A 113,493-nucleotide genomic window follows, 5' to 3' on the forward strand; every position below is an offset into this window, starting at 1 on the left:
CTCGCAGCTCTACGAGCACTGGCAGGAGCGGCCCGAGGTGCTGCAGCAGTTCGCCCGCCACTACCAGACCGGCGAGCCGCTGCCGGACGATCTGCTCCAGCGCTTCCTCGCCGCGCGAAAATTCAACCAGGGCTTTGCCACGGTCGAGTTCGTCTCCTCGGCGCTGGTCGATCTCGAATTCCACACCCAGCCGGCCTCGGCCGCGCAGGACGTGCGCGCCTTCGAGAGACGTGAGCTGGAGAAGATCGGCATGCCGGAGGAGATCTCGCTGCGCCACCGCCCCACCCAGTTCGGCCACATCTTCTCTGGCGACCATTACGCCTCCGGCTATTACAGCTACATGTGGTCGGAGGTGATGGACGCCGACGCCTTCGGCGCGTTCGAGGAGGCCGGCAACATCTTCGACCCGGCGGTGGCGAAACGCCTGCACGACGACATCTACTCCTCAGGCGGATCGGTCGATCCGGAAGCCGCCTACGAGGCCTTCCGCGGCCGCCCGCCGGAGCCCGACGCGCTGCTCCGCCGCCGCGGCCTGCTCGACGACGCCAAGGCGGCCTGATGCGCATGCGCGTCCTGTTTGGAATGCTGCTCGCTGCTGGCATGATGCTGGCGGCGGGGGCGGCGAGCGCGCATCCGCATGTCTGGATTACCGCGACCAGCGAACTGCTCTACGCCGCCGACGGCAGCATCACCGGCGTCCGCCACGCCTGGACGTTTGACGACATGTTCTCGGCCTATGCGGTGCAGGGGCTCGAGAGCAAGACCAAGGGCGCCTATACGCGCGAGGAGCTCGGGCCGCTGGCGCAGACCAATGTCGAGTCGCTGAAGGAATACGCCTATTTCACCTTTGCGAAAGCCGACGGTAAGAAAGAGCGCTTCCAGGAGCCGGTCGACTATTTCCTCGACTACAAGGACACGGTGCTGACGCTGCACTTCACGCTGCCGCTGAAGAACCCGGTCAAGCCCAGGCAGCTGGTGCTCGAAGTGTTCGACCGCTCCTTCTTCATCGACTTCCAGATGGCCAAGGACAATCCGGTCAAGCTGGTCGGCGCGCCCGCGGGCTGCCAGATGAAGCTCGACCGTCCCAGCGACGGCTCGGCCACTGCCCAGAAGCTCAATGAGCAGACCTTCCTGAACGGTGAGAACAGCAATTTCGGCATGATGTTCGCCAACAAGATCACGGTGGATTGCCCTTGAAGCCGCAACTCTCCCCGCTCGCCCGCGGTCTGCTCGCCTGCGCTGCGATTGTCGTCGTGCTGGGCGTGGCCGATGCCGCGCTCCACGACCTCCTCGCGCAAAATCCCTTTGGCGGGCCACGGCCGGCGCCGGCGGCCGAGCCCGAGGCCAGCGGCCTGATCGGCTGGCTGCTGGCAAAGCAGTCGGAATTCTATCGCCAGATGTCGTCCACCATTCGCGCCGCCAAAACCGATGGCTCGGCGGTCTGGACCTTGCTCTTCATCTCGTTCGCCTACGGCATCTTCCACGCCGCCGGCCCCGGCCATGGCAAGGCGGTGATCGCCTCCTACCTCGTCGCCAACCGCGAGACCGCCCGGCGCGGCATCGCGCTGTCGTTCGCCTCGGCGCTGATGCAGTCGCTGGTGGCGATCCTGATCGTCGGCATCTCGGCCTGGATCCTGAACGCCACCGCCAAGACCATGTGCAAGGCGGAGGGCGCGATCGAGATCGCGAGCTACGCCCTGATCGCGCTGTTCGGCCTGCGCCTCGTCTGGGTCAAGGGCCGCACCTTCATCCGCGCGCTCCAGGCGGCCCAGCCCGTGCCGGCAATCGCCGGCGTGCCGCATGAGCATGATCACGGCCATCACCATCATCATGATGCGCACGACCATGATCATGGCCATCATCATCACGATCATGCTCACGCCCACGACCATCACGGGCACGAGCACGTCCATGACGAGCATTGTGGCCATTCCCACGGTCCGACGCCGAGCGAGCTTGCCGGCCCCGGCGGCTGGCGGCGCGGCTTTGCGGCGATCCTGACTGTCGGCATCCGTCCCTGCTCGGGGGCGATCCTGGTGCTGGTGTTCGCGCTGGCGCAGGGCCTGTTCTGGGCCGGTATCGCCGCGACCTTGCTGATGGGACTCGGCACCGCGATCACGGTCGCGGCCATCGCCGTCGTCGCCGTCTCCGCCAAGGACATCGCGCAGCGCCTCAGCGCCGGCCGTGACGGCGGCGGCGCGCTGTTCATGCGCGGCATCGAATTCGCCGCGGCTGCCGTCGTGCTGCTGTTCGGTGCGGGGCTGTTGTTCGGCTACATCGCGGCCGAGCGGACGACGTGTTTCTGAAGCGAAGGTCTCGTAGCCTGGATGGAGCGCAGCGCAATCCAGTGCCACTGCGGAAAGACCCCGGATTACGCGGAGCCTGTCATCGGGCGCGCATTCGCGCGACCCGTTGGCTCCATCCGGGCTACGGTGGCAAAGCTCACACCGGCAAAAACTTCATCAACGCCGGCATGAAGAAGATCCCGAGATTGATCGCGAAGCCGATGCTCCACAGGATCGAGCGCAGCGTCGGGCGGTTGCCGAGATAGGTCAGCACATAGGCGATCCGCACGATCAGGAACAGCACTGCGAGCTCGTCGATCAGGCGCTGCGGCGAATCCCGGAATTCGGCGAGCAGGACGGCGAAGGCGAAGAACGGGAAGGTCTCGATGCCGTTCTGATGGGCGCCGAGCGCACGCTGCGCGAGGGCGTCCTCATAGAAGGCGGGATCGCGCGGCCGTGAATTGTCGAAGCCGCGAAACCTGATCCATTTGATCGAGACGATCGTCGACAGATACAGCAGCAGCGCCCCGAATACGCACCATTCCGCGAGCGTCATCTTTCCTCCCCCGCTTGGATGCGACCCTAGCGAAACCCGCCTCATCTTGACAAGTTCGGGGCAACGCGCGACGCAAACGGCCATGACGAACGTTGTCCCCATCGAGACCGCGAAGGTGGCCGTGCAGTCCGGCCGCCCGCGGGTCGGCGTGCTCCTGGTCAATCTCGGCACACCCGATACGGCCGATGCGCCCGGCGTGCGGGTCTACCTCAAGGAGTTCCTCTCGGACGCCCGCGTCATCGAGGACCAGGGTCTGATCTGGAAGCTGGTGCTGAACGGCATCATCCTGCGCCGCCGCCCGCGCACCAAGGCGCTCGACTACCGGAAGATCTGGAACAATGAGCGCAACGAGTCGCCGCTGAAGACCATCACGCGCTCGCAAGCCGACAAGCTCGCGGCCGCGCTGTCGGACCGCGCCCATGTCGTCGTGGACTGGGCGATGCGCTATGGCAATCCGTCGATCCAGGCGGGCATCGATGCGCTGATCGCCAAGGGCTGCGAGCGCATCCTCGCCGTACCGCTCTATCCGCAATATTCCGCCTCGACCTCGGCGACCGTCTGCGATGAGGTGTTCCGCGTGCTCGCGCAGCTTCGCAACCAGCCGACGCTGCGGGTGACGCCGCCGTATTATGAGGATGCGGCCTATATCGAGGCGCTCGCGACCTCGATCGAGACGCATCTGGCGACGCTGTCCTTCAAGCCCGAGCTGATCGTCGCCTCCTTCCACGGCATGCCGAAATCCTATGTCGACAAGGGCGATCCTTATCAGAGCCACTGCATCGCCACGACCGAGGCGCTGCGCCGCAGGCTCGGCATGGACGAAACAAAGCTGCTGCTGACCTTCCAGTCGCGCTTCGGCAATGACGAGTGGCTGCAGCCCTACACCGACAAGACCATGGAGCGGCTGGCGAAAGAAGGCGTGCGCCGCATCGCGGTGGTGACGCCGGGCTTTTCCGCCGACTGCCTCGAGACGCTGGAGGAGATCGCGCAGGAGAACGCCGAGATCTTCAGGCACAATGGCGGTGAAGAGTTTTCCGCGATCCCCTGCCTCAACGACAGCGAGCCCGGGATGGACGTGATCCGCACCCTGGTGCTGCGCGAGCTTCAGGGCTGGATCTGATGTTTCGTCCCCTGAATCGCCGCGACTGCCTGGCGCTTCTCGGGATGACCGCCGCGCTGCCGACCGCGGTGATGGCGCAGCAGCCGAACGCAACGCGCCGGCTCGGTGTGCTTTCGGTCATTGCGGGCGATGAGGTGATCGGCCAGGCACGACTGGCCGAGGCGCTCGCCATCCATGGCTGGAAGGAGCAGGACAATCTGAAGGTCGACTGGCGCAGCGGCGCCGGCGATCGCGCGCGCATCGCCCGGCTTGCCGATGAGCTGATCGCGCTCAAGCCCGACGTCCTGCTCGCGCTCGGTACGCCCTCGGTGGAGGAGCTGCGCCAGCGCACCACGACAATCCCGATCGTGTTCGCCGTCGTCACCGATCCCGTCAGCCAGGGCTTTGTCAAAAATCTCGCTCATCCCGGCGGCAACATCACCGGCTTCACCGATTACGACGGCCCGCTGGCCGGCAAATGGCTGGAGATGTTGTCTCAGGTCACGCCTAGGGTGTCCCGCGTCTTCGTCGTCTACAATCCCGCCACCGCGCCGTTCGCACCCCTGATGCTGCGCACGATCGAGGAGGCGGCACGGACCCTCCACGTGACAGTCGAGCCCGCGCCGGTCCATGACGTCGCCGCGATCGCGGCGCTGGCCGCGCGGCAAGACGGCGGCCTGCTGATCCTGCCGGACTTCTTCACCATGGCCAACCGCGCGCATCTGTTGGCGGCGATCGGGCAAGCGCACCTGCCGGCGGTGTTCTGGAGCCGCACCTTCGTCGACGAAGGCGGGCTGATGTCCTACAGCACTGATAGCGCCGAGCAGTTGCGACGCGCCGCGTCCTACATCGACCGCATCCTCAAGGGCGCGCAGGCGGCCGACCTCCCGGTTCAGAACCCCACCAAGTTCGAGCTCGCGATCAACCTTAGGACCGCGAAGGCGATCGGCGTCACGCTTGCCCCGGGCCTCATCGCACTCGCGAACGACGTCATCGAATAAGGTGATCGAATGGAGGCGTCGAACGGACGCCTTGCCGGATTCGTTAATTTTCGTCGCTAGGTCTCCGCTCGCGCGCTTTCAAGATCCCGTTGCAAATACATATCGTGACCATTCCCTCCCTCTCCGTCTTGTGCAGAATCGGGCCGATACCGACGTGAATCGCGACCGCTGAACCGGTAGGGTCGCGCTCCCGACCAATGACGGCGCGGGAAAGGGCTTTCCTGCCTTGTTTTTCCCGCCTTGGAGGAAATATGAGCGGCTTCGACATTTTCGCGATTGTTCTGGTGTTGCTCGTCATCGCCACGCTGCTGGCCGGCGTGAAGACGGTGCCGCAGGGCTATGACTGGACCATCGAGCGGTTCGGCAAATACACGCAGACGCTGAGCCCCGGGCTCAACCTGATCGTGCCCTATTTCGATCGCGTCGGGCGCAAGATCAACATGATGGAGCAGGTGATCGACATTCCCGAGCAGGAGGTCATCACCAAGGACAACGCCACCGTGACGGTGGACGGCGTCGCCTTCTTCCAGGTGTTCGATGCCGCGAAGGCGAGCTACGAGGTCGCCAACCTCAACCAGGCGATCACGGTTCTGACCATGACCAACATCCGCTCGGTGATGGGCTCGATGGATCTCGACCAGGTGCTCTCGCATCGCGACGAGATCAACGAGCGCCTGTTGCGCGTGGTCGATGCCGCGGTCTCGCCCTGGGGCGTCAAGGTCAACCGGATCGAGATCAAGGACATCGCGCCGCCCGCCGACCTCGTCGAAGCGATGGGTCGGCAGATGAAGGCCGAGCGCGTCAAGCGCGCCGACATCCTCGCCGCCGAAGGCCAGCGCCAGTCCGAGATTTTGCGCGCCGAGGGTGCCAAGCAGGGCCAGATTCTTCAGGCCGAAGGCCGCAAGGAAGCCGCGTTCCGCGACGCCGAGGCGCGTGAGCGGTCCGCGGAGGCCGAGGCCAAGGCGACGCAAATGGTTAGCGAGGCCATCGCCAAGGGTGACGTCGCGGCGCTGAACTACTTTATCGCCGACAAATATATCAAGGCGTTCGGCCAGTTCGCGGATGCGCCGAACCAGAAGATTATCATGCTGCCGATGGAAGCGACCAGCATGCTCGGTTCGCTGGCCGGCATCGGCGAGATCGCCAAGGCGACGTTCGGGGAGAGTGCCGCATCGGCTACGGCCGCGGCCCGTCGCGGCGGCTCGGTGCCGTCGTCGGGCCCGACACCACCGGCCGTGCCGCCGCAGTAACGGGATTTGCGCGCATGCCCAGGAAAAGTGGGTACCGGTTTTCCGATGAGGGCATGCGCCAATATGACGAGGTCGTGTCATGACCGACATGTTCGCATCGCTCGGCACCTGGAATTGGCTGATCTTCGGCTTCATCCTGATGGCGCTGGAGACGATCGCGCCGGGCGTATTCCTGTTCTGGCTCGGGCTTGCGGCCTTGCTGGTGGGCCTGGTCTCGTTCGCGGTCACGATGTCCTGGCAGATCCAGCTGGTGATGTTCGCGATCTTCGCGGCAGCGGCCGTGCCGGTGTGGCGGCGCCTCGCCCGCCCAAAGCTGGACGCCAGCGCCAGCCCCTTCCTCAACAGGCGCACCGAGGCGCTGCTCGGCCGTGAGTTCACGCTGGAGAAGCCGATCATCGACGGCTCCGGCACGGTCCGCATCGGCGACACCGTGTGGCGCGTCGAAGGCCCCGACACGCCGGCGGGAACGCGGGTGAAGGTGGTGCAGGTGGACGGCGCCAACCTGACGGTCGCGGCGGCGTAGCTTTCTTACCCTCCGCCTCCAGGCAGGGCTATTGCATATGGCTTGCACGATGCGGCGGCATCGGCACTGGGCTCCCTCTCCCGCTTGCGGGAGAGGGTTGGGGAGAGGGTGTCTCCGCAACGGGACAATCCCCAAGAGGAAAGAGCCCTCACCCGCCGCGCTCTGCGAGCGCGTCCGCCTCTCCCGCAAGCGGGAGAGGCGGAGCAAGCCCGCAGACAATCCTCGTGAAATTCACATGCTTTTGCCCTGCCCCTCCAGGGGAGGGTAAGAGAAGCCTTACCTCTTCCACCGCTCCGCAAACCGGTGCAGCGGCATGAAGGTCTCGCACAGTTCTCGCCCGAGCGGTGTCAGCCCGTAGCCGCCGCCTTCGCCCAGCTCCACGAACCCCGCCTCGCGCAGTTCCGTCAGGCGCGCCTGCAGCACCGTGGGCGACGCCTCGTCGCAGGCCGTGCGCAAGCTGCGTGAGGTGAGCGCGACATCGCGCAATTCCCAGAGGATGCGCAGGCTCCAGCGCCGCCCGAGCAGATCGAGCAAGGCCATGATCGGCCGCCCGGTGCGCGAGCCGCGGACGCTACGAGGCTTGGAGCCGGCCTGTCTTGCCATCGAATCCCTCTTGCACGATGCTACAGAAAGTGTAGCGTTCTGCTACGGTAAATGTAGCAGACGGAGACGGCCGATGTCCGAGGCCACACCGCGCATTGCGCCGCTGGAGGCGCCTTATCCCCCGGAGATCCAGGCGCAGTTCGACCGCATCATGCGCGGGGCGCCGCCGCTGCTGCTGTTCCGGGTGATGGCGGGCCACGCCCGCGCCTGGGACAAGTTCCGCGCCGGCAGCCTTCTTGATCCGGGACCGCTGTCCTTGCGCCAGCGCGAGATCGTGATCGATCGCACCTGCGCGCTGACCCGATGCGAATATGAATGGGGCGTGCATGTCGCGATCTTTGCCGGCCCGGCGCGGCTCACCGAGGACGAGATTCGCGCCACCGTGCAAGGCGATGCGAGCTCGCTGTGTTGGTCGCCGGCGGAGCAGGCGCTGATCGCGGCGGTCGATGCGCTGCATCACCGTGCAGCCTTGAGTGACGAAGAATTCGCCGCGCTCTCGGCCGATTACGACGCGGAGCAGATCCTCGAGATCATGCTGCTGTGCGGCTTCTACCGCACGGTGTCCTATCTGGCGAACGGGCTGAAGCTGCCGCTGGAGGAGAAGGCGGCGCGGTTTCCGCAATAGGCTTCCTCTCCCGCAAAGCCGGGGAGGCGAGTTGGCTCACCCGAACAGCGGCGTGCCCGGCACGAAGGCGTCGAAGGCGGCCCAGAACTGCGAGCGGTAGCGGTCCTGCTCCTGCAGGATCTCGTGCTTGGCCCCGGCGATCACGAGATGCGAGCCGGCGCGTAAGTGATAGGCGAACTCCTCGATCGCCGCGGTCGAGACCACGGTGTCGTTCGAAGCGGCCAGCATCAGGATCGGCTGGCGGATCTCGGAGGGATAGTTCATGCCCTTGAAGGTCTGCATCGCGCCGAACGCGGTGTCGGCCCAGGCCACCGTCGGCGAGGCCAGCCCCAGCGTCGGGTCCTCCTCCAGGATCGCGGCATTGCGCGCATAGCGCACGGGATCGCTGGTCACGGGATTGTTGATGAAGGGATCGAGCCCGGTGAGGCGGTCGCTGCCGCCGGGGACGTAACGGCCGCCCTGCCCGAGCAGGCGCATCGTCTTGAGCAGCGCGCGCACCGGAAACGAGGTGGTGCGGCCGGGCAGGTCGATCATCGGCGCCGACAGCACCATGCGGTCGAACCAGCGCTTGCCCGCATGCGCCACCCGCAGCAGCACGGTGCCGCCCATGGAGTGGGCGAGCGCGAAGAACGGCGGCGGACAGTCCGGCAGCACCACCTGCTGCACGAAGGCCTCGACGTCGATTTCGAAATCGGCGAAATCGCGCACATAGCCCTTGCGCGGATCGCGCAGGCGGCGCGCGGAATGGCCCTGACCGCGCCAGTCGATCATCGCCACCGCAAAGCCGCGGTCGCGCAGGTCGCGCACGGTCTCGAAATATTTCTCGATCTGCTCGCTGCGCCCGGTGAAGACGCAGACCGTGCCCTTGCGGTTCGCCGGCGGCGCCCAGCGCGCAAAGCGCAGCTCGACGCCGTCGGACGTCTTGATGGTGCCGCTGACGACGTCTTCGGGAACGGGGTTGGACGGAATCGAGACCAGCGTCATGATGGGGCGTGCGTGGGCACCAGGTGCTGCAAATCAAGGGGCGGGAGCGCCGAAAAGGGGCCAATGCCGCCCTCTTGAACGCCGTCTGGACTCACCCATATCACCTTCGTGCAGGCCGCTACCAGTGTTTCGGAACCGGAACATCAGGCTGCACACAGACTAAAGCCCGGCCCGATTGGCGGGCGGGTTACCTGAACAGTCGCTCAATGGAGGACTTGAACCATGCGTACCTACGACCTCACCCCGTTTTATCGTTCCACCGTCGGCTTCGACCGCCTCTTCAACCTGCTCGACCAGGCCGGTTCGGACGGCAGCCCCGGTTATCCCCCCTACAACATCGAGCGTACCGGCGAGAACGCCTACCGCATCACCGTCGCGGTCTCGGGCTTCTCCAAGGATGAGCTCTCCATCGTCGCGAAGGAAAACACGCTGACGATCAAGGGCGAGAAAGTCGCCAACGAGAACAGCAAGTCCGAGGTGCTCTATCGCGGCATCGCGGCGCGGGCCTTCGAGCGCGCCTTCCAGCTTGCCGACTTCGTGCAGGTGAAGGACGCCTCGCTCGAGAACGGGCTGCTTCACGTCGATCTCGTGCGCGAGATTCCCGAAGCCAAGAAGCCGCGCCAGATCGCGATCAACGCCGCAACGCCGAAGGCGCAGGTGATCGAGAACTCGGCCGCCGCCTAAGACAAGCGACCTCCAGGTTGCGAAAACGCCCCGGTGCCCCGGGGCGTTTTTTCATTTTGCCTCGCGTCACAGAACGGTGAGGACCGTAACGCCACGGCCTCACGCTCCGTCCTTTGGGCATCGCACCCTAACGAGACGGAAGATGATCATGTCACTTTGGCGCAGCCTTTTCGTCGCCGCGAGCCTGTTGGCGGCCCCGCTCAGCCTCGCTCACGCGCAGACGCCGCAAACCGTGAAGGCCAAGAACGTCGTGCTGGTGCACGGCGCCTGGGCCGACGGCTCGAGCTGGTCGGAAGTGATCCCGATCCTCCAGGCCGCCGGCCTGCATGTCACCGCCGTGCAGAACCCGCTGTCGTCGCTTGCGGACTCCGTCGAGGCGACCAAGCGCGAGCTCGCCGAGCAGGACGGACCGACCGTGCTGGTTGCGCATTCCTGGGGCGGCACCGTGATCAGCCAGGTCGGCACCGACCCGAAGGTCACCGGCCTCGTCTATGTCGCCGCCCGCGCGCCTGATGCGAACGAGGATTTCGTCGCGCTCTCGAAGCAATTCCCGACCGGCCCCGTGCGCGCGGGGATCGTCGAGCGCGACGGCTACACCAAGCTGTCGGAAGAGTCCTTCCTGAAGTATTTCGCCAATGGCGTGAAGCCGGAGCAGGCGAGGGAGCTCTACGCCGTGCAATGGCCGACGGCCGCCTCGATCTTCGCCGGGCGCACCACGGAAGCCGCGTGGCGCTCCAAGCCGAGCTGGTACGCGGTGTCGAAGAACGACTACACCATCAATCCCGATCTCGAGCGCTTCCTCGCCAAGCGCATGAACGCCACCACGATCGAGCTCGACGCCGGCCACCTCTCGCTGGTGTCGCATCCGAAGGACGTGGCGAATTTGATTCTGGAAGCTGCAGGGTATCCGCGGAGCTGAGGTGATTGCGTGAATGCAAAAGGCGCCTGCAATCTCAGGCGCCTTTTGTTTTGCTCCACTATCTCCCCGCCGTCGTCCCTGCGAACGCAGGGACCCATAACCCCAGGGAGCAGTTTGGCGATGATTCGGAGTTCGGGACTCGCTCTTCATCCGCACCGATCAATCACGCGGTATGGGTCCCTGCGTTCGCAGGGACGACACCGTTTGTGTGGTCATCCCATCGCATCAAACGCGCAGCGCTAATCCAGTCCCTGCGCGGCCGGCATCTCCTGCGTCGGCAGGATGGTCGGAGCTGGCTTGGCCTGACCGACGGTGGGTGTGGCCGCTTCGGCGGGCTTGGCCTGCACGGCCACCGTCTGCTGCGCGGGCTGGGCCTGCTGTGGTGTCTGCTCAGCTGGCTTGGCGGCTGCCGCCGGCGCCTCGGCGCGCTGCGGGGCGGCCTTGGGGAGCGGCACGGTGCGGCTGGCGACATGCGGGATCGGGGCAGGCGGGCGCGGCGGGCCACCGCGGACCATGGTCGGCGGCGGCAGCGCACTTTGCGGACGGTAAGGTGCAACCGCGGGCTCATCATACGAAGGCGCCATGCCGTAGGCATCGGCGGCCGGCATGAAGCGGATGATCCTGCCGTCGCGGGCGTCGATCACGAGCCGGCCGTCATCGCCGCGGCGGTCGATCACCGCGATGGTGTAGACGCTGCCGCGCAGGCGCGGGATGCCGAGCGGCGAGAAGCCGTTCTCCCGCAGCACGGCGTAAACCTCGGTGGGCGGCAGCAGGGCCGGGGCCGGACCGCGCTCCTCATAGCCGTAGCCATAGCCGTAACGCGGCGGCATTGGCGGTGCGGCGTCCGGCGGGGCATAGGGCCCGTCGAAATCCGACACGGCGATCATGGTTCCGCCGCCGCTTCCGTTCGCCGGAACCTGCGCTTGCGCCCCGGTCGCAGCCATCGCCAGCGCGGCGGCGGCCACACATCCTGTGAAAAACTTCATGGTCGACACGCTCCTGTCAGGGCCCCGGATGCTCGCGCTCTTTCGCTTCTTGCGGCGTGGCGTGCCTTCCGAAGGGCCGATCCGAAGCTTCATTTGCGATTTCGGCGCCGCTTGGGCCGGATCAGGGCGCGTTTGCTTCAAAACCGGGGCTGCGCAACTTTCGGAAAGCGATTGATTGACTTATCGGGAATCGGGACTTCCACGCGCTTGTGTGCTAGACAAAAATTTGGCAAGGTGATGGTTAGGACAGGAAGACTGTCTCAATTTTGCTTGCGGTTCCGGCACAGGGATTGCAACGAAAGTCGGTGCTTCCGAGCACCATAAGGCAACAGGAAAAGCCGTTCTCGGGGACGAAGAACGCCTTGGCCTGAATTTAAGAAAATGCGGCTCGCAGCGGACGAGCGGTGACCCAGAGGCGGGTGCCGCGGAACGCCCAAGGTGCGCCGAAGATGGCGGTGAGACAGCTTGCCGCACGGAGAGGACAGGAACAATGAACGGGTCGCAATTCGAGCGCGCAAACATCGTGGCAGAACAGCTGTCGGCGACGGTCGCCTCGAAACCGGCCGATCCGATTCAGGAGCACAACTCCCGTCCGGCCGCTGAAGGCCTCTACGATCCGAGCCTGGAGAAGGACAGCTGCGGCGTCGGCTTCATCGCCAACATCAAGGGCAAGAAGTCGCACGAGATCGTCTCGGACGCGCTCAGCATCCTCTGCAATCTCGAGCATCGCGGCGCGGTCGGCGCCGACCCGCGCGCCGGCGACGGTGCCGGCATTCTGGTGCAGATCCCGCACGCCTTCTTCAGCCGCAAGGCGAAGGAGCTCGGCTTCGCGCTGCCCAATCCCGGCGAATACGCCATCGGCGCGCTGTTCATGCCGCGCGACACCGCCTGGCGCAACGTCATCAAGAGCATCATCGCCGACCAGATCAAGGAAGAGGGCCTGACCCTGCTCGGCTGGCGCGACGTGCCGACCGACAATTCCTCGCTCGGCGTCACCGTGAAGCCGACCGAGCCCGCTTGCATGCAGGTGTTCATCGGCCGCAACGGGGTTGCCAAGACCGAGGACGAGTTCGAGCGCCGGCTCTACATCCTGCGCAAGTCGATCTCGCAGGCGATCTACCAGCGCCGCGACCGCGGCCTTGCGGGCTACTATCCCTGCTCGATGTCCTGCCGCACCGTGATCTACAAGGGCATGTTCCTCGCCGACCAGCTCGGCAAGTACTATCCCGATCTGCACGAGAAGGATTTTGAGAGCGCGCTCGCGCTGGTGCATCAGCGCTTCTCGACCAACACCTTCCCGGCGTGGTCGCTGGCGCATCCCTACCGCATGATCGCGCATAACGGCGAGATCAACACGCTGCGCGGCAACACCAACTGGATGGCGGCGCGCCAGGCTTCGGTGAGCTCCGAGCTCTACGGCAAGGACATCAACCGGCTCTGGCCGATCTCCTACGAAGGCCAGTCGGACACTGCCTGCTTCGACAACGCGCTCGAATTCCTGGTGCAGGGCGGCTACTCGCTGCCGCACGCCGTGATGATGATGATTCCGGAGGCGTGGGCCGGCAATCCCTTGATGGATGAGAAGCGCCGCGCCTTCTACGAATATCATGCCGCGCTGATGGAGCCGTGGGACGGCCCCGCCGCGATCGCCTTCACCGACGGCCGCCAGATCGGCGCCACGCTCGACCGCAACGGCCTGCGGCCGGCGCGCTATCTCGTCACCAAGGACGACCGCATCGTCATGGCGTCGGAGATGGGCGTGCTGACGATCCCCGAGGACCAGATCATCACCAAGTGGCGCCTGCAGCCCGGCAAGATGCTGCTGGTCGACCTCGAGCAGGGCCGCCTGATCCCGGACGACGAGATCAAGGCCGAGCTCTCCAGGAGCCATCCCTACAAGGAGTGGCTGGAGCGGACCCAGATCGTGCTGGAAGAGCTGCCGAAGGTGCCGACCACCGGCGTGCGCTCCAACCTGTCGCTTTTGGATCGCCAGCAGGCGTTCGGCTACAGCCAGGAAGACATCAGCATCCTGATGACGCCGATGGCGGCCACGGGCGAGGAGGCAGCCGGCTCGATGGGCAACGACACGCCGATCTCGGCGCTGTCGGACAAGGCCAAGCCGCTGTTCACCTACTTCAAGCAGAACTTCGCGCAGGTCACCAACCCGCCGATCGACCCGATCCGCGAGGAGCTGGTGATGAGCCTCGTCTCGATCATCGGGCCGCGGCCGAACCTGTTCGACCTCCAGGGCATGGCCACGACCAAGCGCCTCGAAGTGCGCCAGCCGATCCTGACCGATGCAGATCTGGAAAAGATCCGCTCGATCTCCGACGTCGCCGAATCCCACTTCAAGTCGCGCACGCTGGACACCACCTTCCACGCCGGTCTCGGCGCGGCCGGCATGGACCAGGTGCTGGACGAGCTCTGCGCGCGCGCGGAGAGCGCGGTGCGTGAGGGCGTCAACATCATCATCCTGTCCGACCGCATGGTCGGCACCGACCGCGTGCCGATTCCGGCGCTGCTGGCCTGCGCCGCCGTGCATCATCATCTGATCCGCGTCGGACTGCGCACCTCGGTCGGCCTCGTCGTCGAATCGGGCGAGCCGCGCGAAGTCCATCACTTCGCCTGCCTCGCGGGTTACGGCGCCGAAGCGATCAATCCCTACCTCGCGTTCGAGACCATCATCGCGATGAAGGATCGCCTGCCCGGCTCGCTCGACGACTACGAGATCGTCAAGCGCTACATCAAGTCGATCGGCAAGGGCCTGCTCAAGGTCATGTCCAAGATGGGCATCTCGACCTACCAGTCCTATTGCGGCGCGCAGATCTTCGACGCGGTCGGCCTCAAGGCGGACTTCGTGTCGAAGTTCTTTGCGGGCACGCATACCCGCGTCGAGGGCGTCGGCCTTGCCGAGATCGCCGAAGAGGCCGTGCGCCGCCATGCCGACGCGTTCGGCGAGGCGCAGGTCTACAAGACCTCACTCGATGTCGGCGGCGAATATGCCTATCGCAGCCGCGGCGAGGACCACGCCTGGACCGCCGAATCGGTGTCGCTGCTCCAGCACGCCGCGCGCGGCAACTCGCAGGAGCGCTACCGCGCCTTCGCAAAAATCCTCAACGAGCAGTCGGAGCGCCTGCTGACGCTGCGCGGCCTGTTCCGGATCAAGAACGCGGACGAAGAGAAGCGCAAGCCTGTAGCGCTCGACCAGGTCGAGCCCGCCAAGGACATCGTCAAGCGCTTCGCCACGGGTGCGATGAGCTTCGGCTCGATCTCGCGCGAGGCGCATACGACACTGGCGATCGCCATGAACCGGATCGGCGGCAAGTCGAACACCGGTGAAGGCGGCGAGGAAGCCGACCGCTTCAAGCCGATGCCAAACGGCGATTCCATGCGCTCGGCGATCAAGCAGGTCGCCTCGGGCCGCTTCGGCGTCACCACGGAGTATCTCGTCAACTCCGACATGATGCAGATCAAGATGGCGCAGGGTGCCAAGCCCGGCGAGGGCGGCCAGCTGCCCGGCCACAAGGTCGACGCGACCATCGCCAAGGTCCGGCACTCGACGCCGGGCGTCGGCCTGATCTCGCCGCCGCCGCACCACGACATCTACTCGATCGAGGATCTGGCGCAGCTCATCTACGACCTCAAGAACGTCAACCCGACGGGAGACGTCTCGGTCAAGCTCGTCTCCGAAATCGGCGTCGGCACGGTGGCCGCGGGCGTTGCCAAGGCGCGCGCCGACCATGTCACCATCGCCGGTTTCGAGGGCGGCACGGGCGCTTCGCCGCTGACCTCGATCAAGCATGCCGGCTCGCCCTGGGAGATCGGCCTTGCCGAAACCCACCAGACCCTGGTGCGCGAGCGGCTGCGCAGCCGCATCGTGGTCCAGGTCGACGGCGGCTTCCGCACGGGGCGTGACGTCGTGATCGGCGCGCTGCTCGGTGCCGACGAGTTCGGCTTCGCCACCGCGCCGCTGATCGCGGCCGGCTGCATCATGATGCGCAAGTGCCATCTCAACACCTGCCCGGTCGGCGTCGCCACCCAGGACCCCGTCCTGCGCAAGCGCTTCACCGGCCAGCCCGAGCACGTGATCAACTACTTCTTCTTCGTCGCGGAGGAAGTCCGCGAGATCATGGCTTCGCTCGGCTTCCGCACCTTCAACGAGATGGTCGGCCAGGTTCAGCTGCTCGACCAGACCAGGCTGGTCGCGCACTGGAAGGCCAAGGGCCTCGATTTCTCAAAACTGTTCGTCAAGCAGAAGGAAGAGAAGGGCCAGAAGATCTATCACTCCGAGCGCCAGAACCATCATCTGGAGGCGGTGCTCGACCGCACGCTGATCGAGAACGCGCAGCCCGCGCTCGACCGCGGCGCGCCGGTGAAGATCGAGGCCACGATCAACAGCACCAACCGTTCCGCCGGCGCCATGCTGTCGGGTGCGGTCGCCAAGATCTACGGCCATGCGGGCCTGCCGCACGACACCATCCATGTCGGCCTCAAGGGCACTGCCGGCCAGGCCTTCGGCGCCTGGCTCGCGCACGGCGTCACCTTCGAGCTCGAGGGCGAAGCCAACGACTATGTCGGCAAGGGCCTGTCGGGCGGCAAGATCATCGTCAAGCCGCCGCGCAACGGCGGCATCGTGCCGGAAGAGAGCATCATCGTTGGCAACACCGTGATGTACGGCGCGATCGCGGGCGAGTGCTACTTCCGCGGCATCGCCGGCGAGCGCTTCGCCGTGCGCAACTCGGGCGCTGTCGCGGTGGTCGAGGGCGCGGGCGATCATTGCTGCGAATACATGACCGGCGGCATCGTGGTCGTGCTCGGCAAGACCGGGCGCAATTTCGCGGCCGGCATGTCGGGCGGCATCGCCTATGTGCTGGACGAGGCCGGCGATTTCGACAAGCTGTGCAACCTCAGCATGGTCGAGCTCGAGCCGGTTTTGTCGGAAGAGCTGATCAACGCCGGCACCTACAACCACTCCGGTGACCTCGAGGCGCATGGCCGGGTCGACGTGTTCAAGAACCTGCTCGATTCCGACGTCGAGCGCCTGCACGTCCTGATCACGCGCCATGCGAAGGCGACCGGCTCCAGGCGCGCCGCCGAGATCCTTGCCAATTGGAAGGACTGGCTGCCCAAATTCCGCAAGGTGATGCCGGTCGAATACCGGCGCGCACTGCGCGAGATGGCCGCCAACGCGGACGCCGAGCCGAAAATCGCGATCGGGGCGTAATTCTCACCTCGCGTCATTCCGGGGCGCGCAATGCGCGAACCCGGAATCTCGCAAAGATAACCTCCAGGTTCCGGGTCTGCGCGCCGCGCGCGCATCCCGGAACGACGGAAAGAAAACTAAGCGGCAGGGACTTCGGGTTTAATGGGCAAGATCACGGGTTTTCTGGAAATCGAACGGCATGACCGCAAGTACACTCCGGTCACCGAGCGCGTGAAGCATTACAACGAGTTCGTCGTTCCCTTGAGCGAGAAGGAAGTGCGCGACCAGGCCGCGCGCTGCATGAATTGCGGCATTCCCTATTGCCACGGCACCGGCTCGGTCGCGCCCGGCACGCCGGGCTGCCCGGTCAACAACCAGATCCCCGACTGGAACGACCTCGTCTATCAGGGCAATTGGGAAGAAGCCTCGCGCAACCTGCACTCGACCAACAATTTCCCCGAGTTCACCGGCCGCATCTGCCCGGCGCCGTGCGAAGCGTCCTGCACGCTCAACATCGACGACAACCCGGTCACCATCAAGACCATCGAATGCGCGATCGTCGACCGCGCCTGGGACAATGGCTGGCTGAAGCCCGAGGTCGCCGCCGAGAAGACCGGCAAGAAGGTCGCCGTGATCGGCTCGGGTCCGGCCGGCATGGCCTGCGCGCAGCAGCTCGCGCGCGCCGGCCACGACGTGCACCTGTTCGAGAAGTACGCCAAGGCCGGCGGCCTGCTGCGTTACGGCATCCCCGACTTCAAGATGGAGAAGGGCGTCATCGACCGCCGCGTCAAGCAGATGGAAGGCGAAGGCGTCACCTTCCATTACAACAGCCATGTCGGCGCTGACGGCAACGTCGATCCGCGCGAGATGCTCAACGAGTATGACGCGATCGCGCTGACCGGCGGTGCGGAAGCCCCGCGCGATCTGCCGATCCCCGGCCGCGAGCTCGACGGCATCCACTACGCCATGGACTTCCTGCCGCAGCAGAACCGCCGCGTCTCAAATGAGCCGCTGGGCGGCACCGCCGACATCCTCGCCAGCGGCAAGCATGTCGTCGTCATCGGCGGCGGCGACACCGGATCTGACTGCATCGGCACCTCGATGCGTCAGGGCGCGCTGTCGGTGACCCAGCTCGAGATCATGCCCGCCCCGCCCGAGCGCGAGAACAAGGGCCTGACCTGGCCGAACTGGCCGCTGAAGATGCGCACCTCCTCCAGCCAGGCCGAAGGCGCCATCCGCGAATTCGCCGTACTGACCCAGAAGTTTTCCGGCGAGAACGGCAAGGTCAAGAAGCTGCACTGCGTCCGCGTCGACGACAAGTTCAAGCCGATCGCCGGCACCGAGTTCGAGCTCGACGCCGAGCTCGTGCTGCTCGCGATGGGCTTCGTGCACCCCGTGCACGAAGGCCTCTTGAAGCAGCTCGCGGTCGACCTCGACCCGCGCGGCAACGTCAAGGCCAACACGCTGGACTACCAGACCTCGCGTCCGAACGTGTTCTCCGCCGGCGACATGCGCCGCGGCCAGTCGCTGGTGGTGTGGGCGATCCGTGAAGGCCGGCTGTGCGCGCGGTCGATCGACACGTTCCTGATGGGGAAGACGGATCTGCCGCGCTAGGTGCAGTCATTCCGGGGCGCGCGAAGCGCGAGCCCGGAATCCATTCATCCACAAACCCTGAGGCCCGATGGATTCCGGGTTCGCGCCAAGTGGCGCGCCCCGGAATGACCAGCGGAGAGAGCCGCGCCCACGCGCCTCGCCTGAGTAGACGCGCAGGCAAGCAGCGCTAATTCTGCAGCCTCACCCCCACCATCATCACAGTCCCCTGCGAGCTCGATCCCGCCTGGTTCGAATCCAGGATGTCGTGCCGCAGCGTGCCCTTGACCCAGATGTTGCGGTTGAGCTTGTAGATCAGGTTGCCTTCGAGCGAGTAGGTTTTGTCGTTGCGGCCCTGGTTCTGGTAGTCGTAGGTGCCGTAGGTGAATTTGCCGACCGCGGTGAGCCAGCGGCGGAAGTCGTGGTCGACTTCGGCGGCGTAGGTGTGCACCAGCACGCCGGAGGAGCCGGGGACGGTGGTCTCGGCGATCTGCGTGTCGGTGGCGAATTTCACCGTGGTTAGGCCGCTCGCATTCCAGATCAGCGAGCCCGCGGTGAGGAAGCCCGCGAGCTGGCTGAGGCGCGGGTCGACATAGTTGCGCGCGGAATAACCGACCGAGATCTCGCCGATGAGGATGCGCGAGAACTCGAAGGAGGAGCCGACCTTGGCGTAGCCACCGTTTGAATCGCGGAAGTAGCCGTTGCGGTCGGCGGCCTGGTCGTGCACGCGGGTGTCGCCCTCGATCTCGACGAACGGCTTCAGGCCCGGCTTGAGATCGTAGGAGAAGCGCCCGACGCCGCCATACTGGTTGAAGTCGCGATCGTTGTTGCTGAAGGTCGAGCCGTCGGTGAGCTTCGAATCCGTGTAGGCGGTGCGGTCGACGGTGGCGCCGGCGGCGACCTGGAAACGGTTGAAGGTCTGGTCGAAGCCGAGCGTCGTGCCGTAGGCGGCGTAGACAGGATATTTTTGCAGGCCGGCCTGCACGTTCGGGCTGCCTGGATTGTCGGTGGCGAGCCGCAGGCGCAGCTGCGAGGTCAGCTTGAAATCGCGGTCGACGTCGAGGCGGCCGTCGACATGGCCGGTGAAATCGGGCCGGTCGACCTCGACCGGCGAGGGCGAGGCAAAGCCGTCGATCGTCGCCGGCATGTTGTTGGTGTAGCCCGAGAACGAGCCGCGCAGATCCGCGACCAGCGCGTGGCGCTCCCAGTCGGACTGGACAAGAAGGTCGGGTGCGACGACGTAGACCGGCGAGCCCACCGGCTTGTTCAGGCGTGCCGGATTGGTGTCGTAGCCGGCGGAGAGCTCGAGCCCGCCCCTGATCAGGAAGCTGCCGGCATAATCGCCGACCGCACTGAAGGCGTCGTCATCGGCCTTGAGGCGGCGGCGCAGCGGCTGGCCCGGCACGTTGCCGGCCATCGCCGGGGCGACCGGCGTCTTGTGCGCGGTCTCGGACGGCGGCGGCGCAATGCGCGGCGGGCCGAGCGTCGTCACCGGCGTTGCGGGTGGGGGCGGCGAGCCGGGGCCGAGCGGGCGCTTCGGCTTGGCCTGGCCGGGATAGAGTTTTGGCTGCTGCCGCTTGCGATTGAGCGAGTCATAGCCCGAGCCGCTCGCGCCGTTCGCGGCCGGCAGGCCGTAGGTCGGGACCTGACCGGCTGTGTTTTGGCCGAGGCGCGAAGGCGCTGGCGTCTGCTGGCGCTTGCGCGGATCGGCACCCGGATCGGGCAGCGTCGGCAGCGCGTCTGAGGGGGCCTGCGGCACGCCCGCCGTGCGGCGGGTCGGCAGCGTGTCGGGCGCGACGAAGCCGCCGCGGTTGGGATTGAACAGGTCGGGCGTGAGGCTCTGGGCGGCCGCGGGCGCGCTTTCCAGCGCGGTCAGCAGCAGGCATGGCAAAGCGGCGCGGAAAGCGTATGCGCAGCTGCCCCGGCCTCTACCTGGAGGCGACCCCACGATGGAATAACTCCAACGAAATCAAGCACTTTCACGATTGCCCCCGCCGGACGGCGGGAACCATCGTTAATGGACTTAAAACAATTATGGTTAATGACCGGTTGAGGGCATTTGCGGCCGCGTCGCGTCACCCGCCCGGGCGTGCTAAGCAGGCGGCAACGGGCGAACGCCCACCCCTTCCTTGGACCTGATCATGCCGAGTTCGAAACCGCTGATGACCCAATCATCCGGCTCCGCCCCCGCCAGCGTCGAATCCGCGCTCCGCACCCTGGAGACAGGCAGCGCAGGCATCAACGCACTCTCGGCGGCGCTGCGCGGCCCGTTAAGCACGACCTTCGCGGCGGCCGTCGATCTGATCCGCCAGGCCGAGGGCCGCGTCGTCGTCACCGGGCTCGGCAAGTCCGGCCATATCGGGCGCAAGATTGCAGCGACGCTCGCCTCCACCGGCACGCCGGCTTTCTTCGTCCACGCCGCCGAAGCCGGCCATGGCGATCTCGGCATGATCACGCCCGACGACGTCATCATGGCGCTGTCCTGGTCCGGCGAGCAGCCGGAGTTGAAGAACCTCGTCAACTATTCGGCGCGGTTTGCCATCCCGATGATCGCGGTGACGTCGAACGCCGCGTCCTCGCTCGGGCAGGCCGCCGACATCGTGATCGAGCTGCCGAAAGCACGGGAGGCCTGCCCGCACAATCTGGCGCCGACCACCTCGACGCTGATGCAGGCCGCGATCGGCGACGCCATCGCGATCGCGCTGCTCGAAGGCCGCGGCTTCACCGCGCTGGAATTCGCGCATTTCCACCCGGGTGGCAAGCTGGGGGCGATGCTGAAATTCGTCCGCGACTACATGCGCACCGGCGCGGAGATCCCGGTCAAGCCGCTCGGCACCGAGATGTCGGAGGCCGTGGTCGAGATGTCGGCCAAGGGTCTTGGCTGCGTCTGTATCGTCGATGAGGCCGGCGCCATCGCGGGCATCATCACCGACGGCGACCTGCGCCGTCACATGCGCCCCGATCTGCTGACGGTTTCGGTCGACGACATCATGACGAAGCAGCCCAAGACCGTGCCGCCCTCGATGCTCGCGACCGAAATGATCGAGGTGCTGAACACAAGCAAGATCACGACGCTGGTCGTGACCGAGGCCGACAAGGTGGTCGGCATCGTGCATCTGCACGACCTGCTGCGCGCGGGCGTGGCGTAGTCCTATCGCCGTCGTGCCCGGGACAATGCCCGGGCACATCAGCTCACAGCGTCTTCAGATACTCGATCAGCTGATAGCGTTCGTCGTCGTCCTTGAACATGCGGCCGATCACGCCGTCGCGTCGCGGCTCGCCGTCCCTGAGCTCGAACGAATGGCCGAGCGCGCTGTTGCCCTGGATCGGCTTGCCGTCCGATCCGGTCATCGAGAACTGCGTCTCACCCGTCTTGCAGCGCTCGTCGGCGGTGACGGCGAAGCCGACGGTCACGGGATCATAGTCGCGGCGGCCCATGCAGAATTTGGTCGGGCGTTCGTTCTGCGGCTTCAGCAGCCAGTACAGCGAAGGCACCGAACCGTTGTGCAAATAGGGCGCCGTCGCCCAGATGCCGTTCAGCGGGCGCGCGCGATAGCGTGCTCCCCCCGCCGGGTTGAGGCAGTTCTTGCGGGCGAGATTCCACAGCTTCGCCCGCTCGGCGTCCGACAGCTTCTCGTCGTCCATCCATTTGCGGGCGACGAGATCGACCACCGTCATCAGGCCGAGCGCATAGACCATCTCGTTGGGCGAGGCGCTCGCGGTCGGGACATCGCATTGCCACCATGTCTGCAGGTCGGCCGTATTGACCTTCAGGAAGCCGGGCACGTCGATGATCCTGTTGCTGAGCACGAGCGTCTGCTCGGGGTCGGTGTTGATCTCCTTGAGGGGAATCGTGACCGCGTTCAGCACCTTGCTGTCGCCGCTCGGCTCCCAGCGTCCTGACGACCAGAACGCCGGGGTGTCGATCGCCGGCAGATGGCATCCCGAACACATCTCGGCGTAGATCTTGCGGCCCTTCTCGGCCTTGTCCCTGTCGATCCGCCAGGCATCGCCGAGGATTTGCGACGGCCATTTCGGCGACAGCAGGCCGCCGAATTTCGGACCGGTGGCGGCATCGGCCGACTTGAAGGGATCGGGACCCCTCAGCATGTCCTCGATCCAGCCGAGCGTGTTGACGTGAACCGAGGACCGCCAAATCCTGTCGCCGGGATAGGCGTCGGACAGGTTGAGCAGGGCCGTCACGCCGAGCGCTTCGCCGGCGTTGCGGATCAGCGGCTGCTCGATCGAGGCGTCGTATTGCGCGAACTTGAACCACGGCACGGTCCAGATCGGGGGATAGCTCACCGGGGCGTCCTGGGCGTGCAGGTTCTTCTCGAATCCCTTGAGCCCGCTCAGCGCGAGATCCTGCGAGAAGACCTGGTTGCCGATGCGATTGAGGGCGTCGAGGCGGCCGAACCCTTCCTCGGTGTCCTTCTGCTGCCTGCCGTCCCAGGTCTTCTTGCCTTCGATCGTCTCGTTGTACTTCTCCTGCCAGCCAATCAGGAACTTGCCGATCGCGCTGAGCTTCTGCTTGAGCGCGTCGCGATCCGCCTTGCCGGCGTCGGCGCCGAGCACGCGATCGGCGAAGCGGTCGAAGCGGAACGGGACGTAGAGCGTGTAGGCGATCGACAGGCCGGTCGAGAGCTCGAGCTTCTTCAAGTCGGTCATGGCCGGGCCGCCGTCGAAGCGGACGTCGATGCCCTGGTAATGGATCTGGCCGGTGTGACACGCCGCGCAGGTCAGCCCGATCTTGTCCTCCTCGCGTCGGCCGCTCGCGGGATCGACGACGCCGGTCATCCGTGCAAAGCCGACCGGCAGGCCGTCGACGTTCTCGGCCGGCGTCCATCGCGTCGACCAGTCCGGCGCCTGCGTCGTGTCATAGACATTGGCGTAGCCGAAGCGGCGCAGCGTCGTCGCGTCGGTCTGGACCGACTGCGGGCTCGGGATGAAGCCGAAACTTTCGAGATAGGCGCTGTCCTTCATCATGCCCGGCTTCGAGAACAGACGCAGGCGCGGCTGCTCCAGCGCCACGAACCACTCATAGGGTATCGGGAAGGTCGCAGTGCCCTGGCTCGCATGGTGAAACCAGTGCCGGTCCTTCAGCGACCAGTTTTGCTCGAGCCAGAACGCGGCCTTCGTGTCCGGCACTGCGGGGAGGGGCGGCGGCAGGAGCTGCGCGAGGATTCCCTTCTGCGGCAGCATGGCGCGGACCTGGTTGGGGAATTCGGCCACCGCAACGAGCGCGACGAGAGCGGCGGCGAGGACGATGCCCGCGATCCCAAGAGCCCAGCGAAACCTGAGGGCGCAGGATGACAGCAGCGGCTGTGACACGATCCGCTGGGTGATCCGCTCGGGGAATTTGCGCTCGTTGAACAGCGTGCGCACCTCGGCCACGCTGAGATAGAGCTCCGTCTTCTTGCCGTCGACCTTGCCCTTGCCCATGATCTTCAGCAGGACGGGCCATTCGAACTGCATCAGCACCGGGTAGTACCAGCGCGCAGCGCTGCCGGCGCGCTCGAGATTGTCGTGCATGAAAGTCTTGATTTCCGCGGCGTTGAGGCCGGGCTCGCTGACGCCGGTGTTCGGATCGGTGTAGATCCGGCCGAAGCTCTGGAGGCGCGCGATCTCGTCCTCGTTGACCTTGCCGTCGACACCGAGGATGCGCGAGCCGGCGCCCAGCTTGTCCAGCGGGCCACCGCGCAGCGCGTCGAGCTGCGGGCCGGACCAGATGCTTTTCAGGATGTGACTGAAACCGTTGGCGATCGTCGCGACGCCGCGGACCTGGATGCGGGCCCAGATCTTCTTCAGCCCGGTCTCGCCGCTCGCATTCGCGATGGTCTGCGACAGCATGTTGAGCGGGACGGTCCCGCCCTCGACAAAACCTTCGCCGACGAGGCCGCGCAGAAACGGGCAGGGATTGTCCGGCGAGACTGGGATCGAGGGGTCGAAGGGCGGCTTCGAAGCGGGGTCGTGCATGGCCCAAATCCTGAAAACAGCGAATCGTGAAATGACGCGCGCCGATAGAGCGCGAAAAGTCCTAACAAACCGGCAGCACACTATACTACTTCAGCGTGTGGCGAAGTGTGTCCGAATTCACTGTCGTGTCAACACGGCCCAGGCGCGTGGTCGGGGAAAACCCTGAGGGGATCGCAAGCGGCCGCCGCCTGCCTTTTCAGGACTCGGCGGCGCGTTTGACGTCGCTCTGGACCAGGGTCAGCTTGCCCAGCGGCACGCCCGCATTCAGGAGCCCCTCGCGGTAATGGGCGAGGTCCTCGGGCCGCTTCCAGTGGAAGTTGCGCAGGTGACGGTCGACATTCAGGGTCGGGTAATTGGTCATCAGCACGGCGGTGGCCTCCGCGGCCTCATCGTCCCGGCGCAACTGTGCCAGCGCCGCGGCGCGGATCGCCAGCGCCTGCATGTGGTTCGGGTTGATGTAGAGCTGCTCGCGGGCCCATGACAGCGTCGCGTCGTATTGTCTCAACAGATAATGGCTGAAGGCGTTCAGCGCGGCCCATTGATAGCGCGGGTCGCTGTTGTCGCGTTGGGCGGCCATCGAGAACAGCTCGATCGCCTCGCGGTGCTCGCCGATGACGAAATGGCAGATGCCGAGCACGCCGCGCGCGCCCATGTCGTAGGGATTGAGTGCGACCGCGCGCTTGGCGGCGTCCATCGCGGCCTCGTAATGGCCTTCCATCGCATGCGCCCAGGACAGGATCGAGAACGCAAAGGAGGAACGCGGGTCGAGCCGGACGCTGGTCTCGGCGAGGTTCATCGCCTCGGCCCACATCTCGCGCGTGCCTTTGACCCAGCCGAACTGGATGCTCTGGATCTGGATCGTGGCGAGATAGGCGTGCGCGATCGACAGTTTGGGATCGAGCCTGATGGCCTCCCGGAACAGGTCGACGGCGGTGGCGAGGTCCTCCTTGGTCTGCCGATAGTAATGCGACAGCCCCTTGAGGAAGCGGTCCCAGGCGGTCACGTCGGTGGAGGGCCGCGCCGGCGCCGAGGCTTCCGCGCGGACGATCTCGGTGGCGATGGCGGCGGACAGGTTGGTGGTGATCTCGTCTTGCATCGCGAAGAGGTCGCCGATGTCGCGGTCGTAGCGGCCGGTCCAGAGCTGCTCGCCGGTCTCCGGCGCGATCAGCTCGGCGGTGACGCGGATTTTTGCGCCGGCGCGCCGTACCGAGCCCTGGATCAGATAGGTGGCGTCGATCTCGCGCGCGATCAGGCGGGTCGAGACATTCTTGCCCTTGAAGGCGAAGGTCGAATTGCGGCTCAGCACGCGATAGAACGATTGCAGCGCCAGCGCGTGGATCAGGTCCTCGGTCAGGCCGTCGGAGAAATATTCGTCCTGGGCGTCGCTGAGATTGGCGAAGGGCAGCACGCCGACGATCGCGGTGCGGTACTGCTGCGACAGGACGGACGCCTCCCGCACCTCGGGGACGAGCGCCGGTGCGTTCTCGGGCGTCCAGGTGAAGACCCCGACCGAGTCCTTGATGTTCTTGAAGCGATGGTTGCCGGCATCGGTCAGCGGCACCTGGAGATGCTTGCTCGCCTCTCTGTAGGCCTTGGCCGAGATCGCGAAGCCGCCGGGGCTCGCCACCGCTTCGAGGCGAACGGCGATGTTGACGTCGTCGCCGAAGACCTCGTCCTCGTCGGCGATGACATCGCCCATGTGGATGCCGAGGCGGAATTGCATGGCGCGGTCGGCCGGCAGATGGTGGTTGCGCTCCGCCATCAGCGTCTGCATCGCGATCGCGGCCTCAGTGGCGCCGACGATCGAGGCGAATTCCAGCAGGAAGCCGTCGCCGGTGTTTTTGACGACGCGGCCGCCGTGATTGAGGATAATGGGATGAATCGCGCTGCGATGGGCCTTGAAGGCGGCATGGGTGCCGGCCTCGTCGCTGCCCATCATGCGCGAATAGCCGGCGACATCGGCGCAGACGATGGCGGCCAGACGTCTTTCCATATCCCCGGAGCTCCAAGGGGTCGAGGACCGGCCACGGCGTGGCAGTCGCCTCGAATCCCGCATTTCAAGAACCCTGCCTTTATAGAACAGATGCGGCCGAGCGAAAGTATGATCCGCATTGCAAATTCGAGGTAAATTTGACGCATGCCGGCGGTGGACGCCGGCTGGCGAACCGATTATGCCCATCCTTTGTCGCAGGCGGTCGGGCGGGCACCTCACATGCTGGGCATTCACGAGATCTGGCTCTTCATCTTGTCGGGCATATTGCTCAACATCACGCCGGGGCCGGATACCGTCTATGTGATCGGCCGCAGCATGCAGATGGGCTGGCGGGGTGGCGCCGCGGCCGCGCTCGGCATCAGCTGCGGCTGCTTTTTCCACGTCGCGGGCGCCGCGATCGGCCTTTCGGCCTTGCTGATGGCCTCATCCACCGCGTTTTCGATCCTGAAGCTGGTCGGCGCGGCCTATCTCATCGTCACCGGGCTTCAGATGCTGTGGTCGCGTCCGGCGCTGGCGCCGGCCATCGACGAGCCGGCGCGGAGCTCGCTGCGACTTGTGTTCCTCCAGGGCGTCTTCACCAATGCGCTCAATCCCAAGGTCGCGCTGTTCTTCCTGGCCTTCCTGCCGCAATTCGTCGCAGCCGATTCAGCCCACAAGCCGCTCGCCTTCCTGACGCTCGGCCTGATCTTCATCTCCACGGGAACGCTGTGGTGCCTGGTGCTGGCGGCGTTCGCGGCCAAGGCCGCGCACCGCTTGCGCAGCTCCGAAGGCGCGATCGCCTGGGTCAACCGCGCGCTCGGCGGCCTCTTCATCTATCTCGGCATCCGCGTCGCCATGCTGGAGACGCGGTAGCTCGTTCGAACGAATGATATGAGCTGCGTAGGGTGGGCGAAGGCGCAAAGCGCCGTGCCCACCATCCTTCCGATTTCGATAAAGGTGGTGGGCACGCTTCGCTTTGCCCACCCTACGTTCTTCCCTTAGACGAACTCTTTCACCAGCGCGCTGCCGGCGAGATACAGCCCCAGCAAAATCATCGCGATCAAAAACCAGCGGCGGAACGCTTCGGCCGGCATCCGCGCCCGCACCGACTGGCCGATGAACATGCCGGCAAAGGCCATCGCCATCGCGACGGTGCCCGGCGCGGCATTGGCCGGCGTCAGCAATCCGCCAGCGGTGAGATTGAAGGCGAGCGCCAATGTCGCCGTCGTGAAGAACACGCCGAGCGCCTGCACCAGCTCGTCCTTCTCCATGCCGATCGCCTGCATGAACGGCATCGAGGGGATCACCTGCACGCCCGTCGAGGCCGAGATCACGCCGGTGATCACGCCGACCACGCCGCCGACCCATTTCTCGTTCTGCGGGGCGACGCGGAACTGGAATTTGCTGAGACCGATGATCGCGTAGATCACCAGGAGAACGCCAAGCACCACGGTGCCGTAGCGCGCATGGGGGCCGGTGAGCGCGCCGGCATTGAGCCAGCAGCCGATCACGGTGCCGATCATCAGCGGCCATAGCCGCTTCAGGATGTCGCGCAAATGGGGGCCGACAAAGGTCTGCCAGACGTTGGTGACGATGGCGGGCACGATCACGATGGCGATCGCGCGGCTGGGTGCCATGCTCACCGCGAGCAGGCCCATGGACACGGTCGGCAGGCCGAGCCCGACCACGCCCTTGACGAATCCGGCGATCAGGAACACGGCGGCGATGACGATGAGAAGCGGGTCGATCATGTCGGACACATTGACCGAAGCTGCATCCCGGCACAATCTGGAGGATACGGAGATAGCCTTCGTCGGTTACGAAGTCTGGAGCGCGATCCGGAAAAATGTGGAGCGGTTTTCCGAAAGATCGTGCTCAATCAACAAGGTTGGAGACCTGCCATGCGTTTTGATCTCGTCGATCTCCAGCTCTTCATCGCGGTCGCCGACCAGCGCAGCATCACCCGCGGGGCCGAGCGGTCACATCTCGCCTTGGCTTCCGCCAGCGCGCGCATCAAGGGGCTCGAGGACGCGCTCGGGGTGGCACTGCTCAAGCGCGGGCGTCGCGGCGTCGAATTGACCGCAGCCGGCGAAAGCCTGCTCGATCATGCGCGGCTCGTCATCCATCAGATCGATGCCATGCGCGGCGATCTCGCCGGCTTTGCCAGCGGCGTGCGCGCCAGCGTGCATTTCCTGGTCAATACCTCGGGGCTGTCGGAGCATCTTCCGAAGGCGCTGGCCGGATTCCTGCACGAGCATTGCGATGTCGCCGTCGACATCGAGGAGCGCGAAAGCACCGACATCGCGGCCGCGATCACCGCGGGCGCCGCCGATCTCGGCTTCGCCGCCGAGCACGCGCTGCCCGATCATATCGAGCGCTTCGTCTTCAGCGAGGATCATTTGACGCTGGTGACGTCGCGGCGCGGCCCGTTCGCGGGCCGCCGCCAGATCGATTTCCAGGAGGCGGGCGCTTGCGATTTCGTCGGGCTCACCAGCGCCACCGCGCTCCAGATGCACATTTCGAAGCACGCCGCCCGGCTTGGCATGCGCCCGCATTATCGCGCGCGCATGCGCGATTTCGACGCGATCTGCCAGATGGTCGCCGCCGACGTCGGCGTTGCCCTGGTGCCGATCTCCGCCGCCCGCCGCTGCGCCAAGCTGATGCCGCTCGCCATGGTCCGCCTGCGCGATGCCTGGGCCAACCGCAAGCTCGTGATCTGCGCGCGCAGCTTCAAGACGCTGCCGCGCCCGGCCAAGATGCTGGTGGAGCATTTGCGGGCAGAGGCCGTGTGAGGGGGCTGTTGCCGCGAACTGGCGTGAGCCCGCGTCATAGCCGCTAACTCAACTGCGCTCCCTCCCCCCTTGCGGGGGAGGGCGGGGGAGAGGGGTGGCCCAGCAAAAGGTGTGACTGTCGTGAAGAAGTTTCTTTGCGCGATCGATGGAGTCCCCGTGTGAACCCCTCTCCCTAGCCCTCCCCCGCAAGGGGGGAGGGAACGCACCTGTTGTGTTGTGAGGTCGTTCGCCTATCGCTTCGCTACTTCGCCGTCTCCACCCCGGCGTCCTTGATCACCTGCGCCCACTTCCTGGTCTCATCCGCGATGAACTGCCGGAAATGCTCGGGCTCATCGCCAACAAGCGTCGCGCCTTGGGCCGCGAGCTTCTCTCTCACCGCGGGATCCGCCATCGCCTTGGTCGCGAGGCCATGCAGCGCGGTGACGATCTCCTTCGGCGTGCCCTTGGGCTCCATCATGCCGTACCAGTTCTCGATGCGCAGATCGGGAAAGCCCGCTTCCTTCGTGGTCGGCACGTCGGGCGCGGTTGGGGCGCGCTCGACTGATCCGACGGCAATCGGCTTCAACGCGCCGGCCTTGACCTGCGGCAGCAAGACGGGGAGATCGAGGAACGTCATCTGCACCTGCTGGCCCAGGAGATCGTTCACCGCAGGAGCTGCGCCGCGATAGGGCACGTGCACGATGTCGATCTTCGCCGTCAGCTTGAACAATTCACCGGCGAGATGCGGCAGGCTGCCGGGGCCGGAGGAGGCGAAGTTGAGCTTTCCCGGCTGCGCCTTGGCGAGCGCGATCAGCTCGCCGATGTCCTTTGCGGGCACGTTGGTGGCGACCACCAGCATCTCCGGCACGGTCGCAACCAGCGTGACCGGCGTGAGGTCGACCTGCGTGTCGTAGGCGACGCGCTCCATGCTCGGGCTGATCGCGAGCGCGCCGGCCGAGGAGATCGCGATGGTGTAGCCGTCGGGCGCGGCCTTGGACACCGCATCGGTGCCGAGCACGCCGCCCTGGCCGCCGCGATTGTCGATCAGCACCGGCTGGCCCGACAGTTCCGACATGCGCTGGCCGATCACGCGGGCGATGATGTCGTTGGGGCCGCCGGCCGGGAACGGCACGATCAGCTTGATCGGTTTTGCGGGAAAATTCTGCGCCGATGCCAAGGACGGCAGCAGCAGGAACAGTCCCAAGACCAATTCAACGAGCAGCCTGCGTGAGATGGTCATGCAAGCCTCCCGCTCGCGTTTGTTATTGGTTGAGCAGCTTGAGGGCTTCTTCGTGAACTCTTGGATCGCCGGCGGCAACGATGCGGCCACCGCCCTGCGCCGGCTTGCCTTCCCAGGTGGTGACGACGCCGCCGGCGCCAGTCACGATCGGGATCAGGGCTGCGATGTCGTAAGGTTTCAGCTCGGTCTCGACCACGAGGTCGACATGGCCGGCCGCCAGCATGCAATAGGAATAGCAATCGCCGCCATAGCGCGACAGCCGCGCGCCCTGCTCGATCCGGCCGAAAATGGCGCGATCGCGCTCGTTCATCAGCAGCGGGGAGGTGGTGTAGGTGGTCGCCTCCGACAGCGAGGCACAGCGGCGGACCTGGAGCCGGCGCTCGCCGGAGGGACCCTTGTAATTGGCCGAGCCGTTGTCGCCGGAGAAGCGTTCGCCGATGAAGGGCTGGTGCATCATGCCGTAGACCGGCGTGCCCTTGTGCAGCAGCGCGATCAGCGTGCCCCAGATCGGAAAGCCGCCGATGAAGGATTTCGTGCCGTCGATGGGATCGAGCACCCAGACATAGTCGGCGTCCTCGCGCTCATTGCCGAATTCCTCGCCGACGATGCCGTGCTGGGGGAAGCTGGCCTTGATCAGCCGCCGCATCACCGCCTCGGCGGCGCGGTCGGCCTCGGTGACGGGATCGAAATCCTTGGTCTTGCTCTTGTCGTCGATCGACAGCGAGGTGCGGAAGAACGGCAGGATGGTTTCGCCGGAGGCGGTGGCGAGCCGTCCGATGAAGGCGGAGAAGTCGATCACCGTCACGGCGTGTCCTCAAAACGAAAGTGGGGTGAAGCTTGCATCTGCCTAGCTCAAATCGCCTCTCGCGTGCAGCGCTGTCTTGATTTGCACCCTGGTATTTTGAATGCAGAGGGCCGTCGCCTCATTCGAGTCATCCGCTGGCCAAATATCGATCACAGAGTTGAAAACTTAGTTCCGAGTATGCCTTGTTCGTATGCAAATGACTATCAACCCATTGAAATTCCTTATCAAAGAAACTGAATCTGGGTTTCTCTTAGAGCAATTGAGCCATGTGCATATTGCATGGGAAACGGCTCAAAAGCCCTTGCACTTTGTGCGTCGCGGCCGCATATTGTTGCGGTGCGGTAGCGCTTCGCGTTACCGCTGCCCTCCTTGGGCGTTTCCTCCCTAGACTTGGGCCGCTTCTTCATTAGAAGCGGCCCTTTTTTCTTGCCGCTCTATTTTCATTTTGGCGCGCGCAAGCGGCGAAGCGAAAACGCGTTCGCGCCCATCGCGCGCGGCGAGATCGTTCGAAGAAAAAGCTGTCGTCTATTCCGCTGCGGCCTGGAACGGGCCGAGATCGCCGAACGGGATCGTCGTCGCCAGCACGTCGGCGAGCACGCCGAAGTCGGACGCCACTTGCGCAAAGCGCGGGCCGCGCTCGCGCCGCCGCTCGTCCATGTAGATCGCGCGATTGAGCTCGAGCTGCACGGCATGCAGGCCGCTTGCGGGGTTGCCGTAATGCTCGGTGATGAAGCCGCCAGCATAGGGCTTGTTGCGGCCGATCGAATAGCCGAGCCCGCCCAGGGTCTCCTCGACCCTGTCAGGCAACAGCGGCGTGCAACTGGTGCCGTAGCGATCGCCGATCACGACGTCGGGCCGGCGCGGCTCGTCTCTGCTGACGCCGACCGACGGCATCGAGTGACAGTCGACCAGCACCACGGTGCCGAACATCTGGTGCACCTTGTTGATCAGCCGGCGCAGCGCGCGGTGATAGGGCTTGTAGAGCGTCTCGATCCGCGCCAGCGCATCGTCGACCAGGATGCGTTCGCGATAGATCTCCTGGCCGTCGCCGACCACGCGCGGAATGGTCCCTAGGCCGCCCGCGACCCGCATCGAGCGGGTGTTGGCGAAGCTCGGCAGGCGGCCGGAGAACATGCGGGGATCGAGCTCATAGGGCTCGCGATTGACATCGACATAGGAGCGGGGAAAGTTGACCCGCACGGTCGGAAAGCCGCGCGCGCTCAAATGTCCGATCAGCTCGTCCATGAAGGAATCTTCGGACCGCCGCAGCGTCGTCAGGTCGATCCGCGATGCGCTGAGGAATTCGTCCGGATAGGTCGAGCCGGAATGGGGCGAGTTGAAGATGACTGGCGCGCGCCATTCGGCGGGCTCCACGATCTCGAAGGCTGGCGACACCTCGCCGTCAAACCGCGTCATCTTCTCAGGCTTCGTCCCTTCGCCGCACGATCCGGGCCCCCGGATCGAATGATTCGGCCGGTCGAGCGGCTCTTATGTGTCGTCATTGTCCGGAATCGCAACCATTCTGCCAAGCGAAAAGATGTGACGGGCACTGGAACTTGTCTTAACCGTGCGGGCATCGAGGTGGGGATCGGCGCGACCGGCTCGATTGATTCGCAGCCCGTTCGGGTTCACAAAGGCCCGGCAGTGCGAGCCGACGCGGGTTAAGATTTTCACCACAAATTTACCCTCTGTCGGGCTTAGTGATTGCTGCTGATATCCTCTGGGGATTCGACGTTTCCTGCCATGCCAAAGATCCTGCTCGCCGAAGACGACAACGACATGCGCCGTTTCCTGGTCAAGGCGCTGGAAAACGCCGGTTTTCAGGTCTCGTCCCATGACAACGGTATGGCCGCCTATCAGCGGCTCCGGGAAGAGCCGTTCGAGATGCTGCTGACCGACATCGTGATGCCGGAAATGGACGGGATCGAGCTCGCCCGCCGGGCCTCGGAACTCGACCCCGACATCAAGATCATGTTCATCACGGGTTTTGCCGCGGTCGCCCTGAACTCGGATTCGGACGCCCCCAAGAACGCCAAGGTGCTGTCCAAGCCCGTGCATCTGCGCGAATTGGTCAGCGAAGTGAACAAGATGCTGGCGGCCTAAATCAGGCCCGTTCCGTCCTTGCGCACGCTCCCTTGAGCCGTTATAGGGACCCCACCCGACGTAAGTGGACTTTTAGGGCACGTAGCTCAGCGGGAGAGCACTACCTTGACATGGTAGGGGTCACAGGTTCGATCCCTGTCGTGCCCACCACGCTTCGCCAAAAGGCTTCGCGTGGCGCAGCCACGCCCCAATAAGGGCAGAAGCGTGTCCGGCGTAGCTCGGAGAGCGTAGACGGACTGGGGCGTCTTGCTCGGTATCCTGGAACGCCCGAACGCCATCCGGCATTGTTCCGCCATGCCGAAAGCCTCCACAAAAACCTTCAAGCGCGGCGACCACGTCAGCTGGAATTCCGAGGCCGGCCGGGTGCGCGGCCATATCCTGCGCGTCCACACGGAGGACGTCGACTACAAGGGCTACACGCACCACGCGAGCCCGGACGATCCGCAATACGAGATCAAGAGCGACAAGACCGACCACGTCGCCCTGCACAAGGGCCGGGCGTTGCGACGGCTGCGCAGCTGAGCGGCACAAGCACGTAGCCGGATTACGCTGCGCGCCACCCGGGCTACGACGCCGCTTGCGGGATCCCCGCCTATTTCAGTTCCGTATTCGCGACCGGCATGATCGAGGCGACGTGCCAGCCGGTGGCGTCCTGAACATAGGTCTGGCTGATCAGAAACGTATTCTGCTGGGGCGGCTTGCCCGGAAGCGCGCGCGTGAAAACGATGGGGACGAGGATCTGCATGACCTCGTCCGAGAGCACGGCGACGTGGAATTTCGACATGTCGGGCTCGAGGTGCCAGGTACCCTCGTAATAGGTCTTGAACCGGGCCGCGACGTCATCGCGGCCGCGCGTCTCGATGCCTCTGGCAAACAGCAGCGTGCCGGGCGAATTCAGGAGCATGGCCTTCACCGCGTCCGCATCATGCGCGTTCTGCGCCGTGATGAATCTTTCGAAGATGGCTCGTGCCTCGGCGTCATTCGCGGCAGCGCGCGCGCTTCCGGCTGACCAGAACGTTGCGGCGAGAAACAGCGCTGCGGTCACCGCGACATGACGGCGTCGTGGAAAGCGTTGTGGCCGGATTGTGCTTGGAGACGTTTCGGGCCGGGTCATGTTCACCTCTGGTCATTGGCAGGCGTCATTTGAATGGTGATCGTCATACCATTGATGGTCACATCGACGTTTTCAGGAATGCACGATCGGCCGTAACCCCGACATCACGGAAGGGTTAGTCGAGGCCTCCGGGTGTGGTGGCGCGCACCGCGCAAGCTCTCGCCGCCAACACCGAGTTGAGTTATCGTCCGGTGGTCCATCGGGGCTACGATCACCCCCTTCAGGCGCGAGGCCGCCCATGAGCGTGTCCGTCATCGAGCAAGCAAAGATCCAGGCGCAGGTGCTGGTGCCGCTGGTCAAGGCACTCCAGGCCGAGCTCGGCGAGGCGCGCGCCAACGCGCTGGTGCGCAGGGCGCTCGGCGATCTCTACCGCGGTTTCGGCGAGGAGTTCTGGAAGGCCAAGAATGAGAGCGATCTCGGCAAGGCCGTGTCCTCGGCGTTCAGGACTTATGCCCGCGACGACGCGCTCGCCTATGACGTCATCGAGCAGACGGCGGACGCCTTTGCGTTCGACGTGACGCGCTGCGCCTATGCCGAGTTCTACAAGGCGCTCGGCGAACCGGAGCTCGGCTTCCTCCTGGTCTGCACCGCGGATTTTGCGACCGCGGAAGGGTTCGGCCCCGACGTCAAGCTCACGCGCACCCAGACGATCATGCAGGGCGCCTCTCATTGCAATTTCCGCTACCGGCGCGATGGAGGCAGGTCACAGTGAAGGGATTGCAAATGACGCGGGCCGGCTGTCTTGCCCTGGCGACGCTGGCGCTGATGGCGCCGCGCGCCGAGGCTACGATCATCGACTGGCAGGCCGAGCTCCAGCGCTGCCGTGAGCTGCGCCAGAACGTGGCGCCGCTGCTGCAGGCCGGCGAGGGCATATCCGCCGTCGGCCGCTCCAACAGGTCCGTCCGTCGCTGCATCTGGATCCAGCGCATGGCGGTACGGAAGAAAATACCGGGGGCGGAGGTGTGGTAGGCAGCCTCGTTGCCCGCGCGAAGATCATGGCCCCGCCGTGACAAAGGCCGAGATGATCGTGCCATCGCTGCCAAGCGCAATGTGCCAGTGCGATGCGGCACCGCCCTGGTGCCAGACCGAATAGACGTCCTGGCCTTGCGCGCCGACACCGAGAAATTCGATCGACGTAATCGGACCCATGTCGGCGAGGCCGGGTTGCAGACGCGGCAATTGCTTGCGGGTGAGTTCAGCCAGAGCTGCGCTCATTTCGCCATAGTTGGGCTGGCCCGCTGCGAGGCTCTCGACGAGACGACGAAGCGCAGCGGCGCTGCCGGGATTGGCGGACCGGCTGCTCATGCGCGTCTCGATCGCGCGCTGGAGCTCTTGTGCTGCGCCCGCGTCGATGCGTTGCATGGTGTGGTCGTTGCCATGCTGGTGCAGGATCACGGCCGTCGGAATCCCGTCCGGTCCGAGGGTAAAACGAAACGCGACCTCGATATCCCTCGCGACGAATTCCGTTTCGCTCACCGCGTAATAGGCAACCGAGCCTTGGCCGGTCAGCCGTGCCGAGAGATGGTCATTGTCACGCGTGACGGTGAAGACGGCGCCATGGAATTGATAGGTTCCGGCGTAGCGATCCAGAGTCGCTTGCGGCAACTGAATCTCCTTGGCTTTGGAGCCGGGTTGATCCGAGCCATCGGCTGCTCTGCCCGCCTCGTTATTGCGGTCCGGGCCGGTTTGCTCCGCCGAGCGGATTCGGGCGGCCAGGACATTCCAATCGGCCAAGCCCAACATCTTCGCGACGAGCTCGAGGCTCTCGCTGACGGTGAGGGAGACTGATCGGGTACTGCTGAGGGCTTCGCGAAGCGTTTGCGCCATGACTTTGGCGTCGCGGAAATCGCGCATCTTCTGTTCCTTTGCGATACGAACGGAGAATGTCAGGGCTTGCGTTACTGACCCGTTCGCTCGAGCAAAGGAAGCGTGCGGCGGTCTGATACACTTCACCATACCCCGAAGGGCGCAAGCGGCAGGCGGTATCTACCTGGCAAAAATTGTGCTTGAGAGCCTCGTGATTGTGAACCGGCCATCGATGCTGCGTCACTCATGGCTCCGCAATTGATGCAGGCAGGCGCAGAAGCATTCTTGATGTTGGTCAGCTCTTGACCGTCCGAAGCAGCACCGCCTTCAATCCGGACGGATAAAGACTCGGACCGCCTCCGACGTCGAGATCCGCGAGGTTGAACCAGCGCGCGACGATTTGCTCTCCATTATCCTCGCGAAAGTCGATGCGGTCCTCGCCGCCGAACGCGCCATCCGGGAACGAGACGTCCGCGATGAACATCACCTCGTGGCCGGTCGATCCCTCGTGCACGAAGATGTTCTCCAGCACCAGCGGCTCGCTCGTGATGGTGACCTCGATGCCGAGCTCTTCCTTGAATTCCCGCACCAGCGCGGCGCGCCAGCTCTCGCCGAACTCGATCTCGCCGCCGAGCGGGCGCACGCCCTTGATGCGCCCCGCATCGTCGCGCACCTCGGCCGCCAGCAGCCGCCCGTCGCGCCAGTGCAGGCCGATCGCGACGACGCGGATGTGAGGATGGGGACGCCATGTGGTCATGGGAAATCGTTATCGCGCGCACCGCCGCCGTGCAATGCGCGCAGGCGAGGACTTGTCGGGCTGGATCTGCGCCGCCTTCGCAGCCTTGATCCATGACTCGCCGCCTGCCATTGTCCGGTCACCCACCATGGCAACGACCTTGGTGCGATCGAATTATGGCGTTCGGCGAAATGCGTCGCTCCGCCGGATGTGAAAAGAAGGCAGGCTGGCAAGATGAGCAGTGTGAACAAGCCCGGCGGCAACTACCTGCCGGCGATCATCCATGGTGGAATTGCGTATGTGAGTGGTCAGCTGCCGCGTCGCGGCGAAGACCTGCTGTATGCGGGCAAGGTCGGCGCAGGCGTCGATATCGCGGCCGCGCAAGAGGCTGCGTCCCTCTGCGCCGATCTATGTATTGCGGCCATCAACCACGCAACAGGCGGAGAGGACAAGATCGTCCAGATCTTGCAGGTCGTGGGATATGTCGCCTCAGTGCCTGGATTTACCCAACAGTCGCAAGTCATGAACGGTGCTTCCGACCGGCTGATCGAACGCCTCGGCGATCGCGGCCGTCACACGCGTACGTCCGTCGGCGTCGCCGAGTTGCCGCGAGGGGCGCCGGTCGAGCTGAGTATGACTGCCGCTGTTCGGCCGTAGGCCCGTCGATCGGTGATCGACGCGGCGACAGGCGGCCTTATGTAACGAGATATTTTGCGACCGCCGCCTCGTCCCACGCGATCCCGTTCCCCGGCTCCTCGCTCGGCAGCGCAAAGCCGTCCTTGATCCTCAGCCGGCTCGCCAGCACCGCGTCGGCCCAGTCGACATATTCCAGCCAGTGCGCTGATGGCGTCACGCAGAGCAGGTGCGCACTGACCTCCGAAAACAGATGCGTCGACATTTCGATGCCGGCGGCATGCGCGAGCGCGGCGGCGCGCAGCCAGCCGGTGACGCCGCCGATGCGCTGCACGTCGGGCATCACGTAATCGGACGCCTCGGCGGCCAGCGCCGCCTGCATCGAGAAGGCGCTGTCAAAATTCTCGCCGATCTGGACGGGGGTGCGCAGCGCGTCCGCGATGCGGGCATTGCCCTCATAGTCGTCGTGACGGGTCGGTTCCTCGATCCAGGTCAGGCCCTCGTCGTCGAGCATCTCGCCGCGGCGGATCGCCTCGGTGACAGCCAGCGCCTGGTTGTAGTCGCACATCAGCGTCACGTCGTCGCCGACGGCCTTGCGCACCGCACGCACCACGGCGAGATCCTCGCGCGCATCGGGCCGGCCGACGCGGATCTTTGCGGCGTGAAAGCCTTCGGCCAGCAGCTTGTGCGCCTCGTCCACCGCGGCGCCCGCCGGCATGATACCGAGCCCCTTCGAATTGTAGGCGCGCACCGGCTTCGGCGCGCCGCCGAGCAGGCGCGCCAGCGGCAGGCCCTTGCTGCGGGCCAGCGCATCCCATGCTGCCATGTCGATGCCGGACTGCGCGAGGCGCTGCAGGCCGGCAAGGCCAAGCAGCGTGAAGCGCTGGGTTAGCTTGCGCTCGATCTCGAACGGCTGCAGCGGATCGCCGGCGATGAGCTCTGACATTTCCGTGACCATCGCGGTCAGCGGCTTCAACGCCGAGGGGGTGATCGAGAACAGATAGGCGTGCCCGACGGCACCCTGGTCGGTCTCGCAGTCGATCAGCACCAGCGGCGCCTTGGCGACCGCGCCGGTCGAGGTCTGGAGCGGCAGGTTCATCGGCACGATCACGGGGCGCGCATGGAAGCGCTTGATACGGATATCGGTCATTCGGAGGGTCTCCCGGCGGCGTGAATGCAGGTTCAGGCCGATCTTAAACCTTCATCATGAAACGAAAAGCCGCCTGATGCGACCACCATAAAATGGGGTTGCGCGAGCCTGTGTTTATTGGCTCTGTGCAGCCGAAGGCTGCGCCGCAAATCCCGAGAGATTTGCGACAAAATCGCACACAACGGAGCCACAGAGTGAAACAAGAGATCTCCGAAGAGCAGCCCAAGAGCGGCTTCTTGACGGGCGCCGCGATCGCTTTCCTCCTGCTCGCGCTGCCGCTTGCGGTCTGGCTGGACCTGACCGAGCTGAGCAAGACGGCGCTTCGCCGGCAGGCCGCCGATCTCAATTCGGTGATCACGAGCGTGCGCAGCTATTACGCCTCCAACGTGGTCGGGCGGATCCTGGCCAATCCCAACGGCACTACCAGGGTGGTGCACAATTACGAATCCGTTCCGGGCGCGATCCCGATCCCCGCGACATTGTCGCTCGAGCTCGGGCGGGTGATCGGCGCGCAGCAGGAGAACATCACCTATCGTTTCGTCTCCGACTTCCCGTTCCAGAACCGCGCCCCGCACCAGCTCGACAAATTCGAGAAGGACGCGCTCGATGCGCTCAGGAAGGACCCCGAGCAGAAGATCGTCGACACCGAGACCTCGCTGTTCTCCGACAAGGTCCGTCTGGTCGCGCCCGTCACGATGGGCCCGGCCTGCGTCAGCTGCCACAACAGCCATCCCGAGAGCCCGAAGAAGGACTGGAAGGTCGGGGATATCAGAGGCATCCAGGAAGTCATCATCGCCCAGCCGATCGCGGCCAACATCTTCTCGTTCAAGTTCCTGCTGGCCTATTTCTTGATCGCCGCCGGCAGCGGGCTCTCGTTCCTCTCACTGCAGCGCCGGCAGGCGAGCCGCATCAAGACCATGAACAAGGAGCTCGAATCCGCCAACGACTTCCTCGCCTCGCTGTCGATGAAGATCTCGCGCTACATCCCGCCTCAGGTCTACAAGAGCATCTTCTCCGGCCAGAAGGACGTCACCATCCACACCGAGCGCAAGAAGCTCACCATCTTCTTCTCCGACATCCAGAACTTCACCGCGACCACCGAGCGGCTTCAGCCTGAATTGCTGACCCAGCTGCTCAACGAATATTTCACGGAGATGTCGGCGATCGCGCATGAGCACGGCGGCACCGTCGACAAGTTCATCGGCGATGCCATGCTGATCTTCTTCGGCGATCCCGAGACCAAGGGCGACCGCGCCGACGCGCAGGCCTGCCTCCAGATGGCCTGGCGCATGCAGCAGCGCCTCGCCGAGCTCAACGCGAAATGGCGGGCGTCCGGCATCGAGCAGCCGTTCCGCTCGCGCATGGGCATCAATTCCGGCTATTGCAATGTCGGCAATTTCGGCAGCAGCGACCGCATGGACTACACCATCATCGGCGCCGAAGCGAACCTCGCCGCGCGCTTGCAATCGATCGCCGAGCCCGGCGGCATCGTGCTGAGCTATGAGACTTTCGCGCTCGTCAGCGACATTGTCCGCGCCCACGCGCTGCCGGCGATCACGATGAAGGGCATCAGCCGCGAGGTGATTCCCTATTCGGTCGACGCGCTCAATGATGCCGCAGCCGAAAGCAGCGGCATCATCACCGAACGCGCGCCCGGCCTCGAGCTCTATCTCGATCCCGCCGTGGTGAAGTCAGGCGATGCCGCCCGCGTGCGAACGCTGCTGGAGAACGCGCTCGCCTCGCTGAAGCCGGCGTGAGGGGACGATTGACGCGCTGCTGATCGAGAGAGTCCCCGTGTGAACCCCTCTCCCTAGCCCTCCCCCGCAAGGGGGGAGGGAACGCACCTTTGTTGTGACGAATAACTCGACTCAAAACGCGCAAGCGATGAGCCCAGCTCTTGCCGCGTAGCACGCTGAGCTCCCTCCCCCCTTGCGGGGGAGGGCGGGGGAGAGGGGTAGCCCAGCAAAAGGTGCCTGTTGAACGCCGTGCCGTACCAACGCCACCTCCACGCGGGTTCACCTCGCCGCGCCCTCCGTGAACGCCGTCTCGATCACGTCGCCAAACGGCTGCCAGGAGCGGCCGTCGAACTGCACCAGCCGCATCTGCCGGATCGGCAGATAGCTCTCCGGCGAGGTGTTCATCCTGATGTCGGGCAGGGCGACGGAGGGTTGATAGGCCTTCAGCGATGCGGCCTGCCGCATGATGTTCTCGCGCGAGAAATCGTCGCCGCATTGCTTCAGCACCTTCGTCAGCGCTTCGGCCGCGGCGTAGCCGTAGACTGCCGCGCTGTTGTTGGTGCTTTCGATCTGATGGTATTTGTCCATGAAGGCGAACCAGTCCTTCATGCCGGCATCCTCCTTCCAGGCGGGATCGCTCGGATCCTTCAGGAACGCCGCCGAGATCACGCCGGATGAATTTTCGAGGCCCGCGGGCGCCATCGCATTGGCGATCGAGGCGGAGGCATCGTTCACGATGAAGACCGGGCGCCATTTCATTGACGCCGCCAGCTTGATCACCTTGGACGCCGTCGACGGCACGCCGAGAAAGACGAAGATGTCGGCGCCCGCGCGCTTGAGGATCGAGACGTGGCCGTCGAGATGCTCGTCATTGATGTCGAAGGCGATGTCGACGAGGACCTGACGGTTCAGATCGCCGAGCCCCTCCTGGATGCCCTTGTAGAGCATGCGCCCGAACTGATCGTTCTGCCAGAGCACCACGATCTTCTTCCGGGGGTAGTAGGCCTGGATGTAGTTGGCGTAGATGCGCCCCTCGGAGCGGAACGACGGCTGCCAGCCCATGGTCCAGGGAAATGCCTTGGCCTGGCTCAGCTCCTCGTCGCCGGAGGCGACGAACAGCTGCGGGATTTTCTTCTCGTTCAGATACCAGCGCGTGGCGATATTGCCGGGCGTACCGAACGAGCCGAACATCAGCTGCACGCCGTCCTTCTCGACCAGGTTGCGGGTCAGGTCCAGCGCGGTCGCCGGATCGGAATTGTCATCGCGCGTGATGAAGCGGATCTTGCGGCCGTTGATCCCGCCGCGCGCATTGACCATGTCGAAATAGGCGGCCTCCGCGGTGCCGATCGCGCCGAACTCCGAGAGCGGCCCCGAATACGGCATGACATTGCCGATGCGGATTTCCTTGTCGGTCGCGGGTTGTTCGGTGTGTTGCTGCGACATCGCCCCGAGCGAGGCGAAAGCAATCATCGAAACGAACAGCAGTCTGCCGGTGACGCGCATGTTCGACACCTTGTCGTTGGCCCCCAACGAGGTCGGCCCGATCCGCTCCAGGGCCGCTTGATCTAGGTCAAGCGTTTGGCATTCCTATGGCCGGGCAACCCGCTTCAATGCGACGCATGGTCCTGAAGCGAAACGGCAGGCGTGTTGACGCGCCGCTCTGGCGACGTGTCGATTCCGCAATCGAGAGAGTCCCCGTGGCGCCCCTCTCCCTAACCCTCCCCCGCAAGGGGGGAGGGAACGCACCTGTGCTTGTGGTTGGGGGGCGGAGGCCGCAAGCCGCATTGAGTTTTCGCTTCGAGTTTTAAAACCGGCTGTCGCCGTGCGGCACACTGCGATCCCTCCCCCCTTGCGGGGGAGGGCGGGGGAGAGGGGTGGCCCAGCAAAAGGTGCGAGTGGATGGTCCGAGCGCAACCCTACGGCAGCCCGCGCGCCTCGAGCTGATGCACCAGCAGCAGTGTCGGCTCGGCGAGACTGTCGCCCGAACCATCGAGCCCGAACGCGGCGGCGATGCCGGCGCGGCTGCGCAGCAGCGCGCTGCGCGGACAGTGGCCGGCGCCGCAGAGCGTCTTTTTCAGCGTCTCGCCTTGTGCGACCAGATTGGCCGCATCGTCCGCGGCCCAGGCCAGCACGATCGGCACATCGACATTGAGGATCCCGGGGTAGGCCGACCGCTTGTCGTACTGGGCGGCGTCGGAACCGAGATAGGCCTTCACGCTGTCGCTGGCATCCTTGCCGGCGCGGTAGATCCCGGACACCAGCACCACGGCGGCGACCTCGGCGCGATCGGTCTGGAGCTCGGGATGTGCCAGCAGCGTCGCGACATGGAAGGCGCCGGCGCCGTAGCCCACCGCGACGATCTCGCGGGCATCGCCATTGAACAGATCGATATTGCCGTGGACCCAGGACAGCGCCGCCGCCACGTCCGTGGCGCCGACCGGCCAGGCCGCCGACGGCGCCAGCCGATAATTGACCCGCACCCCGATCATGTCGTTGCGCGCGGCAAAGCACATGGCCTGGTCCTGGATCTCGCGCGACAGGTCCGGCGCCGCGCGGTCGCCGGTGAAGGTGTCGCCGGTCACGAACACCAGCACCGGCCGCGGCGTCGTCGCCTTGGTCGTGCTGGCGGCGACGTCGAGCACGTTGGCTTCGCTCTCGCCATAGCGCAGGCCGCGCGAGAAGGTGACATCCTCGCACAGCCGCGCGGTGCCGCCGGCGGTCGTGTCGGAATCGGTGAGGCCTGTCAGGACGAGATCGGACGGGGGAAGCAGCCGCGCAGGCATCGGGCCATGCGCGGAAGCGGTCGTGACGGTCAGAAGCAGGAATAATGCGAGATAATTCTTCATATTGGTGCCGGCCTTGCGCGCCTCATCATGGGTCGCCGGTTTGGCCTGTCTTTTCAATTCGCCTTATTAGTTAGCTGGGCTTGAGGCGATTTCGCGGCGGCGTGGCTGGTTCTCGGGCGCGCTCAATTCCCCGGCTGGAACGTGCAGTCCGCCCCGCTGCCGTCCTTCCGCCTGATCGCGTTGGGGTCGATCGTGCAGCTCAGCTTGCTCAGGCTCTCGAAATTCGATCCGGCCGCACCGTCAGGCGGAATGCCCGCCAGCGCTTCCGTGGCGAATATCTCGTTGGCGGTGGAGCCGTTCACGGTCTTGGTCTTCTTGCCGAAGCTCACCTCGCAGTTGCGTACGGTGATATCGACATTGCCGGTGCGGCAGACGATCTTGTCCGCCGTCACCACGATCGGCTTCTTGTAGGGAATGTCGGCATTGGCGGCGAACAGCATCGCCACCGCCTTCTTCTCGGGCCCCGTCAGGTCCGGCGACAGCGGCGCGATCACGCCCGCGAGCGCCAGCGCCGTCGCGCCCGAGACTTTTGCAGGCGCGGCGCCTGAGGCGCCGGTGGCACCTTGCGCGCAGGCGGCGATGAGGCCGCAGGCGAGGATCGATCGAACGGATTTCATCTTTGCTCCACCGACCTGCCGTTTCAGGCGGCTTTCTTGCGCGTAGCAGCCTTCTTGGCGGCCTTCTTCGTGGTCTTCTTGGCCTTTTTCTTCTTCGCCGCCTTCTGCGCCGTGAGATAGGCCTCGACCTTTTTGGAGGAATGGCCGGCTGCGCCTACCACGAGCCTCAGCTTGGCCGGGGTGATCTTGAACTTCTTCGACCAGTAGCGGACCTCGTAGGGCTCGCTGAGCGCGATCCGGCTCTTGTCGGCGGCGCGGTGCTTCTGGAGCTTGATGTACTCCTCGACCTTCCTGGCGGAATGGCCGACCTTCTTGACGGCGTATTTCAGCTTGGCCGGCGTCACCTTGAACTTCTTCGACCAGTAGGCGACTTCGTATTTCTCGGTGAGCGCGATCAGCGCCCGATCGGCTCCGCCGCGCTTCGCCTTGTTGTCGGCCATGCTTCCCTCCTGCCCTGGATGGCATCCAGTCTAGCATGCAACCGGATTTGGAAGGCAAGATGCCAATCCCGCATCGAATGCGCGGCCCGGCCGTTTAGCACCGATGTGTCAGATATTTGTCGCGCGTGACCCCCGCCTCGAGCCGGCTGAGGCTTGCTACTGTGCATGGGGTTGTTTTCGCAGTTTTTGTTTGGGCCGACCTGTCACGCCCGCTTCATGGTCCGGAAGGTGATGGAATAGCGGCGTGCCTCGACCGGCGGGATGCTGTGCTCCCATTGCGAGCGCGCCTCGCCGTCCATCATGTAGAGCGAGCGCGGCAGGGCCTCGAGCGTATGGCGCTGCCATTTGTCGCCGATGCGGCGGCGGAAGCGGAATTTGCAAGGCGAGCCCAGCGACAGGCCGAGCACCTTGTCGAAATGCGGCTTGTCGCGATGCCAGCCGATACCCACGCCGGCCTTGTATTCGGTGCACAGCACCTGCCGCACGCTGCCGTCAGTGAGGCCGGCCCATGCCTCGACCCGGCGCGCGATGGGCAGCACCCACACGGGGATCGGCTCGGACTCGGTCAGCCGTTGCAGCGTGTAGTCGTAGCGGTAGCCGAACGAGGCCACCCGGCGGTTGCCTTCGAAGGCGCCGAACTGGAAGCGCTGGAGCGGTAATGCTGCGATGCGGCCGATCAGCTCCTGCTCGGCGGCGTCATCGATAAAATTGTCCACATAGCGAAGCCCGGCGGGACCGCTGTCCGGATCGGCGAACAAACCAAGCTGCGTCATTTCCTCGCATTTCCGTGATGGAACCTAATGGCGGCTGACGCGACTTATCTAATGACGCGGGAAGTAACGTGCGAGGCTGTCATGGCAGAGAAGCATACCGCCGATCCAGCAGAGATCATGCGGGCCACCGGTCATCCCGAGCTGGAATACGCCGCCGGCTGGACCATCGCCGGTCTCGTCACCATCGGCACCATCGTCGCGGCCTGGGTGTTCGCGATCTAGGCGATTGGAAACTGAAGCTCGAAGGCCGCCCCTTGGTCCGTCGGCTTGAGCCTGATCGAGCCACCATGGCTCGCCATCACCGCGCGCGCAATCGCAAGGCCCATCCCGGTACCGCCCTGGTCCCGCCGGGTGGTGAAGAACGCATCAAAAATCCTGTCGCGGTTCGGCGCCGAGATCGGCTCGCCGTCATTGCTGACCGTCACAAGCAGGGTCGTCCGTGCGTCGACCGCCTCCAGCCTGATTGTCCCCGCCTTGTGCCGCACCGCGTTATCGGTGAGATGCGACAATACGATCAGCGCCTTCTCTGACGACATCCTGATCGCCCGGTCGAGGCTGCCGCTGGCTTCGATGCAGCTTGCCGGAAACCGGCTTTTGAGGTCGGCGATCACGGGCGCCAGATCCGTCCGCTCGTTCTGCGGCAGGCTCTCGGCCCGCGCCAGCTCGCGCAGCCGCTGCGCCATTGCTTCGAGCCGCTGGGTGTCGGACAGGATGTTGGCGATGAACGTCTTCTGCTCGGCCGGCGTCAGGCTGCCCGCCTTGCCTTGAACCGAATCCTGCAACAGCTCGGCCGCGCCCTTGATCGAGGTCAGCGGCGATTTCAGCTCATGGGTGAGATGGGCCGAGAACGTCGCGATGTAGTCGGAGCGCCTGGCGAGCTGCTCTGCCATGCCGAGGAAGCTGTGCGAGAGCTGGGCGAACTCGCGGGTGCCGTAGTGCCGGAGCGGCCGAAATGCCTCGCGGTCGCCGCGGCCAATTCTGGCGGCGCGATCGATCAATTCGCGCATCGGCAGCGTGATGGTGCGGGAGAACACGAGGCCGATCGCGATCGTGCCGAGGATCACCGCGAGCCCGGCCAGCACGAACTTTGCCCGCTCCTGGTAGAGGTGATCGAAGATGTTGCTCGGCGTACGCGTGGTGTAGATCACTCCGGCGACGCGGTTGTTGACGATCACGGGCATTGCCGAGAACACGTGAACGCCGAGGCCGCGGCTGAAGGAATAGATCGGTGGCGGCGGCTTGTCCGGCACGCGGTTGCGCAGGGTGGCGCGGTACTGCCCGTGCAGCGCGTCCGCGACCTCCTCGATATGGGCGAGCGACTGCCCGACCTCGTAGCGCCCGGCGATCACGATGCCCTGCGGATCGAGGATGCGAAAGCCCGCCAGCGTCACCTTCTGCGTCTCGCGGATGATCGGCGTCATCCTCGCGCCGATCTCGACGTAAGCGGGCTGAGCCGGCTGGGATGCAGGCAGCGCATCCGGCCGCCGCCTGAGCAGATCGTTGGCGGTGAGGTCGAGCGCGGGGCGGATCGGGGTGACCGGGTCGCCGGGGTCAGGCAGCATGTTCGGCGGCACCTCGGCGCCGAGCACTAGGCCGCTGCCAAGCCTCGCCGTAACCTCCTGCGCATAGATCGTTGCCAGCACGCGGCTCTGTGCGATCAGCTCGGCCTGGGTCTGGCGGATCAGCTGGTTGTCGTAGAGGCGGAAGAAGAACAGGCCGACCAGCGGCAGCACGCCGACCGTCGCCAGCACCGTGAAGATCACGAGGGTGAGCGATGGCCGCCATTTGTCGGGCGCCGCGCTCATGCCTCTTTCTCGCAGCGGCCAAGCTTGAAGCCGACGCCGTGGATGGTCTCGATCACGTTCTCGCAATTCTGCGCCGCGAGCTTGGCGCGGATGTTGCGGATGTGGCTGTCGATGGTGCGGTCGGAGACCTGGATGTTGAGCTGGTAGGCCGCGCGCATCAGCTGCTCGCGGTTGAACACCGAGGTCGGCCGGGTCAGGAACGCGCGCAGGATGCCGAACTCGATCGCGGTCAGCTTCAGCGGTGAGCCGGCGAAGGTCGCGACATGCTGCTCGGGATCGATCAAGAGGCCGCCTTGCACCAGCGCGGCAGGCCCGGCCTTGGCCTCGCCGTTGCGCGGGCTGAGGCGCCGCAGGATGACATTGACCCGCGCCACCAGCTCGCGCGGGCTGAACGGCTTTGTCACGTAGTCGTCGCCGCCGATCTCGAGGCCGAGAATGCGGTCGATCTCCTCGTCGCGCGCCGACAGGAACAGGATCGGCACGTCGGACGTCTTGCGAATCTCGCGGCAGACGTCGAGGCCGTCGAACTCGGGCATGCCGATGTCGAGCACGATGAGGTCGGGCCTGTCGGCGGCAAAGCGGGCGAGCGCCTCCTTGCCGTCGCGCGCCTCGATCACGTCCATGCCGGCCTTCTTCAGGGCGACGCGGATGACCTCGCGGATGTGGCCCTCGTCGTCGACGATGAGAATGCGATGCGCCAAGAATCTCTCCGCTCACCCGGCCGGCTGGCTGCTGGATTTGCTCCTTGCGCCGGCATCGAGCTTGCGCTGCAGACGCCAGCTCCGAAACCCCCAGGCACGCCAGGTCATGTCCAGGCGCTGAGTCTCCAGAAGCCGGTCACGTCCGACAAGATCATATTCTGGGCGAGACGGCATCACTTTCTCAATTGCGGGCAAAGCCTGTGGTCCAAGTTGCATAAGGTAGGCGATATCGACCGGCTCGCCGAACCCCATAATCTGCCGACTGTGCGCAACATTATAGTCGGCAATGAACGCGTCGAAGTTCACCAGCGAGCAACTATACAACACGATCGTTAACGCGATCAGATTGGCACCGACGAGCCACCGGTTGGACCGCTTGAGCGCGATGCGGGCAACGATCAGGATCAGCCCCAACGCCACCAGTCCCATCCAGATGAAGGCCGCGATCCGCCAATAGGTCAGCATGTAGATGTCGACGTATAGATCGAGGCGGAGAATGGACGAGGCGACAAGCAGCACGTTCTGCCCGACCCAGAGATAGACCAGCGGCCGGATCACCCTGGATTTCTCGGCCGGCCCACCGGGGCGCATCGCGACCAGAACGAAAGCGGCAGCGAGCAGGGCGGTCGCGATCAGCGGATAGGCGCCGCGATGGGCATAGGCCGCATAGGTCATGTTGGCCGGCAGCGCCACATGACCCCAGAGATAGATGCCGTCGAGGACCGACTGGGCCGCGAACAGTAGATTGAACAGGATCAGCGAGCGCAGGATCGTCGAGGCGCCCAGGAACTCCGCCGAGACCATGGGTGGCAGCGCCGGCGGCACGGGGACAGCGGCGACATCGGTGGTGACAACGGTCCTGCGCCGCCAGCGCACATGGATGAACGGCCAGACCAGCGCCAGCATCATAGTCCAGAACAGCACGCGCGGAACGCTGACATGATCGAAGATGAGCCTCGGATTGAGCAGCGACACCCATTGCTCGATCACCGGATTGGCGGCCGCGAACAGCGCGACGAACACGGTGCCGAGCGCGGCCGGCAACAGCCAAAGCGCGATGCCGCGGGTGAAGGCCGACGTGTTGAAGACCTGGAGCGCCTCGGGGAAGAATCTGAAGGGGCCGAACAGGACAAAGTTGCGCAGCGCGCGGGCGCGGTCGGCGAGCCCGGTTGTCTCCGGATTGGTCGCGAGCAGCAGGGCAATCGTCAGCGAGGTGACGAGGATCAGGAAGGACAGCGTGTTGAGCTCCTCGACCGCTGGCATGAGGCCGGCAACAAGAACGGCTGCGCCGATCCCCGCCCGCCGCAGGTCGAGTGAAGCTTGATTGAACAGCACCGACACGCACACAACCGCGAGCGCAAACAGCGTCAGCGACAGCCCGATGCGCTGGGTGTAGAACAGCCAGTCCGCGAGGGCGGCCAGCGCCAGTGTGAGGCCGACCTTGGCCGGGATCGAGGAATGCCTGATCGGCTGGATGTCCGCTGCGATCGTCGAAGCCAGGCTCGTCATGTCCAGAACACCTTTCGTGATGGGTGGCATCACGAAGTCTGCACGGCGCTTGCGCAGAAGCCGGGGCCTTCGTCTGCACGGTTTCAGGAGTCTTTTGCAGTTTTCGTGCAGGTGCGCTTTTGCCTCTCGCGCAGCGCAGATCGCCTTGATAGGTGCGAAGCATTCACCACTCCTAGCGCGTGACGCATCATGCAATTCCTCAATCGCCTCGGCCTCATCCTGCTCTGGCTTGCCGCGCCACTCGTCGCATTCGCGGCTGCGAACAAGAACGATCCCTATCTGCTCGTGCTGCGCGACACCGGAAACATCGCGCTTGTCGTCGCAAGCATCCTGATCGTCATCGTCCTGCTGCGGAGAGGACGCTGGCGCAGCATCGCGGGCAAGCTGCTCGTCATGCTCTGGTGCCTGCCGCCGCTGCTGATGTCGGCGGCGCATCTGAAATTCGAGCTGCGCAAGCGCGACGTCCTCACCGCCAGCGCTGCCGAGACGCGTCAGCTCGGGCCTCACTTCATGGTCGGCTATTCCTCCTTTCCCGAGATCGCGCGCCTTGCCGAGCAGGGATTGATCGGCGGCGTCTACGTCACCAGGCCCAATATCCGCGGGCGGACCATCGAGGCACTGCGCGCCGAGATCGCGGCACTCCAGGACAAGCGGCGCGCCGCCGGTCTGCCGCCGTTGGTCGTAGCCGCGGATCAGGAGGGCGGCATTGTCGGGCATCTGGCGCCGCCGCTGACCAAGGTGCCGGCGCTGGCGACGCTCACGGGACTCGCCCCTGACGACCAGCAGGCCAAAGCCGAAGAGTTCGGCCGTATCCACGGGCGCGAGCTCGCAGATCTCGGCGTCAACCTCAATCTCGCGCCGGTGCTCGACCTGAAGCCGCCGCAGCGGCGCAACCGCCTCGACTTTCACACGCTGATCGGCCGGCGCGCGATCGCGAGCGATCCCGTCGTCGTCAGCACGATCGCGAGCGCCTATGTCCGCGGGCTGGAAGAGTCCGGCGTCGGCGCCACGCTCAAGCACTTTCCCGGCATCGGTCGCGTGCGCGCCGACACGCATCATTTCAGCGCCAATCTCGACACGCCGGTCAAGGAGCTGGAGGCAACCGACTGGCTGCCGTTCCGTGAGGTGCTGTCGCATTCGCGCAGCGCGCTGATGGTTGGGCACGTCACGCTCACGGCCGTCGATCCCGATCGCGCTGCTTCGCATTCGAAGCGCGTCGTCCAGGGCATCATCCGCGACAAGTGGAACTACCAGGGCGTCGTCATGACCGACGACCTCGTGATGGGCGCGATCTACCAGAACGACGTCTGCAAGGCCGTGGTCGAGGCGATCAATGCCGGCGTCGATTTGCTGCTGGTCGCCTATGATGGCGCGCAGTTCTACCGGGTCTTTGCCTGCGCCCTGGAGGGATCACGGCTGGGCAGGCTCGATGCGGCGATGTTGCATGCGAGCGCGGCGCGGCTGCAACGTCTCGTCATGCCCGGGCTTGTCCCGGGCATCCACGTTCTCGGTGCAAAGAGGCAAGGCGTGGATGGCCGGGACAAGCCCGGCCATGACGACGAGAACACGTCGAACTTTCGGCGCGCCAAGCTATGATTTCGCAAACTGACGGTAATCCGGCTCGCGGTGAAACCAGAATTCGTAGCCGGTGATGGCCTTCTGCATGGCGACGTCGTGGATCGGCTGATTGAGCGGGACGACCGGAACATCGCGCATGCAGAGTGCGATGAAATCCTTCACCGTCTTATCGTACTCCGCTGCATCCGTGGTGAAGCGCGCCTTATCGATCAGCGCGTCCATCTCCTTGTTCTGATAGGAGGAGATGTTGAAGATCGAATTGTTGCCGTGAAAATTCCAATAGAAGTAATATTCGGGATAATCCAGCCAGCCGCTGAAGCGGTTGAGCGCGAGCGGCAGCTCCTTCTTGTTGAGCGTCGTGCGCCAGTTTGCGCCGGGGATTTTTTCGATTGACGCCTTGATGCCGATCTTGGCGAGGCTCTCCTGAATCAGGATGGCGGTCGGTTCGCCGACGGTCGCAGTGCCCGCGTCGAGCGACAAGGTCGTCTCCAGGCCGGACTCGAAGCCTGCTTCCTTCATCAGCGCCTTGGCTTTGTCGAGATCGGTGACATAGGGAAACGGCTGCGGCCAGACCGGTTTTGAGACTTCGGCAGCTCCGCCGTACATGGGAACGGCGCGCCCGAAGAACGCGCTGCTCTGGATCTGTTCATAAGGCATCCCCCAGGCGATGGCCTGTCGCAATTTCACATTGTCGAATGGCGGTTTTGCCGTGTTCAGCGCGACGTACCAGAGCGCATTCGGGATCGGCACGCCCGAGACCTTGACCTTGCCCTCCCGGATGATCTGCTCGAAGTCGCGCGGCGCAAAACCGCTGGAAATATCGGCATCGCCGCGCTCCAGCATGGCGCGGCGCGTGCCGGCGGAGGGCACGTCGCGCGCGATGACGCGCTTGACCTTCGGCAGCGGCCCGCTCTTCCAGTCGTCGAAGCGTGCCAGCACGGTCTCGCTGCCGGGCTTCCAGCTCTCGATCCTGTAGGCACCGCCGCCGGCCTCGTTGTTCTTCAGCCAGGTCAGCGCCCAGGGGTCCTCGGCGGTCGCGTTCTTCTTCGCAAGCTCCGAGTTGATGATGAAGGGCACGACGACGGCGACGTTGAACAGCAGCATCTTGTCCTTGCGCACATAGTCGATGCGGAAGGTATGGTCATCGACCACCACGAACTGCTCGGGCTTCTCCAGCGATCCCGCGGACATCTGGAAGGTCGGAAAGCCGCCGACTTTCACCGCGCGATCGAACGACCATTTGACGTCCTTGGCGGTCACAGGCGTGCCGTCGTGGAATTTCGCGTCCTTGCGAAGCTTGAAGGTGCAGGACATGCCGTCGGCCGCGACCTGACAGCTTTCCGCGAGCTCAGGGGCGAGCTTCTCGCGGTCGTACGAGACCGTCCCATCCGGCAGCGTCTTCGAGGCATAGGTGAGCAGGCGGTCGTAGCAATTCCAGGACAGGCCGTTCACGGTCTGGTTGGAGCCGACGCCCTGCATGTCGAGCGAGTTCGGCCCGAGCTCCTGCACCACCAGAAGCGTCTCGCTGCGTCCCTGCGCAGAGGCCAAGCGGGGAGCGAGTGTTGTCATTCCGGCGATGCCGAGGCCGCCGAGCATCAAATTGCGGCGAGTGATGTCAAAAGGTGATGCGCTCATCGGTGCCTCTTTTGCGGGAAATCTACGCCCTAAAGAGGCAAGGCGCATGCCATCGGTCGCGCTTCACGGCGTCGCATCCGCTCCAGGCCTATCTCAACTCCTCCGCCAGGAAATCGACCAGGGCACGCACCTTGGTCGAGGGACGCGGACCCGCGGGGAACACGGCGTAGACGTCGACAGGTGCGAGCTTGTAGCTCTTCAGCACAGGCACCAGCGCACCCGCCTTGATCTCGGGACCGGCCATCACCGGCGAGGTCATCGCGATGCCGAGACCGGCCAGCACGCTCGCGAACACGCCGGGGCCGGAATCGGTGGTGATGCGGCCGCGGACATCGACGGAAGTCTGGGCACCGTTGCGGGTGAACGACCACGTGGTGTGGCCGAACAGGCCGGGACCGAAGATGCAATCATGCGAGGCGAGATCGGCCGGCGTCTTCGGCGTGCCGCGTTTGGCCAGATAGGACGGCGCCGCGACGAGAAAGCGCGGCAGGGTCGCAAGCTTGCGTGCACCGAAGCCGGAGTCGCTCAGCGGGCCGAGCCTGATCGCGACGTCGGTGCCTTCCACGACGAGATTATGCCGCTCGTCGGCAACCGACAGCTCGACGCGCAGCATGGGATGCGAATCAAGGAATTTCGGCAGGCGCGGAATAATGTGCCTCGTGCCGTAGACGATCGGCATCGTGATACGCAGCGTGCCGCGAAGCGAGTCGACGCCGCGCGCGGCGTCCTCGGCATCCTCGATGTCGGCAAGCACTTCGCGGGCCCGGGTCAGGAACAGCGCGCCGGCATCGGTGACGGTGATGCGGCGCGTGGTGCGCAACAGCAGCTTGACGGCGAGTCGGGTCTCCAGTTCGCCAATGATGCGCGACACCGAGGGCTGCGACAGGCCGAGCTCGCGCGCAGCCTTCGAAAAACTGCCGCTTTCCGCCGCCCGGACGAAAACGGCCAATTCCTGAAGCCGGTCACTCATTTGGAGCTCGAATAAATCTTGTCCGCCATCGCCGTATACCCCTTCATTTGCAAATGATCCAGATAGAGCGGGCCAACAGCCAAAGATGGAGCTTCTCATGGCCCTGCAAGACAAACTCGACGCCTTCAAAGCCGATTTCGAAGGTGGCCGCTTTCCGATCAAACCGACGAAGGAGGCGCTGGACACCATGCATCGTGCCACCGCTGAATTGATCGCCAGCGGCCAGGCCCAGCGCGCGAAGAAGGCCGGCGACAGCGCGCCGGAATTCACCCTGATGGACCCCGACGGCAAGCCGGTCGCCTCGCGCGACCTGCTCGCGAAAGGACCGCTGATCGTGTCGTTCTATCGTGGCGTCTGGTGCCCCTATTGCAACCTCGAGCTCCAGGCCCTCCAGGAGGCGCTGCCGGAGATCGCCACGCGCGGCGCCAGCCTGGTTGCGATCTCGCCGCAGACCGCGCCGAACAGCCGCAAGTCGCAGCGCGACAACAAGCTGTCATTCCCGATCCTGAGCGACGTCAGGAGCGAGATCGCCGATGCCTTCGGGATCCGCTTTGCGCTGCCGCCGCACCTCGTCTCGCTCTACAGGTCCTTCAAGAACGACCTGCCGACGTTCAACGACAATCCGTCATGGGTGTTGCCGATGCCCGCGCGCTACGTCATCGGCCGCGACGGCGTCATCGCCTATGCCGAGGTGAACCCGGACTACACCCAGCGCCCCGATCCGTCCGAGCTGCTGCCGGTGCTCGACCGGCTGCGGGCGGGCAAGGCGGCCTGAGGGACTACCGATCGAGGTGAATACCTGCAAGTGATCGTCATGCCCGGGCTTGTCCCGGGCATCTACGTTCTTTGTGCCGCGTGACAGGCGTGGATGGCCGGGACAAGCCCGGCCATGACGGGAGTGCTACGGCGTGACCGCGCCGCGTGCGACCGCGCGCGGGGCGGTCAGCTCCTTCCAGGTCGAGTTCGCCACGTGCACCGGCGAAAATGCCGGGCGCTCCACATACCGGCCATCGCCCGCCTCGGCGCGCAGATCGCCATCCTTCCAGACGATGCGGCCGCGCGACAAAGTTGCGGCCGGCCCGCCGGTGCAGGCAAAGCCTTCGAACACGTTGTAGTCAATCCGGCTCATCTGCCGCTTGGCGCTGATGGTCTTGCTCGCCTTGGGATCCCACACCACGACATCGGCATCCGAGCCGACCGCGACCGCGCCCTTGCGCGGATAGATGTTGAGAATGCGCGCGATGTTCGCCGAGGTGACCGCGACGAATTCCTCCTTGGTCAGCCGTCCCGTGGCAACGCCCGCGGTCCAGAGCAGCGCAAGGCGGTCTTCGAGGCCGCCGGTGCCGTTCGGGATCTTCCTGAAATCGCCGAGCCCGAACCGCTTCTGCTCGGTGGTGAAGGCGCAGTGGTCGGTCGCGACCACCTGGAGCGAGCCGGACTGAAGGCCGGCCCACAGACTGTCCTGGTGCGACTTGTCGCGGAACGGCGGCGACATCACGCGCTGAGCGGAATGATCCCAGTCCTTGTTCTGGTATTCATCGGCGTCCAGCAGCAGATGCTGGATCAGCGGCTCGCCGTAGACGCGCTTGCCCGCCGCGCGCGCCCGCGCGATCGCCTCGTGTGCCTCGCGGCAGCTCGTGTGCACGATATAGACCGGCGTGCCGGTCATATCAGCGATCATGATGGCGCGGTTGGTGGCTTCGCCCTCGACCTCCGGCGGCCGAGAGTAGGCGTGGCCTTCAGGGCCGGTGACGCCGCGCGCAATCAGCGCCTCCTGCATCAACGCGACGACATCGCCGTTCTCCGCATGGACCACGGGCATGGCGCCGAGGTGGGCGCAGCGCGCGAACGAGTTGTAGAGCTCGTCGTCGTTCACCATCAGCGCGCCCTTGTAGGCCATGAAATGCTTGAAGGTGTTGATCCCGTAGGTTTTGACCACGGTCTCCATCTCGTCATGGATCTGCTTCGACCATGACGTCACCGCCATGTGGAAGCCGTAGTCGGTTGCCGCCTTCTCGGATTTGTGCCGCCACTCCTGATAGGCCGCGAGCATCGACTGGCCGGGATCGGGCAGGCAGAAATCCACCACCATCGTGGTGCCACCGGCCAACGCCGCCTTCGTGCCCGATTCGAAATCGTCGGCGGTCACCGTACCCATGAACGGCATTTCGAGATGGGTGTGCGGATCGATTCCGCCCGGCATGACGTAGGCGCCGCCGGCGTCGACGATTTCGGCGCCAGTGGGCGCCTCGAGCGACGTGCCCATCGCCACGATCGTCTCGCCGTCGATCAGCACATCCGCGCGGCGCGAATGGTCGTGATTGACGACGGTGCCGCCGCGGATGAGGAGGGGCATGGGGAACTCCGGAGAAGAGGAGGGGACGTTTCGCACGAAGGCTAAGCGCGGTGTGCGCGATGCGACAGGCGAAATTTTAGTCAGCCGGTCGTTTTGCCGCGCACTCTCTACGCCGCATGGGCGATCAGTCCGTCGATCATCGCGCGCACGAGGCCTGCAATCTCCTTGCGCAGCGCCGGCAAGGGAACTGCGACCAGCTTCTGCTCCAGCCCCAGCGCCACCATGCCATGCACGGCCGAGAACAGGCTGCGCGCGGTGATGCCGAGCTCCTCAGGGCTGCGCTTTGGAAACAGGACGGCCAGCGGTTGGTAGATATGGCGGAACAGCTGCATTTGGTCGTCGATCGACCAGTCGGGCACGGCCTTGTCGGCCTCCATGCGGTGCTCGAACAGCGCGCGCCAGAGTTCGAGATTCTCCGCGGCGAAATCGCAATAGGCAATCGCGATCCGAACCAAAGTCTCCTGCGGCGATGGTTCGCCCGCGCTCTCCGCCGCGCTGAGTACTTCGTCGAGCCGAAGCAGCGTGCGTGAGCCGACGCGGAGGATCAGCTCGTCCACATCGGCCACGAGATTGTAGACCGCGCCATTGGCGCAGCCGATCTCGCGCGCGAGATCGCGGGTTTTCAGACCGGCCAATCCGCGGCTTGCGATCATCCGTTCCGCCGCCAGGATCAGGTCGGCCCGAAGTTTCTCTCGACGTTCCAAGGCTTTAGACATTTGTTAACCAAAACCGTGAGCGCTGCTCAAATTTATCTTGAGCAACGCTCAAGATGTGTTACAAAGCACCTGTGAGCAACGCTCATAACAGGGAGCAGCCAATGTTCAAGACCGTAGTGACACTTTTCCGCGGCAGCGTGGCCGCTGCGGGCGAGGAGCTGGAGGACCGGACGGCCCTTCTGATCCTCGATCAACAGATGCGCGATGCGGCCGCGGCCGTCGAGCGCAGCAAGCGGACGCTGGCGCTGGCAATCGCCCAGGACCAGCAGGAAGGCCGCAAGCTCGAAGCGACGATCGCCCGTATTGCCGATCTCGAGACGCGCGCGGTTGCGGCGCTCGATGGCGGCCGCGAGGATCTCGCCAAGGAAGCGGCCGAAGCCATCGCAGGGCTCGAGGCCGACCGCGATGCGGCGCTGACGGCACGCGCGCTGTTCGCGTCCGAGATCGCCAGGCTGAAGCGGCACGTCGCGAATGCGCAGGCCCGCATCACGGAGCTCGATCGCGGCCGTCGCGTCGCCCGCGCTTCGGAAGCAGTGCGCTCGCTCCGCCGCAGCGGCATCGAGGCAGCCCGCCCTTACGAATCCACGCTGCCGGAAGCGGAGAGCACCTTGCGGCGCCTGCGCGAGCGCCAGATCGAAGCCCAGGCGGCCGACGATGCGCTGGTCGAGCTCGACGCGGCCACCGGTCCGCTCGCCACCGCCGAGAAACTCGCCGAGCAGGGCTTTGGCCCCCGGCTCAAGACGACCGCGGACGACGTGCTGGCGCGTTTGAAGTCCAAGCGCATGCCGACGGCCTGATCTCAAGCCCGATCTCTCAAACCCCATCATCATTCGAACCGATAGGAGACCATCATGAACCAGAACGGCCAACCCCACAGCGGCGCCTGGGTGACCTTCACTTACGCGTCCTTCGCAGCCTCCGCCTTCCTCGTCGCGCTCGGCGTCTTCTTCCTGCCGATCGACCTCTGGATGAAGGGCTATCTCACCATGGGCATCGTGATGCTGATCCAGACCTGCGTCACTCTCACCAAGACCGTGCGCGACAATCACGAGAGCAGCCGGCTGGTGAACCGCATCGAGGATGCCAAGGCCGAGCGTCTGCTGATGGAGGTCTCCAAGGCGGCTTGAGGAGCGCGCGCCGAAGCGCGAGGCCATCTGCAGCACGGAGCGGTGGGTGCCGAAGCATCCACCGTTCGCGTCGTGGAGCCATCCCCTGATTGAAGCGCCGCCTCGCGCGATGTGATCGTTAGGTTTATATCGCGCCTGCGAAATGCAACCGAGCCATGACGGATCGCGCGGGCGCGCGCCCTTGCGCGCCGAAGCGGGCAGGGGCACTCTGCGCATGCGGCGCGCACACAAAACGCCGCCAATAAGATTGCGCGAGGAAGCTCCATGGCGGCGACGCGGATCGACTGCGACATCCACCCTGCGGTTGGTGGCACGCGCACTACGCTGCTTCCCTATCTCAGCGATCACTGGAAGGAGCAGGTGGTGAGCCGCGCCATCGACGGGCTCGATCTCACCTCCTATCCGCCGAGCATGCCGTTTTCGGGTCGCGCCGACTGGCGCCCGGCCAATGGCGCAAAGCCCGGCTCTGATCTCGCGATGGTGCAGAAGGGCGCGTTCGAGCAGCTCGGTGCCAGCCACGCCATTCTCAACGTGCTCTACGGTGCGCAGGCCGTGTTCGACGCCTACATGGCGGCCGACTTCTGCAAGGCCATCAACGACTGGATCGCCGCCGAATGGCTGGCACGCGATCCGCGCCTGCGCGCCTCCATCGTGGTGCCGATGCAGGCGCCTGATCTCGCCATCGAGGAGATCGAGCGCCGCGCCGGCGACAACCGCTTCGTCTCCATCCTGGTGCTGGCGCAGGGCGAGACGCTGCTGGGACGGCGGCATTTCTGGCCGGTCTACCAGCTCGCCGAGAAGTACCAGCTGCCGCTCGCGATCCACGCCGGCACGCAATATCGGCAGGCGCCGAGCTCGGCCGGCTGGCCGTCGCACCGCTACGAATATTACTTCGTCGAGGCGCAGGCGTTTCAGGCGCAGATCTTGAGCCTGATCTACGAGGGCGTTTTCGGCAAGTTCCCTGATCTCAAGGTCGTGCTGATGGAATCGGGCGTGAGCTGGCTCCCAGCCTTCATGTGGCGTGCCAACAAGACCTGGCGCGGCGTGCGCGTCGAGGTGCCCTGGGTCGAGCGCGAGCCGGCTGCGATCATTCGCGAGAATTTTCGCGTCACCATGCAGCCGTTCGATGCGCCTGGCGATGCCAGAAGCGTCGAGGAGATCATCGACCAGATCGGCTCCGAAAAGATGTTCCTGTTCGCGTCCGACTATCCGCACTGGCAGTTCGACGGCGACGATCCGATCCCGCCGAACCTGCCAAAGAGCATCATCGCGAAAATGTGCGTCGACAATCCGCTGGAGACGTTTCCGCGGCTGTCGCTCGCCAACTAGTTCCGGAGGTTTCGCATGAGTGACGTCATCGACCGTCCGCTGCGCGACGACGAGAAGCCCGTCGGAACACGTTTGCGCATCGTGGATTGCGACGTGCATCCGAGCCTGCATTCACCCGACGATCTCAACGAATTCCTGCCCAAACGCTGGCAACAGCATCTGAGGGAATATGGCAGCCATCTGCGCACGCCGTATCTGTTCACCACACCCTATCCGCGCTCCTCGCCGCTGATCGCGCGGCGCGACGCCTGGCCGCCGACCGGCGGGCCGCCCGGCTCCGATCTCACCTTCATGCAGAAACAGCATCTCGATCCGCTCGACGTCGAGTTCGGGATTCTGCAGGTCCTCGACCTCTTCATCTTCTCGCAGCAGAACCTGGAATTCGGCGCCGCGATCCAGCGCGCGATCAACGACTGGCAGTTGGCCTTCTGGTCGCACCGGGATCCGCGCCTGAAGGCCTCGATCCTGGTCGGGCAGGATGGGGTAGACCTCGCCATCGCCGAGATCGAGCGCTGCGCGAAGATCGGCGAATACATCCAGATCAACGTCTCGCCGCGCGCCAACGAGCCGCTTGGCCGCCGCCGGTACTGGCCGATCTACGAGCGTGCCGAGGCGCTCGACCTGCCGCTCGGTATTCACGTGGGCGGTTACGGCGGACATCCGCCGACCGGCGGCGGCTGGCCGTCTTATTATGTCGAGGAGCACCAGTCCAACGCGCACACCATCGCAGCGCAGCTTGCGAGCCTCGTCATCGAGGGCGTGCCGGAGCGGTTTCCGAAGCTGAAGATCGTCTTCATCGAGGGCGGCTTTGGCTGGATCCCGTCGGCGGTGTGGCGCATGGACCAGCACTTCGAGCGCTTCCGCAGCGAAGTGCCACATCTCAAGCGCAAGCCGTCGGAATATGTCCGCGAGCATTTCTGGTTCACGACGCAGCCGATCGACGAGCCCGACGAGGCGCGGCATCTGCGCGCGCTGATCGAATGGGTCGGCATCGACCGTCTGTTGTTCTCGTCGGACTATCCGCACTGGGATTTCGACGATCCGCGCTTTGCCTTCAAGACGCCGCTGACCGAGGCCGAGCGGAAGAAGATCTTCAGCAGCAATGCCCGCGCGGTCTACAAGTTCTGAAGGTTTCGAGAGGACATGGCCCGTCACATTGTCGCACGCACCACGGAGATCCCGCCCGGCGGCAACAAGGTCGTCGATATCGCCGGGCGCGATATCGTCGTGTTCCATGTCAATGGCGAGTTCTTCGCCCTTCTGAACCGATGCCCACACGAAGGCGCGCCGCTGGACAAGGCGGCCTGCGTGGCGCGGCTGACCTCGCCGGAGCCGGGCGTCTACGAGCGCTCGCGCGTCGGCGAGATGCTGCGCTGTCCCTGGCATGGCTGGGAGTTCGACATGCGCAACGGCCAGTCCTGGTTCGATCCGAAACGCGTCAAGATCCGGTCATATCCGGTCGCGGTGGAACGCGGCGAGGAGTTGCAGAAGGGCCCGTATGTGGCCGAGACGTTTGCGGTGCATGTCGAAGACAGTTATGTGATCGTCGAGGTCTGACGCGCTCGTCATTCCGGGGCGATGCGAAGCGCCAACCCGGAATCTCGAGATTCCGGGTTCGATGCTGCGCATCGCCCCGGAATGACTCTCTTGATTGCGCAGTGATCTCGCCATTGCCGATTGAGATTCCAACGCAGGTGCGATATGGCTCTCGCGCTTTCCAGAGGCGGAGATGAGCTTTGTCGAAACAATCCCTGCGTGAGGAGGCCGAGCGCCTGATCCGCGAATCGATGGAAAAGAAAACCATCGTCGTCAAGCAGGGCACGACCCGCATCGAGGCCGTCTGCGGCAAGTGCGGCGCGCCGAACCGGGTCCAGGCGGAAAAGGGCCAGACCCGCGTCAAATTCGCCTGCAAGAATTGCGGGCACAAGCAGGAGACGCTGTGACAGCTCGGGCGAGTGGCGCCACTAGCGCCGGATCGCCCTGAGGATAGCCGAACCTGCCTTCAGGCCCGACTGGAGCGCACCCTCCATGTAGCCGTAATAGGCAAAGCAGGTGTGCTCGCCCGCAAAATACATCCGCTTGTGAAACGCGCTGTTGAGCAGCGGTCCGGCTCGCGTGACTTCGCCGGGCGCGGGACAGGAATAGCCGGCGCCGGTCCAGGGATCGGCGGGCCACGGAATGAAGTCGGGGGGCTGGGAGAGATTGTCCTCATAGCCGCGATAGACCTGGCCGATCCGCGAGGCGTAGAATGCATCGACAGCGGACTTGCCGCCGCGCTCCCATTGTCGAATGGCCTGCTGTGCCGGTCTGCTGCCGGCGAACAGGCTGAGCTCGACCTCGCGACCGCGCGGCGCGATCTGGTTGTCGGTGCCTTCCCATGTGACGCCGAACCGGCTCGAGGTCGCGGCCGGCGCCAGCCCGTGATCGATCCAGAAGCGGCGCTTGACCGGACTGAGGTATTTCACGGCGGTGCCCATCGAGATGTAGTGGTCGGGCGTGAGTTGCGGCGTGATGTTGATCCTGGCGAAGCGACCGCCCGGCCACAGGCTCGGCGGAATCGCGAGCACGACGTAATCGGCGACATGCGGAGCTGCACCCTCCGGCGTGACGGTCACCCCCTCCTTGTCGATGTCGATCGCGATGACCGGCGAGGACAAATGGACCACGCCTCCGACCTTCCTGATCTCCTCGGCAAGGTGCTCGGCCAGCGATTGATTGCCCTCCGAGCAGCGCAGCGTTTCGGTCTGGGTGAAAAAGGCGCTCGGATGCCCCTTGAGTGCGCCGCCGTGGACGACCGCGAAATTGGCGAGCAGGCTTTGTCGTTCGACGGGCTGACCGGCGTCGTTGCTGAACTGCTCCTTCATCGCGAGCTTGGCGAGGGGCGAGCAGTGTTCGTCCTTTATCCAATCGGCCATGGATTGCTGGTCCAGAGCGTCGGCGCCGTGAGTTCGCCAGGGGGCATGCTTGTGGACATGCCGCGCACGCTTGGCCATCCGTCCGAACGATTCCTCCATCTGCTCGAACAGCGTCTTGAGCGCGAGCGGGTTCGAGATCTTTCGACCGTCGAGATAGATCGGCATGTCGAGATCGAGTGCGTCGAAATTCGAGTCCAGCGTGAACAGCGAGAGGCCCAGCCGGAACTGGCGCGCCAGGGCCAGCCACAGCGGATGATTGTAGCCGATCAGCTCACCGCCCGCTTCGACCACGCCGCTCGCCTTGTTCTTGCTCCAGACGCGGCCGCCGACGCGTTCGCGCGCCTCGAAAATCGTCACGTCGCAGCAATGGGCGAGCGTGTAGCCGGCCATCAGGCCGCCGAGTCCCGCTCCGACGATCGTGACACGCGGCCGTCGCGCCACCCGCGCCGGGCGTGGCATGTCGCGGGGAGGTGTGGCCGCCGTGACGACCATGGCGTTCGCGAGCGTCGCACTGACGAGCTTCTGACGGTCGAAGCCGATGAACTTCTTGCCGTAGCGGCGATTGAGCCGTGCGTAAATCGAGCGCATGGGCAAATCCTCGGATCACAATCAGATCGAATAAAAATGCCCGGGTTGCTCGACGCGGCTGGCTGGGCCAGCCCGCGGGGCTCCCGGTAAATTGACGCATTATGCGATCAACGATAGCCTGCAACCTTCGGTCGTGTCTAGGGCGGGGGCTTAGGTATGGCATCAGTCGCAAAAGCAAGGACTCGTGCCGGCAAGCGTGCGGCCGGCAAGACTGCAAAGCGTGGAGCCAAAGCCGCGGTCGGCGCCACTAAGCCCGTCGTCGTTCCCGGCAGCACTCGTCCGCCGACTGCGGGCGCCAAACGTCTGCGCGCCGAGAAGCCGGGTAAACGCGTCGAGATCACCCTGACGCTGCGCGGACCGAAGCTGCCGGATGCCAGACGGCTCGGAGGCCGGGCGCTGTCGCGAGCCCAGTTCAAGGCGAGGTACGGTGCATCGAAGAGCGACGCAGATAAGGTGTCGCGCGTGTTGAAGACGTTCGGCCTGAAAATCGAAGGCGTGTCGCTCGAGACGCGAAGCATGCGTGTGAGCGGGACCGTCGCGCAGATGGAGACGGCATTTCAGCCGCGTCTCGGCGTCTATTGGAGCGAGGACCAGGGCGAATTTCGCGATCGCGAGCACGATTACAAGATTCCTCTATCGCTCAAGAAGATCGTGACCGCGCTGATTGGATTTGGTCAGCGGCGCGTGATGTGGAGGAGCAGGGCAAGGATCGGCGCCGGGCTGACGCCGCTCAGTCCGTCAGCTTTGGAAGCACTGTATCACTTCCCGCCCGGAGATGGCGCGGGCCAGCAGATCGCAATCGCCGAGTTTGGAGGCGGCTATTTCGCCGAGGACCTCGCGCTCTATTGCAGGAAATTCGGACGCAAGAGGCCGAAGGTCGAGATTGTCTCGATTGACTGGACGGTTCGCAACCGCAGGCAAATCGAGCGATTGCCGCGAGACGATCGCAAGGACGCGCTTGGCGATACCGGCGAAGTGATGATGGATGTCGAAGTGGTCGCGGGTCTTGCGCCGGGAGCCAGGCTGTCGGTCTACTTCGCGAATTTCGACCAGAAGGGCTGGATCGATCTGTTGAATCGCGTGATCATCGACCGGCCGGTGGCGCTTTCGGTAAGCTGGGGCTCTGCGGAGGATTCCACTGATTGGTCGCCGGCCGCGCGCACGGCGATCAACGAACGGCTTCAGGCGGCTGCGGCGCTTGGCATCACGATCTGCGGGGCGTCGGGTGACGACGGCACCGGCGACGAGGAGGCGGACGGGGCTGCACATGTCGATTTTCCGAGTTGCAGTCCGTTCGTTCTTGCGGTCGGCGGCACCATGATGACGCGGCTCGCAGGCGAGGTGACGGAGCAGGTGTGGTGGGAGACGCCGGGACGCCGGATGAAAGCGGGCGGAGGTTCAACCGGCGGCGGAATCAGCGAAATATTTCCCCGGCCGGCGTGGCAACGCGGCATCGATATCAGGTCCCTGAACAGCGGGCGGCACGGTCGTGTCGTGCCTGACATCGCGGCGCTCGCGGGTCCACCGGGTTACGCAATGATCTTCCGGGGCAAGCCGGACTATGGTGGCGGGACCAGTGCATCCGCGCCGCTCCTCGCCGCACTCATCGCACGCGTCAACGCGCTATTGCCGCCAGAGAAGCGGCAGCGCTTTCTGGCGCCGTTGCTTTACCGCAGGTCACCCCTGCTTCGACGTCCGATGGGGGAGTTCGTCTGCCACGACATAACGGTCGGTCACAACGCATCGCGGCCAAAGCCGGGCGTCGGATATGAAGCGAAGCGAGGGTTTGACGCGGTATCCGGCTGGGGCGTGCCAATCGGAAGCGCGCTCGTGCTGGCTTTGGGGTGATCAGCCGGCTAGCTTCCGTCCACAAACCTCTTGAACGCATCCGCATAGTCCGGATGCCATCGCGACAGCGGCGGGCGGTTCTCGACGATGTCGCCGGCGGCCCACAGCATGCGCTTCTCGTCCAGCGCCCGCGGCACGTCGTTGTCCGGGCACAGGATATAGAAGTCGCCGGCCTCGAGCCGTGCCAGCATGAAGTCGACCGTCTGCTCCGGCGTCCAGGCGCCGGCCGGCTTTTCGGTGCGACCCTTCGCGGTGAGGCCGGTGAAGACGAAGCCGGGGATCAACAGATGCGCGGTGATCTTGCAATCCCTGGTGTTGCGGAGCTCGTGCTGGAGCGCTTCCGTAAACGCCTTCACGCCGGCCTTGGAGACGTTGTAGGCGGGATCGCCGGGCGGCGTGGTGATGCCTTGCTTGGAGCCGGTGTTGATGATGAGGCCCGCCTTGCGGCGCGCGATCATGTTCGGCGTGAAGATCCGCGAGCCGTTGATGATGCCCCACATGTTGACGCCGATGATCCGCTGCCAGTTGTCGGGCTCGGCGAACAGCGTACTGCCGGGCTGGATGCCGGCATTGTTCATGAGGATGTCGGTGCCGCCAAAGCGCTCGCGCACGGCGCGCTCGAGTTCCGCCACGCTCTCGGCCTTGCCGACATCGACGGCGAACGTCATCACATGTGTGGCGGACGTGATGGATGACAGTTTTGTTCCGGATTCCGCCAGCCGTGCCTGATCGACGTCGGCGATGCACACCTTCATGCCGGCGCGCGCAAAGGCCGTGGCGGCGGCTAGTCCAATGCCGGATGCGCCACCCGTGATCACGGCAACATTGTCTTTGACGATGGCGGAATGTGGCATGATTGTTCTCCGGAACAAGGGTTGGGCCATGGCGCCCATTCGACCCTGCACAAGTCGGCATGGCAGGGCTTCGTTCCGCGCTGACTTTACGCCTTTCCGGCAGCGCTGTATTCTCTTCGACCTAACGATCCCGCGCAGATCGAACCAATCAATCATTTGACAGGGAGTGCAGCCATGGCTGTGTCGCAGGCTATTCCGATCACGCGCCATCCGTTCGCCAACGGGTCCTACAAGCAGATGCTGATCGACGGCAAGTGGGTCGATGCGGCCTCCGGCAAGCGCTTCGAGACTCACAACCCTGCCACCGGCGAGCTGCTCGCAACCGTCGCGGAGGGCGACAAGGAAGACATCGACCGTGCGGTCGCTGCCGCCCGCCGCGCCTTCGAAGGCCCGTGGAGCAAGATCAAGCCGTTCGAGCGGCAGAACCTGCTGCTCAGGCTCGCTGACCTCGTCGAGAAGAATTTCGACGAATTGTCGCAGCTCGACACGCTCGACATGGGCGCGCCGGTCAGCCGCACCCGTGCCTATCGCCTGCGCGCCGTCGGCATGCTGCGCTATTATGCCGGCCAGACCACCGCGATCCATGGCGAGACCATCGAGAACTCGCTGCCCGGCGAGATCTTCTCCTACACGCTGAAGGAGCCGATCGGCGTCGTCGGCGCCATCATTCCGTGGAACGGTCCGCTCACCGCGACGATCTGGAAGATTGGCCCTGCGATCGCGACCGGCTGCACCGTGGTGCTCAAGCCCGCGGAAGAAGCGCCGCTGACCTCGCTGCGCATCGCCGAGCTCGCGCTGGAAGCCGGCATTCCGCCCGGCGTCGTCAACGTCGTGCCGGGCTATGGCGAGACCGCGGGCGCCGCGCTCGCCTCGCATCCTGACGTCGACAAGGTCGCCTTCACCGGCTCGCACATCACGGGCCAGTCGATCATCCGCGCCTCCGCCGGCAACCTCAAGCGCGTCTCGCTCGAGCTCGGCGGCAAGTCGCCCGACATCGTGTTCGCCGATGCCGATCTCGATGCCGCAGTTCCCGGCGCCGCAATGGCGGTGTTCGCGAATTCCGGCCAGATTTGCAGCGCCGGCACCCGCCTGTTCGTCGAGCAGTCGATCTACGAGGAGTTCGTCGGCCGCGTCGCTGAGTTCGGCAAGAAGCTCCAGGTCGGCAACGGCCTCGATCCCAACACCCAGATCGGTCCGCTGGTCTCCGAGCAGCAGCTCGAGCGCGTCACCGGTTATCTCGACATCGGCCAGAAGGAAGGCGCACGCGCGCTCGCCGGCGGTGGCCGCGTCACCGAAGGCGCGCTGTCGAAGGGCTTCTTCGTCTCGCCGACCGTGTTCGCGGGCGTGCAGGACAACATGCGCATCGCGCAGGAGGAGATCTTCGGCCCGGTCATCTCCGCGATCGCGTTCAAGGACATGGACGAGCTGGTCAAGCGCGCCAACAACACCACCTTCGGCCTCGGCTCCGGCCTGTGGACGCGCGACGTCAGCAAGGCGCATGCGGTTGCGAAGAGCCTCCGCGCCGGCTCGGTGTGGGTGAACTGCTACCAGGCGATGGACCCGGCCGTGCCGTTCGGTGGCTACAAGATGAGCGGCTACGGCCGTGAATCCGGCAAGCAGCACGTCGAGGAATATCTCAACGTGAAGTCCGTCTGGATCAAGACCGCGTAAGACTTTCTCCCTCTTCGCCTCTCCCCGCGTGCGGGGAGAGGCCGGAATTCAAACGCAGTTTGAATTCCGGGTGAGGGGGAGCCTCCGCGAGCCCAACTCTCGGCATTTTCCCGGAGGCAGCCCCTCACCCCGACCCTCTCCCCGTAAGAACGGGGAGAGGGAGAAGAGCTGTGGTCTTTTCAGATCGCCGCCCCTCGCTATATGATCCACGTCCTTCCATAGCCATTTCGGGGCCAGCATGAAATTCGAGGCGTTGTTTCAACCGTTGCAGGTCGGTCCGTACAAGCTCGCGCATCGCGTCGTGATGGCGCCGCTGACGCGCATGCGTGCCGAGCGCGAGAGCTTTTCGCCGCGGCCGCTCAACGCCGAATATTACGGCCAGCGCGCAACGAAGGGCGGCCTGATCATCGCCGAAGCCTCCCCGGTGCTCTCGCACGGCCGCGGCAACCCGGCGACGCCGGGCATCTATACGGACGCGCAGATCGCGGGATGGCGTAAGGTGACGGATGCCGTGCATGCCAAGGGCGGCATCATCTTCCTCCAGCTCTGGCATGTCGGTCGCGTCTCGCATTCCTCCTTCCATGGCGGTGAGCTGCCGGTCTCGGCTTCGGCGATTGCGATCAAGGCCGAAGGCATGAAGGCGATGACAGCTGACGGCAAGATTTCTGACTATGAGACGCCGCGCGCGCTGGAGACCGACGAGGTCAAGGACATCGTCGAGGCCTTCCGGCAAGGCGCGAAGAACGCGCTCGCCGCCGGCTTCGACGGCGTCGAGATCCACGGCGCCAACGGCTATCTGCTCGAGCAGTTCCTGCAGTCGCGCAGCAACCAGCGCACCGACCAATATGGCGGTTCGATCGAGAACCGCGCCCGGCTGCTGCTCGAAGTCACGCAGGCCGCGATCGACGTCTGGGGCGCGGGCCGCGTCGGCGTGCGGCTGTCGCCGCACGGCATCGCCAACGATTCCGGCGAGCCCGATCCGATGCCGCTCTATACGCATGTGGTGAAGGCGCTCGACAGGCTCGGCCTTGCCTATCTGCACTTCATCGAGCCCCGCTCCAGCGGCGCCGGCCGCGCCGACGTCCACTGGGAGAACGTGCCCTCCGCGATGGTGCTGTTCCGCCCGCACTACAGCGGCGTGCTGATGACCGCCGGCGGCTTCACCGGCGAGAGCGCGAATGCGGCGATCGCCGACGGCCACGCCGACATCATCGCCTTCGGCCGCATCTTCATCTCCAACCCGGATCTGCCGTACCGCCTTGCGCACGACTACCCGATCACGCCGTACAACCGCGCGACGTTCTATGGCGGCGAGGAGAAGGGGTACACGGATTACCCTGTCTATGACGAGCTGACGCCGGCGTAAGTCGCTGCCGTAGCCTGGATGGAGCGCAGCGAAATCCCTAATTTTTCCCGGCGTCGAGAATCCCGGATTGCGTTGTGCTCCATCCGGGCTACGGGGCTATTGCGTCGCCCCGACTGACACCACAAACTCCGTCATTGCGAGCGCAGCGAAGCAATCCAGAATCTTTCGGCGACGGCAGTCTGGATTGCTTCGCTGCGCTCGCAATGACGACGGAGAGACTTCCATGGCCAAAGCCGCAGTCGCCGCAGGAACCGCCACCGGCCAATGCCTCTGCGGCAAGGTCACCTTCGAGATCGACGTTCCCGCGCGCTGGGCCTGGCACGACCATTCCGCCGCCAGCCGCCGCGCCCATGGCGCGGCCTACGCGACCTATGTCGGCAGCTGGAAGAAGCGTTTTCGCATCACCTCGGGGAAAACCGCGATGACCCGCTACGAGGACAAGGCGACGAAAACCGCGCGCAGCTTCTGCTCGCATTGCGGCACGCCGATCGCCTATGAGCGGCCTCGTGGCCCCCACATGGTCAACATCCCCCGCGCGCTGTTCAAAGAGCGCACCGGGCGCCAGCCGCTCTACCACATCGCGATCGAGGAGCTGCAGGAATGGGCCTATACCGGCGAGCCCTTGGTGCCCCTGAAGGGCTTTCCCGGCGTGGTCTGGCAGCGCTCGAAAAAGAAGAAGCGCGCTAGCGGCGAGGACCCGTTCGAGCTTGGCCGCGAGGAGGCGCTTTAGCCTTCGCGCTGGCCGACGTCGCCGAGCGCGGCGCGGCTCTCTTTGCTGGCGGCTTGGCCGGCATCGTCGCCACGAAATCGAGCGCGCGCTTCACCCAGATTTTGAGCCCGGCATCGGTTCGCGTGCCCTCATCAGAGACCCTCACGAACCCCTTCATGATGCGCCCGCGCATTTCCATTGGGCTCGTGTGCGGCTCCTTCAGCATCCGCGCATGCGCCTCTGGGCCGACGCGAAACAGCATGCCGCCGCGGCCGCTGATGGTGCAGCACATCACGTTGTCCACCATGAAACAAAGCCCGCCCATCATCTTCTTTTCCGCGACGTGGCGTTGGCCCGCCAGCAACTTGCGAACCCGTGCGGCGGTGCCTTCGTCGTAGGCCATGACGGTCCCTCCGGCTTCCGCCTATCCTTCCAGCTTCTCCTCACGCGCGCAAGGCAGCCATGACAGCGCTTCCTTGCGCGCCTGCCAAGACTTCGGCCATCATGCTTTCCGTCCTTGCGGCAACGTCCGCTCCTGGAGGAAACATGAAGAACAAGATCACCGGCCGCTCCGCCTTTCTCGCGCTGCTCAAGGACGAGGGCATCACGCATCTGTTCGGCAATCCCGGCACCACCGAGCTGCCGATCATGCACGCGCTGAAGGACCATCCTGACCTCACCTATGTGATGGCGATGCAGGAGAGCCTGGTGGTGGCGATCGCCGACGGTTACAGCCGCGCGTCGGGAAAACTCGTCGCCTGCAACGTCCATGTCGCGCCGGGCCTCGGCAATGCGATGGGCTCGCTCTACAACGCCCAGTTCACGGGCACGCCGATGATCCTGACCGCGGGTCAGCAGGAGCAGGGCCACGGCCTGATGGAGCCGGTGCTGTATGGCCCCTTGGTGCGCATGGCCGAGCCGCTGGTGAAATGGGCGGTCGAGGTGACGCGGCTGGAGGATTTGCCGCGCATCGTGCGCCGCGCCGCCAAGGTCGCGATGACGCCGCCGACCGGGCCGGTGTTCATCTCGCTGCCCGGCGACATCCTCAACAGTGAGGCCGGCATTGATCTCGGCCGTTCCACCCGTATCGATGCGCGTGCAAGGCCGTCCGACGAGGCGTTGAAGGCCTTTGCTGCGCGGCTGCTGAAGGCCGAGCGGCCTGCGATCGTCACGATGGACGAGGTGGTCAAGAGCGACGCGCTGAAGGAGGCAGCCGAACTCGCCGAGCTGCTCGGCGCCGCTGCCTACCAGTCCTCGACGCCCTATGGCGCGCACTTCCTGTCGGAGAGCCCGAGCTTCGTCGGCACGCTCGCGCGCGTGCAGAAAGTCGCACGCGATACGCTGGCGCCGCACGATCTGCTGGTCGCGCTCGGCGGCGATCCCCTGCGGATGTCGGTCTATAGCGAGGTCGATGCGCTGCCTGATGGGCTTGGCATCGTGCAGATCGGGCTCGTCGATTGGGAGATCGCCAAGAACTATGGCGCCGAGATCGCGCTGAAGGCGGACGTCAAGGAAACGCTGCGCGCACTGATCCCGGTGCTGAAGGAGATGGGCGGCGCGGCGCTCGCGAGGCGCGCCAAGGAGCGCCTCGCTGAACTTGCACCGAAGAACTGGACCGCGCGCCGCGCCGCCTTGGTCGAGCAGATCGGCAGGAGCGCGGGCCGCAACCCCATCGATCCCGATTATCTCGTGCTGCAAATGGTCGAGGCCATGCCCGACCACGCTATCCTCGTCGACGAAGGCCTCACCTCCAGCCGTCAGATCACCAATCTGCGTCCGCATCGCGACCGCTATGGCTATCACGGCCTTGCCTCCGGCGGCATCGGCTGGGGCCTGCCGGCCTCGGTCGGCGCCGGCATCGCCAATCCGGATCGTCCCGTGGTGTGCTTCTCCGGCGACGGCAGCGCGATGTATTCGATCCAGTCGTTGTGGACCGCGGCGCATCACAAGCTGCCGCTCAACGTCGTCATCGCCAACAATGGCGGCTACCGCATCATCAAGCAGCGCCTGCTCGCCTTCCACGGCGATGACAATTACGTCGGCATGGACTTTGTCGATCCGCCCGTTGATTTCGCCGGAGTGGCGAAGGCGCTCGGATGCGAGGCGATCAAGGTCAGCGATGTCAGCGAGCTGAAGGCGACGCTGGCGTCGGCGTTCAATCGGCCAGGGACGAAGCTGATCGAGGTGATGGTGGATGGGAAGGTGTAGACGGAGCACACTCCGCTCTGCTCCCTCCTCCCCTTGCGGGGGAGGGCGGGGGAGAGGGGTGGCCCAGGAGGCGGTGTTGCCGTCGTCGAGAATAGGTCGTGCGCTGCAGAGAGTCCCCGTGTGGCACCCCTCTCCCTAGCCCTCCCCCGCAAGGGGGGAGGGAACGCAGCGGTGTTTGTCGATGCAGTGTGGCTGATCGCCTGAAGTAAGGACTGCTCGCAGCTACCCCTTCTTCCCCACCCGATACCCCGCCGCCGGATGCGGTGCGCCTAATCGCGCGCGACCGCCGCCGAACAGCTTCTCCCGCAGCGTGCCTTTCGCATATTCGCTCTTGTACCGCCCGCGCTTGGTCAGCTCCGGCACCAGCATGTCGGCGATGTCCTCGAAATCACCGGGCGAGATCGCGAACGCAACGTTGAGGCCGTCGACATCGGTCTTCTCGAACCAATCCTCGATCTTGTCGGCGACGCTTTCGGGCGTGCCGACCACGACGGGGCCGGCGCCGCCAATGCCGACATGCTCGATGACGTCGCGCACGGTCCAGACGCGGTCCGGATCGCCGCGGGTGACGTTGTCGAGCGCGCTACGGCCGGCGTCGTTCTGCACGTGACGCACCTGCTGATCGAGCTCGTAGCCGGAGAAGTCGATGCCGGTCCATCCCGACATCAGGGCCAGCGCGCCTTCCGGATTGATGTGCGAGCGGTAGTCGGCATATTTCGCTGCGGCTTCGGCTTCGGTGTTGCCGAGGATGATCGTCATCATGTTGAACATCAGGATCTCCGCCGGATTGCGGCCGAGCGCGGCGGCCTCCTGGCGGATCGCGGAGACGCGCGGCGCGATGATCTTGGCCGACGGTCCCGACATGAACACGCATTCGGCGTGCTTCGCCGCGAATTGCCGCCCGCGCGGCGAGGTGCCGGCCTGGTACAGCACGGGCGTGCGCTGCGGCGATGGCTCGCTGAGGTGGATGGTGTTGTTGATGCGGTAGTTCGCGCTCTCGTGGTTGATGCGATGGACCTTGCTGGGGTCCGTGAAGATGCCGCGCGCCCGGTCGCGCAGCACGGCGCCGTCCTCCCAGCTGCCTTCCCAGAGCTTGTAGACGACCTCCATGTATTCGTCGGCGATGTCGTAGCGGTCGTCGTGTCCGGCCTGCTTGTCCTTGCCGGCGCCGCGCGCGGCGCTGTCGAGATAGCCGGTGACGACGTTCCAGCCGATCCGTCCTTCGGTGAGATGATCGAGCGTCGACATCCGCCGCGCGAACGGGTAGGGCGGCTCGAACGAGAGATTGCTTGTGACGCCGAAGCCGAGATTCTTGGTCACCGCCGCCATCGCCGACAGCAGCAGCAGCGGCTCGTTCGACGGCGTCTGTGCTGCATTGCGCAAGGCCGCGTCAGGGCTGTTGCCATAGACGTCATAGACGCCGAGCACGTCGGCCAGGAACAGCCCGTCGAAACGGCCGCGTTCCAGCGTTTTGGCAAGGTCGATCCAGTAAGGCAGGCGGTTATACTCGGCGGTGCGGTCGCGCGGATGGGTCCACAGGCCCGGTGACTGGTGTGCGACGCAATTCATCGCAAAGGCATTGAGCCTGATCTCTTTGGCCATGCTGGTCCCCTGGCGCCCTGTACTGAGCGCTCTTCGAATGATAGACGTGCGCCCCAATCTGGCGACGTTCTTGCATATCGCTTGCCCTTGGCAAGGCCAAAATCAGCGGCGCTCCCGCCCCTGGCAAGCCAATCTCAAGCGAGCAAGAACGAAATCCCAAGAGAACTGCAAGAGAACTACAAGCGATCTATAAGAACTGCCCAAGTCCCCGCCACTTTCGAAGGACACCCTGTCTCGGATAGGGTCCTTCGTCGCAAAGCCTCGAAAAACAAGTCATGACCAGAGCCGACGCCATCGCCCGCGCCCGTGAGGATTTCCAGTCCGGCGCTTTCCTCGCCGAGCTCGACCGCCGCGTCGCCTATCGGACCGAAAGCCAGAACCCGTCGCGCGGTGTGGAACTGCGCGCCTATCTGGAACAGGAGATGATGCCCTCCTTCGCCGCGCTCGATTTCACCAGCCGGATCGTCGAATCCCCGAGCGGCAAGGCGCCGTTCCTGTTCGCCGAGCATCACGAGAGCGCGTCCGCGCCGACCGTGCTCGTCTACGGCCATGGTGACGTCGTCGACGGCATGGAAGGCGAGTGGCGCGACGGCCGCGATCCCTGGCGCACAACGGTTGCGGGCACGCGGCTCTACGGCCGCGGCACCGCCGACAACAAGGGCCAGCACAGCATCAACATGGCCGCGCTCCGCGCGGTGCGCGAGGCCCGCGGCGGCAAGCTCGGCTTCAACGCCAAGTTCATCGTCGAGATGGGCGAGGAGATCGGCTCGCCTGATCTGGGCAAAGTCTGCGACCTCAACCGCGACGCGCTCAAGGCCGATTTGTTCATGGCCTCCGACGGGCCGCGCCTCTCCGCTGATCGTCCGACGCTGTTCCTGGGATGCCGCGGCGGCATCCGCATCCATCTCGACGTGAATTTGCGCGATGGCGGCCATCATTCCGGCAATTGGGGTGGCGTGCTCGCCAACCCCGCGACCATCCTGGTCAACGCCATCTCCACCTTGGTTGACGGCCATGGCCGCCTCCAGCTCGACGCGCTGAAGCCGCCGCGGCTCACCAACCAGATCCGCAGCTATCTTGCCGACGTGCAGGTGGTCCCGACCGCGGACGAGCCGGCACTGGCGGAGAACTGGGGTGAGGAGGGCCTGTCGGCGGCCGAGCGGCTTTATGCCTGGAATACGCTCGAAGTGCTGGCGATGTCCTCGGGCAATATCGAGAAGCCGGCCAACGCCATTCCCGGCCATGCCAATGCCGTGCTGCAACTGCGGTTCGTGGTCGGCACTGAGGTCAACGGCCTGATCGAGGCCATCCGCGCGCATCTGGTCCAGAACGGCTTTCCGATGGTCGGGGTGCGGGCGGCGCAGAGCTTTGCCGCCTCGCGCACCGATTTCGACAGCCCCTGGATCAAATGGGCGGCGGATTCGGTCCAAAACACCACCGGCAAGGCGCCGGCGGTGCTGCCGAATTTCGGCGGCTCGCTGCCCAACGACGTGTTTTCCGAGATCCTGGGACTGCCGACGATCTGGGTCCCGCACTCCTATCCCGGCTGCTCCCAGCATGCGCCCAACGAGCACATCCTGCTGCCATTGACCGAGGAGGCCTTGACGGTGATGGCCGGGCTGTTCTGGGATCTCGGGGAATTGCCGCAACCGTTAACCTGAGCCTTCGGTCCAGCCAAAAGTCACATTCTATTCCGGCCCGTTTTGTGCTTGCATCCCGCCGCATCATCCTGAAAGGGGAAGAAAAAAGTGAAACATTTCCGTAGCATCGGGCTCGCGCTCGCCGCGACCTTCGCCGTCAGCCAGGCCGGGGCCCAGGAGCTGACCGGCACGCTGAAGAACATCAAGGACACCGGTGCCATCACGCTCGGCTTCCGTGACTCCTCGATCCCGTTCTCCTATCTCGACGACAACCAGAAGCCCGTCGGGTTCGCGATGGACATCTGCTACAAGATCGTCGATGCCGTGAAGAAGGAGCTCAAGCTCGACAAGCTCGAGGTCAAGCTCAACCCGGTCACGTCGGCGACCCGTATTCCGCTGATGGCCAACGGAACCATCGACCTCGAATGCGGTTCGACCACGAACAACGCCGAGCGCCAGAAGCAGGTTGCCTTCACCAACACCCACTTCCTGACCGCCAGCCGCTACGTCTTCAAGAAGTCGAGCGGCCTGAAGTCGATCGACGACCTCAAGGGCAAGACCGTGGTCTCGACCGCCGGCACCACCAACATCAAGCAGCTGACCGAGGCCAACGTCGAGAAGAAGCTCGGCGCCAACATCATCCCGGCCAAGGACCACGCCGAAGCCTTCCTGATGGTCGAGACCGACCGCGCCGTCGCCTTCGTCATGGACGACATCCTGCTCGCCAGCCTCGTCGCCGGCTCGAAGGCGCCGGACGACTACGCCGTCTCCAAGGACGCGTTCTCCAAACCCGAGCCCTACGGCATCATGCTGCGCAAGGATGACGCGCCGTTCAAGAAGGTGGTCGATGCGGCGACCGCTGCGCTCTACACCTCCGGCGAGGCCCAGAAGATCTACGACAAGTGGTTCACGGCCAAGATCCCGCCGAAGGGCCTGAACCTCAACACCCCGATCTCCTCCGAGCTGAAGAACGAGTTCGCCAAGCCTTCGGACTCGCCGAACCCGGACGATTACAAGTAAGATACCGTTTGCCTCTCCCCGCGTGCGGGGAGAGGCCGGAATTCGCGCGGAACGCGCGGATTCCGGGTGAGGGGGACTCTCCACGAGTCTAACTATCACCTTCCTCGCGGAGAACCCCCCTCACCCTCTCCCCGCAAGCGGAGAGAGGGAAGACATGCCGGCCGTTCTGGAGGGAAGTGGCCGGACATTTGCATAGGCGCCGGGACATTTTTGACTGGCGCGTTCGCGCGGGGGACACGTGAACTACAACTGGAACTGGGGAATCTTCTTCCAGCCGAACCCGATGGGGACCGGTACCTATCTCGACATGCTGCTGTCGGGACTGGTGCTGACCCTCGAAACCGCGGTGCTGGCCTGGATCATCGCGCTGATCACCGGCTCGATCGTCGGCGTCATGCGCACGCTGCCCTCGAAGGGCGCCTACTGGTTCGGCTTCTGCTACGTCGAATTCTTCCGGAACATGCCGCTGCTGGTGCAGCTGTTCCTGTGGTTCTTCGTGCTGCCGGAAATCCTGCCCAAGGCCGCGGGCCTCTGGCTGAAGCAATTGCCGAACGCGCCGTTCTGGACGGCGGCGATCGGCATTGGTCTGTTCATGTCGGCGCGCGTCGCCGTGCAGTTGCAGGCCGGCATCGGCTCGCTGCCGCGCGGGCAGAAGATGGCGGCGACCGCGCTGGGGCTGACCACCGTGCAGGGCTATCGCTACGTGCTGCTGCCGATGGCATTCCGCATCATCCTGCCGCCGCTGACCTCCGAGTTCCTCAACACCATCAAGAACACGGCGGTCGCGATCACCATCGGCCTGCTGGAACTGACCGGCCAGGCACGCTCGATGCAGGAATTCTCGTTCCAGGTGTTCGAGGCCTTCACCGCCGCGACCATCCTTTATCTCCTCGTCAACGCCGTCGTCGTGACCGGAATGCGCTTCCTCGAGCGCTGGGTCGCGATCCCCGGCTACATCACGGGGAAATAAGCGATGCTCGGCAATTTCGATTTCGACGTCATTCGCCGCGCGCTGCCCTATCTGTTCTACGAGGGCATGACCTTCACGCTGACGCTGACCGCGCTCGCCGCGTTCGGCGGCCTGGTGTTCGGCACGGCGCTCGCCCTGATGCGCCTGTCCGGCCTCAAGCTGCTCGGCCGCATCGCCGGCATCTATGTCGACTTCATGCGCTCGCTGCCGCTGGTGCTGGTGATCTTCTGGTTCTACTTTCTGGTGCCCTATATCGGGCAGTGGCTGACCGGCGCCTCGCGCCCGATCAGCGTCGGCGCGTTCGCGTCCTCGCTGATCACCTTCATCATGTTCGAGGCCGCATACTTCTCCGAGATCATGCGCGCCGGCATCCAGTCGATCTCGCGCGGCCAGCCGGCCGCAGCCAGCGCGCTGGGGCTGACCTACGCCCAGACCATGCGCTACGTCGTGCTGCCGCAGGCCTTCCGCAACATGCTGCCGGTCCTGATCACGCAGACCATCGTGCTGTTCCAGGACACCTCGCTGGTCTACGTTCTCTCGATCACGGACTTCCTGGGCGCGGCGAGCAAGGTCGCACAGCGCGACGGCCGTCTGGTCGAAATGTATCTGTTCGCAGCCGTCGTCTACTTCACCATCTCCTGTATCGCGTCCTTCGGCGTCCGCCGCCTCCAGGCGCGCATCGCCATCATCCGCTAGGTGTGATGTGAAATTGATATCGCGACATGCGGTGCCCTTCACCTCTCCCATAGGGAGAGGTCGGATCGCGTCAGCGATCCGGGTGAGGGGTTCTGCGCCAACGATAGACCTGAATCCCTCACCCGGCGCTTCGCGCCGACCTCTCCCCTTGGGAGAGGTGAACCAAGTCTGCCGCAGGGTCTGAGAGCACATGATCGAAATCAGCCACGTCAACAAATGGTACAGCCCGACCTTCCAGGTGCTGACCGACTGCACCACCAACGTTACCAAGGGCGAGGTGGTCGTGGTCTGCGGCCCCTCCGGCTCGGGCAAGTCGACCCTGATCAAATGCGTCAACGCACTGGAGCCGTTCCAGAGCGGCGACATTTTGGTCGACGGCACCAAGGTGAACGATCCCAAGACCAATTTGCCGAAGCTGCGCTCGCGCGTCGGCATGGTGTTCCAGCACTTCGAATTGTTCCCGCACCTGAAGATCATCGACAATCTCTGCCTCTCGCAGGAGAAGGTGCTCGGCCGGTCGCACGACAAGGCGGTGACGAAGGGCATGCAGCTCTTGGAGCGCGTCGGGTTGAAGGAGCAGGCGCAGAAATTTCCGGCCCAGCTCTCCGGCGGCCAGCAGCAGCGCGTCGCCATCGCGCGTGCGCTTGCCATGGACCCGATCGTGATGCTGTTCGACGAGCCGACCTCGGCGCTCGACCCTGAAATGGTCAGCGAGGTGCTCGACGTCATGGTCGACCTCGCCCGCGAAGGCATGACCATGATGGTCGTGACCCACGAAATGGGCTTTGCCCGCAAGGTTGCCAACCGCGTCATCTTCATGGACCGCGGCGAGATCGTCGAGGACGCTCCGAAGGACGACTTCTTCGGCAAGCCGCGCAGCGACCGCGCGCAGAAGTTCTTGTCGAAGATTCTGTCGCACTAGCGCCGCCGTCATTCCGGGGCGCGACGCAGTCGCGAGCCCGGAATCCATTGGGCGGCAGTACGCGAGGTGAAATGGATTCCGGGTTCGTCGCTTCGCGCCGCCCCGGAATGACGAATAGAGGGGTGCTCGGCTCCCCCAACTGGCGTATAAGCGCGCCAAATCCCCCTTTCCCGCCAGGAGACCCGCCTTGGACTCGATCGCCTACGTCAACGGTTCATTCGTCCCGCTTTCGGACGCCAAGGTCTCGATCCTCGACCGCGGCTTCCTGTTTGCCGACGGCATTTACGAGGTCTCGGCCGTGCTCGACGGCAAGCTGGTCGACAACGCCTCGCATCTGGCGCGGCTGGAACGGTCGGTCGGCGAGATCAAGCTGAAGCTGCCGGAGACCGTCGAGCGCATCACCGAGCTGCAGAAGGAGCTGATCGCGCGCAACAAGGTCGAGAACGGCCTCGTCTACCTCCAGGTCACGCGCGGCGCCGACAAGGGGCGCGACTTCGCGTTCCCGAAGGGCGACGTCCAGTCGAGCCTGGTGATGTTCACCTCCGAGAAGGACATCATCAATGCGGCCGCGGCCAAGACCGGCATCAACGTGATCACGGTGCCCGACATCCGCTGGGAGCGGCGCGACATCAAGAGCGTAGCGCTGCTGGCGCAGGTGCTGGCGAAGCAGGCCGCGGCAGAAGCCGGCGCGGGCGAGGCCTGGATGCTGCAAGACGGCTACGTCACTGAAGGTGGCTCGTCCTCGGCGTTCATCCTCACCAAGGACGACGTCATCGTGACCCGCAAGAACTCAAACGCCATCCTGCCGGGCTGCACCCGCAAGGCGGTGGTCGCGCTCGCCGAGGAGCGCCAGCTCCGCGTCGAGGAGCGTTCCTTCACCGTGGAAGAGGCGCTGGCCGCGAAGGAGGCTTTTGCGACCTCGGCCTCGCTGTTCGTTCAGCCGGTCGTCGCGATCGACGGCAAGAAGGTCGGGGACGGCAAGCCCGGCCCGATGGCCACGCGCCTGCGCGAGATCTACGTGGAGTTCGCCAAGGCGACGGCGGTCTAAGCCGCGTTCTCCGCTGTCATCGCCCGGCTTGACCGGGCGATCCAGTACTCCGAGACGTCAGTGCTTGAACCGGAAGGCTGCGGCGTACTGGATGCCCCGCCTTCGCGGGGCATGACAGTCGTGAATACCTACGCCACCGACGCCTTCACCTTCACCGGATGCACGGCGCGGAACGCGATCGCCAGCCTGTTCCAGGCATTGATGGCGCCGATCAGCATGGTCAGGTTCACCGTCTCCGCGTCGGAGAATTGTGCGCGGACCTGCTCGTAAGTCTCGTCAGGCGCGTGCGTCTCCGAGATCAGCGTCACGGCTTCAGTCCAGGCCAGCGCGGCGCGCTCGCGGTCGCTGTAGAGCGGGGACTCCCGCCAGGCGTTGAGCAGATAGATGCGCTGCTCGGTCTCGCCGCGCTTGCGGGCGTCCTCGGTGTGCATGTTGATGCAGAAGGCGCAGCCGTTGATCTGCGAGGCGCGGATCTTGACGAGCTCGATCAGCGATTTCTCGAGGCCCGTCGACTGGATCTGCTCCTCCAGCGCCATCAGCGCCTTCATCGTGTCGGGGGCGGCCTGGTAGAAGTTCATGCGCGGTTTCATGGTCGTTCTCCTTGCTTGCTGGGTTGAGGTCAGTGGGCTCCGCCGGCCGAGGTCTGGCCGGCCTTCTTCAGGAACAGGACGGCGGCGAGCGCGACGATCAGCGCCATGCCGAGCAGATAGAAGGTGTCGCTGAAGGCGAGAATAAAAGCCTGCTTCTGCACGGTATGGCCGATCGCGACATAGGCACGATGGGCGGCATCCGCACGGTCGAGGACGCCGTGATTGACGAAATACTGCGTGAGTTGTTCCAACCGCGTCCGCGTCGCCTGCTCGAACACCGAGACCGACTGCATCAGCACATTGGAGTGATATTGCTCGCGCTTGGTCAAGACGGTCTGGAGCAGCGCGATGCCGACGGCGCCGCCGAGATTGCGCATCATGTTGAACAGGCCGGAGGCCGAGCCGGCGTTCTCCGCCTCGATGCCCGCGGTCGCGACCGCCGACAGCGGTGCCATCACCAGCGCCTGGCCGATGGCGCGAACGACGTTCGGCCAGAAGAGCTGATCGGCGGCATAGTCGTTGGTCATGGTGATGTTCATGAAGCTCGATGCCGCAAACAGCGCGAAGCCGATGCCGATGATGATGCGTGCGTCGAACTTCTGCATCAGGCGCGGCACCAGCGGGATCAGGAGGAGCTGCGGCAATCCGGTCCAGGCCAGCACGAAGCCGATCTGCTCGGCATTGTAGCCCTGAATGCGCGCCAGATATTGCGGCAGGATGAACACCGAGCCGTAGAGCGCGATGCCGAGCAGGAAATTCGCCAGCATGCCGAAGCCGAAATTGCGGCGCACGAGCAGGCGCAGATTGAGCAGCGGCTTCTTCACCGTGAGCTCGATGATCAGGAATGCGGTCAGCGCCACGGCTGCGATCACGCTGAGCTTGACGATGAAGGGCGAGCCGAACCAGTCGTCCTTGTTGCCTTCCTCCAGCACGGTCTGAAGCGCGGACAGGCCGATCGCCATGGTGATGATGCCGGCCCAGTCGCCCTCCGCTAGCTGCGCCAGCTTCATCGGCTTTGCCTCGAGCGCGTACCAGAGCATGGCGACCATGACCGCGCCGGGCACGAGGTTGACGTAGAAAATGTATTGCCAGCCGAAATTCTCGGTGAGATAGCCACCGATGGTGGGGCCGATCGCGGGTGCGAACGTCGCCGACAGCGCGAACATGGCAAGGCCCACGGGCTGCTTCGCGCGCGGCAGCAGCGTGATGATCAAGGTGAACGCCATCGGGATCAGCACGCCGCCGGTAAAGCCCTGCACGGCTCGCAGCGCGATCATCTGCGGCAGATCCTGCGCCAGCGCACACGCCGCCGACAGGGCCAGGAACAGGACCGCGTTGGTGAGCAGGTAAATCCGGATCGAGAACACCTGCGCGAGCCAGCCGGATAGCGGGATCACCACGATCTCGGCGATCAGATAGGAGGTCGAGATCCAGCCGCCGTCGTCGATGCCGGCGCCGATCGCGCCCTGGATGTCCGCCAGCGAAGCGTTGACGATCTGGATGTTCAGCACCGCCATGAAGGCGCCGAGCGTGGCGCCGATCACCGCGATCCAGGTCTTTGCGGAAATGACGGGCGCGGCAGGCGCGGCCGGAGCAGGGATGGTGGCGGCGGAGGCGGCGTTGAGGGCGGGTTGGAGCGTGCTCATGGAAGCCTCGTCTCGGATATGGAGACAGGATGCGTCAGGCGATTGGTTTCGATAATCGCGGAAGTTGGGGAAGGATCGTCCGGCAGGAATTGATAGTCCCGCCAGTCTTCCGACCTCAGCTGCCGTTCTTGCGAGGCGCGTTCTCGGCGAGACGCCTGGCCGTGTCGCGCTCGGCCAGCACCGTCTGCTTGGTGTCGACGGTCGGCACTGCCGACATGCCGGGCCGGAGCAGGCCGGTCAGGCTGTGGTCGTCGAGCACGATCTTCACCGGTACACGCTGCACGATCTTGGTGAAGTTGCCGGTGGCGTTGTCAGGCGGCAGCAGCGCGAATTCCAAACCGCTCGCCGGCGACAGGCTGTCGACATGGCCGCGCAGGGTCTGGTTGCGGAAACTGTCGATGCGGAGCTCGACCGGCTGGCCGGGGCGAACATGTGTGAGCTGCGTCTCCTTGAAGTTCGCCACCACATAGACCGCATCGAGCGGCACCACCGCCATCAATTGCGTGCCGGCCTGCACGAACTGGCCGACGCGCAAGCTGCGCGCGCCGACGATGCCGTCGACCGGCGCGGTGACCTCGGTATAGGACAGATTCAACGCGGCCTGCTGTGCGACCGCGCGGGCGCGGTCGAGTTGCGCCGCGGCCTGGGCGCGCTGGGTGGTGAGCACGTCGACCTTGCGCTGCGCGGCGACGAGACCGGATTTGGCATGCTGCAATTGCGCGTTGCTGGCGCGCAGCGCCGCATCGGTCTGCTGCGCGCGCTGGATCGTGCCGGAGCCTGACTTCATGAGGTCGTCGTAGCGGGCGCGCTCCTCCTGCGCGAATTTCAGATTGGCGTCGGCGGCGGCGACATCGGCTGTGCTCTGCTCGATGATCGGCTGCTGCAGTTCGAGCTGCGCATCGATGTTGCGCACCGAGGCTTCGCCGGCGGCGACGTCGGCTCTCGCCTGGTTCAGCGCCGCCCTGAAATCGCGGTCGTCGATCTTCGCCAGCAATTGGCCGGCCTTGACCCGCTCATTGTCGCCGACCAGCACCTTGGCGATATAGCCGGAGACCTTCGGCGCGATGATCGTGGAGTCGGCCTTCACATAGGCGTCGTCGGTGGATTCGAGGTAGCGGCCGTTGGTCCAGTAGTCGTGGCCGTAATAGGCAATCGCTGCCGTGCCTGCGAGGAGCGCGAAAGCCAATGCCACGCGCCGGACCATGTTCCGGGCCGGCATAGCCGGCGGCGTCTTGGCGTAATCATGAACAATTTCAGTCGCTTGCTCGAAATTCTCGGTGCGGGGCATCTCGGACATGGCAGTCTCCTATCGGCTCGCTGAGACTATCGTTCGTTCCGGCTCTGGTGATAATTTGCGAAATTCGGGAAGGATTATCCATCAAGGGTGGATAGTCCGCACCGTTGTTCCCGGCTTGTGATGGTCTACCGAAGCAGGCCGACGACTGCCCCAGAGCGATTGCCACGTTTGTCGCGCGATTGCTGCCAACCCCTAGCGCTCGGACGGAGCTGCGAGCGGGACGAGGGCGTGTGTAGATAATCGGGGTGAATTTGCTCCGATTGTCGATCGAAATGGGATAATCGGCGGCCATGGATCGATTGACGAGTCTCGAAGTGTTCAGCCGGGTGGTCGAGACGGGCGGCTTCTCCGCAGCCGCCCGTAAGCTCAACATGTCGACCACCATGGTGAGCAATCACGTTCAGGCGCTGGAAGACCGGCTCGGGGTGAGGCTGCTTCACCGCACGACGCGCAAGGTCAACCTCACCGAGATCGGCAAGGCCTATTACGACCGCTGCGTCCAGATCCTCGCCGACATCGAACAGGCCGACGACATCGCGAGCGAACTGCAATCGGTGCCCCGCGGTACGCTGCGCATCCACGTCGCGACCCACATGGTGCCGTTCGTCGCGCCTGTGGTGGCGAAGCTGCTGTCGGCCTATCCCGAGCTCAAGATCGACCTGCGCATGGGCGAGGCCGATGTCGATCTCATCGAGGAGGGCTACGATGTCGCGCTGCGCATGACCCCGCCGCCCGACTCAAGCCTGATCGTGCGGAGCCTCGCCACCTGGCGCCACGTGCTGTGCTGCTCCCACGACTATCTCGACAAGCACGGCCGGGTGCAGCGGCTCGACGAGCTCACCGCGCATAATTGCGGCCGTCACCTGAACTATCCGTTCGGCGACGAGTGGCGCTTCTTCGATCGCAAGGGCGCGCCGGCCGCGGTGCGCATCTCCGGCAGCTTCGTCACCAACAGCGGGGAGGCGCTGCGCAGGGTGGCGCTGGAGGGTGCTGCCGTCTGCCTGATGGCCGGGTTCCTCGTCCAGGACGATCTCGACGCCGGCCGGCTCATCCGGTTGCTGCCGGAATATCGGCCGGTCGAGCTGTCGATGAACGCGGTCTATCCGCACCGGCATCATCTGTCGGCCAAGGTCAGGACCTTCATCGACCTGCTCGTGCACCACAGCGCCGAGCAGCAGAAGCTGGTCAATCCGTATGCGTGAGACGCGGCCATCAGTGCCGTAGGGTGGGCAAAGGCGCAAAGCGCCGTGCCCACGATCTGTCAATGATCGCGACAGATGGTGGGCACGCTTCGCTTTGCCCACCCTACGGAGGTGTCAACGTGGTGGCGGCAATCTCCCAAACACGGCATCGAGCGCGACGCCGATCGCGAGCAAGCGGCGATCGCTGCCTGCCGGGCCGTCCAGCTCGAGACCCACAGGCAATTTGCTCGTGGCGCCCAGCGCGACCGGAATCTGGATACCGGGAATGCCGGCATTGCTACCGGGATCGGTGTTCTGGATGATCAGGCCGAAATTTTCCAAGCTGCTGGAGTCGGGATTGGAGGCAATCGCCACGCGCGGCGTGGTCGGGAAGGCGATGGCGTCCAACCTGTTGGCGGCAAACGTGTCGCTGTAGAGCGCCTGAAGCGCCGGCCGCCCGGTCTTGATCGCGGCGTCATAGAGCGGCTTGGCGTCGAGCAGCGTGCCATCGGGAGCCGGCAGTTTGCGCGGGATCACGAAGCCATCATAGATGCCCTTGACGTCGGCGCTGGAGATGTCCTTCGCCAGCGCCTCGATGCTGAGGCCGGTGCCGGTATGCTCGAGATATGCCACCAGATCGTCATAGGCCTCGTACAGCGCGACGGGAAAGCTGACCTGGCCGTTGAGTTCGGCGAGCTGCGGCATCGCGATCTCGACGATGGTGACGCCCCGCGCCTTCATGGCCGCGATCGCCGCGTGGAAGGCGGCTTCGGTGTCGGCATCGAGATTGGTCAGCATCGTCTTCACGATGCCGATGCGGACCTGCTTCAGATCCGCCGGTGTAACATCGTCGCCGCCGGCGACGACACGGTCGAGCAGCGCGACATCTGCCATGGTCGCGGCCATCGGGCCTGCGGTGTCGCGGGTGTGCGAGATCGGCGCGATGCCTTGCTGCGGATAACGGCCGACCGTCGGGCGCAGCGAGGCGCATCCATTCAGCGCGCCGGGCACCCGGACCGAACCGCCCGTGTCGGTGCCGAGCCCACCGGTAACGATCCGCGCGCCGATCGCAGCGCCGGTCCCGGACGAGGAACCGCCGGCGATCAGCGAGCGATCATAGGCGTTGCGCACACCGAACTCCGCGCCGGTCTTGAACGCCGTGTTGTAGCCGGAGAGGCCGAAAGCAAGCTCGTGCATGCTGGTCTTGCCGATGATGACCGCGCCTGCGGCGCGCAGCTTGGCAACCACGGGCGCGTCTGCCTTCGGAATGTAGTCCTTCAGCGCGGGTGTGCCGGCGCTGCACGGAAGTCCGGCAACCTCGATATTGTCCTTGATCACGATGGGAACGCCGCCGAGTGGTTTGCTCGTGTCGCTGCTCGCGTCGAATGCGGCGGCGGCCTTCAGCGCGCCAGCTTCGTCCAGAGTCACGAAGGCGTTGAGATCGGCGTGGGCCTTGGCGCGGGCGAGAGCTTCCGTCGTGAGTGATGTGCTCGCAACTTTTCCGGCACGAAGATCGGCGGCGGCCTGGCTCAGGGTCAACTGGTCGAGATCCATGATGCGTCACCTGATTTGCGGAGGCGCCAACGGGCGCCCCTTAAAGTCCGGAGGCTGAGGCCTCGCTGGTGCCGCGTCAATCGTGGGCGCGCATCTTTTGCATTACCGATGTCGTCAAATTCGCAACGAGTTGCTCGACCTCGGGCTTCACCTTGGCGATCGCGGCGTCCTTCACGGGTCCGTAGCCACGGATCTCCATCGGCGCTTTTGCGATGATAACGAGGTCGGACAGTCGCGCTGCGTCGAGATTGCCGAGCATGCGTTCGATCAGGCCTTCATACCAGCTGATCAAATCCCGCTCGGCGCGCCGCTCATGCGTGTAGCCGAACGGGTCGAACGGCGTTCCGCGCAATCCCTTCAACCGTGCCAGCACGGCGAGCGGCGTCTGGATCCACTGGCCGAAGGCGCGCTTGCGCGGACGACCGCGGGCATCGCGCTTGGAGAACAGGAACGGCGGGGCGAGGTGATACTGGATGCTGAAGCCGTCCTCGAATTCGCGCTTCAGCTCGTCGCGAAAGCCGCTCTGCATATGCAGGCGCGCGACCTCATACTCATCCTTGTAGGCCATCAGCTTGAACAGGGCGCGGGCAACCGCCTCGGTCAGCGCTGTGCTGTTCACGGCCGTTTCGGCGTTGCGGACCTTGGCGACGATTGTCCGGTAGCGCGCCGCATAAGATTCGTCCTGGTAGGCGGTGAGGAAATCGGCGCGCCGGGCGATGATCTGGTCCAGCGTCTCGGCTTGCGGCGTCGCGCTCGCCTCCGGCAAGAAGTCCGGATCGGCAGCGGCGATGCGGCCCCAGGCAAAGGCCTGCCTGTTGCGCTCGACCGCGACGCCGTTGAGCTCGATCGCGCGCAGCAGTGCGGATAGCGAGACCGGCACCAGCCCGTGCTGCCAGGCAAAGCCGAGCATGATGATGTTGGCATAGACGGCGTCGCCGAGCAGCCGTTCGGCCAGCGCATTGGCGTTGATGGTGTCGAGATTGCTCTCTCCGATCACGTGGCCGATCGCGCGCATGCGCGCGGGCGAAGCGAGATCAGTATCGCGGAAGCGGACGACGTCGCCGGTCGGCATCTCCGCTATGTTGACCACCGCGCGGCTGCCGCGGCGATAGGTGCCGGATGCCTTGGGCGAGGAACTGACGACGAGGTCGCAGCCGATCAGCGCATCGGCCGCGCCCTGGTCGATGCGGACCTGATGCAACGCGTCGGGCGACGCGGCAAGCCGGATATAGCTCAGCACGGGACCGAATTTTTGCGCAAAGCCGGTGAAGTCGAGCACCGAGACGCCGCGCCGTTCCAGATGCGCGGCCATGCCGATCAGTGCGCCGACCGTAATCACGCCGGTGCCGCCGACGCCGGTCACGAGCAAATCGTAGGGTCGATCGAGCGTTGTGGTGACGGGCAGGGGAAGCGTGGCCGCGCGGCCGACTGCGTCGATCTCGCTTGCGCTTTTCTTGCGTCGCGTGGCGCCTTCGACGGTGACGAAGCTCGGGCAGAAGCCGTTGAGGCAGGAAAAGTCCTTGTTGCAGGTCGACAGGTTGATCCGGCGCTTGCGGCCGAACGGCGTCTCCTTCGGCTCGACGCTGAGGCAGTTGGACTCGACCGAGCAATCGCCGCAGCCTTCGCAGACGAGGTCGTTGATATAGGCAAAGCGCTTGGGGTCGGCGAGCTGTCCGCGCTTTCGCCGCCGCCGCTTCTCGGTGGCGCAGGTCTGCTGGTAGATCAGGACCGAGACGCCCGGGATATCGCGCAACTCGCGCTGGACCGCATCCATCTCCTCGCGCGGATGGATGGTGACGCCGCTGGGCAGGTCCGCCGGAGCAAACTGCGCGGGATCGTCCGAGACCAGCGCGATGCGCGCGACGCCTTCGGCACGGACGCTGTGCGCGATGGCATGCACGCTGATGGGGCCGTCGACCGGCTGGCCGCCGGTCATCGCCACGGCGTCGTTGAACAGGATCTTGTAGGTGATGTTGGCTTTGGCGGCGATCGCCTGACGGATCGCCATCGAGCCCGAATGGTAATAGGTGCCTTCGCCGAGATTCTGGAAGACATGCCTGTTGCCGGTAAATCGCGACGATGCCGCCCAGTTCACGCCCTCGCCGCCCATCTGGATCAGCGACGAGGTCTCGCGGTCCATCCAGCTCGCCATGAAATGGCAGCCGATGCCGGCCAGCGCCTTCGAGCCTTCCGGCACCTTCGTCGAAATGTTGTGCGGACATCCCGAGCAGAAATACGGCGTGCGTGTTGCACCGGCGACGTTGATCGTGCGCGCGGCCTCCGGCATCAAGGCCGCCGCACGGGCCGCGAGATTGAGGCCGGGAAACATCGGATCGAGCCGGCGCGCGAGCACGCCGGCCAGCGCACGCGGCGACAATTCGCCGATCCAGGAGATCAGCCGTGCCCCGCGCTCGTCGTGCTTGCCGACCATGCGCTCGGGCTTGGCACCGGGATAGTCGTAGAAATATTCCTTGAACTGGCTCTCGATGATGCCGCGCTTTTCCTCGACCACCAGAATCTCGCGCTTGCCCTTCACGAACTCCATCGCGTCGTGCAGCGCCAGCGGCCAGACCATGCCGACCTTGTAGATGTCGATGCCGATGCTGCGGCAGGCGGCCTCGTCGAGCCCCATCAGCCGCAGCGCCTCCATCAGATCGAGATGCGCCTTGCCCGTGGTGACGATGCCGTAGCTGGCATTGGGGATGTCGTAGATATGGCGATCGATCGGATTGGCCTTTGCGAAGGCGTAGACCGCGTGCTTCTTCGCTTCCAGGCGCTCCTCGATCTGCGGCCCCGGCAGATCGGGCCAGCGATAGTGCAGCCCGCCCGGCGGCGGCGTGAAGTCCGGCGTGCGGAAGGCGCGCGGCGGGCGCAGTGCGACGGAGGCGCCTGATTCCACGATCTCCGAGATCGCCTTGAAGCCGACCCACATGCCGGAGAAGCGGCTCAGCGCATAGCCATATTCGCCGAACTCGAGATATTCGCCGACGCTGGCCGGATGCAGCGTCGGCATGAACCAGCTCATGAAGGCGACGTCGGACTGGTGCGGCATCGACGAGGAGACGCAGCCATGGTCGTCGCCGGCGACCACCAGCACGCCGCCATGCGGCGAGGAGCCGTAGGCGTTGCCGTGCTTGAGCGCATCGCCGGAGCGATCGACGCCGGGGCCCTTGCCGTACCAGAGCCCGAACACGCCATCGACCTTGCGGTCGGCTTGTGTCTCGACCTGCTGCGAGCCGAGCACCGCGGTTGCGGCGAGGTCCTCGTTCACGGCGGGGAGGAATTCGATTGCATCGCGCTTCAATCGCTCCTGGATGCGCCACAGCTCGAGATCGATGCCGCCGAGCGGCGAGCCGCGATAGCCGGAGATGAAGCCGGCGGTGTTCAGCCCCGCGGCACGGTCGCGCCTGATCTGGTCGAGCGCAATGCGGACGATGGCCTGCGTGCCCGTGAGGAAGACACGGCCCTCCTCGCGGTCGTAGCGGTCGGAGAGCTCGTAAGTGTCGAGTGACGAAATGGCGTCCATGGCGGACCTCGCGCGGCATCCTGCCCGATGATGGAAGGTTATGCTTGGGAGGCTGGTAGGTCTTGCCTATTTTTCCCGCGTTGATCACAAATCCGGTAGAATTTTGCGTTAGGCCATCAAATTTGGTAGATGTTCCCGATCTGAGAGGCCTTCATGATCGAAGAACAGGATACGCGAATACTCGCCCACCTTCAGAAGGATGGCCGCGCGACCAACCAGCAGCTCGCGGAAGAAGTCGGCATGTCCACCTCGGCCTGCTGGCGCCGGGTGCGGGCGCTGGAGGAGAGCGGCGTCATCCAGGGTTATGCGGCGCTGGTCGCGCGCGAGCGTGCGGGCTTTGCGATGTCCGCCATCCTCCACGTCTCGCTGGAGCGGCACGATGCCAAGTTCGTCGACGAGTTTGTGGCCCGGGTCACGAAGCGCCGCGAGGTGCTGGAGTGCTTTGCGACCACGGGCGATGCCGACTACCATTTGCGCGTCGTCGTGCAGGACATGACGGCCTACAACCGCTTCCTCGATGAGTTCATGTTCCGCATTCCCGGCATCCGCACCGTCCGCAGCAACGTGGTGCTGAAGGAGATCAAGACCGGCGTGACGCTGCCGTTCTGATGAGGCTTCGTAGGATGGGTAGAGCGATAGCGAAACCCATCAAGCTCTTTCCGCGACGAAGCAGGTAATGGGTTTCGCTGCGCTCTACCCATCCTACGGCACCGTTGATCGTGTCACGCCGTTTTTGCTTCAGATCCGGCCCCCAGCAGAATCATGAAGACGAGAACGTGGCTGATGAGCAGCAGCGGCACGTAAACAGCCGGAATGTAAATGCCGGCGCCGAACAGGCCGGGATTCTGGATTTTCGTCACGCCCATGTAGTAGGCGTTCAGAAGATCCAGCGTGCCCCAGACGTTGAATATCCAGACCAGCGGAATGGCCATCGACCATCGCCAGGAGAGGGCCGCCATCGAAACGAGGGCGAGGGTGGCGGCGATGAGATCGCCCCAGCCGACCTCGGCGGCGAAATCCGGGCTCAATTCCGCCGATACGAATCCGGCCACCATGAAGTTCAAGCCGAGGAACCTGAACGCGTTGAAGGCTGCGAGAAGCCTCAAGGCGTCATAGCGCGGCATGGCGCGGAGTGCCGGCCAGACGTAGATGGCAGCCACCACCGCGCTTGTCAGCAAAGCGCCGGCGACGCTGAGCACGAATGGAAGGTTGAAGCTCGGAGGCACTTTGGGATTTCCTTGCGATTGTTTGTCCGGCCGGGTGAGATCGAGACGGCGCGCGTCGGCGGACGCTCAGGGTTTCGTCATGAGCAGACGGAGCGGCATCAGCGGGCCGACTGCGATGTATTCGTGGTCGACGAGCTCCTGCCTGGCGAGCGGCAGGCCATCCATGATCGCGTGTCCCTCGGCAACGTCCTTGACGTTCAGCAGGAACACGGCTCCGCGCCCGTCGGACCGCGAATACCATTCTCGAACCGTCCCGTTGAGGTAGAGCTGAACTGTCTGCCTGACTTCGTCGGGCATGACGGCCATCACCTGTTCGCGGGTGATGCCCGGCTTGACGGTCAGGATGACCATGACCGCGGTTGTCGGCGACGTGGCTTGTGCTTGTGCTTGGGCTTGGGATGAATCGACCATGAGAGTAGCGCCTGTCAGTGTGAGGGTGAGTGCCAATACGACGTTGCGGATTGTCTTCATCGGCTTCATGTCTCCAGTCACGGCGGTCGCCGTGATGTCGCCGATGTCGGCGCACGCAGCGGTACGGCTCATCAGCAATTCGGATGTAAGACCGCTTTCCGCGCGGCACTATTCGCGATAATGTTGATGGGCTATGAAGCAAAACTTCACAGTCAGGCAGGGCGCGCTCGACGGCGTGCAGGCGTTCCTGAGTGTCGCCCAGCATCGCAGCTTCCGCCGGGCGGCCGCTGAGCTCGGAGTCACGCCGTCGGCCATCAGCCAGGCGGTGCGTGCGCTCGAGACGCGGGTCGGCGCCGCGCTCTTCATCCGCACGACCAGAAGTGTCGGCCTAACCGAAGCCGGCGAGAGATTCTTTGCGCGCGCACGGCCCGCCTTCGAGGAACTCGTCGCGGCAAGCGGTGCGGCGCGAGAACTTGGCCAGCGGCCGGCCGGGCTGCTGCGTCTCACCGTGCCGCGCGCGGTGGTGCCGATCCTGCTGGAGCCGCTGGTGGCCTCGTTCTGTCAGGCATATCCCGAGATCGAGGTGGAGCTAGCCGCGAGCGAAGAGCTGGTCGACCTCGCCGCCGAAGGGTTTGACGCCGGCATCAGGATGGGCCAGTTCATCGCCCCCGACATGGTCGCGGTGCGCCTGACCAAGCCGCTGCCTCTCGTCATCGTCGGCAGTCCGGCCTACCTCGCTCGCCGCGGTCGTCCCGAGCGCCCCGACGATTTGCGTGGACACGCCTGCATGAGGTTGCGCCGATCGAACGGTGCGCTCGCTTCCTGGTCGCTCGACGACAAAGGTCGTTCGATCGAGATCGTCGTTTCGGGACCTTTCATCGCCAATGATTTTCCCACCATGCTCGGAGCCGCCATCGAAGGCGTGGGTCTTGCGCAGATGCCCGCGCCATTGGCCGCGAGCGCCGTGGCGGCGGGGAAGCTCATCCCTGTGCTGGAGCAATTCGCGCCGATGACGCCGGGTGTGTTCCTGTACTATCCCGGTCACCGACAGATCATGCCGAAGCTGCGAGCCTTTATCGATCATGTGAAGGGTCGCTCGGGGACGACGGCCTGATCTAAAGCGCGATGAGATTAGGATTGATCCTCATCGCGCTTTAGGTTGTTGTTTGAGCATGATCTTTTCGGAAAACCGCTGCGCACTTTTCCGGATCATGCTTTAGCGCCCCTCCCGCACGAACCTGTTGCGCAGCGTCCCGATGCCGGTGATGTCGATCTCGACGACATCGCCGTGCTTCATATCAGGCGAGGCGCCGTCCGTGCCCATCCAGATCACGTCACCGGGCCACAACGTAAAATATTTCGTCAGCTCGACCAGGAACGGTGCTACGCCGAAGATCATGTCGCGGGTCGCGAAGCGGTTGGTCTCCCGGCCGTTGACCCGGACGACCGTTTCCATCTTGGCGAGATCGGCCTCGGTCTCGATCCACGGGCCCATCGGCTTGAACGTGTCGGCATTCTTCGAGCGCCACAGGCTGCGGTCGGCCTTTTGCCAGGAACGCTCACTGACGTCGTTGCCGATGGTGTAACCGAACACGCAATCCATCGCGTTTTCTTTGGTGAGGTGCTTCACCTTCTTGCCGATGACGACGACGAGCTCGCCCTCATAATGGATCTTCTCGGTCGCAAAGGACGGGATCACGACGTCCTCGTCGTGCGCGATCAGCGCGTTCTGCGCGCGATAGCCGATCTCGGGCCGGTCAGGCACCGCCGGAATCTCGCCGCGCTTGTCGGCGGCTTCCTTCAGGTGCTTGAGGTAATTCAGCCCGACGCAATAGAAGGTGCGCGGGATCAGCGGCAGCTCGATCTTGACCTGCGATAGCGGATGCGCGCGCGAGGTGCGCTGCCATTCGCCGAACGGGTCGCCGTCGATTGCGATGACCTGGTCGCCTTCGACGATTCCCCAGGAAGTTTTGCCGGAGGCGGTGAATTTCAGCCAGCGCATGTCCAGTCCTCGCTATTATTCCGCGGCGTCGCGCGGCTGCACCTTCCAGGCGCCGGCGGCTGGCCTTTGCAGTCCGAGATTCTCCCGCAGTGTCTTGCCGCGATACTCCTTCTGGAACAGGCCGCGCCGCTGCAATTCCGGCACGATATGCTGCACGAAATCGGCATAGGAGCCGGGCACATAGGTTGCGGCAATGACGAAACCGTCGCAGCCGCGCTCGACGAACATCTCCTCCAGTCTGTCGGCGATCTCCGTGGGGCCGCCGACCATGGCGTCGTGCACCTGGCCGCGGCCGGAGAAGGTGACGAAGTCGCGCGCGCTCGGATTGCTCTTGCCGGAAGTCTTCAGCACGCCGTCGCGGATGCCGAGAATGCCCTGCATGCTCTTCAAGTCCTCCGTCGTCAGCGGCTCGTCGAGATCTTTGGAGGCGAAATCGTAGTTGAGCGCTTCGGCGAGCAGCGACAGCGCGTCGATCTGGAGCGGCAGCTTGTTGATCAGCGCCATCTTGTCCTCGGCCTCGGCCTTGGTCGCGGCGCAGACCGGCGTGGTCAGATTGCACAGGAACATCTGGTCGGGATCGCGTCCCGCCTTCGCGGCCTCGTTGCGCACGGACGCATAGCCTTCCTTCGCGGCGGCAAGATTGCGCGCGGCGGTGAAGATCACCTCGCCCCATCGCCCCGCAAAGCGCTGGCCCCGGCCGGACGCTCCGGCCTGGATGATGACGGGGTGGCCCTGCTGCGAGCGCGGCACCGTGAACGGGCCGCGCGACTTGAAGGCCGGCCCGTTGTGATCGAGCCGCTTCACCTTGCCTGGATCGGCAAAGCGGCCGGTCTTCTTGTCCATGATGATTGCGCCGTCTTCCCAGGTGTCCCAATGGCCGAGCACGACCTCCATGAACTCGTCGGCCTTGTCGTAGCGGGAATCGTGTTCGGGATGGGAATCGCGCCCCATGTTGAGGGCCTCGCCGTCGTTGAGCGAGGTCACGACGTTCCAGCCGGCGCGCCCGCCGGACATCAGGTCGAGCGTGGCAAAGCGGCGCGCGACGTCGAACGGCTCGTAATAGGTGGTCGAACAGGTCGCGCCCAGGCCAAGCTTGTCGGTGACCATGCCCATCGTGGTCAGCACGATCAGCGGATCCATCTTCACGCAGCGGATGCCGTATTCGACGGTGTGCGCGTGGTCGTTGCCGTAGCGGTCCGGCATCGCGAGGCGATCGTCGAAGAAGGCCATGTGGAACTTGCCCGCTTCGAGAATCCTGGCGATCTCCTGGTAATAATCCGCCGACATTGAATCGTCGCGGGAGTCCGGGTGGCGCCAGGAGCTCGGCAGGTTCGTGCAGTTCTGCGCCTGAAGGAAGCCGACCAGGACCATCTGCCGATTCATGCTGCTGTTCTCCAAATTCGCTCAGGCCAGATCGAGCACCGTGTCGAGCCGGTACTCGCGCGCCAGTGCGCGCATCTTCTCCCAGGTGGCATCCTCAACATCGATGCCGTCACGCAGGCGCTGCTGCTCGCGGATGCCCTCGATCTCGCCGGGATAGTAGACGCCCTTGCTGCCCTCCGAGGGCGGCGTCGATTTCAGGTAATGCGCGAACTCCGCGACCTCGCGCTTGAACTCCTTGAGCGGGCGGAACGCGGCGACGTTGAACACCGCCATGAAGCATCCGTCATTGTGCCGTCCCGTCGGCTCGACGCCGAAGCCGAGACCGGTGAGCAGGCCGCACAGCACCTCGACCATGGCGGCAAGGCCGCTGCCCTTGTAACCCTCGGTGCCGCCGAGCGGCAGCAGCGCGCCGCCCTTGCGGTATTGCGTCGGATCGGTGGTGTGCCGTCCCTCCGCATCGATGATCCAACCGGTGGGGATTTCTTCGCCGCGCGCGACCGCGAGCTGGATCTTGCCGGCTGCGACCGCAGAGGTCGCCATGTCCAGGTAGAACGGCGCCGTGAGATCGGACGGCACCGCGATCGAGATCGGGTTGGTGCCGAGCCGCGCCTCCTTGCCGCCGAATGGCGCCACGTGCTTCGGCGAGCGGCCGGAATCCGCCGTCGCGATCCCGATCATGCCCTCGCGCATCGCCATCAAGGGATAGGCGGCGAGGCGGCCGACATGGCTCTGGCGGAACACGGTGCAGGCGGCGACGTTCGCCGTCTTCGCCTTCTCGATCGTCAGCGCCATCGCCTTGGCGTTGACGTGGAAACCAAAACCCCAATGGCCGTCGATCACGGTCGTGGTCGGCGATTCCTGGACGATGGTCCATGGTGCGCCGGGCACGATGTGGCCGGCCTTGATGCGGTCGATATAGGTGGGAACGGCAATCACGCCGTGGGAATCGTGGCCGGCGAGATTGGCGTTGACGCAGCCGGTGGCGACCGCGTCGGCCTCTTCTTCGGACGCTCCGGCGGCCCGGAGCAGGGCGGCGCTGATGCGCGTGAGGCGGTCGGCCCTGACGATCGGCATGGCGTTCCCTCAGCCTGGTGCCCTTAACGGGCTGCTTGTTGGGAGCCATCGTCTCAAAGCGCGGGAGCGATATCAATCTCCCGTAAACCAATACAGGGCTGCAAATTCGTAAAGAGAGCGCGCCTTTGGTCGAGGATTTGTCCCGTGCGGCGGTATTTTCGTGAGTTTAGTACCGCACGTTCGCAGCTCGTTCACTTTGATCGATGGTTTGCCGCAGGCAATAACGACCACTTAGGCGGTCGCCCTTCATAAAGGCATCCGGGATAAATAGGCAGAAATGCCCGGGAGCTAAGATCGTGTCGACGACACTCGCGCGCACCTTTGCGGCGTTGAGCGCCATCAATGAAGCGATCCTCTACGCGAAATCGCCGGACGAGCTGTACCAGAAGGTCTGCGACGCCGGGTTTTCGAGCGGGGATTTTTTGGCCGTCGCCGTGTTCCTGGTGGATGCGGATGGTCAGCGGCTTCGTTTCGCCGCCGGTTGCGGCGACGACATTCGGCGGCTGCGTGCGCTCCTGATCACCACGGAAGCCGACACGCCCGAAGGGTCGGGCGTCGGCGGCGAGGCGTTTCGCGATCAGAAGCTATGCATCAGCAACGACTATCTGAACGATCCGCGGTCACTGGCGTGGCGCGCGGGCGCGGCCAGCGCCAATATCGGCGCGGCCGCGGCGTTGCCGCTGCTCTGCGACGGCAAGAGCGTCGGCGTGCTCTATGTGACTCGGAGCGAGGCCAACTCGCTCAACGAGCAGATGGTATCGCTGTTCGAGCGCATGTCGGCCAACATTTCCTATGTGCTGGAAAATTTTGCACGTGAGGCCGCGCGGCGGTCCGGCGAGCGCGCGATGCGGCGCCTCAACCGCATGTTCGGCGCGATCAGCGCGACCAATGAAGCCATCCTGCGCGCCAAGACCGATCTCGAGCTCTATCAGCTCGTCTGCGATGCCGCCGTGCACAGCGGCAAGTCGCTGGCGACGATCGTGTTGCTGCGCGAGCCGGATTCGCACTGGATGGTCCCGGTCGCCTCCACCGGAGAGAACCTCCAACTGGTCACCCAGGCGCGCTATTCGATCGACCCCGACAATCCCTACGGCAAGGGTCTCTCCGGCGAGGTATTCCGCACGCAGAAAGCCATCGTCGAGGACGATCTTGCCAGTCGCACCAAGGGCTCGCCCTGGGAGCAGGCCAATGTCAACACCGGCGTCGCGGCCTGCGTCGTCGCGCCGCTGATCAGGCACGGCGAGAGCGTCGGCGTGCTGCTGTTCTTCATCAGCCGTTCCTGGGCCAAGGACGAGGAGATCGTCGCGCTGCTGCTGCGCATGGCCGAGAACGTCTCGTTCGCGATCGAGAATTTCGGCCGCGAGGCCGAGAAGGCAAGGATCGCCGCCGAAGAGGAACGCCTGGCGCGCATGTATGCGGCGCTCAGCGCCACCAACGAAGCGATCCTGCGCGCGCGCTCGCGCCCGGAGTTGTTCGAGCTCGTCTGCGAAGCGACCGCCAAGGGCGCCAAGTTCACCTCGGTCAGCATCGCGCTGGTCGACCATCGCGCCGAGCTGTTGCGTGTCGTCGCCAGCTACGGCCCGAATGCCGCGCAGGTCCGTAACTTCAGGTTCTCCATCTCCGACCAGGTGCCGGAGGGGCGCGGGCTGACCGGCACCGCGTTCCGCACACGCCAGCCTGCCATCAGCAACGACGTGTTCGCGGACGACCGCATCGCGCCGTGGCAGGCCATTGCCCGCCGGAGTGGCATCGCGTCCTCCGCGGCGCTGCCGCTGTTCAACGGCGAACGGGTCGAAGGCGTGTTCCTGTTCAACTCTCCGGACCGCGACACCTTCACGGAGGAACTGGTCGAGCTGCTGCGCAAGCTCCAGGCCAATGTCGCCTTCGCGCTGGAGAATTTCGATCGCGCCGACGAGAAGGCCAAGGCCGAAATGCAGCGCAATCGTCTGCGCGGCATGCTCGAGGCGCTGAGCGCGACCAACGAAGCCATCATGCGGGTCAAGACCCGCGCCGAATTGTTCGAAGTCGTGTGCGAAGCGGCGGTGCTTGGCGGCACCTTCTCCTCCGCGACCATCGCCATGGTGGACGCGACCGGACACTATCTCGACATTGCGATGACCAAGGGCGAGAGCTGCTATCAGGTCAAGCAATGGCGGTTCTCGACGTCGGCCGACGACCCCGAGGGCCGCGGGCTGACCGGCACCTGCTTCCGCAGGCGTGCGCCTTGCGTCGCCAACGAACTCCTCACCGACGTCCGCACCGCGCACTGGCACCAGATTGCCCGCATCCAGGGCACCAAATCGGGCGCCTGCTTTCCGCTGCTCAGCAATGGCCATCAGGCGGTCGGCGTGCTGCTGTTTCTCTCGCCGGACGAAGGCTCGTTCACGCCGGATCTGGTCCAGCTGCTGGGACGGCTCGCCGAGAACGTGTCGTTCGCGCTGGACAATTTCGAGCGCGCCGAGGAAAAGGCCCGCACCGAGGCGCAGAAGGAGCGCCTGACGCGCATGTTCGCGGCGCTGAGCGCCACCAACGAGGCGATCATGCGGGCGAAGTCGCGCGCCGAGCTGTTCGACCTCGTCTGCGTCGCCGCATCGAACGGCGCCAAGTTCACTTCGACCACGATCGCGCTGGCGAGGCCCGACAGCGACCAGCTCGAGATCGTGGCCGCGGCCGGACCGTCCGCCGACACCACGCGCAACGTCCGCCTCTCCATCGACCCCGAGCGTCCGGAAGGGCGCGGCATGAGCGGTACGGCGTTCCGCACGCGCCAGCCCTGCATCAGCAATGACTATCTCAACGACGATCGCGTTCGCGCCTTTCATGCCATCGTCCGCGGCGACGGCGCGCGGTCAGGCGCGGCGTTCCCGCTGACCGCGCACGATCAGGCCGTCGGCGTCATGATCTACATGTCGACCGAGCCGGCCGCCTTCACGGCGGAATTCGTCGAATTGTTGCAGCGTCTGGCCGACAACGTCTCCTTTGCGATGGAGAATTTCGACCGCGCCGACGAGAAGAGCCAGGCGGACGAGCGGATCGAATATCTCGCCTCGCATGACAGCCTGACCGATCTGCCGAACCGTGAGACCTTCAACGGGCTATTGCGGCAGGCGATCGATGAAGCGCAGCGCCGCGATCACCGTTTCGCGGTGCTGTTCATCGATCTCGACCGCTTCAAGGTCATCAACGATTCGCTCGGACACGAGGCCGGCGATCTGCTGCTGCTCGAAGTGGCGAACCGCTTGCGCGGCGCGCTGCGGGCCAGCGACGTCGTCGCGCGTCTCGGCGGCGACGAGTTCGTGGTGATCCTCGACCAGTGCGGCGAGATCGACGACGTCCAGCGCATCGCGACTGGACTCTTGACGGCGCTGGCCGAGCCTATGCAGCTGGCCGGGCACGAATGTCACACCACGGCGTCGATCGGCATCGCGATGTATCCGGCCAACGGCTCCGACGCGCAGACGCTGACCAAGAACGCCGACATGGCGATGTACCTCGCCAAGGAAGACGGCAAGAACGGCTACCGCTTCTTCTCCAAGGAGGTGAAGACGCAATCGATCGAGCGGCTCTCGCTGGAGAGCGCGCTGCGCCGGGCGCTGCAGCGCGAGCAGTTCTCGCTGAACTACCAGCCCAAGGTCGACATGGAGACTGGCCAGATCACGGGTGTCGAAGCCTTGCTGCGCTGGACCCATCCCGAACTCGGCAGCGTCTCGCCGGCGCAGTTCATTCCGCTTGCGGAGGAAACCGGCTTGATCGTGCCGATCGGCCGCTGGGTGCTGAACGAGGCCTGCGCGCAGGCGATGGCCTGGCAGCGCCGCGGCCTGCTGCCGCTGTCGATGGCGGTCAACCTGTCGCCGCGGCAGTTCGCCGACGAGCATCTGTTGCAGGACGTCGACGAGGCGCTGGCGGCCTCGGGCATGTCGCCGGTGCTGCTCCAGCTCGAGGTCACCGAGAGCATGATGATGCGCAACGTCGGGCGGGCGCTGAAGGTGCTCGACGCCATCCAGAGCCGCGGCATTCGCTTGGCAATCGACGATTTCGGCACCGGCTATTCGTCGATGTCGCTGATGAAGCATTTCCCGATCGACACCATCAAGATCGACCGCTCCTTCGTGCGCGACCTGCCGCAGGATTCGGAAGACCAGGCGATCGCGCAGGCGATCATCAGCATGGGCAAGGCGCTCGGCATGACCGTCGTTGCCGAAGGCGTCGAGAACGCCGAGCAGGAGGCATTCCTGCGCACCCATGGCTGCGACGAGATGCAGGGCTATCTCATCTCCAAGCCGCTGCCCGCGAAGCAGATGGCCGAGCTGCTGCGGCCGATGATGCTGCCGGTCGCGCCGCCGCTCCAGCCGGAGCCGGCCTCCGGCGACGCCGCCGCGTCAGGGCTGAAACGCGCTGTCATCTAGCGGCTGCGGGTGCAGCTCGCGGACGTCGTGCTCGCCGGCTTCCGCCTTGCTCGGAAAATCCTGCGGTCCCGTCAGCGAGGTCTGCTCGACGAACAGCGCGAGAATCGTTCGCGCACCGTCGGCGAAGCTCGCGCCCTCGTTCAAGCCGAGCGCGGCGGACCATGTTGCGTTCATCGGCTCCTGGTCGTCGACCACCGCCATCGCAGGCCCCCACCACCAGGCGGGCGCGGGCGAGCGCTCGTCCTCGGGCACGACATGCCAGCGGACGAACTCATCCATCACGCGCTCGAATTCCAGGCGTACAGCCTGATGCATGCGGTCGATACTCCCAGAATCTGCATCCGATGACAGGCCGACGTACGGATTTTGATCGCAGCCTTGGCGTTCGGAAAAATCGGCTCGCGCATATCGGGCGGGCCATGCATGCCGACATCATCGTCGGCAATGCCTCAATGTGCGGCCGTCGGCGATACGCCAACGGCGGCAATGAACAGGCATTCTAGCCGCTGGGAGGTGCGGCAGGCAAGGTACGGATGTTACGGTTGCTTAACGGGCCCTGAGCGGATGCGCCTTCTGGTGCCAGGCCCAGGCGGTGCGGATCACCGTCGGCAGGTCGGAGTGACGCGGCACGAAATTCAGGACTTTTCGCGCAGCGGAGGGGTCGGCGACCAGATAGGTGGGATCGCCGGCGCGGCGCGGCTTGACCGTGTGCGGCACCTCGCGCCCGGTCTCCTTCTTGATAGCGTCGAGGATCTCGCGCACCGAGAAGCCGGCGCCGGTGCCGAGATTGAAGCTGCCGCCGGCATGCCCCTGTTCCAGCAACTTCAGGGCGGCGAGATGCGCCGCCGCGAGATCGGTGACATGGATGTAGTCGCGGATCGCGGTGCCGTCGGGGGTGTCGTAGTCGTCGCCGAACACGGCGAAGTCGACATGGCCCTGGAGCGCCATCATGGCGCGCGGAATGAGGTGAGTCTCGTTGTCGCGCAGCTCACCGATGCCGCCGGCCGGATCGGCGCCGCTGGCGTTGAAATAGCGCAGGCAGAACGCACCAAAGCCGTAGGCAGCGCGATAATCGGCGAGCATGCGCTCGATCATCCACTTCGATGCACCGTAGGGATTGATCGGCGCGCAGGGAAAGTCTTCCGGCAGCTCCTTGGAATCGGCGTTGCCGTAGACGGCGCCGGTCGAGGAGAACACGATGCGATGACAGCCCGCGTCGCGCATCGCCTGCAGCAGCGACAGCGTGCCCTGGACGTTGTTGATGTAATATTTCTGCGGGTCGGTCATGGACTCGCCGACGAGGCTGGCGGCGGCAAAATGCATCACAGCGGTGACCTTGTGATCGGCAAAGGTGCGCGCCAGCGCCGCTCCGTCGAGCAGATCGCCCGTCACCAGCGGTCCGGCCACGAAATTGCGATGACCTGTCGAGAGATTGTCATAAACGACGGGTTGATAGCCGGCGGCGGCCAGAGCGCGGCAGGCGTGCGAGCCAATATAGCCCGCGCCTCCTGTGACGAGGACGGTCGGTCGGTCGGTCATGTCGTAATCTACTCTTCTCTCAGCGATTGAACGGCCGGTTGCGGCTGAAGAGAAGATAGAGTGCGCGGGGGTTGGTGGTCAAATAGCGCCAGAACAGGCGGCGCGGCTCGAGCAAGGTCCGCCAGGCCCATTCGAGCCCGATCTTCTGCATCCAGACCGGCGCGCGCGCGCGGCTGCCCGACAGGAAGTTGAACAGGCCGCCGGATGTCTTGATAACGCCAACATTGGTGAGATGCGGCGTGAATTCCTCGACGAATGCCTGCTCGTTGGGCACGCCCAGCGCGAGCCACAGATAATCCGGCGCGAGCGCGTTGATCTCGTCGACCTTCGCGCGTAGCGCCTCGCCTCTGAGATAGCCGTGGCTGCGCCCGATGATCTTGAGCTCCGGATACATCTTCTGGACGTTCTCGACGGCGGCGAGGTTCTCGGCCTCGCTGGCGCCGAACATGTAGAAGGTGCGGCCCACAGCTTCCGCTTTGCGGGCGACGACATGGAACAGGTCCGTGGTCGAGACGCGCTCGGGCAGCGGAAACCAGGATTGCAGCTTCGAGGCCGTCACCAACGGCTGGCCGTCGGCATTGATCATGTCGGCGGCGCGGAACAGGCGCTCGGTCTGCGGCTCGGTCGAGCAGCGCGCCAGCACTTCGCCATTGGCCGAGGTCAGGAACAGCGGACGACCGATGCGCTTGTCGGGATTGGTGGCCTCGATCATGAAGTCGGCGGTCGCTTCCAGGTCGAGCGCGGCCATGCGCAGGCCGCCGACCGTGATGCGCGGCACGTCGGCTGTGGCTGCCCTTCCGTCGAGGTTGACGCGGCGCTCAAGCATATTGTCTGCCTCGCTGGCGCGCTTGGGTTGCGGGGGTGAGCTCGTCGAGCACGACGCCGACGAGCTTGCGCTCGGCGCGGCCGAGCGTGCTCAGGATCTCTTCCAGGCCGTCGTTGATGTCGAGGCTGGTCGGCAGCACTGCCACCAGCGCATCAGTGTCGTCGAGCAGCTTGCGGCTGCCGGCGGTGAGCGGCGTCACGGGGCCGTCGAGGATCACGAGATCATAGCCGCCGGCGGAACGCGCCTGCGCAATCGCCTTGCGGATGGCCTCAGCCGCCTTGCCGGCATCGCCTTCGGCGGCGGGCAGAACCGAGATGCCGTTGACCGTCTTGATCTCGCGCGCGGCCTTGCTGCCGTTCGAGAGCCAGCCGAGCCGGCTCGGCTCGCTCTTGCCGTTACGGTTGACCTTGTTCGAGAGCGAATGTGCCAGATGGTCGGCATCGATCATCAGCACGCGCACGCCGTCGCGCGCGGCCGCGAGGGCGAAATTCAGGGCGGTCACGCTGCGCCCGGTGGTCTCGCCGGCACCGACCAGCGCGATGACCGGCATCGCCTTGCCACCGGCGCGACGGACGGCGGCGGCGCGCATGTCGCGCCAGGCGTTGAGCAGGCTCGTCAGCGGAAAGCCGGGGCGCAGCGTCGGCCAGCCCAGCCGGGTGACATCGACGCCGCCGCCGGAGGCGAGGATGGCGCCGAGCGTGTGAATGACATCGGCCTCCTGGAAGCGTGCGATCAACGGCTTTTCGATCAGGGGCTTTTCGGCCATCGCGGGTTGCAGCGGCGGCGCGGCAAGTTCCGGCAGGGCATGCGCGACCTCGGGAGCTTGCGGGACCGGCTGGGGCGGGGCAGGTTCCGGCGTTCGTGCGACCTGCGGTGCGCGCGCAGTGTCCGGCGCCGGCGTGCGCTGGGGGCGGGCGGGCGTCGGCACGGGTGCGGCCGCGCCGGCGAGCAGAAATTCGGCGGCCACGAACCGGCCCGAGGCCGCGATCGCGCCGAAGATGAAGCCGATCATCGCGAACAGGGTCATCCCCGGCGGGAACGAGCGCCGCTGCGGCACCGTGGCTTCGCCGATAACGCGGGCGGCCGAGGTGTTCAGCGTCTCCTGTTCCTCGGTCTCGCGCGAGCGCTTGAGGAAGGACTGATAGACGTCGCGGCTGGCATCGGCCTCGCGCTCGAGCTCGCGCAGCCGCACTGCGGCCTGGCTGAGCTGGACGCTCTGCCGCTTCTGCGCTTCCAGCGCCCGGTTGAGCGAGGCCTCGTAGTCGCGGGCGCGCGTCAGATCGTTCTTGGCGGACTGGGCGAAGCGGTCGATCTCCTCGTTGATCGTGCGCTTGAGATCTTCGACCTGCTTCTCGGTCTGGCGCAGCGCCGGATGGCGCGGGCCGAGCTCGCCGGCCTGCTCCGCGTATTTCTTGCGGGCGTCGGCATATTGGGCGCGCAGGTTCGCGATGGTCGGCGATTGCAGCGCCTCGGGGATCGCGCCGGCATCCGCTGCCGTGCGCCGGCTGGCCTCGATCTGGTCGAGCCGTGCCTGCGCGTCCATCGTCGCCGCGCGGGCTGCGGACAGCCGCTGGTTGCTGGCGGAGAGCTGCTGGTCGCTGATCAGCGCGTCCTGGGTGCCGACGAAATTGTTCTGGGCCTTGTAGGTGGCGAGCGTGGTTTCGGCGTTGCGCAGCCGATCGCGCAGCTCCTTGAGGCGGCCGGAGAGATCGTTGGTGGCGCGCCGCGCGGCGGAAGCCTGCGAGTTGCGGGATTCCGTGAGGTAGGCGTTGGTCAGCGTGTTGGCGAGCATCGCCGCCTTCGCCGGGTCGGTCGACCAGACCTCGATGTCGACGATGAAGCTCTTCTCGGTCTTGCGGATGGTGATGTGCTTGTTCAGCGCCTCGAGCGCGCCGAGCTGCACTTCCCTGCTGTCCGCGGCCGAGGGCGCGCGGGGCTGAAGGCCGATCAGGCCGAGCAGCGACGACATCAGGCTCTTGCCGTCACTGCCGCCGAACTCCGGATCCTTGTCGAGACCGGCCTGCTGGATCACCTGGAGCAGCACGCTGTTGGACGTGATCAGCCGCGCCTGGCTCTCCACCACCATGGACATGCCGGAGACGTCCTGCGCCCGCGGCGTGAGCTCGCGATCGACCAGTTGAAGTTCGCGCGGATCGACATAGAGCTGGGCGGTGGCGGTGTAACGGGGCGTTATGCTCTTGCCGACGGCGACGGCAAGCGTCGCGCCGAGCAGGGCGGCCGCGGCAATTGCGACCTTTCGGCGCCAGAGCAGATGGGAAAGCTCCAGCACGGTGAAACCGGCCTCCGGCTTCTGCTGCAGAGCCTCCGGCCTGGCGCGATCTATCGGCTGGTTATAGTCAAACATGATCCCCAGCTTCCATTCCAACTGCCGCGGGCTGAGGGGTTACTCTTCGCTTTACGCCACGCACCCGGGAAATAGGTGCCCACTCAACGCAACAGGGAAAATTAACCATACTCATTGAGGGACTATTCACCGAAATGGCAAACAAAGCGTTTAAGCGCATGCCGCTCTTCGACGCGTGACCGTAACGCGGTCTCCGAGAGATTAACGGTTCGTTACCGCGCGCGAGCATGTCGCCAAGCTCTGCTTCTCCCGCGATCGCCTGCGCGCGCATGATTGTCACCTCTTCCGCAGGATGACGTGATAGTCGCCGCGGCGGACATCGGTCCCGCGCGGAAGCACGGCGTTCAGCACGGCGGCGCCGGCATCGACCAGGGTCGCGAACAGCGGCTTGCGCCGGCGCATCTCGGGATAGCGCGGGCTCTCGACCTCACGGCGGTAGATCATCTCGAGCCCGTTGGCGGCGGCGAACGCTTCGAGGCGCGGCAGCGTCACCAGCGGATGGAAGAAGGTCGGGAACGGCGGCTCGCCCGGCAGGCCGGCATCCTTGATGCCGCGGATATTCCGGTAGAACCAGACGTGAAACCAGTGCGGCGAATATTTGGTGACCACGCCGGATAGCGAGCGCGGATTGGGCGCGCCGATCAAGATCATGCCGCCGCGCTTGAGCGCGTCGCGGAAATTCAAAAGCGCGGCGTCGACATGGGGCAGATGCTCGATCACGTTGTAGCAAATCACGAGATCGAAAGTCTCTTTTCCGAAGCGGTAGGTCTGCACGTCGCCGAGGATGGCTTCATCCGCGTAGGTGTTGTTGCGGACCTGGTCCTCGTCGATGTCGACCACGGTGATCCTGCTGCGGCTCAGCAATTCCGGCGGCACGACGCTGCACGAGCCGCCGCCGGCTTCGTAGATCGCGAGCGGGCCCTGCGGCAGCTCGCGGCGCAGCGTGTCCTGCACGGCGAGCAGGCTGTCGCGCGCTTCGCCGGGCACGAGGTCGTGCAGCGCCGGCGCCTGTGCAGCGGCCGCGGAGAGGTGGGTGACTGTCGCGAAATCGATCGTGGCTGGCTTGTTCATTTTTTTCTGACCGCGCTTGTTCTATTCAAATTTACAGGAAAAAACGCGCGAGCCCGAAGAGCAAATCCGATGCCGCGCCGCTTCACGCGTCACGGTGCTTACGTTCGGGTTAATGCGCACTGCCGTTAACTACGGCATTGTTCATGTTGAGCCGTCTTCGCGGCGATGGACCGCGAATTGCAGTACCACGCGCGCATGATTGTGCGCGGGAAACAGGCGGAAGCGGTTAAGTGCATTGGTACGGCGAGATGCGGCTCGGCGCCGTGTTGCGCATCCAGGCCGGGCGTTCATTTTGGGACGTATCCGTACCGCGGCGATGTGCCGTCGCGGGACGGCGCCGATCCCGCGCGATCGAAGCAGGGCTTTTTCAATCTATCTCGGACATCTAGAACGTCATGACATTGATCCCGACTGACCTGTCAGCCACGCGTCTCCAGGATGCCGTGCGCGATCCCAACCGGGAGATCGCGGCGAGCTCCCGCGTCATAGACCTGTCGGTCGGCATCGTCGTCTGCATTCCCTGTTTCCGCCGCCCGCAGCATCTGCGGCTGACGCTGGACTCGCTCGTGAACCAGCGCACGCCGCGCTCCTTTGCCGTCGTCATGGTCGAGAACGATGCCGCGCGGCGCGAGAGCGCGCCGGTCGCGGCGGAGTATCTCGCGGACGGCAGGCTCCAGGGCATCTGCCTCGTCGAGAAGCGGCAGGGCAATTGCCAGGCGATCAACGCCGCGTTCGAGACGGCGCAGGCGCTGTTTCCCGCCGCGACCCGCTTCCTGATGATCGACGACGACGAGATCGCTTCGCCGGACTGGCTGGAGCTGATGGTCCGCACCGCGGAGGCGACCGGCGCCGACGTGGTCGGCGGGCCGGTGCTGCCGGTGTTCGACGACGACAGCAAGCCGTGGCTCGGACGTCATCCCGCCTTCTGTCCTGCCTACGATTACACCGGCGCGGTGCCGCTGATCTATGGCTGCGGCAATTGCCTGATCACGCGGGCTGCGTTCGAGCGGTTCGAGCGTCCCGCCTTCGACCTGCGCTTCAATTTCCTCGGCGGCGGCGATTGCGATTTCTTCGTGCGCTGCCGCGATGCCGGCATGACCTTTCACTGGACCGCGGAAGCGGTCATCACCGAGACCGTGCCGCAGAGCCGCACCAGCTTCGGCTGGATCGCCAGGCGCGGCCTGCGCATCGGCGCGATCAACTACCGTGTGCAGTCCAAGGCCGCGCGGGGCACCGGAGCACGGATTCGGGTATTTGCGCAGATGCTGGCGCGCTTGCCGTTGTCGCTGCTTCGCTCCGCGCGTCTGCTCGCGACATCGAAAGCCGTCGTCGCCGTGCATCCCACGCTGGTCGCGCTCGGCTCCCTGCTCGCGGCGTTCGGCATCGAGCCGAAGCCCTATGAGGCCTCGAAGATTGTGTCCTGATCCCGGTTGGGATCAGATGCCGAAACAGGTGAGGACGACCCGGATCGCCGCGCGCGGCAGCGCCCTGAGCGAGCGCCGGCCGATCATCCCGAGATAGCCCAGCGACTGGCGATATCGGCCGAAGCGCACCGCCTGCATCGCCGAATAGGTGACGAGATGAATCTCGGCGGCCTGGCGCAGCCCGGCCGCGGTGCCCTCCGGCAACCGCGCCAGGATCAGCCCGTCGTCGAAGACGCGCGCGATCGCCGGGAAGAAATCCTGCGGCGTCCGCACCGCCGCGTTCATGGTGTTGGCGGTGTGCACGCGATAGTCGAGCAGCAGCTTTGGCGCGAACTCGAATTCGCCGATCGCCGCGAGGCGGCACCAGCAATGCCAGTCCTCGCAATATCTGAGCGAGGTGTCGAAGCCGCCGATGGCGCGAAAGGCTTCCGCGCGCGCGAGCGCGATGCCGCCATTGACGATGAAGTTGCCGGCCGCGAGCCGCGCCAGCACGTCGCCGGAAGGCTTGCGGCGGCCTTTCAGCAGCTCACGCCGGCCGATCTGCCGTCCCTCGCTGTCGATCGTGTTGTAGTCGCCGTAGACGAGAACCGCGCGCGGAGCGGCGCGCGCCGCCGCCAGCAGGGCCGCGGCCGCGCCGGGCCGCAGGCGGTCGTCGGCATCGAGGAAGAGCAGCCAATCGCCGCTCGCATGGCGCGCGCCGAGATTGCGCGCGGCCGACACGCCGGCGGAATCGTTGGTCATCAGGCGCAGCCGCGGGTCGCGCATGGCGCGGACGATCGCAACCGTGTCGTCCGACGAACCGTCGTCCACGACGATCACCTCGCCGACCTCGCTCTGCGCCAGCGCGCTTACGAGGGTTTCGCCGATATAGGCCGCAACGTTCTTGGCCGGAATGACGACGGACACCGGAGTGGTCGGGCTCGCCGGCAGCGGCAGACGCATCGCCGGAGCGATGCGCGCGGAGGCCGGCAGATCGAGAACGTCTTCGGCGGTGATCAGAGCCACAGCTCGCCTTTAAGGATCCGTTAACCAGGGCGCATCTGCCGAGCCGACATTGCGATCGATCGCAACATTTGGCCCGTCCGCGAATGATACTCGCATTACGGCCAAATCCTTTCCGCAAGGACCGACGTGTCCGCGGTTTTCTCAATTAGCGTTAAGCCGATGGCATTAAGCCTGTGGCAAATTTGGAAGAGTGCGGCAGCCGGTCTCATGCGAAAATGCGCATCTGACTGCTCGCGGATGGATTCAGTGCCCGCAAAGACATTCCACGACGACCCCGATGCCATGGTCCTCAATCTCTTCTACGAGGATAAGGACGATCGCTGGTTTCCCGGCGACCGGCATCTGCGGCGCATGGCGCGCCGCATGCTGCTCGGCGAGCCGCGCATGAGCGGGCAGCTTCGCGTGTTCCTCAATCTCTGCGCGGGGCTCGACCGGCTCGGCATCCGCTACCGCGTCAACGACTACGGCTACATCGCGCAGCATCCGAGCGAGCTCGCCTGCATCATCGGCCGCACCTTCCTGCTCGACAAGTTCGCGTGGAAGAACCCGATCCTGCTCGGCGTCGCCGCGCACAATCATCCGCTCGACGACCCTGATTTGTTCAAGCGCCTGCCGGTGAAGAAGGTGGTGGTGCCAGGCCCGTGGTACGTCGACATGTACCGGCCGTACTGGCCCGACACGGAGGCCTGGCCGGTCGGCATCGACACCGATCTCTGGGCGCCGTCGCCCGCCGTGGACAAGACCGTCGACGTGCTGGTCTACGACAAGGTCCATTGGGACCGCGAGCGCTATGCGCCCGAGCTGATCGAGCCCGTTCGCGCCCGTCTCGCCAAGGAGGGCTGCTCGTTCATCGAGCTGCGTTACGGCAGCTACAAGGAGGAGGACTATCAGGCCGCGCTGGCGCGCTCGCGCGCGATGATCTTCCTGTGCCAGAACGAGAGCCAGGGCATCGCCTATCAGCAGGCGCTGTCCTGCGGCGTGCCGGTGTTCGCCTGGGACCCCGGCGGCCCGTGGCGGGATCCCGAATATTATCCGCACCGCGTCCAGTTCGGACCGGTGTCCTCGGTGCCGTACTGGGACGCGCGTTGCGGCGTAAGGTTCGCCGACATCGCAGGCTTCGAGTCGGGCTGGGACGATTTCTGGGCGGGGTGTGCGGTTGACAGGTTCGATCCGCGCGGCTTCGTGCTCGACAATCTCACGCTGGAGCAGCGCGCACTGCAATATTACGAGATCGCGCAGGGCATCGTGCGGCAGCAGGCGGCGCCGCAGGCCTCACGCCTGGTGGTTGACGGATGCTTAACAGGCATCGGCTAGTACCTGAACTTTTCCGGCTTCATCGATTTGCCTTGAGCCATGGATCGCAGCGCCGCTGACATGACCGACGTCGAGGTCCGATCGCTCGGTCACGCGTTTCGCGATGGGCTTGCGGGGCTGAACGCCGTGCAGGCGGCGCGATGTCTCGTCACGATCGCCGCGCTGCTCCTCGTGCTGGTGACGCTCGATCCGTTTCCCGATTTGCGCAGCGAGGCTGCCACCACCGTCGTCGGCGGACGCATGGCGCTCACTTATATCTCCTGGGCGCTCCTGGCTGCGGTGGCGGTGTTGTTCGTCGCCGCGACGGACGGGCCTTCGCTGAGGAGCCTGGTCACACCGCTGCATCTCTGTCTGGTCGGCTGGCTGTTCGTCAACATCGTCTTCTCCGAGAGCCGCGGCGTGTCGATCCAGCGCTTTGTGCTCGCCGCCAGCGTGACCTCGCTTGCCGTTCTGCTCCCATTGCTGCCGCCGACGCAGGGCAACTTCAACCTGTGCCTCGGCGGGGCCGCGCTCATGCTGCTCGCGCTCTGTTATCTCGGCGTCTTCCTCGCGCCACAATACGCGACCCACACCGCGCTCGACATCACCGAGCCGATGCTGGCCGGCGACTGGCGCGGCAGCTTCGGCCACAAGAACGTCGCTTCGCCGGTGATGACCATCCTGGTCTATGTCGGCATTTACCTCACCGCCGTTGGCTCGTTCGTGATGGGGCCGGCGGTCGCAGTGCTCGCCGGCATCTTCCTGATCTTCACCGGCGGCAAGACCTCGACGGTGCTGTGCCTTGCGATCTATGGCCTCGCATCGCTGGTCTATGTGACGCGGAGCCTGTGGCTGAAACGGATCATCTGCTTCGTGCCGTTGATCGTGATGAACCTCTTGACGGTCGGCAGCGTCTTGAGCCCAGCGCTGGGGACCATGACGCGGCAGCTTCCGCTGGATCCGACCTTCACCGGCCGTTCCGACATCTGGGAGTTCGCGCTCGCGGCCGTCGCCGAAAAGCCGATCATCGGCCACGGTTATGCGGCCTTCTGGGACGACGTGACCGCACGGCAGACCGCCCAGGGCGCCGAATGGGCGACGAGCGCGGCGCACAGCCACAACAGCTATCTCGACCTCGCGGTCACCATCGGCCTGCCGGGACTGTTGCTCGTGATCCTCATCTTCGTGCTCGCGCCGCTCGGCAATTTCCAGTCGGCCCAGGCCTACAGCCGCAGCAGCGCGCTCGCAAAGCTGTTCCTGACCGTGTGGCTGTTCGGTCTCTATTACGGAACCACCGAGACCTTCCTGCTCGAACGGCAGAATCCGATCTGGTTCATGTTCGCGCTTGCGGTCGCGGGCCTGCATTTCCTGGCCAGGTTCCAATGCGTCGATCAGGTGAAATCCGAACGTTGCCAGCTTGTCGCAGTCCGTTTGGTGGGATCGGCTTAACGATACGCAGCGACGTCGCTTGTGGTCTGCGGCAAAACATAATCTATCTGGAAATATTCAGTAATCGTATGTCCCGCGGATGACGTTTCTCAGCGTCGAGCAAGTCAACGGTCAGGTGTCCAGCGCGTCGGGAATCGCGGTCGATTTCGTGCGCGACTGGCGGCAGGCCGCATTGCGCCTCAGCGCAGGCCATCGCACCGCGTTTCAGCATGGCTACTGGCTCGGCGCCTGGTACGAGGCGTTCGGCGGCGTCGCGCCGCTGATCGCAGTGGTCTCCGATGCGGCGACGGGCAGGGACATCGCGGTGGTGCCGCTGGTCAGCCATGTCAGGCGTGGCATTCGCATCGTCGAATTTGCCGATTTCGGCGTCACCGACAACAACGCGCCGATCCTGGCGTCCGATGCCGCGCTGGACGCGGCGGCGATGGATGCGATCGGGGCGGCGCTGGTCGAGGCCTTGTGCGCGCTGCCCGACGGCTTCGACCTGCTGCGCCTGAAGAAGATGCCGGCCCAGGTCGGGGGCAAGGCCAACCCGCTGGTGTCGCTCGGCCGGATCGGCTCAAGCTCGCTCAACGGCAATCTCGTGTTGACCGGCGACGATTACGAGGCGTACCAGGCCTCGATCAAGCGCATGCAGATGCCGCGCTGCTGGCGCGTCTTCAATCGGCACGCGGGCGCACGGTTCGAGATCGCCACGGATGTCGCGCGCGCGCATGAGCTACTGGACGTGATGGATGGCCAGCAGCAGGCGCGCATGCGCAAGCTCGGCTCGCGCTTCGTCCTCAACGACGAGACCCATGCGAAGTTCTATCGCGAGGTCGCGCGCCAGGGTGTTGCGGAAGGTTATGCCGTCATCTCGGCGCTGGTCTGCGACGAGGGCGTCGTCGCCACCACGCTCGGCGTCAGGCATGGCGCGACCTATTTTCTCCTGCGCATCAGCCACGCCGGCCATTCATGGGCGAGCTGCTCGCCGGGTCTGCTCATCACCGAGCGCACCATGGCCGCGCTGCATGCACAGGGCGTGCGCCGCTTCGATCTCAGCATCGGCAATCACGACTACAAGCGCCGCTTCGGCGCGGAGAAGGTGCCGCTGACAGACGTCAGCGTCGCGCTGTCCTGGCGCGGGGCACCTTATGCCTTGCGCGACCATGCCGCGCAGGGCCTGCGCCGCCATCCGAGACTCGCCGCCCTTGCCGCGCGCGCCATGGGCAAGGCTGCAAATTAGCGTGAAGGCCCCGGATTGCGGGGGTCATTCGACGATCGCAATCGTCGTGCTATCGTCGCCCTCTCCCCGGAGGCGACATGGAAGATCGTTCGGCAAAATATCGCGCATTCTATGCGCAGCTGATCTGCGCTGCGGCGAAGGCGGCGGATCCCCGGCTCGAACAGGCCTTTCGGACCGTCAGACGCGAGCCCTTCGCCGGTTCTGGGCCGTGGTCGATCTGTCTCGGCGGTCACCCTTATGTGGTCACACCCGACAATGACCCTGCCTTTCTCTATCAGAACGCGCTTCTTGCACTGGATCCGGAGCGCGGCCTCAATATAGGCATGCCCAGTGCGCATGCTTATTGGCTCAGCGGCTGTGCGGTCAGGGAAGGCGAGACCGTGATCCAGATCGGCGCGGGTAGCGGCTATTACGCCGCGATCCTGACGCATCTCGTCGGTCCCGGCGGCCGGGTCCACGCATATGAGATCGACGAGCGCCTGGCGGCACTCGCGCGCGACAACCTGAAGGACATCGCTCATGTCGATGTGCGGGAACGTTCGGGCATCGCCTCGGACCTGCCCGCAACCGACGTGATTTATGTCTGCGCGGGTGCGGCGCAGCCGGCCACGGAATGGCTTGATGCGCTGCGCCCCGGCGGCCGGCTGGTGTTTCCCCTGGCGCCGGAAGGCATGCTCGGCGGCATGCTGATGATCACGCGCCCGGATGACGGCGCGATCTGGCCGGCGAAATTCCTCAGCCGTGCCCAGTTCATCGGCTGCGCGGGTTTGCAGGATCAAGACGCCGCCCGCCGATTGGCCGAGGCGTTCGCGAAAGGATGGGAAAGCGTGCAGTCGTTGCGGAGGGAGGGCGGTCCCGACGAGACCTGCTGGTTCGCCGGTGAGGGCTGGTGGCTGTCCACGGCGCCGCCGCCAACGCCGACGGATTCAGTTCAGGTGGATATCGCCTAGCCCTTCACGATCCCGTGCATTCCGCGCAGTGCAGCCGGCCGCGCGAGGCGCGGAACAGGCTGCGGCAATACCAGCGCCGTGCCAGCGCCTGGGCGGGCTTGCGGATCATCTGCGCGATCAACAAGAGTTCGAAAGCCATTCGTATCGCTTTTGGTGGAAATGTCCTGCGAACAGAGATGGGGCGGCATCCCCGAATGAGAATGCCGCCCGCGTCGCATCAGCCATGCAATCGGCCGCGCAGCTTAACTGTTCTGCTCAACCATGCAGCTCAGCCATGCAGTTTCTTCGCGGTCTCCGCGATCTGGCGGCCCTGATAGCGCGCGCCGGCAAGCTCGTTGGCGCTGGGTTGGCGGCTGCCGTCGCCGCCGGTGATCGTGGTTGCGCCGTAGGGCGCCCCGCCCGTGACCTCGTCGAGCTTCATCTGGCCGGCAAAGCCGTAGTTCAGGCCGACCACGACCATGCCGAAGTGCAAGAGGTTGGTGATGATCGAGAACAGCGTCGTCTCCTGGCCGCCATGCTGGGTCGCGCTGGACGTGAAGGCACCGCCGACCTTGCCGTGCAGCGCGCCCTTGGCCCACAGCCCGCCGGCCTGGTCCAAGAAGTTCGCCATCTGCGAGGCCATCCGGCCGAAGCGGGTGCCGGTGCCGACGATGATCGCGTCGTAATTGGCGAGGTCCTCGATCTTGGCGATCGGCGCAGCCTGGTCGACCTTGTAGTACGAGGCCTTGGCGACTTCGGCCGGCACCAGCTCCGGCACGCGCTTGACGTCGACGGTGACGCCGGCCTCGCGGGCGCCTTCGGCAACGGCATTCGCCATCGCTTCGATATGGCCGTAGGCGGAATAATAGAGGACGAGAACTTTGGTCATGGTGGTCTCCGTTGGGTGGGTTTGATGTGTTGAGTTGTTTTGTTCGCTGTCATTGCCGGGCTTGACCCGGCAATCCATCGGGCTTGAAAAGCTCCTTGCGAAGGTGATGGATGCCCGGCTCAAGGCCGGGCACGACGAGTTGTTTTGTGGTTACGCCGCGTCGACGAGGACGATCTCCGAATCTTCCAGCGCCGTGATCTTCAGCTTGGCCTCGTCGCGGATCGCGGCGCCGTCGCGGGCGTTGACGCGCACGCCGTTGATCTCGATCGAGCCCGCCGCCGGCACGAGATAAAGATGCCGCGCCGTCTGCGGCGCGTACTCGGCGCTCTCGCCGGCCTTCAGCGTGGTGGCGAGCACCCGCGCATCGGCGCGG

At 65.0% G+C, this 113,493-nt stretch carries 100 protein-coding genes and 1 tRNA gene (2 of these 101 cut by a window edge); 51 read left to right on the plus strand and 50 right to left on the minus strand.

From position 1 onward, the window contains the following. The 3 genes in view from AAFG16_RS05005 to AAFG16_RS05015 are tightly spaced (each overlapping or abutting the next) and all read left to right on the plus strand, a layout consistent with a single transcriptional unit that may run on beyond the window. Positions 1-559 carry the 3' portion of a M3 family metallopeptidase gene (locus tag AAFG16_RS05005; RefSeq protein ID WP_342737743.1) on the plus strand. The gene continues 1,523 nt to the left of window position 1, outside the view, so the window shows 559 of its 2,082 coding nt (coding positions 1,524-2,082); its start codon lies off the left edge, out of view; the stop codon is at positions 557-559. Next, positions 559-1,197 (plus strand): DUF1007 family protein, encoded by a 639-nt coding sequence (locus AAFG16_RS05010; RefSeq protein ID WP_342737745.1) that lies wholly within the window; start codon positions 559-561, stop codon positions 1,195-1,197. The genes AAFG16_RS05005 and AAFG16_RS05010 overlap by 1 nt, the downstream gene beginning before the upstream one ends. Beyond that, a complete protein-coding gene (locus AAFG16_RS05015) occupies positions 1,194-2,306 on the plus strand; it encodes a nickel/cobalt transporter (RefSeq protein WP_342737747.1) in 1,113 nt (370 codons plus the stop codon). Before AAFG16_RS05010 ends, AAFG16_RS05015 begins: the two co-directional genes overlap by 4 nt. A 136-nt stretch (positions 2,307-2,442) precedes the next feature. Here the strand turns inward: AAFG16_RS05015 and AAFG16_RS05020 are convergent, their stop codons facing one another. Then, on the minus strand, positions 2,443-2,841 hold the full coding sequence (locus AAFG16_RS05020) for an MAPEG family protein (protein ID WP_342737749.1): 399 nt from the start codon (positions 2,839-2,841) through the stop codon (positions 2,443-2,445). Between the two features lie 82 nt (positions 2,842-2,923). Between AAFG16_RS05020 and hemH the strand changes: the two genes are divergently transcribed. From hemH to AAFG16_RS05040, 4 genes are all read left to right on the plus strand, one after another. Next, on the plus strand, positions 2,924-3,961 hold the full coding sequence (gene hemH, locus AAFG16_RS05025) for a ferrochelatase (protein ID WP_342737751.1): 1,038 nt from the start codon (positions 2,924-2,926) through the stop codon (positions 3,959-3,961). An 11-nt stretch (positions 3,962-3,972) separates the two neighbouring features. Then, a complete protein-coding gene (locus tag AAFG16_RS05030) occupies positions 3,973-4,941 on the plus strand; it encodes an ABC transporter substrate-binding protein (protein ID WP_342740851.1) in 969 nt (322 codons plus the stop codon). Positions 4,942-5,192: 251 nt separating this feature from the next. Beyond that, positions 5,193-6,191 (plus strand): SPFH domain-containing protein, encoded by a 999-nt coding sequence (locus tag AAFG16_RS05035; RefSeq protein WP_342737753.1) that lies wholly within the window; start codon positions 5,193-5,195, stop codon positions 6,189-6,191. Between the two features lie 79 nt (positions 6,192-6,270). Continuing rightward, positions 6,271-6,714, plus strand: coding sequence for an NfeD family protein (locus AAFG16_RS05040; protein WP_342737755.1), 444 nt, complete (start codon positions 6,271-6,273; stop codon positions 6,712-6,714). 276 nt (positions 6,715-6,990) lie between these two features. Here AAFG16_RS05040 and AAFG16_RS05045 read toward each other — a convergent pair whose 3' ends face one another. After that, positions 6,991-7,317, minus strand: a complete 327-nt coding sequence (locus tag AAFG16_RS05045; protein ID WP_342737757.1) for a winged helix-turn-helix transcriptional regulator — start codon at positions 7,315-7,317, stop codon at positions 6,991-6,993. Positions 7,318-7,390: 73 nt separating this feature from the next. On the opposite strand from AAFG16_RS05045, the gene AAFG16_RS05050 reads away from it, so the two are divergent. Continuing rightward, positions 7,391-7,942 (plus strand): carboxymuconolactone decarboxylase family protein, encoded by a 552-nt coding sequence (locus AAFG16_RS05050; RefSeq protein WP_342737759.1) that lies wholly within the window; start codon positions 7,391-7,393, stop codon positions 7,940-7,942. A 36-nt stretch (positions 7,943-7,978) separates the two neighbouring features. Here AAFG16_RS05050 and AAFG16_RS05055 read toward each other — a convergent pair whose 3' ends face one another. Continuing rightward, positions 7,979-8,926, minus strand: a complete 948-nt coding sequence (locus tag AAFG16_RS05055; RefSeq protein WP_283083789.1) for an alpha/beta hydrolase — start codon at positions 8,924-8,926, stop codon at positions 7,979-7,981. Positions 8,927-9,148: 222 nt separating this feature from the next. Here AAFG16_RS05055 and AAFG16_RS05060 point away from each other — a divergent pair, with 222 nt between their 5' ends. Then, positions 9,149-9,610, plus strand: a complete 462-nt coding sequence (locus AAFG16_RS05060; protein WP_283083790.1) for an Hsp20 family protein — start codon at positions 9,149-9,151, stop codon at positions 9,608-9,610. Positions 9,611-9,758: 148 nt separating this feature from the next. Continuing rightward, the gene (locus tag AAFG16_RS05065) at positions 9,759-10,529 is read left to right on the plus strand and encodes an alpha/beta hydrolase (RefSeq protein WP_283086809.1); all 771 of its coding nucleotides are present in this window, start codon (positions 9,759-9,761) and stop codon (positions 10,527-10,529) included. A gap of 239 nt (positions 10,530-10,768) precedes the next feature. On the opposite strand, the gene AAFG16_RS05070 is transcribed toward AAFG16_RS05065, so the two are convergent. After that, positions 10,769-11,515, minus strand: coding sequence for a hypothetical protein (locus AAFG16_RS05070; RefSeq protein WP_283083791.1), 747 nt, complete (start codon positions 11,513-11,515; stop codon positions 10,769-10,771). Positions 11,516-12,005: 490 nt separating this feature from the next. On the opposite strand from AAFG16_RS05070, the gene gltB reads away from it, so the two are divergent. Beyond that, positions 12,006-16,739, plus strand: a complete 4,734-nt coding sequence (gene gltB / locus AAFG16_RS05075; RefSeq protein ID WP_342737761.1) for a glutamate synthase large subunit — start codon at positions 12,006-12,008, stop codon at positions 16,737-16,739. Positions 16,740-16,880: 141 nt separating this feature from the next. Continuing rightward, positions 16,881-18,332 (plus strand): glutamate synthase subunit beta, encoded by a 1,452-nt coding sequence (locus AAFG16_RS05080; RefSeq protein ID WP_342737763.1) that lies wholly within the window; start codon positions 16,881-16,883, stop codon positions 18,330-18,332. Between the two features lie 166 nt (positions 18,333-18,498). Here AAFG16_RS05080 and AAFG16_RS05085 read toward each other — a convergent pair whose 3' ends face one another. Beyond that, complete coding sequence (locus AAFG16_RS05085) at positions 18,499-20,256, minus strand: outer membrane beta-barrel protein (RefSeq protein WP_342737765.1); 1,758 nt, start codon at positions 20,254-20,256, stop codon at positions 18,499-18,501. A gap of 193 nt (positions 20,257-20,449) precedes the next feature. Between AAFG16_RS05085 and AAFG16_RS05090 the strand changes: the two genes are divergently transcribed. After that, on the plus strand, positions 20,450-21,457 hold the full coding sequence (locus AAFG16_RS05090) for a KpsF/GutQ family sugar-phosphate isomerase (RefSeq protein WP_342737767.1): 1,008 nt from the start codon (positions 20,450-20,452) through the stop codon (positions 21,455-21,457). Positions 21,458-21,500: 43 nt separating this feature from the next. On the opposite strand, the gene AAFG16_RS05095 is transcribed toward AAFG16_RS05090, so the two are convergent. Both AAFG16_RS05095 and AAFG16_RS05100 read right to left on the minus strand, forming a co-directional pair. Further along, positions 21,501-24,284 carry a di-heme-cytochrome C peroxidase gene (locus AAFG16_RS05095; protein WP_342737769.1) on the minus strand — a complete coding sequence of 928 codons (2,784 nt, stop codon included), beginning with the start codon at positions 24,282-24,284 and terminating at the stop codon, positions 21,501-21,503. 196 nt (positions 24,285-24,480) lie between these two features. Then, positions 24,481-26,277 (minus strand): tetratricopeptide repeat protein, encoded by a 1,797-nt coding sequence (locus AAFG16_RS05100; RefSeq protein WP_342737771.1) that lies wholly within the window; start codon positions 26,275-26,277, stop codon positions 24,481-24,483. A 219-nt stretch (positions 26,278-26,496) separates the two neighbouring features. Here AAFG16_RS05100 and AAFG16_RS05105 point away from each other — a divergent pair, with 219 nt between their 5' ends. Then, positions 26,497-27,129 (plus strand): LysE family translocator, encoded by a 633-nt coding sequence (locus tag AAFG16_RS05105; RefSeq protein WP_283083798.1) that lies wholly within the window; start codon positions 26,497-26,499, stop codon positions 27,127-27,129. A gap of 125 nt (positions 27,130-27,254) precedes the next feature. Here AAFG16_RS05105 and AAFG16_RS05110 read toward each other — a convergent pair whose 3' ends face one another. Next, complete coding sequence (locus AAFG16_RS05110) at positions 27,255-28,007, minus strand: sulfite exporter TauE/SafE family protein (protein WP_342737773.1); 753 nt, start codon at positions 28,005-28,007, stop codon at positions 27,255-27,257. A 150-nt stretch (positions 28,008-28,157) separates the two neighbouring features. On the opposite strand from AAFG16_RS05110, the gene AAFG16_RS05115 reads away from it, so the two are divergent. Further along, entirely contained in the window at positions 28,158-29,048 is an 891-nt protein-coding gene (locus AAFG16_RS05115; RefSeq protein ID WP_342737775.1) for a LysR substrate-binding domain-containing protein, read from the plus strand. A gap of 241 nt (positions 29,049-29,289) precedes the next feature. On the opposite strand, the gene AAFG16_RS05120 is transcribed toward AAFG16_RS05115, so the two are convergent. The 3 genes from AAFG16_RS05120 to AAFG16_RS05130 form a co-directional block, all read right to left on the minus strand. Continuing rightward, positions 29,290-30,267, minus strand: a complete 978-nt coding sequence (locus AAFG16_RS05120; protein WP_342737777.1) for a tripartite tricarboxylate transporter substrate binding protein — start codon at positions 30,265-30,267, stop codon at positions 29,290-29,292. A gap of 22 nt (positions 30,268-30,289) precedes the next feature. Continuing rightward, complete coding sequence (gene hisN, locus AAFG16_RS05125) at positions 30,290-31,072, minus strand: histidinol-phosphatase (RefSeq protein WP_342737779.1); 783 nt, start codon at positions 31,070-31,072, stop codon at positions 30,290-30,292. 525 nt (positions 31,073-31,597) lie between these two features. Beyond that, positions 31,598-32,488, minus strand: coding sequence for an N-formylglutamate amidohydrolase (locus AAFG16_RS05130; RefSeq protein WP_342737781.1), 891 nt, complete (start codon positions 32,486-32,488; stop codon positions 31,598-31,600). 327 nt (positions 32,489-32,815) lie between these two features. Between AAFG16_RS05130 and AAFG16_RS05135 the strand changes: the two genes are divergently transcribed. From AAFG16_RS05135 to AAFG16_RS05145, 3 genes are all read left to right on the plus strand, one after another. Further along, on the plus strand, positions 32,816-33,175 hold the full coding sequence (locus tag AAFG16_RS05135; RefSeq protein ID WP_007597092.1) for a response regulator: 360 nt from the start codon (positions 32,816-32,818) through the stop codon (positions 33,173-33,175). A 75-nt stretch (positions 33,176-33,250) separates the two neighbouring features. Then, positions 33,251-33,325, plus strand: a tRNA-Val gene (locus AAFG16_RS05140). Between the two features lie 144 nt (positions 33,326-33,469). Next, complete coding sequence (locus tag AAFG16_RS05145; protein WP_342737783.1) at positions 33,470-33,697, plus strand: DUF2945 domain-containing protein; 228 nt, start codon at positions 33,470-33,472, stop codon at positions 33,695-33,697. Positions 33,698-33,767: 70 nt separating this feature from the next. Here AAFG16_RS05145 and AAFG16_RS05150 read toward each other — a convergent pair whose 3' ends face one another. Beyond that, a complete protein-coding gene (locus AAFG16_RS05150) occupies positions 33,768-34,289 on the minus strand; it encodes a DUF4440 domain-containing protein (RefSeq protein WP_342737785.1) in 522 nt (173 codons plus the stop codon). A gap of 238 nt (positions 34,290-34,527) precedes the next feature. Between AAFG16_RS05150 and AAFG16_RS05155 the strand changes: the two genes are divergently transcribed. Together AAFG16_RS05155 and AAFG16_RS05160 are read left to right on the plus strand one after the other, a co-directional pair. Beyond that, positions 34,528-35,001, plus strand: a complete 474-nt coding sequence (locus AAFG16_RS05155; RefSeq protein ID WP_342737787.1) for an L-2-amino-thiazoline-4-carboxylic acid hydrolase — start codon at positions 34,528-34,530, stop codon at positions 34,999-35,001. A gap of 11 nt (positions 35,002-35,012) precedes the next feature. Continuing rightward, positions 35,013-35,258, plus strand: coding sequence for a hypothetical protein (locus AAFG16_RS05160; RefSeq protein ID WP_342740852.1), 246 nt, complete (start codon positions 35,013-35,015; stop codon positions 35,256-35,258). Between the two features lie 24 nt (positions 35,259-35,282). Here AAFG16_RS05160 and AAFG16_RS05165 read toward each other — a convergent pair whose 3' ends face one another. After that, positions 35,283-36,143, minus strand: coding sequence for a glyoxalase superfamily protein (locus tag AAFG16_RS05165; RefSeq protein ID WP_342737789.1), 861 nt, complete (start codon positions 36,141-36,143; stop codon positions 35,283-35,285). Positions 36,144-36,390: 247 nt separating this feature from the next. Next, positions 36,391-36,852 carry an NUDIX hydrolase gene (locus AAFG16_RS05170; RefSeq protein WP_342737791.1) on the minus strand — a complete coding sequence of 154 codons (462 nt, stop codon included), beginning with the start codon at positions 36,850-36,852 and terminating at the stop codon, positions 36,391-36,393. A 213-nt stretch (positions 36,853-37,065) separates the two neighbouring features. Here AAFG16_RS05170 and AAFG16_RS05175 point away from each other — a divergent pair, with 213 nt between their 5' ends. Then, entirely contained in the window at positions 37,066-37,488 is a 423-nt protein-coding gene (locus tag AAFG16_RS05175; RefSeq protein ID WP_342737793.1) for a RidA family protein, read from the plus strand. Positions 37,489-37,525: 37 nt separating this feature from the next. Here AAFG16_RS05175 and AAFG16_RS05180 read toward each other — a convergent pair whose 3' ends face one another. Then, positions 37,526-38,614, minus strand: coding sequence for an enolase C-terminal domain-like protein (locus tag AAFG16_RS05180; RefSeq protein ID WP_342737795.1), 1,089 nt, complete (start codon positions 38,612-38,614; stop codon positions 37,526-37,528). A 194-nt stretch (positions 38,615-38,808) separates the two neighbouring features. Here AAFG16_RS05180 and AAFG16_RS05185 point away from each other — a divergent pair, with 194 nt between their 5' ends. Further along, positions 38,809-40,371 carry an adenylate/guanylate cyclase domain-containing protein gene (locus AAFG16_RS05185; protein ID WP_342737797.1) on the plus strand — a complete coding sequence of 521 codons (1,563 nt, stop codon included), beginning with the start codon at positions 38,809-38,811 and terminating at the stop codon, positions 40,369-40,371. A 258-nt stretch (positions 40,372-40,629) separates the two neighbouring features. On the opposite strand, the gene AAFG16_RS05190 is transcribed toward AAFG16_RS05185, so the two are convergent. From AAFG16_RS05190 to AAFG16_RS05210, 5 genes are all read right to left on the minus strand, one after another. Beyond that, on the minus strand, positions 40,630-41,853 hold the full coding sequence (locus tag AAFG16_RS05190; RefSeq protein ID WP_342737799.1) for an ABC transporter substrate-binding protein: 1,224 nt from the start codon (positions 41,851-41,853) through the stop codon (positions 40,630-40,632). Positions 41,854-42,266: 413 nt separating this feature from the next. After that, complete coding sequence (locus tag AAFG16_RS05195) at positions 42,267-43,196, minus strand: carboxylesterase family protein (RefSeq protein ID WP_342740853.1); 930 nt, start codon at positions 43,194-43,196, stop codon at positions 42,267-42,269. Between the two features lie 122 nt (positions 43,197-43,318). Next, positions 43,319-43,813, minus strand: a complete 495-nt coding sequence (locus AAFG16_RS05200; RefSeq protein ID WP_342737801.1) for a hypothetical protein — start codon at positions 43,811-43,813, stop codon at positions 43,319-43,321. Between the two features lie 23 nt (positions 43,814-43,836). After that, positions 43,837-44,253, minus strand: coding sequence for a DUF3606 domain-containing protein (locus AAFG16_RS05205; RefSeq protein ID WP_342737803.1), 417 nt, complete (start codon positions 44,251-44,253; stop codon positions 43,837-43,839). 203 nt (positions 44,254-44,456) lie between these two features. After that, entirely contained in the window at positions 44,457-45,026 is a 570-nt protein-coding gene (locus AAFG16_RS05210; RefSeq protein WP_342737805.1) for an alpha-ketoglutarate-dependent dioxygenase AlkB, read from the minus strand. An 81-nt stretch (positions 45,027-45,107) separates the two neighbouring features. Between AAFG16_RS05210 and AAFG16_RS05215 the strand changes: the two genes are divergently transcribed. Next, entirely contained in the window at positions 45,108-45,248 is a 141-nt protein-coding gene (locus AAFG16_RS05215; RefSeq protein WP_007597071.1) for a hypothetical protein, read from the plus strand. Here AAFG16_RS05215 and AAFG16_RS05220 read toward each other — a convergent pair. The 3 genes from AAFG16_RS05220 to AAFG16_RS05230 are packed head-to-tail and all read right to left on the minus strand — an operon-like array spanning position 45,245 to position 49,041. Beyond that, positions 45,245-46,831 carry an ATP-binding protein gene (locus AAFG16_RS05220; RefSeq protein WP_342737807.1) on the minus strand — a complete coding sequence of 529 codons (1,587 nt, stop codon included), beginning with the start codon at positions 46,829-46,831 and terminating at the stop codon, positions 45,245-45,247. The genes AAFG16_RS05215 and AAFG16_RS05220 overlap by 4 nt on opposite strands. Then, positions 46,828-47,532: a response regulator transcription factor gene (locus tag AAFG16_RS05225; protein ID WP_342737809.1), complete on the minus strand. Its 705-nt coding sequence runs from the start codon at positions 47,530-47,532 to the stop codon at positions 46,828-46,830. Before AAFG16_RS05225 ends, AAFG16_RS05220 begins: the two co-directional genes overlap by 4 nt. Before the next feature lie 12 nt (positions 47,533-47,544). Then, positions 47,545-49,041: a DUF4173 domain-containing protein gene (locus AAFG16_RS05230; protein ID WP_342737811.1), complete on the minus strand. Its 1,497-nt coding sequence runs from the start codon at positions 49,039-49,041 to the stop codon at positions 47,545-47,547. Between the two features lie 189 nt (positions 49,042-49,230). Between AAFG16_RS05230 and AAFG16_RS05235 the strand changes: the two genes are divergently transcribed. Further along, on the plus strand, positions 49,231-50,637 hold the full coding sequence (locus AAFG16_RS05235; RefSeq protein ID WP_342737813.1) for a glycoside hydrolase family 3 N-terminal domain-containing protein: 1,407 nt from the start codon (positions 49,231-49,233) through the stop codon (positions 50,635-50,637). Here the strand turns inward: AAFG16_RS05235 and AAFG16_RS05240 are convergent. Next, the gene (locus tag AAFG16_RS05240) at positions 50,632-52,254 is read right to left on the minus strand and encodes an ABC transporter substrate-binding protein (RefSeq protein ID WP_342737815.1); all 1,623 of its coding nucleotides are present in this window, start codon (positions 52,252-52,254) and stop codon (positions 50,632-50,634) included. The genes AAFG16_RS05235 and AAFG16_RS05240 overlap by 6 nt on opposite strands. An 88-nt stretch (positions 52,255-52,342) precedes the next feature. Then, positions 52,343-53,224: a LysR substrate-binding domain-containing protein gene (locus tag AAFG16_RS05245; RefSeq protein ID WP_342737817.1), complete on the minus strand. Its 882-nt coding sequence runs from the start codon at positions 53,222-53,224 to the stop codon at positions 52,343-52,345. 97 nt (positions 53,225-53,321) lie between these two features. Here AAFG16_RS05245 and AAFG16_RS05250 point away from each other — a divergent pair, with 97 nt between their 5' ends. Next, positions 53,322-53,999: a peroxiredoxin-like family protein gene (locus tag AAFG16_RS05250; protein WP_283083822.1), complete on the plus strand. Its 678-nt coding sequence runs from the start codon at positions 53,322-53,324 to the stop codon at positions 53,997-53,999. A gap of 126 nt (positions 54,000-54,125) precedes the next feature. Here the strand turns inward: AAFG16_RS05250 and hydA are convergent, their stop codons facing one another. Both hydA and AAFG16_RS05260 read right to left on the minus strand, forming a co-directional pair. Next, complete coding sequence (hydA, locus tag AAFG16_RS05255) at positions 54,126-55,580, minus strand: dihydropyrimidinase (RefSeq protein ID WP_342737820.1); 1,455 nt, start codon at positions 55,578-55,580, stop codon at positions 54,126-54,128. A gap of 107 nt (positions 55,581-55,687) precedes the next feature. Beyond that, the gene (locus tag AAFG16_RS05260; protein ID WP_283083824.1) at positions 55,688-56,296 is read right to left on the minus strand and encodes a TetR-like C-terminal domain-containing protein; all 609 of its coding nucleotides are present in this window, start codon (positions 56,294-56,296) and stop codon (positions 55,688-55,690) included. A gap of 101 nt (positions 56,297-56,397) precedes the next feature. On the opposite strand from AAFG16_RS05260, the gene AAFG16_RS05265 reads away from it, so the two are divergent. From AAFG16_RS05265 to AAFG16_RS05290, 6 genes are all read left to right on the plus strand, one after another. Further along, positions 56,398-57,093 carry a PspA/IM30 family protein gene (locus AAFG16_RS05265; protein ID WP_342737822.1) on the plus strand — a complete coding sequence of 232 codons (696 nt, stop codon included), beginning with the start codon at positions 56,398-56,400 and terminating at the stop codon, positions 57,091-57,093. Between the two features lie 54 nt (positions 57,094-57,147). Continuing rightward, positions 57,148-57,423, plus strand: a complete 276-nt coding sequence (locus AAFG16_RS05270) for a YiaA/YiaB family inner membrane protein (protein ID WP_128954061.1) — start codon at positions 57,148-57,150, stop codon at positions 57,421-57,423. Positions 57,424-57,687: 264 nt separating this feature from the next. Further along, a complete protein-coding gene (locus AAFG16_RS05275) occupies positions 57,688-58,752 on the plus strand; it encodes an amidohydrolase family protein (RefSeq protein WP_342737825.1) in 1,065 nt (354 codons plus the stop codon). Positions 58,753-58,767: 15 nt separating this feature from the next. Next, on the plus strand, positions 58,768-59,880 hold the full coding sequence (locus tag AAFG16_RS05280; RefSeq protein WP_342737827.1) for an amidohydrolase family protein: 1,113 nt from the start codon (positions 58,768-58,770) through the stop codon (positions 59,878-59,880). Between the two features lie 15 nt (positions 59,881-59,895). Then, on the plus strand, positions 59,896-60,309 hold the full coding sequence (locus AAFG16_RS05285; RefSeq protein WP_342737829.1) for a Rieske (2Fe-2S) protein: 414 nt from the start codon (positions 59,896-59,898) through the stop codon (positions 60,307-60,309). A 179-nt stretch (positions 60,310-60,488) separates the two neighbouring features. Further along, a complete protein-coding gene (locus AAFG16_RS05290; protein ID WP_025033895.1) occupies positions 60,489-60,695 on the plus strand; it encodes a hypothetical protein in 207 nt (68 codons plus the stop codon). 21 nt (positions 60,696-60,716) lie between these two features. On the opposite strand, the gene AAFG16_RS05295 is transcribed toward AAFG16_RS05290, so the two are convergent. Beyond that, entirely contained in the window at positions 60,717-62,255 is a 1,539-nt protein-coding gene (locus tag AAFG16_RS05295) for an NAD(P)/FAD-dependent oxidoreductase (protein ID WP_342737833.1), read from the minus strand. A gap of 156 nt (positions 62,256-62,411) precedes the next feature. On the opposite strand from AAFG16_RS05295, the gene AAFG16_RS05300 reads away from it, so the two are divergent. Continuing rightward, positions 62,412-64,103 (plus strand): S53 family peptidase, encoded by a 1,692-nt coding sequence (locus tag AAFG16_RS05300; RefSeq protein WP_342737835.1) that lies wholly within the window; start codon positions 62,412-62,414, stop codon positions 64,101-64,103. 8 nt (positions 64,104-64,111) lie between these two features. On the opposite strand, the gene AAFG16_RS05305 is transcribed toward AAFG16_RS05300, so the two are convergent. Beyond that, complete coding sequence (locus AAFG16_RS05305; RefSeq protein WP_342737838.1) at positions 64,112-64,957, minus strand: SDR family NAD(P)-dependent oxidoreductase; 846 nt, start codon at positions 64,955-64,957, stop codon at positions 64,112-64,114. Between the two features lie 174 nt (positions 64,958-65,131). On the opposite strand from AAFG16_RS05305, the gene AAFG16_RS05310 reads away from it, so the two are divergent. From AAFG16_RS05310 to AAFG16_RS05320, 3 genes are all read left to right on the plus strand, one after another. Then, complete coding sequence (locus AAFG16_RS05310; protein WP_342737840.1) at positions 65,132-66,628, plus strand: aldehyde dehydrogenase family protein; 1,497 nt, start codon at positions 65,132-65,134, stop codon at positions 66,626-66,628. 238 nt (positions 66,629-66,866) lie between these two features. Further along, a complete protein-coding gene (locus AAFG16_RS05315) occupies positions 66,867-67,994 on the plus strand; it encodes an alkene reductase (RefSeq protein ID WP_342737842.1) in 1,128 nt (375 codons plus the stop codon). Between the two features lie 223 nt (positions 67,995-68,217). Then, positions 68,218-68,724 (plus strand): GFA family protein, encoded by a 507-nt coding sequence (locus tag AAFG16_RS05320; protein WP_342737844.1) that lies wholly within the window; start codon positions 68,218-68,220, stop codon positions 68,722-68,724. Here AAFG16_RS05320 and AAFG16_RS05325 read toward each other — a convergent pair. Continuing rightward, on the minus strand, positions 68,678-69,106 hold the full coding sequence (locus AAFG16_RS05325; RefSeq protein ID WP_342737846.1) for a TfoX/Sxy family protein: 429 nt from the start codon (positions 69,104-69,106) through the stop codon (positions 68,678-68,680). The genes AAFG16_RS05320 and AAFG16_RS05325 overlap by 47 nt on opposite strands. A 143-nt stretch (positions 69,107-69,249) precedes the next feature. Here AAFG16_RS05325 and AAFG16_RS05330 point away from each other — a divergent pair, with 143 nt between their 5' ends. Beyond that, positions 69,250-70,911, plus strand: a complete 1,662-nt coding sequence (locus AAFG16_RS05330; RefSeq protein WP_342737848.1) for a thiamine pyrophosphate-binding protein — start codon at positions 69,250-69,252, stop codon at positions 70,909-70,911. 222 nt (positions 70,912-71,133) lie between these two features. Here AAFG16_RS05330 and AAFG16_RS05335 read toward each other — a convergent pair whose 3' ends face one another. After that, positions 71,134-72,513: an LLM class flavin-dependent oxidoreductase gene (locus tag AAFG16_RS05335; protein WP_342737850.1), complete on the minus strand. Its 1,380-nt coding sequence runs from the start codon at positions 72,511-72,513 to the stop codon at positions 71,134-71,136. 275 nt (positions 72,514-72,788) lie between these two features. On the opposite strand from AAFG16_RS05335, the gene AAFG16_RS05340 reads away from it, so the two are divergent. The 6 genes from AAFG16_RS05340 (at position 72,789) to AAFG16_RS05365 (ending at position 78,809) form a co-directional block, all read left to right on the plus strand. Beyond that, the gene (locus AAFG16_RS05340; protein ID WP_342737852.1) at positions 72,789-74,174 is read left to right on the plus strand and encodes a M20 family metallopeptidase; all 1,386 of its coding nucleotides are present in this window, start codon (positions 72,789-72,791) and stop codon (positions 74,172-74,174) included. Positions 74,175-74,261: 87 nt separating this feature from the next. Beyond that, positions 74,262-75,173 (plus strand): amino acid ABC transporter substrate-binding protein, encoded by a 912-nt coding sequence (locus AAFG16_RS05345; protein WP_342737854.1) that lies wholly within the window; start codon positions 74,262-74,264, stop codon positions 75,171-75,173. Between the two features lie 238 nt (positions 75,174-75,411). Continuing rightward, a complete protein-coding gene (locus AAFG16_RS05350; protein ID WP_027562970.1) occupies positions 75,412-76,143 on the plus strand; it encodes an amino acid ABC transporter permease in 732 nt (243 codons plus the stop codon). Positions 76,144-76,146: 3 nt separating this feature from the next. After that, the gene (locus tag AAFG16_RS05355; protein ID WP_027562971.1) at positions 76,147-76,839 is read left to right on the plus strand and encodes an ABC transporter permease subunit; all 693 of its coding nucleotides are present in this window, start codon (positions 76,147-76,149) and stop codon (positions 76,837-76,839) included. Positions 76,840-77,029: 190 nt separating this feature from the next. Then, complete coding sequence (locus tag AAFG16_RS05360; protein WP_027562972.1) at positions 77,030-77,761, plus strand: amino acid ABC transporter ATP-binding protein; 732 nt, start codon at positions 77,030-77,032, stop codon at positions 77,759-77,761. A gap of 187 nt (positions 77,762-77,948) precedes the next feature. Continuing rightward, entirely contained in the window at positions 77,949-78,809 is an 861-nt protein-coding gene (locus AAFG16_RS05365; protein WP_283083840.1) for a D-amino-acid transaminase, read from the plus strand. Between the two features lie 128 nt (positions 78,810-78,937). On the opposite strand, the gene AAFG16_RS05370 is transcribed toward AAFG16_RS05365, so the two are convergent. The 3 genes from AAFG16_RS05370 to AAFG16_RS05380 form a co-directional block, all read right to left on the minus strand. Further along, positions 78,938-79,399 carry a carboxymuconolactone decarboxylase family protein gene (locus tag AAFG16_RS05370; RefSeq protein ID WP_283083841.1) on the minus strand — a complete coding sequence of 154 codons (462 nt, stop codon included), beginning with the start codon at positions 79,397-79,399 and terminating at the stop codon, positions 78,938-78,940. Between the two features lie 29 nt (positions 79,400-79,428). Continuing rightward, positions 79,429-81,045 (minus strand): MDR family MFS transporter, encoded by a 1,617-nt coding sequence (locus AAFG16_RS05375; protein WP_342737861.1) that lies wholly within the window; start codon positions 81,043-81,045, stop codon positions 79,429-79,431. A 115-nt stretch (positions 81,046-81,160) separates the two neighbouring features. Then, the gene (locus AAFG16_RS05380; protein WP_283083843.1) at positions 81,161-82,342 is read right to left on the minus strand and encodes an HlyD family secretion protein; all 1,182 of its coding nucleotides are present in this window, start codon (positions 82,340-82,342) and stop codon (positions 81,161-81,163) included. A 290-nt stretch (positions 82,343-82,632) separates the two neighbouring features. On the opposite strand from AAFG16_RS05380, the gene AAFG16_RS05385 reads away from it, so the two are divergent. Further along, the gene (locus AAFG16_RS05385; RefSeq protein ID WP_283083844.1) at positions 82,633-83,544 is read left to right on the plus strand and encodes a LysR family transcriptional regulator; all 912 of its coding nucleotides are present in this window, start codon (positions 82,633-82,635) and stop codon (positions 83,542-83,544) included. Positions 83,545-83,658: 114 nt separating this feature from the next. On the opposite strand, the gene iaaH is transcribed toward AAFG16_RS05385, so the two are convergent. Together iaaH and AAFG16_RS05395 are read right to left on the minus strand one after the other, a co-directional pair. Next, complete coding sequence (gene iaaH, locus AAFG16_RS05390) at positions 83,659-85,077, minus strand: indoleacetamide hydrolase (RefSeq protein WP_283083845.1); 1,419 nt, start codon at positions 85,075-85,077, stop codon at positions 83,659-83,661. Positions 85,078-85,153: 76 nt separating this feature from the next. After that, complete coding sequence (locus tag AAFG16_RS05395) at positions 85,154-88,603, minus strand: indolepyruvate ferredoxin oxidoreductase family protein (protein WP_342737864.1); 3,450 nt, start codon at positions 88,601-88,603, stop codon at positions 85,154-85,156. Between the two features lie 153 nt (positions 88,604-88,756). On the opposite strand from AAFG16_RS05395, the gene AAFG16_RS05400 reads away from it, so the two are divergent. Beyond that, positions 88,757-89,212: an Lrp/AsnC family transcriptional regulator gene (locus AAFG16_RS05400; protein WP_283083847.1), complete on the plus strand. Its 456-nt coding sequence runs from the start codon at positions 88,757-88,759 to the stop codon at positions 89,210-89,212. 113 nt (positions 89,213-89,325) lie between these two features. On the opposite strand, the gene AAFG16_RS05405 is transcribed toward AAFG16_RS05400, so the two are convergent. Then, complete coding sequence (locus AAFG16_RS05405) at positions 89,326-89,763, minus strand: hypothetical protein (RefSeq protein WP_283083848.1); 438 nt, start codon at positions 89,761-89,763, stop codon at positions 89,326-89,328. A gap of 132 nt (positions 89,764-89,895) precedes the next feature. Beyond that, a complete protein-coding gene (locus tag AAFG16_RS05410; protein WP_342737866.1) occupies positions 89,896-90,372 on the minus strand; it encodes a hypothetical protein in 477 nt (158 codons plus the stop codon). A 61-nt stretch (positions 90,373-90,433) separates the two neighbouring features. Between AAFG16_RS05410 and AAFG16_RS05415 the strand changes: the two genes are divergently transcribed. After that, positions 90,434-91,354 (plus strand): LysR family transcriptional regulator, encoded by a 921-nt coding sequence (locus tag AAFG16_RS05415; protein WP_342737868.1) that lies wholly within the window; start codon positions 90,434-90,436, stop codon positions 91,352-91,354. Between the two features lie 102 nt (positions 91,355-91,456). Here the strand turns inward: AAFG16_RS05415 and AAFG16_RS05420 are convergent, their stop codons facing one another. From AAFG16_RS05420 to AAFG16_RS05430, 3 genes are read right to left on the minus strand one after another with little or no spacing between them, the layout of a single operon-like run. Beyond that, complete coding sequence (locus AAFG16_RS05420; protein WP_283083851.1) at positions 91,457-92,242, minus strand: fumarylacetoacetate hydrolase family protein; 786 nt, start codon at positions 92,240-92,242, stop codon at positions 91,457-91,459. Between the two features lie 15 nt (positions 92,243-92,257). After that, positions 92,258-93,625 carry an LLM class flavin-dependent oxidoreductase gene (locus AAFG16_RS05425; RefSeq protein ID WP_283083852.1) on the minus strand — a complete coding sequence of 456 codons (1,368 nt, stop codon included), beginning with the start codon at positions 93,623-93,625 and terminating at the stop codon, positions 92,258-92,260. 21 nt (positions 93,626-93,646) lie between these two features. Continuing rightward, positions 93,647-94,699 (minus strand): Ldh family oxidoreductase, encoded by a 1,053-nt coding sequence (locus AAFG16_RS05430; protein ID WP_283083853.1) that lies wholly within the window; start codon positions 94,697-94,699, stop codon positions 93,647-93,649. Between the two features lie 296 nt (positions 94,700-94,995). Between AAFG16_RS05430 and AAFG16_RS05435 the strand changes: the two genes are divergently transcribed. Further along, complete coding sequence (locus tag AAFG16_RS05435) at positions 94,996-99,105, plus strand: GAF domain-containing protein (protein ID WP_342737870.1); 4,110 nt, start codon at positions 94,996-94,998, stop codon at positions 99,103-99,105. Here AAFG16_RS05435 and AAFG16_RS05440 read toward each other — a convergent pair. The 5 genes from AAFG16_RS05440 to AAFG16_RS05460 form a co-directional block, all read right to left on the minus strand. Next, positions 99,079-99,420 (minus strand): hypothetical protein, encoded by a 342-nt coding sequence (locus tag AAFG16_RS05440; protein ID WP_283083855.1) that lies wholly within the window; start codon positions 99,418-99,420, stop codon positions 99,079-99,081. The genes AAFG16_RS05435 and AAFG16_RS05440 overlap by 27 nt on opposite strands. A 231-nt stretch (positions 99,421-99,651) precedes the next feature. Beyond that, positions 99,652-100,644, minus strand: a complete 993-nt coding sequence (gene galE, locus AAFG16_RS05445; protein ID WP_283083856.1) for a UDP-glucose 4-epimerase GalE — start codon at positions 100,642-100,644, stop codon at positions 99,652-99,654. A gap of 19 nt (positions 100,645-100,663) precedes the next feature. Next, the gene (locus tag AAFG16_RS05450) at positions 100,664-101,470 is read right to left on the minus strand and encodes a WecB/TagA/CpsF family glycosyltransferase (protein WP_342737872.1); all 807 of its coding nucleotides are present in this window, start codon (positions 101,468-101,470) and stop codon (positions 100,664-100,666) included. Continuing rightward, positions 101,463-103,835 carry an exopolysaccharide transport family protein gene (locus tag AAFG16_RS05455; RefSeq protein ID WP_342737875.1) on the minus strand — a complete coding sequence of 791 codons (2,373 nt, stop codon included), beginning with the start codon at positions 103,833-103,835 and terminating at the stop codon, positions 101,463-101,465. Before AAFG16_RS05455 ends, AAFG16_RS05450 begins: the two co-directional genes overlap by 8 nt. Before the next feature lie 276 nt (positions 103,836-104,111). Next, positions 104,112-104,906 (minus strand): methyltransferase, encoded by a 795-nt coding sequence (locus tag AAFG16_RS05460; protein ID WP_283083859.1) that lies wholly within the window; start codon positions 104,904-104,906, stop codon positions 104,112-104,114. Between the two features lie 395 nt (positions 104,907-105,301). Between AAFG16_RS05460 and AAFG16_RS05465 the strand changes: the two genes are divergently transcribed. Next, a complete protein-coding gene (locus AAFG16_RS05465) occupies positions 105,302-106,330 on the plus strand; it encodes a glycosyltransferase family 2 protein (RefSeq protein ID WP_342737878.1) in 1,029 nt (342 codons plus the stop codon). 12 nt (positions 106,331-106,342) lie between these two features. Here the strand turns inward: AAFG16_RS05465 and AAFG16_RS05470 are convergent, their stop codons facing one another. Then, positions 106,343-107,329: a glycosyltransferase gene (locus tag AAFG16_RS05470; RefSeq protein WP_283086811.1), complete on the minus strand. Its 987-nt coding sequence runs from the start codon at positions 107,327-107,329 to the stop codon at positions 106,343-106,345. A gap of 252 nt (positions 107,330-107,581) precedes the next feature. On the opposite strand from AAFG16_RS05470, the gene AAFG16_RS05475 reads away from it, so the two are divergent. The 4 genes from AAFG16_RS05475 (at position 107,582) to AAFG16_RS05490 (ending at position 112,252) form a co-directional block, all read left to right on the plus strand. Beyond that, entirely contained in the window at positions 107,582-108,649 is a 1,068-nt protein-coding gene (locus tag AAFG16_RS05475; RefSeq protein WP_283083861.1) for a glycosyltransferase family 1 protein, read from the plus strand. Positions 108,650-108,688: 39 nt separating this feature from the next. Further along, on the plus strand, positions 108,689-110,077 hold the full coding sequence (locus tag AAFG16_RS05480; protein ID WP_283083862.1) for an O-antigen ligase: 1,389 nt from the start codon (positions 108,689-108,691) through the stop codon (positions 110,075-110,077). A 79-nt stretch (positions 110,078-110,156) separates the two neighbouring features. Next, positions 110,157-111,302 (plus strand): GNAT family N-acetyltransferase, encoded by a 1,146-nt coding sequence (locus tag AAFG16_RS05485; RefSeq protein WP_342737881.1) that lies wholly within the window; start codon positions 110,157-110,159, stop codon positions 111,300-111,302. Positions 111,303-111,379: 77 nt separating this feature from the next. Beyond that, positions 111,380-112,252, plus strand: coding sequence for a class I SAM-dependent methyltransferase (locus AAFG16_RS05490; protein WP_342737883.1), 873 nt, complete (start codon positions 111,380-111,382; stop codon positions 112,250-112,252). Between the two features lie 4 nt (positions 112,253-112,256). On the opposite strand, the gene AAFG16_RS05495 is transcribed toward AAFG16_RS05490, so the two are convergent. From AAFG16_RS05495 to AAFG16_RS05505, 3 genes are all read right to left on the minus strand, one after another. Continuing rightward, entirely contained in the window at positions 112,257-112,391 is a 135-nt protein-coding gene (locus tag AAFG16_RS05495; RefSeq protein ID WP_265441850.1) for a hypothetical protein, read from the minus strand. Positions 112,392-112,520: 129 nt separating this feature from the next. Then, complete coding sequence (gene wrbA, locus AAFG16_RS05500; RefSeq protein WP_283083865.1) at positions 112,521-113,120, minus strand: NAD(P)H:quinone oxidoreductase; 600 nt, start codon at positions 113,118-113,120, stop codon at positions 112,521-112,523. A 150-nt stretch (positions 113,121-113,270) separates the two neighbouring features. Beyond that, positions 113,271-113,493: the 3' portion of a pirin family protein gene (locus tag AAFG16_RS05505; protein ID WP_283083866.1), read on the minus strand. 476 nt of this gene lie beyond the right edge of the window; only the last 223 of its 699 coding nucleotides appear in the window; the start codon falls outside the window, past its right edge — the gene reads right to left on this strand; its stop codon occupies positions 113,271-113,273.

The organism is Bradyrhizobium sp. B117 (assembly GCF_038969555.1).
Lineage (GTDB): Bacteria > Pseudomonadota > Alphaproteobacteria > Rhizobiales > Xanthobacteraceae > Bradyrhizobium.

Coding starts and splice junctions, on each gene's coding strand:
- AAFG16_RS05440 (WP_283083855.1), bottom strand. CDS start 99,420: ATGCATCAGGCTGTACGCCTGGAATTCGAGCGCGTGATGGATGAGTTC.
- AAFG16_RS05055 (WP_283083789.1), bottom strand. CDS start 8,926: ATGACGCTGGTCTCGATTCCGTCCAACCCCGTTCCCGAAGACGTCGTC.
- AAFG16_RS05010 (WP_342737745.1), top strand. CDS start 559: ATGCGCATGCGCGTCCTGTTTGGAATGCTGCTCGCTGCTGGCATGATG.
- AAFG16_RS05100 (WP_342737771.1), bottom strand. CDS start 26,277: ATGGAAAGACGTCTGGCCGCCATCGTCTGCGCCGATGTCGCCGGCTAT.
- AAFG16_RS05335 (WP_342737850.1), bottom strand. CDS start 72,513: ATGGCCAAAGAGATCAGGCTCAATGCCTTTGCGATGAATTGCGTCGCA.
- AAFG16_RS05425 (WP_283083852.1), bottom strand. CDS start 93,625: ATGAATCGGCAGATGGTCCTGGTCGGCTTCCTTCAGGCGCAGAACTGC.
- AAFG16_RS05330 (WP_342737848.1), top strand. CDS start 69,250: ATGAAGAACAAGATCACCGGCCGCTCCGCCTTTCTCGCGCTGCTCAAG.
- AAFG16_RS05480 (WP_283083862.1), top strand. CDS start 108,689: ATGGATCGCAGCGCCGCTGACATGACCGACGTCGAGGTCCGATCGCTC.
- hemH (WP_342737751.1), top strand. CDS start 2,924: ATGACGAACGTTGTCCCCATCGAGACCGCGAAGGTGGCCGTGCAGTCC.
- AAFG16_RS05035 (WP_342737753.1), top strand. CDS start 5,193: ATGAGCGGCTTCGACATTTTCGCGATTGTTCTGGTGTTGCTCGTCATC.
- AAFG16_RS05020 (WP_342737749.1), bottom strand. CDS start 2,841: ATGACGCTCGCGGAATGGTGCGTATTCGGGGCGCTGCTGCTGTATCTG.
- AAFG16_RS05110 (WP_342737773.1), bottom strand. CDS start 28,007: ATGATCGACCCGCTTCTCATCGTCATCGCCGCCGTGTTCCTGATCGCC.
- AAFG16_RS05165 (WP_342737789.1), bottom strand. CDS start 36,143: ATGCGCGATTTCCGCGACGCCAAAGTCATGGCGCAAACGCTTCGCGAA.
- AAFG16_RS05065 (WP_283086809.1), top strand. CDS start 9,759: ATGTCACTTTGGCGCAGCCTTTTCGTCGCCGCGAGCCTGTTGGCGGCC.
- AAFG16_RS05130 (WP_342737781.1), bottom strand. CDS start 32,488: ATGACGCGGTTTGACGGCGAGGTGTCGCCAGCCTTCGAGATCGTGGAG.
- AAFG16_RS05275 (WP_342737825.1), top strand. CDS start 57,688: ATGGCGGCGACGCGGATCGACTGCGACATCCACCCTGCGGTTGGTGGC.
- AAFG16_RS05215 (WP_007597071.1), top strand. CDS start 45,108: ATGGCAGAGAAGCATACCGCCGATCCAGCAGAGATCATGCGGGCCACC.
- AAFG16_RS05105 (WP_283083798.1), top strand. CDS start 26,497: ATGCTGGGCATTCACGAGATCTGGCTCTTCATCTTGTCGGGCATATTG.
- AAFG16_RS05340 (WP_342737852.1), top strand. CDS start 72,789: ATGACCAGAGCCGACGCCATCGCCCGCGCCCGTGAGGATTTCCAGTCC.
- AAFG16_RS05400 (WP_283083847.1), top strand. CDS start 88,757: ATGATCGAAGAACAGGATACGCGAATACTCGCCCACCTTCAGAAGGAT.
- AAFG16_RS05240 (WP_342737815.1), bottom strand. CDS start 52,254: ATGAGCGCATCACCTTTTGACATCACTCGCCGCAATTTGATGCTCGGC.
- AAFG16_RS05415 (WP_342737868.1), top strand. CDS start 90,434: ATGAAGCAAAACTTCACAGTCAGGCAGGGCGCGCTCGACGGCGTGCAG.
- AAFG16_RS05305 (WP_342737838.1), bottom strand. CDS start 64,957: ATGCCACATTCCGCCATCGTCAAAGACAATGTTGCCGTGATCACGGGT.
- AAFG16_RS05420 (WP_283083851.1), bottom strand. CDS start 92,242: ATGCGCTGGCTGAAATTCACCGCCTCCGGCAAAACTTCCTGGGGAATC.
- iaaH (WP_283083845.1), bottom strand. CDS start 85,077: ATGGATCTCGACCAGTTGACCCTGAGCCAGGCCGCCGCCGATCTTCGT.
- gltB (WP_342737761.1), top strand. CDS start 12,006: ATGAACGGGTCGCAATTCGAGCGCGCAAACATCGTGGCAGAACAGCTG.
- AAFG16_RS05485 (WP_342737881.1), top strand. CDS start 110,157: ATGACGTTTCTCAGCGTCGAGCAAGTCAACGGTCAGGTGTCCAGCGCG.
- AAFG16_RS05095 (WP_342737769.1), bottom strand. CDS start 24,284: ATGCACGACCCCGCTTCGAAGCCGCCCTTCGACCCCTCGATCCCAGTC.
- AAFG16_RS05235 (WP_342737813.1), top strand. CDS start 49,231: ATGCAATTCCTCAATCGCCTCGGCCTCATCCTGCTCTGGCTTGCCGCG.
- AAFG16_RS05280 (WP_342737827.1), top strand. CDS start 58,768: ATGAGTGACGTCATCGACCGTCCGCTGCGCGACGACGAGAAGCCCGTC.
- AAFG16_RS05080 (WP_342737763.1), top strand. CDS start 16,881: ATGGGCAAGATCACGGGTTTTCTGGAAATCGAACGGCATGACCGCAAG.
- AAFG16_RS05490 (WP_342737883.1), top strand. CDS start 111,380: ATGGAAGATCGTTCGGCAAAATATCGCGCATTCTATGCGCAGCTGATC.
- AAFG16_RS05210 (WP_342737805.1), bottom strand. CDS start 45,026: ATGACGCAGCTTGGTTTGTTCGCCGATCCGGACAGCGGTCCCGCCGGG.
- AAFG16_RS05170 (WP_342737791.1), bottom strand. CDS start 36,852: ATGACCACATGGCGTCCCCATCCTCACATCCGCGTCGTCGCGATCGGC.
- AAFG16_RS05205 (WP_342737803.1), bottom strand. CDS start 44,253: ATGGCCGACAACAAGGCGAAGCGCGGCGGAGCCGATCGGGCGCTGATC.
- AAFG16_RS05230 (WP_342737811.1), bottom strand. CDS start 49,041: ATGACGAGCCTGGCTTCGACGATCGCAGCGGACATCCAGCCGATCAGG.
- AAFG16_RS05120 (WP_342737777.1), bottom strand. CDS start 30,267: ATGACCATCTCACGCAGGCTGCTCGTTGAATTGGTCTTGGGACTGTTC.
- AAFG16_RS05325 (WP_342737846.1), bottom strand. CDS start 69,106: ATGGCCTACGACGAAGGCACCGCCGCACGGGTTCGCAAGTTGCTGGCG.
- AAFG16_RS05050 (WP_342737759.1), top strand. CDS start 7,391: ATGTCCGAGGCCACACCGCGCATTGCGCCGCTGGAGGCGCCTTATCCC.
- AAFG16_RS05250 (WP_283083822.1), top strand. CDS start 53,322: ATGGCCCTGCAAGACAAACTCGACGCCTTCAAAGCCGATTTCGAAGGT.
- AAFG16_RS05385 (WP_283083844.1), top strand. CDS start 82,633: ATGGATCGATTGACGAGTCTCGAAGTGTTCAGCCGGGTGGTCGAGACG.
- AAFG16_RS05315 (WP_342737842.1), top strand. CDS start 66,867: ATGAAATTCGAGGCGTTGTTTCAACCGTTGCAGGTCGGTCCGTACAAG.
- AAFG16_RS05295 (WP_342737833.1), bottom strand. CDS start 62,255: ATGCGCTCGATTTACGCACGGCTCAATCGCCGCTACGGCAAGAAGTTC.
- AAFG16_RS05260 (WP_283083824.1), bottom strand. CDS start 56,296: ATGTCTAAAGCCTTGGAACGTCGAGAGAAACTTCGGGCCGACCTGATC.
- AAFG16_RS05135 (WP_007597092.1), top strand. CDS start 32,816: ATGCCAAAGATCCTGCTCGCCGAAGACGACAACGACATGCGCCGTTTC.
- AAFG16_RS05070 (WP_283083791.1), bottom strand. CDS start 11,515: ATGAAGTTTTTCACAGGATGTGTGGCCGCCGCCGCGCTGGCGATGGCT.
- AAFG16_RS05245 (WP_342737817.1), bottom strand. CDS start 53,224: ATGAGTGACCGGCTTCAGGAATTGGCCGTTTTCGTCCGGGCGGCGGAA.
- AAFG16_RS05155 (WP_342737787.1), top strand. CDS start 34,528: ATGAGCGTGTCCGTCATCGAGCAAGCAAAGATCCAGGCGCAGGTGCTG.
- AAFG16_RS05195 (WP_342740853.1), bottom strand. CDS start 43,196: ATGAAGAATTATCTCGCATTATTCCTGCTTCTGACCGTCACGACCGCT.
- AAFG16_RS05355 (WP_027562971.1), top strand. CDS start 76,147: ATGCTCGGCAATTTCGATTTCGACGTCATTCGCCGCGCGCTGCCCTAT.
- AAFG16_RS05465 (WP_342737878.1), top strand. CDS start 105,302: ATGACATTGATCCCGACTGACCTGTCAGCCACGCGTCTCCAGGATGCC.
- AAFG16_RS05090 (WP_342737767.1), top strand. CDS start 20,450: ATGCCGAGTTCGAAACCGCTGATGACCCAATCATCCGGCTCCGCCCCC.
- AAFG16_RS05175 (WP_342737793.1), top strand. CDS start 37,066: ATGAGCAGTGTGAACAAGCCCGGCGGCAACTACCTGCCGGCGATCATC.
- AAFG16_RS05190 (WP_342737799.1), bottom strand. CDS start 41,853: ATGCGCGTCACCGGCAGACTGCTGTTCGTTTCGATGATTGCTTTCGCC.
- AAFG16_RS05040 (WP_342737755.1), top strand. CDS start 6,271: ATGACCGACATGTTCGCATCGCTCGGCACCTGGAATTGGCTGATCTTC.
- AAFG16_RS05320 (WP_342737844.1), top strand. CDS start 68,218: ATGGCCAAAGCCGCAGTCGCCGCAGGAACCGCCACCGGCCAATGCCTC.
- AAFG16_RS05285 (WP_342737829.1), top strand. CDS start 59,896: ATGGCCCGTCACATTGTCGCACGCACCACGGAGATCCCGCCCGGCGGC.
- AAFG16_RS05145 (WP_342737783.1), top strand. CDS start 33,470: ATGCCGAAAGCCTCCACAAAAACCTTCAAGCGCGGCGACCACGTCAGC.
- AAFG16_RS05380 (WP_283083843.1), bottom strand. CDS start 82,342: ATGTCCGAGATGCCCCGCACCGAGAATTTCGAGCAAGCGACTGAAATT.
- AAFG16_RS05115 (WP_342737775.1), top strand. CDS start 28,158: ATGCGTTTTGATCTCGTCGATCTCCAGCTCTTCATCGCGGTCGCCGAC.
- hydA (WP_342737820.1), bottom strand. CDS start 55,580: ATGCCCCTCCTCATCCGCGGCGGCACCGTCGTCAATCACGACCATTCG.
- AAFG16_RS05045 (WP_342737757.1), bottom strand. CDS start 7,317: ATGGCAAGACAGGCCGGCTCCAAGCCTCGTAGCGTCCGCGGCTCGCGC.
- AAFG16_RS05430 (WP_283083853.1), bottom strand. CDS start 94,699: ATGCCGATCGTCAGGGCCGACCGCCTCACGCGCATCAGCGCCGCCCTG.
- AAFG16_RS05360 (WP_027562972.1), top strand. CDS start 77,030: ATGATCGAAATCAGCCACGTCAACAAATGGTACAGCCCGACCTTCCAG.
- AAFG16_RS05455 (WP_342737875.1), bottom strand. CDS start 103,835: ATGTTTGACTATAACCAGCCGATAGATCGCGCCAGGCCGGAGGCTCTG.
- galE (WP_283083856.1), bottom strand. CDS start 100,644: ATGACCGACCGACCGACCGTCCTCGTCACAGGAGGCGCGGGCTATATT.
- AAFG16_RS05200 (WP_342737801.1), bottom strand. CDS start 43,813: ATGAAATCCGTTCGATCGATCCTCGCCTGCGGCCTCATCGCCGCCTGC.
- AAFG16_RS05370 (WP_283083841.1), bottom strand. CDS start 79,399: ATGAAACCGCGCATGAACTTCTACCAGGCCGCCCCCGACACGATGAAG.
- AAFG16_RS05300 (WP_342737835.1), top strand. CDS start 62,412: ATGGCATCAGTCGCAAAAGCAAGGACTCGTGCCGGCAAGCGTGCGGCC.
- AAFG16_RS05060 (WP_283083790.1), top strand. CDS start 9,149: ATGCGTACCTACGACCTCACCCCGTTTTATCGTTCCACCGTCGGCTTC.
- AAFG16_RS05495 (WP_265441850.1), bottom strand. CDS start 112,391: ATGGCTTTCGAACTCTTGTTGATCGCGCAGATGATCCGCAAGCCCGCC.
- wrbA (WP_283083865.1), bottom strand. CDS start 113,120: ATGACCAAAGTTCTCGTCCTCTATTATTCCGCCTACGGCCATATCGAA.
- AAFG16_RS05180 (WP_342737795.1), bottom strand. CDS start 38,614: ATGACCGATATCCGTATCAAGCGCTTCCATGCGCGCCCCGTGATCGTG.
- AAFG16_RS05395 (WP_342737864.1), bottom strand. CDS start 88,603: ATGGACGCCATTTCGTCACTCGACACTTACGAGCTCTCCGACCGCTAC.
- AAFG16_RS05310 (WP_342737840.1), top strand. CDS start 65,132: ATGGCTGTGTCGCAGGCTATTCCGATCACGCGCCATCCGTTCGCCAAC.
- AAFG16_RS05160 (WP_342740852.1), top strand. CDS start 35,013: ATGACGCGGGCCGGCTGTCTTGCCCTGGCGACGCTGGCGCTGATGGCG.
- AAFG16_RS05460 (WP_283083859.1), bottom strand. CDS start 104,906: ATGAACAAGCCAGCCACGATCGATTTCGCGACAGTCACCCACCTCTCC.
- AAFG16_RS05150 (WP_342737785.1), bottom strand. CDS start 34,289: ATGACCCGGCCCGAAACGTCTCCAAGCACAATCCGGCCACAACGCTTT.
- AAFG16_RS05450 (WP_342737872.1), bottom strand. CDS start 101,470: ATGCTTGAGCGCCGCGTCAACCTCGACGGAAGGGCAGCCACAGCCGAC.
- AAFG16_RS05375 (WP_342737861.1), bottom strand. CDS start 81,045: ATGAGCACGCTCCAACCCGCCCTCAACGCCGCCTCCGCCGCCACCATC.
- AAFG16_RS05270 (WP_128954061.1), top strand. CDS start 57,148: ATGAACCAGAACGGCCAACCCCACAGCGGCGCCTGGGTGACCTTCACT.
- AAFG16_RS05220 (WP_342737807.1), bottom strand. CDS start 46,831: ATGAGCGCGGCGCCCGACAAATGGCGGCCATCGCTCACCCTCGTGATC.
- AAFG16_RS05265 (WP_342737822.1), top strand. CDS start 56,398: ATGTTCAAGACCGTAGTGACACTTTTCCGCGGCAGCGTGGCCGCTGCG.
- AAFG16_RS05410 (WP_342737866.1), bottom strand. CDS start 90,372: ATGAGCCGTACCGCTGCGTGCGCCGACATCGGCGACATCACGGCGACC.